The organism is Nocardia sp. NPDC050793, from assembly GCF_040654065.1.
Classification (GTDB): domain Bacteria; phylum Actinomycetota; class Actinomycetes; order Mycobacteriales; family Mycobacteriaceae; genus Nocardia.
Genome location: NZ_JBFAHG010000007.1, coordinates 98,247 through 209,996, shown reverse-complemented (window position 1 = coordinate 209,996; position 111,750 = coordinate 98,247). Strand labels below are relative to the sequence as shown.

112 protein-coding genes and 6 pseudogenes are annotated in these 111,750 nt (G+C 68.3%); 61 read left to right on the top strand and 57 right to left on the bottom strand.

The window, feature by feature from the left end; translation table 11 throughout:
- Positions 1-98: 98 nt before the first annotated feature.
- The 3 genes from AB0H50_RS24155 to AB0H50_RS24145 all read right to left on the bottom strand — a co-directional run bounded on the left by AB0H50_RS24155 (position 99) and on the right by AB0H50_RS24145 (position 2,316).
- On the bottom strand, positions 99-1,241 hold the full coding sequence (locus AB0H50_RS24155) for a nucleotide pyrophosphatase/phosphodiesterase family protein (protein ID WP_357456645.1): 1,143 nt from the start codon (positions 1,239-1,241) through the stop codon (positions 99-101).
- Positions 1,242-1,282: 41 nt separating this feature from the next.
- Positions 1,283-1,600 carry a nuclear transport factor 2 family protein gene (locus AB0H50_RS24150; RefSeq protein ID WP_357456643.1) on the bottom strand — a complete coding sequence of 106 codons (318 nt, stop codon included), beginning with the start codon at positions 1,598-1,600 and terminating at the stop codon, positions 1,283-1,285.
- A 95-nt stretch (positions 1,601-1,695) separates the two neighbouring features.
- Entirely contained in the window at positions 1,696-2,316 is a 621-nt protein-coding gene (locus tag AB0H50_RS24145) for a TetR/AcrR family transcriptional regulator (RefSeq protein ID WP_357456641.1), read from the bottom strand.
- Positions 2,317-2,424: 108 nt separating this feature from the next.
- On the opposite strand from AB0H50_RS24145, the gene AB0H50_RS24140 reads away from it, so the two are divergent.
- From AB0H50_RS24140 to AB0H50_RS24130, 3 genes are read left to right on the top strand one after another with little or no spacing between them, the layout of a single operon-like run.
- On the top strand, positions 2,425-3,507 hold the full coding sequence (locus tag AB0H50_RS24140; RefSeq protein WP_357456640.1) for an aldehyde reductase: 1,083 nt from the start codon (positions 2,425-2,427) through the stop codon (positions 3,505-3,507).
- Positions 3,508-3,517: 10 nt separating this feature from the next.
- Positions 3,518-3,781 carry a hypothetical protein gene (locus AB0H50_RS24135; RefSeq protein WP_357456638.1) on the top strand — a complete coding sequence of 88 codons (264 nt, stop codon included), beginning with the start codon at positions 3,518-3,520 and terminating at the stop codon, positions 3,779-3,781.
- 53 nt (positions 3,782-3,834) lie between these two features.
- Positions 3,835-4,716, top strand: a complete 882-nt coding sequence (locus tag AB0H50_RS24130; protein WP_357456636.1) for a TIGR03621 family F420-dependent LLM class oxidoreductase — start codon at positions 3,835-3,837, stop codon at positions 4,714-4,716.
- Positions 4,717-4,734: 18 nt separating this feature from the next.
- Here the strand turns inward: AB0H50_RS24130 and AB0H50_RS24125 are convergent, their stop codons facing one another.
- The 3 genes from AB0H50_RS24125 to AB0H50_RS24115 are packed head-to-tail and all read right to left on the bottom strand — an operon-like array spanning position 4,735 to position 6,417.
- Positions 4,735-5,583 (bottom strand): helix-turn-helix transcriptional regulator, encoded by an 849-nt coding sequence (locus AB0H50_RS24125; RefSeq protein ID WP_357456634.1) that lies wholly within the window; start codon positions 5,581-5,583, stop codon positions 4,735-4,737.
- Positions 5,580-6,107, bottom strand: a complete 528-nt coding sequence (locus AB0H50_RS24120; protein ID WP_357456633.1) for a DUF6879 family protein — start codon at positions 6,105-6,107, stop codon at positions 5,580-5,582. The genes AB0H50_RS24125 and AB0H50_RS24120 overlap by 4 nt, the downstream gene beginning before the upstream one ends.
- On the bottom strand, positions 6,088-6,417 hold the full coding sequence (locus AB0H50_RS24115) for a hypothetical protein (protein WP_357456631.1): 330 nt from the start codon (positions 6,415-6,417) through the stop codon (positions 6,088-6,090). Before AB0H50_RS24115 ends, AB0H50_RS24120 begins: the two co-directional genes overlap by 20 nt.
- Before the next feature lie 373 nt (positions 6,418-6,790).
- Here AB0H50_RS24115 and AB0H50_RS24110 point away from each other — a divergent pair, with 373 nt between their 5' ends.
- Positions 6,791-7,000 carry a hypothetical protein gene (locus AB0H50_RS24110; protein ID WP_357456629.1) on the top strand — a complete coding sequence of 70 codons (210 nt, stop codon included), beginning with the start codon at positions 6,791-6,793 and terminating at the stop codon, positions 6,998-7,000.
- A gap of 47 nt (positions 7,001-7,047) precedes the next feature.
- Here AB0H50_RS24110 and AB0H50_RS24105 read toward each other — a convergent pair whose 3' ends face one another.
- Positions 7,048-7,629: a class I SAM-dependent methyltransferase gene (locus tag AB0H50_RS24105; protein ID WP_357456627.1), complete on the bottom strand. Its 582-nt coding sequence runs from the start codon at positions 7,627-7,629 to the stop codon at positions 7,048-7,050.
- A gap of 114 nt (positions 7,630-7,743) precedes the next feature.
- Between AB0H50_RS24105 and AB0H50_RS24100 the strand changes: the two genes are divergently transcribed.
- A complete protein-coding gene (locus AB0H50_RS24100; protein ID WP_357456625.1) occupies positions 7,744-10,026 on the top strand; it encodes an excinuclease ABC subunit UvrA in 2,283 nt (760 codons plus the stop codon).
- A gap of 226 nt (positions 10,027-10,252) precedes the next feature.
- Here the strand turns inward: AB0H50_RS24100 and AB0H50_RS24095 are convergent, their stop codons facing one another.
- The 3 genes from AB0H50_RS24095 to AB0H50_RS24085 all read right to left on the bottom strand — a co-directional run bounded on the left by AB0H50_RS24095 (position 10,253) and on the right by AB0H50_RS24085 (position 11,788).
- Positions 10,253-10,666, bottom strand: a complete 414-nt coding sequence (locus tag AB0H50_RS24095; RefSeq protein WP_357456623.1) for an ester cyclase — start codon at positions 10,664-10,666, stop codon at positions 10,253-10,255.
- Between the two features lie 17 nt (positions 10,667-10,683).
- Positions 10,684-11,088 carry a cupin domain-containing protein gene (locus AB0H50_RS24090; protein WP_357456621.1) on the bottom strand — a complete coding sequence of 135 codons (405 nt, stop codon included), beginning with the start codon at positions 11,086-11,088 and terminating at the stop codon, positions 10,684-10,686.
- 187 nt (positions 11,089-11,275) lie between these two features.
- Positions 11,276-11,788 carry a helix-turn-helix domain-containing protein gene (locus tag AB0H50_RS24085; RefSeq protein WP_357456619.1) on the bottom strand — a complete coding sequence of 171 codons (513 nt, stop codon included), beginning with the start codon at positions 11,786-11,788 and terminating at the stop codon, positions 11,276-11,278.
- Between the two features lie 102 nt (positions 11,789-11,890).
- Here AB0H50_RS24085 and AB0H50_RS24080 point away from each other — a divergent pair, with 102 nt between their 5' ends.
- The 3 genes from AB0H50_RS24080 to AB0H50_RS24070 all read left to right on the top strand — a co-directional run bounded on the left by AB0H50_RS24080 (position 11,891) and on the right by AB0H50_RS24070 (position 13,301).
- A complete protein-coding gene (locus AB0H50_RS24080; RefSeq protein ID WP_357456617.1) occupies positions 11,891-12,631 on the top strand; it encodes a transposase in 741 nt (246 codons plus the stop codon).
- Positions 12,632-12,696: 65 nt separating this feature from the next.
- The gene (locus tag AB0H50_RS24075; RefSeq protein ID WP_357456615.1) at positions 12,697-12,945 is read left to right on the top strand and encodes a hypothetical protein; all 249 of its coding nucleotides are present in this window, start codon (positions 12,697-12,699) and stop codon (positions 12,943-12,945) included.
- A gap of 110 nt (positions 12,946-13,055) precedes the next feature.
- Positions 13,056-13,301 carry a hypothetical protein gene (locus tag AB0H50_RS24070; protein ID WP_357456614.1) on the top strand — a complete coding sequence of 82 codons (246 nt, stop codon included), beginning with the start codon at positions 13,056-13,058 and terminating at the stop codon, positions 13,299-13,301.
- A gap of 177 nt (positions 13,302-13,478) precedes the next feature.
- Here the strand turns inward: AB0H50_RS24070 and AB0H50_RS24065 are convergent, their stop codons facing one another.
- Both AB0H50_RS24065 and AB0H50_RS24060 read right to left on the bottom strand, forming a co-directional pair.
- Positions 13,479-13,895: a DUF4870 domain-containing protein gene (locus AB0H50_RS24065; RefSeq protein WP_357456612.1), complete on the bottom strand. Its 417-nt coding sequence runs from the start codon at positions 13,893-13,895 to the stop codon at positions 13,479-13,481.
- 549 nt (positions 13,896-14,444) lie between these two features.
- Positions 14,445-14,621, bottom strand: coding sequence for a hypothetical protein (locus tag AB0H50_RS24060; RefSeq protein WP_357456610.1), 177 nt, complete (start codon positions 14,619-14,621; stop codon positions 14,445-14,447).
- Positions 14,622-14,664: 43 nt separating this feature from the next.
- Here AB0H50_RS24060 and AB0H50_RS24055 point away from each other — a divergent pair, with 43 nt between their 5' ends.
- Positions 14,665-14,901 carry a transposase gene (locus AB0H50_RS24055; protein WP_357456608.1) on the top strand — a complete coding sequence of 79 codons (237 nt, stop codon included), beginning with the start codon at positions 14,665-14,667 and terminating at the stop codon, positions 14,899-14,901.
- 83 nt (positions 14,902-14,984) lie between these two features.
- The gene (locus AB0H50_RS24050; protein ID WP_357456606.1) at positions 14,985-15,545 is read left to right on the top strand and encodes a transposase; all 561 of its coding nucleotides are present in this window, start codon (positions 14,985-14,987) and stop codon (positions 15,543-15,545) included.
- Between the two features lie 213 nt (positions 15,546-15,758).
- Here AB0H50_RS24050 and AB0H50_RS24045 read toward each other — a convergent pair whose 3' ends face one another.
- On the bottom strand, positions 15,759-16,547 hold the full coding sequence (locus tag AB0H50_RS24045) for an AraC family transcriptional regulator (protein WP_357456604.1): 789 nt from the start codon (positions 16,545-16,547) through the stop codon (positions 15,759-15,761).
- A 119-nt stretch (positions 16,548-16,666) separates the two neighbouring features.
- Here AB0H50_RS24045 and AB0H50_RS24040 point away from each other — a divergent pair, with 119 nt between their 5' ends.
- The 4 genes and pseudogenes from AB0H50_RS24040 to AB0H50_RS24025 all read left to right on the top strand — a co-directional run.
- Positions 16,667-17,023, top strand: coding sequence for a VOC family protein (locus AB0H50_RS24040; RefSeq protein WP_357456602.1), 357 nt, complete (start codon positions 16,667-16,669; stop codon positions 17,021-17,023).
- A 13-nt stretch (positions 17,024-17,036) separates the two neighbouring features.
- Positions 17,037-17,216 carry a hypothetical protein gene (locus tag AB0H50_RS24035; RefSeq protein WP_357456601.1) on the top strand — a complete coding sequence of 60 codons (180 nt, stop codon included), beginning with the start codon at positions 17,037-17,039 and terminating at the stop codon, positions 17,214-17,216.
- Positions 17,217-17,417: 201 nt separating this feature from the next.
- Complete coding sequence (locus tag AB0H50_RS24030) at positions 17,418-17,930, top strand: nitroreductase/quinone reductase family protein (protein WP_357456599.1); 513 nt, start codon at positions 17,418-17,420, stop codon at positions 17,928-17,930.
- 256 nt (positions 17,931-18,186) lie between these two features.
- Positions 18,187-18,496 (top strand): annotated as a pseudogene (locus AB0H50_RS24025) (aldo/keto reductase); the annotation flags it as partial.
- Between the two features lie 454 nt (positions 18,497-18,950).
- Here the strand turns inward: AB0H50_RS24025 and AB0H50_RS24020 are convergent.
- Positions 18,951-19,088: pseudogene (locus tag AB0H50_RS24020) on the bottom strand (transcriptional regulator); the annotation flags it as partial.
- Positions 19,089-19,189: 101 nt separating this feature from the next.
- On the opposite strand from AB0H50_RS24020, the gene AB0H50_RS24015 reads away from it, so the two are divergent.
- On the top strand, positions 19,190-19,909 hold the full coding sequence (locus AB0H50_RS24015; RefSeq protein ID WP_357456597.1) for an SDR family oxidoreductase: 720 nt from the start codon (positions 19,190-19,192) through the stop codon (positions 19,907-19,909).
- A 20-nt stretch (positions 19,910-19,929) separates the two neighbouring features.
- Positions 19,930-20,385, top strand: coding sequence for a hypothetical protein (locus AB0H50_RS24010; protein WP_357456595.1), 456 nt, complete (start codon positions 19,930-19,932; stop codon positions 20,383-20,385).
- Positions 20,386-20,397: 12 nt separating this feature from the next.
- Here AB0H50_RS24010 and AB0H50_RS24005 read toward each other — a convergent pair whose 3' ends face one another.
- Together AB0H50_RS24005 and AB0H50_RS24000 are read right to left on the bottom strand one after the other, a co-directional pair.
- Positions 20,398-21,006: an HAD hydrolase-like protein gene (locus AB0H50_RS24005; RefSeq protein ID WP_357456594.1), complete on the bottom strand. Its 609-nt coding sequence runs from the start codon at positions 21,004-21,006 to the stop codon at positions 20,398-20,400.
- A 59-nt stretch (positions 21,007-21,065) separates the two neighbouring features.
- Positions 21,066-22,643, bottom strand: a complete 1,578-nt coding sequence (locus tag AB0H50_RS24000) for an alpha/beta hydrolase (RefSeq protein WP_357456593.1) — start codon at positions 22,641-22,643, stop codon at positions 21,066-21,068.
- A gap of 373 nt (positions 22,644-23,016) precedes the next feature.
- Between AB0H50_RS24000 and AB0H50_RS23995 the strand changes: the two genes are divergently transcribed.
- From AB0H50_RS23995 to AB0H50_RS23985, 3 genes are all read left to right on the top strand, one after another.
- Entirely contained in the window at positions 23,017-24,021 is a 1,005-nt protein-coding gene (locus AB0H50_RS23995) for a hypothetical protein (protein ID WP_357456591.1), read from the top strand.
- Between the two features lie 132 nt (positions 24,022-24,153).
- A complete protein-coding gene (locus AB0H50_RS23990; protein ID WP_357456589.1) occupies positions 24,154-24,756 on the top strand; it encodes a TetR/AcrR family transcriptional regulator in 603 nt (200 codons plus the stop codon).
- Between the two features lie 176 nt (positions 24,757-24,932).
- Entirely contained in the window at positions 24,933-25,907 is a 975-nt protein-coding gene (locus tag AB0H50_RS23985; protein WP_357456587.1) for an SAM-dependent methyltransferase, read from the top strand.
- Positions 25,908-26,317: 410 nt separating this feature from the next.
- Here the strand turns inward: AB0H50_RS23985 and AB0H50_RS23980 are convergent, their stop codons facing one another.
- Genes AB0H50_RS23980 through AB0H50_RS23970 form a run of 3 tightly spaced genes read right to left on the bottom strand, consistent with a single transcriptional unit; the run spans position 26,318 to position 28,319 of the window.
- Positions 26,318-26,692, bottom strand: a complete 375-nt coding sequence (locus AB0H50_RS23980; protein ID WP_357456585.1) for a hypothetical protein — start codon at positions 26,690-26,692, stop codon at positions 26,318-26,320.
- Positions 26,689-27,864, bottom strand: a complete 1,176-nt coding sequence (locus tag AB0H50_RS23975; RefSeq protein WP_357456583.1) for a PLP-dependent aminotransferase family protein — start codon at positions 27,862-27,864, stop codon at positions 26,689-26,691. Before AB0H50_RS23975 ends, AB0H50_RS23980 begins: the two co-directional genes overlap by 4 nt.
- Positions 27,861-28,319 (bottom strand): cupin domain-containing protein, encoded by a 459-nt coding sequence (locus AB0H50_RS23970; RefSeq protein ID WP_357456582.1) that lies wholly within the window; start codon positions 28,317-28,319, stop codon positions 27,861-27,863. The genes AB0H50_RS23975 and AB0H50_RS23970 overlap by 4 nt, the downstream gene beginning before the upstream one ends.
- 358 nt (positions 28,320-28,677) lie before the next feature.
- Here AB0H50_RS23970 and AB0H50_RS23965 point away from each other — a divergent pair, with 358 nt between their 5' ends.
- Positions 28,678-30,069: a hypothetical protein gene (locus AB0H50_RS23965; RefSeq protein WP_357456580.1), complete on the top strand. Its 1,392-nt coding sequence runs from the start codon at positions 28,678-28,680 to the stop codon at positions 30,067-30,069.
- Positions 30,070-30,190: 121 nt separating this feature from the next.
- Here the strand turns inward: AB0H50_RS23965 and AB0H50_RS23960 are convergent, their stop codons facing one another.
- From AB0H50_RS23960 to AB0H50_RS23935, 6 genes and pseudogenes are all read right to left on the bottom strand, one after another.
- The gene (locus tag AB0H50_RS23960) at positions 30,191-30,919 is read right to left on the bottom strand and encodes a hypothetical protein (RefSeq protein ID WP_357456578.1); all 729 of its coding nucleotides are present in this window, start codon (positions 30,917-30,919) and stop codon (positions 30,191-30,193) included.
- A 205-nt stretch (positions 30,920-31,124) separates the two neighbouring features.
- On the bottom strand, positions 31,125-31,943 hold the full coding sequence (locus tag AB0H50_RS23955) for an SGNH/GDSL hydrolase family protein (RefSeq protein ID WP_357456576.1): 819 nt from the start codon (positions 31,941-31,943) through the stop codon (positions 31,125-31,127).
- 26 nt (positions 31,944-31,969) lie between these two features.
- Positions 31,970-32,095, bottom strand: a pseudogene (locus tag AB0H50_RS23950) (acyl-CoA dehydrogenase N-terminal domain-containing protein); the annotation flags it as partial.
- Positions 32,092-33,228 (bottom strand): FAD-binding oxidoreductase, encoded by a 1,137-nt coding sequence (locus tag AB0H50_RS23945; protein ID WP_357456574.1) that lies wholly within the window; start codon positions 33,226-33,228, stop codon positions 32,092-32,094. The gene AB0H50_RS23945 and the pseudogene AB0H50_RS23950, both read right to left, overlap by 4 nt.
- 12 nt (positions 33,229-33,240) lie before the next feature.
- The gene (locus AB0H50_RS23940; RefSeq protein ID WP_357456572.1) at positions 33,241-34,728 is read right to left on the bottom strand and encodes an NAD(P)/FAD-dependent oxidoreductase; all 1,488 of its coding nucleotides are present in this window, start codon (positions 34,726-34,728) and stop codon (positions 33,241-33,243) included.
- Positions 34,725-35,141, bottom strand: a complete 417-nt coding sequence (locus AB0H50_RS23935) for a nuclear transport factor 2 family protein (RefSeq protein ID WP_357456570.1) — start codon at positions 35,139-35,141, stop codon at positions 34,725-34,727. The genes AB0H50_RS23940 and AB0H50_RS23935 overlap by 4 nt, the downstream gene beginning before the upstream one ends.
- 122 nt (positions 35,142-35,263) lie before the next feature.
- Between AB0H50_RS23935 and AB0H50_RS23930 the strand changes: the two genes are divergently transcribed.
- Positions 35,264-35,827: a PadR family transcriptional regulator gene (locus tag AB0H50_RS23930; RefSeq protein WP_357456568.1), complete on the top strand. Its 564-nt coding sequence runs from the start codon at positions 35,264-35,266 to the stop codon at positions 35,825-35,827.
- Positions 35,828-35,924: 97 nt separating this feature from the next.
- On the opposite strand, the gene AB0H50_RS23925 is transcribed toward AB0H50_RS23930, so the two are convergent.
- Positions 35,925-37,514 carry an AMP-binding protein gene (locus AB0H50_RS23925; RefSeq protein WP_357456566.1) on the bottom strand — a complete coding sequence of 530 codons (1,590 nt, stop codon included), beginning with the start codon at positions 37,512-37,514 and terminating at the stop codon, positions 35,925-35,927.
- A 270-nt stretch (positions 37,515-37,784) separates the two neighbouring features.
- A complete protein-coding gene (locus AB0H50_RS23920; RefSeq protein ID WP_357456976.1) occupies positions 37,785-38,246 on the bottom strand; it encodes a VOC family protein in 462 nt (153 codons plus the stop codon).
- 101 nt (positions 38,247-38,347) lie between these two features.
- Here AB0H50_RS23920 and AB0H50_RS23915 point away from each other — a divergent pair, with 101 nt between their 5' ends.
- Positions 38,348-39,343 carry a YafY family protein gene (locus AB0H50_RS23915; protein ID WP_357456565.1) on the top strand — a complete coding sequence of 332 codons (996 nt, stop codon included), beginning with the start codon at positions 38,348-38,350 and terminating at the stop codon, positions 39,341-39,343.
- Between the two features lie 45 nt (positions 39,344-39,388).
- Here AB0H50_RS23915 and AB0H50_RS23910 read toward each other — a convergent pair whose 3' ends face one another.
- Positions 39,389-40,345 carry a LysR family transcriptional regulator gene (locus AB0H50_RS23910; protein ID WP_357456563.1) on the bottom strand — a complete coding sequence of 319 codons (957 nt, stop codon included), beginning with the start codon at positions 40,343-40,345 and terminating at the stop codon, positions 39,389-39,391.
- Positions 40,346-40,460: 115 nt separating this feature from the next.
- Here AB0H50_RS23910 and AB0H50_RS23905 point away from each other — a divergent pair, with 115 nt between their 5' ends.
- Together AB0H50_RS23905 and AB0H50_RS23900 are read left to right on the top strand one after the other, a co-directional pair.
- Complete coding sequence (locus tag AB0H50_RS23905; protein WP_357456561.1) at positions 40,461-41,357, top strand: NAD(P)H-binding protein; 897 nt, start codon at positions 40,461-40,463, stop codon at positions 41,355-41,357.
- An 83-nt stretch (positions 41,358-41,440) separates the two neighbouring features.
- Positions 41,441-42,301, top strand: a complete 861-nt coding sequence (locus AB0H50_RS23900; RefSeq protein WP_357456559.1) for an NAD(P)-binding domain-containing protein — start codon at positions 41,441-41,443, stop codon at positions 42,299-42,301.
- A gap of 368 nt (positions 42,302-42,669) precedes the next feature.
- Here the strand turns inward: AB0H50_RS23900 and AB0H50_RS23895 are convergent, their stop codons facing one another.
- Together AB0H50_RS23895 and AB0H50_RS23890 are read right to left on the bottom strand one after the other, a co-directional pair.
- Positions 42,670-43,068, bottom strand: coding sequence for a PPOX class F420-dependent oxidoreductase (locus AB0H50_RS23895; RefSeq protein WP_357456557.1), 399 nt, complete (start codon positions 43,066-43,068; stop codon positions 42,670-42,672).
- A gap of 158 nt (positions 43,069-43,226) precedes the next feature.
- Positions 43,227-43,703, bottom strand: a complete 477-nt coding sequence (locus AB0H50_RS23890) for a DUF1772 domain-containing protein (protein ID WP_357456555.1) — start codon at positions 43,701-43,703, stop codon at positions 43,227-43,229.
- A gap of 332 nt (positions 43,704-44,035) precedes the next feature.
- Here AB0H50_RS23890 and AB0H50_RS23885 point away from each other — a divergent pair, with 332 nt between their 5' ends.
- Positions 44,036-44,437, top strand: coding sequence for a hypothetical protein (locus AB0H50_RS23885; protein ID WP_357456553.1), 402 nt, complete (start codon positions 44,036-44,038; stop codon positions 44,435-44,437).
- On the opposite strand, the gene AB0H50_RS23880 is transcribed toward AB0H50_RS23885, so the two are convergent.
- Both AB0H50_RS23880 and AB0H50_RS23875 read right to left on the bottom strand, forming a co-directional pair.
- Positions 44,434-45,849, bottom strand: coding sequence for an amino acid permease (locus AB0H50_RS23880; protein ID WP_357456551.1), 1,416 nt, complete (start codon positions 45,847-45,849; stop codon positions 44,434-44,436). The two genes, AB0H50_RS23885 and AB0H50_RS23880, sit on opposite strands and share 4 nt — an antisense overlap.
- Before the next feature lie 168 nt (positions 45,850-46,017).
- A pseudogene (locus tag AB0H50_RS23875) lies at positions 46,018-46,154 on the bottom strand (alkanesulfonate monooxygenase); the annotation flags it as partial.
- Positions 46,155-46,297: 143 nt separating this feature from the next.
- Here AB0H50_RS23875 and AB0H50_RS23870 point away from each other — a divergent pair.
- The gene (locus AB0H50_RS23870; protein ID WP_357456549.1) at positions 46,298-47,797 is read left to right on the top strand and encodes an NAD(P)/FAD-dependent oxidoreductase; all 1,500 of its coding nucleotides are present in this window, start codon (positions 46,298-46,300) and stop codon (positions 47,795-47,797) included.
- 47 nt (positions 47,798-47,844) lie between these two features.
- Here the strand turns inward: AB0H50_RS23870 and AB0H50_RS23865 are convergent, their stop codons facing one another.
- Positions 47,845-48,456 (bottom strand): helix-turn-helix domain-containing protein, encoded by a 612-nt coding sequence (locus AB0H50_RS23865; protein WP_357456547.1) that lies wholly within the window; start codon positions 48,454-48,456, stop codon positions 47,845-47,847.
- A gap of 49 nt (positions 48,457-48,505) precedes the next feature.
- On the opposite strand from AB0H50_RS23865, the gene AB0H50_RS23860 reads away from it, so the two are divergent.
- On the top strand, positions 48,506-51,694 hold the full coding sequence (locus AB0H50_RS23860; protein ID WP_357456974.1) for a carboxyl transferase domain-containing protein: 3,189 nt from the start codon (positions 48,506-48,508) through the stop codon (positions 51,692-51,694).
- Positions 51,695-51,770: 76 nt separating this feature from the next.
- On the top strand, positions 51,771-52,421 hold the full coding sequence (locus AB0H50_RS23855) for a pentapeptide repeat-containing protein (RefSeq protein WP_357456545.1): 651 nt from the start codon (positions 51,771-51,773) through the stop codon (positions 52,419-52,421).
- 76 nt (positions 52,422-52,497) lie between these two features.
- Here AB0H50_RS23855 and AB0H50_RS23850 read toward each other — a convergent pair whose 3' ends face one another.
- A complete protein-coding gene (locus AB0H50_RS23850; protein WP_357456543.1) occupies positions 52,498-52,887 on the bottom strand; it encodes a hypothetical protein in 390 nt (129 codons plus the stop codon).
- 274 nt (positions 52,888-53,161) lie between these two features.
- On the opposite strand from AB0H50_RS23850, the pseudogene AB0H50_RS23845 reads away from it, so the two are divergent.
- The 3 genes and pseudogenes from AB0H50_RS23845 to AB0H50_RS23835 form a co-directional block, all read left to right on the top strand.
- Positions 53,162-53,497: pseudogene (locus AB0H50_RS23845) on the top strand (transglycosylase family protein); the annotation flags it as partial.
- A gap of 272 nt (positions 53,498-53,769) precedes the next feature.
- On the top strand, positions 53,770-55,551 hold the full coding sequence (locus tag AB0H50_RS23840; protein WP_357456541.1) for an ABC transporter ATP-binding protein: 1,782 nt from the start codon (positions 53,770-53,772) through the stop codon (positions 55,549-55,551).
- Between the two features lie 202 nt (positions 55,552-55,753).
- A pseudogene (locus AB0H50_RS23835) lies at positions 55,754-56,506 on the top strand (DUF4158 domain-containing protein); the annotation flags it as partial.
- A 43-nt stretch (positions 56,507-56,549) separates the two neighbouring features.
- Here AB0H50_RS23835 and AB0H50_RS23830 read toward each other — a convergent pair.
- Positions 56,550-57,047 carry a hypothetical protein gene (locus tag AB0H50_RS23830; RefSeq protein WP_357456539.1) on the bottom strand — a complete coding sequence of 166 codons (498 nt, stop codon included), beginning with the start codon at positions 57,045-57,047 and terminating at the stop codon, positions 56,550-56,552.
- A complete protein-coding gene (locus AB0H50_RS23825) occupies positions 57,047-57,823 on the bottom strand; it encodes a metalloregulator ArsR/SmtB family transcription factor (protein ID WP_357456972.1) in 777 nt (258 codons plus the stop codon). The genes AB0H50_RS23830 and AB0H50_RS23825 overlap by 1 nt, the downstream gene beginning before the upstream one ends.
- Positions 57,824-57,851: 28 nt before the next feature.
- Here AB0H50_RS23825 and AB0H50_RS23820 point away from each other — a divergent pair, with 28 nt between their 5' ends.
- Positions 57,852-58,571, top strand: a complete 720-nt coding sequence (locus AB0H50_RS23820; RefSeq protein WP_357456538.1) for a recombinase family protein — start codon at positions 57,852-57,854, stop codon at positions 58,569-58,571.
- Between the two features lie 193 nt (positions 58,572-58,764).
- Here AB0H50_RS23820 and AB0H50_RS23815 read toward each other — a convergent pair whose 3' ends face one another.
- On the bottom strand, positions 58,765-59,646 hold the full coding sequence (locus AB0H50_RS23815; protein ID WP_357456536.1) for a sigma-70 family RNA polymerase sigma factor: 882 nt from the start codon (positions 59,644-59,646) through the stop codon (positions 58,765-58,767).
- Positions 59,647-59,949: 303 nt separating this feature from the next.
- On the opposite strand from AB0H50_RS23815, the gene AB0H50_RS23810 reads away from it, so the two are divergent.
- From AB0H50_RS23810 to AB0H50_RS23800, 3 genes are read left to right on the top strand one after another with little or no spacing between them, the layout of a single operon-like run.
- Entirely contained in the window at positions 59,950-61,110 is a 1,161-nt protein-coding gene (locus AB0H50_RS23810) for a serine hydrolase domain-containing protein (protein ID WP_357456535.1), read from the top strand.
- 39 nt (positions 61,111-61,149) lie between these two features.
- Positions 61,150-61,593 carry a DoxX family protein gene (locus tag AB0H50_RS23805; RefSeq protein ID WP_357456533.1) on the top strand — a complete coding sequence of 148 codons (444 nt, stop codon included), beginning with the start codon at positions 61,150-61,152 and terminating at the stop codon, positions 61,591-61,593.
- 43 nt (positions 61,594-61,636) lie between these two features.
- Positions 61,637-62,149 (top strand): carboxymuconolactone decarboxylase family protein, encoded by a 513-nt coding sequence (locus AB0H50_RS23800; RefSeq protein WP_357456531.1) that lies wholly within the window; start codon positions 61,637-61,639, stop codon positions 62,147-62,149.
- Positions 62,150-62,227: 78 nt separating this feature from the next.
- Here the strand turns inward: AB0H50_RS23800 and AB0H50_RS23795 are convergent, their stop codons facing one another.
- Genes AB0H50_RS23795 through AB0H50_RS23760 form a run of 8 tightly spaced genes read right to left on the bottom strand, consistent with a single transcriptional unit; the run spans position 62,228 to position 70,229 of the window.
- Positions 62,228-63,259 (bottom strand): MlaD family protein, encoded by a 1,032-nt coding sequence (locus AB0H50_RS23795; protein WP_357456529.1) that lies wholly within the window; start codon positions 63,257-63,259, stop codon positions 62,228-62,230.
- Positions 63,256-64,314: an MlaD family protein gene (locus AB0H50_RS23790; protein WP_357456527.1), complete on the bottom strand. Its 1,059-nt coding sequence runs from the start codon at positions 64,312-64,314 to the stop codon at positions 63,256-63,258. Before AB0H50_RS23790 ends, AB0H50_RS23795 begins: the two co-directional genes overlap by 4 nt.
- Complete coding sequence (locus tag AB0H50_RS23785; RefSeq protein ID WP_357456525.1) at positions 64,311-65,408, bottom strand: MlaD family protein; 1,098 nt, start codon at positions 65,406-65,408, stop codon at positions 64,311-64,313. Before AB0H50_RS23785 ends, AB0H50_RS23790 begins: the two co-directional genes overlap by 4 nt.
- Positions 65,409-65,411: 3 nt before the next feature.
- Positions 65,412-66,446, bottom strand: coding sequence for an MlaD family protein (locus AB0H50_RS23780; RefSeq protein ID WP_357456523.1), 1,035 nt, complete (start codon positions 66,444-66,446; stop codon positions 65,412-65,414).
- A complete protein-coding gene (locus AB0H50_RS23775; protein WP_357456521.1) occupies positions 66,434-67,456 on the bottom strand; it encodes an MCE family protein in 1,023 nt (340 codons plus the stop codon). Before AB0H50_RS23775 ends, AB0H50_RS23780 begins: the two co-directional genes overlap by 13 nt.
- Positions 67,453-68,514, bottom strand: a complete 1,062-nt coding sequence (locus AB0H50_RS23770) for a mammalian cell entry protein (RefSeq protein ID WP_357456520.1) — start codon at positions 68,512-68,514, stop codon at positions 67,453-67,455. Before AB0H50_RS23770 ends, AB0H50_RS23775 begins: the two co-directional genes overlap by 4 nt.
- 4 nt (positions 68,515-68,518) lie before the next feature.
- On the bottom strand, positions 68,519-69,385 hold the full coding sequence (locus tag AB0H50_RS23765) for an ABC transporter permease (protein WP_357456519.1): 867 nt from the start codon (positions 69,383-69,385) through the stop codon (positions 68,519-68,521).
- A 1-nt stretch (position 69,386) separates the two neighbouring features.
- Entirely contained in the window at positions 69,387-70,229 is an 843-nt protein-coding gene (locus AB0H50_RS23760) for an ABC transporter permease (protein WP_357456517.1), read from the bottom strand.
- Between the two features lie 358 nt (positions 70,230-70,587).
- On the opposite strand from AB0H50_RS23760, the gene AB0H50_RS23755 reads away from it, so the two are divergent.
- From AB0H50_RS23755 to AB0H50_RS23700, 12 genes are all read left to right on the top strand, one after another.
- Positions 70,588-71,199, top strand: a complete 612-nt coding sequence (locus AB0H50_RS23755) for a helix-turn-helix domain-containing protein (RefSeq protein WP_357456515.1) — start codon at positions 70,588-70,590, stop codon at positions 71,197-71,199.
- Complete coding sequence (locus AB0H50_RS23750; protein ID WP_357456513.1) at positions 71,183-71,863, top strand: TetR/AcrR family transcriptional regulator; 681 nt, start codon at positions 71,183-71,185, stop codon at positions 71,861-71,863. Before AB0H50_RS23755 ends, AB0H50_RS23750 begins: the two co-directional genes overlap by 17 nt.
- A 172-nt stretch (positions 71,864-72,035) precedes the next feature.
- Entirely contained in the window at positions 72,036-72,896 is an 861-nt protein-coding gene (locus AB0H50_RS23745) for an SDR family oxidoreductase (protein WP_357456510.1), read from the top strand.
- Positions 72,897-72,963: 67 nt separating this feature from the next.
- Positions 72,964-74,859 (top strand): CocE/NonD family hydrolase, encoded by a 1,896-nt coding sequence (locus AB0H50_RS23740; RefSeq protein WP_357456507.1) that lies wholly within the window; start codon positions 72,964-72,966, stop codon positions 74,857-74,859.
- Positions 74,860-74,995: 136 nt separating this feature from the next.
- Positions 74,996-76,267 carry a hypothetical protein gene (locus AB0H50_RS23735; RefSeq protein WP_357456504.1) on the top strand — a complete coding sequence of 424 codons (1,272 nt, stop codon included), beginning with the start codon at positions 74,996-74,998 and terminating at the stop codon, positions 76,265-76,267.
- Positions 76,264-77,235, top strand: coding sequence for a glutamate ABC transporter substrate-binding protein (locus AB0H50_RS23730; RefSeq protein ID WP_357456502.1), 972 nt, complete (start codon positions 76,264-76,266; stop codon positions 77,233-77,235). Before AB0H50_RS23735 ends, AB0H50_RS23730 begins: the two co-directional genes overlap by 4 nt.
- Entirely contained in the window at positions 77,232-78,416 is a 1,185-nt protein-coding gene (locus AB0H50_RS23725) for a hypothetical protein (RefSeq protein WP_357456500.1), read from the top strand. Before AB0H50_RS23730 ends, AB0H50_RS23725 begins: the two co-directional genes overlap by 4 nt.
- Positions 78,413-80,788, top strand: coding sequence for a tetratricopeptide repeat protein (locus AB0H50_RS23720; protein WP_357456497.1), 2,376 nt, complete (start codon positions 78,413-78,415; stop codon positions 80,786-80,788). The genes AB0H50_RS23725 and AB0H50_RS23720 overlap by 4 nt, the downstream gene beginning before the upstream one ends.
- A gap of 200 nt (positions 80,789-80,988) precedes the next feature.
- The gene (locus AB0H50_RS23715) at positions 80,989-82,047 is read left to right on the top strand and encodes a phosphatase (protein WP_357456494.1); all 1,059 of its coding nucleotides are present in this window, start codon (positions 80,989-80,991) and stop codon (positions 82,045-82,047) included.
- Between the two features lie 29 nt (positions 82,048-82,076).
- Entirely contained in the window at positions 82,077-83,363 is a 1,287-nt protein-coding gene (locus tag AB0H50_RS23710; protein WP_357456491.1) for a VWA domain-containing protein, read from the top strand.
- Positions 83,363-84,028: an FHA domain-containing protein gene (locus tag AB0H50_RS23705; protein ID WP_357456488.1), complete on the top strand. Its 666-nt coding sequence runs from the start codon at positions 83,363-83,365 to the stop codon at positions 84,026-84,028. Before AB0H50_RS23710 ends, AB0H50_RS23705 begins: the two co-directional genes overlap by 1 nt.
- Positions 84,029-84,047: 19 nt before the next feature.
- A complete protein-coding gene (locus AB0H50_RS23700) occupies positions 84,048-84,590 on the top strand; it encodes an AAA family ATPase (RefSeq protein ID WP_357456487.1) in 543 nt (180 codons plus the stop codon).
- A 63-nt stretch (positions 84,591-84,653) separates the two neighbouring features.
- On the opposite strand, the gene AB0H50_RS23695 is transcribed toward AB0H50_RS23700, so the two are convergent.
- Positions 84,654-85,265, bottom strand: a complete 612-nt coding sequence (locus AB0H50_RS23695; RefSeq protein ID WP_357456484.1) for an XRE family transcriptional regulator — start codon at positions 85,263-85,265, stop codon at positions 84,654-84,656.
- A 78-nt stretch (positions 85,266-85,343) separates the two neighbouring features.
- Here AB0H50_RS23695 and AB0H50_RS23690 point away from each other — a divergent pair, with 78 nt between their 5' ends.
- Entirely contained in the window at positions 85,344-86,939 is a 1,596-nt protein-coding gene (locus AB0H50_RS23690; RefSeq protein ID WP_357456481.1) for an MFS transporter, read from the top strand.
- A gap of 65 nt (positions 86,940-87,004) precedes the next feature.
- Here the strand turns inward: AB0H50_RS23690 and AB0H50_RS23685 are convergent, their stop codons facing one another.
- Positions 87,005-87,979, bottom strand: coding sequence for a chlorophyllase (locus AB0H50_RS23685; protein WP_357456478.1), 975 nt, complete (start codon positions 87,977-87,979; stop codon positions 87,005-87,007).
- A gap of 165 nt (positions 87,980-88,144) precedes the next feature.
- On the opposite strand from AB0H50_RS23685, the gene AB0H50_RS23680 reads away from it, so the two are divergent.
- Positions 88,145-88,735 carry a TetR/AcrR family transcriptional regulator gene (locus AB0H50_RS23680; RefSeq protein WP_357456475.1) on the top strand — a complete coding sequence of 197 codons (591 nt, stop codon included), beginning with the start codon at positions 88,145-88,147 and terminating at the stop codon, positions 88,733-88,735.
- Positions 88,736-88,821: 86 nt separating this feature from the next.
- On the opposite strand, the gene AB0H50_RS23675 is transcribed toward AB0H50_RS23680, so the two are convergent.
- From AB0H50_RS23675 to AB0H50_RS23640, 8 genes are all read right to left on the bottom strand, one after another.
- Positions 88,822-90,324 carry an FAD-dependent oxidoreductase gene (locus AB0H50_RS23675; protein ID WP_357456472.1) on the bottom strand — a complete coding sequence of 501 codons (1,503 nt, stop codon included), beginning with the start codon at positions 90,322-90,324 and terminating at the stop codon, positions 88,822-88,824.
- 94 nt (positions 90,325-90,418) lie between these two features.
- Positions 90,419-90,730: a hypothetical protein gene (locus AB0H50_RS23670; RefSeq protein WP_357456469.1), complete on the bottom strand. Its 312-nt coding sequence runs from the start codon at positions 90,728-90,730 to the stop codon at positions 90,419-90,421.
- Positions 90,731-90,755: 25 nt separating this feature from the next.
- Positions 90,756-91,217, bottom strand: coding sequence for a hypothetical protein (locus AB0H50_RS23665; protein WP_357456466.1), 462 nt, complete (start codon positions 91,215-91,217; stop codon positions 90,756-90,758).
- 42 nt (positions 91,218-91,259) lie between these two features.
- Positions 91,260-91,568: a hypothetical protein gene (locus AB0H50_RS23660; protein WP_357456464.1), complete on the bottom strand. Its 309-nt coding sequence runs from the start codon at positions 91,566-91,568 to the stop codon at positions 91,260-91,262.
- A gap of 88 nt (positions 91,569-91,656) precedes the next feature.
- Entirely contained in the window at positions 91,657-92,607 is a 951-nt protein-coding gene (locus tag AB0H50_RS23655; RefSeq protein WP_357456461.1) for a glycosyltransferase, read from the bottom strand.
- A 143-nt stretch (positions 92,608-92,750) separates the two neighbouring features.
- Complete coding sequence (locus AB0H50_RS23650) at positions 92,751-93,485, bottom strand: metallophosphoesterase (protein ID WP_357456458.1); 735 nt, start codon at positions 93,483-93,485, stop codon at positions 92,751-92,753.
- 4 nt (positions 93,486-93,489) lie between these two features.
- Complete coding sequence (locus AB0H50_RS23645) at positions 93,490-93,753, bottom strand: BON domain-containing protein (protein ID WP_357456455.1); 264 nt, start codon at positions 93,751-93,753, stop codon at positions 93,490-93,492.
- Positions 93,754-93,757: 4 nt separating this feature from the next.
- The gene (locus AB0H50_RS23640; RefSeq protein WP_357456452.1) at positions 93,758-94,348 is read right to left on the bottom strand and encodes a hypothetical protein; all 591 of its coding nucleotides are present in this window, start codon (positions 94,346-94,348) and stop codon (positions 93,758-93,760) included.
- A 116-nt stretch (positions 94,349-94,464) separates the two neighbouring features.
- Here AB0H50_RS23640 and AB0H50_RS23635 point away from each other — a divergent pair, with 116 nt between their 5' ends.
- Positions 94,465-94,980, top strand: a complete 516-nt coding sequence (locus AB0H50_RS23635) for a DUF6328 family protein (protein ID WP_357456449.1) — start codon at positions 94,465-94,467, stop codon at positions 94,978-94,980.
- Here AB0H50_RS23635 and AB0H50_RS23630 read toward each other — a convergent pair.
- Positions 94,934-96,166, bottom strand: a complete 1,233-nt coding sequence (locus tag AB0H50_RS23630; protein WP_357456446.1) for a glycosyltransferase — start codon at positions 96,164-96,166, stop codon at positions 94,934-94,936. The genes AB0H50_RS23635 and AB0H50_RS23630 overlap by 47 nt on opposite strands.
- Before the next feature lie 236 nt (positions 96,167-96,402).
- On the opposite strand from AB0H50_RS23630, the gene AB0H50_RS23625 reads away from it, so the two are divergent.
- The 6 genes from AB0H50_RS23625 (at position 96,403) to AB0H50_RS23600 (ending at position 101,977) form a co-directional block, all read left to right on the top strand.
- A complete protein-coding gene (locus tag AB0H50_RS23625; protein ID WP_357456443.1) occupies positions 96,403-98,538 on the top strand; it encodes a catalase in 2,136 nt (711 codons plus the stop codon).
- 145 nt (positions 98,539-98,683) lie between these two features.
- A complete protein-coding gene (locus AB0H50_RS23620; protein ID WP_357456970.1) occupies positions 98,684-99,301 on the top strand; it encodes a PAS and ANTAR domain-containing protein in 618 nt (205 codons plus the stop codon).
- Positions 99,302-99,536: 235 nt separating this feature from the next.
- Positions 99,537-99,968, top strand: coding sequence for an anti-sigma factor (locus AB0H50_RS23615; protein WP_357456441.1), 432 nt, complete (start codon positions 99,537-99,539; stop codon positions 99,966-99,968).
- Entirely contained in the window at positions 99,958-100,743 is a 786-nt protein-coding gene (locus AB0H50_RS23610; protein ID WP_357456438.1) for an RNA polymerase sigma factor SigF, read from the top strand. The genes AB0H50_RS23615 and AB0H50_RS23610 overlap by 11 nt, the downstream gene beginning before the upstream one ends.
- Positions 100,744-101,266: 523 nt before the next feature.
- Positions 101,267-101,665 carry a hypothetical protein gene (locus AB0H50_RS23605; protein WP_357456435.1) on the top strand — a complete coding sequence of 133 codons (399 nt, stop codon included), beginning with the start codon at positions 101,267-101,269 and terminating at the stop codon, positions 101,663-101,665.
- A 39-nt stretch (positions 101,666-101,704) separates the two neighbouring features.
- Positions 101,705-101,977 (top strand): hypothetical protein, encoded by a 273-nt coding sequence (locus AB0H50_RS23600; RefSeq protein WP_357456433.1) that lies wholly within the window; start codon positions 101,705-101,707, stop codon positions 101,975-101,977.
- Positions 101,978-102,124: 147 nt separating this feature from the next.
- Here the strand turns inward: AB0H50_RS23600 and AB0H50_RS23595 are convergent, their stop codons facing one another.
- On the bottom strand, positions 102,125-106,906 hold the full coding sequence (locus AB0H50_RS23595) for a cation-translocating P-type ATPase (protein ID WP_357456430.1): 4,782 nt from the start codon (positions 106,904-106,906) through the stop codon (positions 102,125-102,127).
- Between the two features lie 541 nt (positions 106,907-107,447).
- On the opposite strand from AB0H50_RS23595, the gene AB0H50_RS23590 reads away from it, so the two are divergent.
- From AB0H50_RS23590 to thpD, 5 genes are all read left to right on the top strand, one after another.
- Positions 107,448-108,158 (top strand): response regulator transcription factor, encoded by a 711-nt coding sequence (locus AB0H50_RS23590; RefSeq protein ID WP_357456427.1) that lies wholly within the window; start codon positions 107,448-107,450, stop codon positions 108,156-108,158.
- Positions 108,159-108,277: 119 nt separating this feature from the next.
- A complete protein-coding gene (gene ectA / locus AB0H50_RS23585; RefSeq protein WP_357456424.1) occupies positions 108,278-108,862 on the top strand; it encodes a diaminobutyrate acetyltransferase in 585 nt (194 codons plus the stop codon).
- Entirely contained in the window at positions 108,859-110,169 is a 1,311-nt protein-coding gene (gene ectB, locus AB0H50_RS23580; protein ID WP_357456422.1) for a diaminobutyrate--2-oxoglutarate transaminase, read from the top strand. Before ectA ends, ectB begins: the two co-directional genes overlap by 4 nt.
- On the top strand, positions 110,166-110,561 hold the full coding sequence (locus AB0H50_RS23575; RefSeq protein ID WP_357456420.1) for an ectoine synthase: 396 nt from the start codon (positions 110,166-110,168) through the stop codon (positions 110,559-110,561). Before ectB ends, AB0H50_RS23575 begins: the two co-directional genes overlap by 4 nt.
- Positions 110,562-110,576: 15 nt before the next feature.
- Complete coding sequence (gene thpD, locus AB0H50_RS23570; protein WP_357456417.1) at positions 110,577-111,473, top strand: ectoine hydroxylase; 897 nt, start codon at positions 110,577-110,579, stop codon at positions 111,471-111,473.
- Positions 111,474-111,750: the final 277 nt, after the last annotated feature.

Sequence of the window (111,750 nt, the reverse complement as noted above, 5' to 3'; positions counted from 1 at the left end):
CTCCTCCTGGTCGCCTGGTCGAGCGGATGGGCCGCCGCGATCGGTATCGAGGGTAAGGGTGCGGGGATTGGTCGCGGCGACGCGGTCCGGTGTGTCGATCAGGCGAGGCAGGTGCGCAGCGGGACGTTGAGCTCGGCCGAGGTCAGCGAGCCGTGGTGGCCGACCATCGCCGATTGGAGTGGTTCGGCGCCGGTTCGGATGACGCCGCGCGGTCCGAGCGCGGCGACGACGAGATCGCCGATGCGCTCGGCCACCGCGGGTCCAACGGTGGGGCCGAACCAGCCGCGTTCGATCACCTCGGTGCGTGACAGCACCGCGAAGTCGGAGCCGAGTGTTTCCCGCCATGCCGCCGCGACGTCGTCGACGGCGCCCTCGACGGTGTAGACGTGCCGGGCCCTCGGCTCCCCGCCGAGTTGGTGGACGCCGGCGCGCAGCGCGTCGACGTTGTCGAAGTCGACGGTTCCGGTCAGCTCCACCATGCCGTGATCGGCGGTCACCAACAGTGCCGCGTCGGGCGGCAGGTGTTCGGCGATGGTGGCGGCCAAGCGGTCCACGTGCGCGAGCTCGAGCCGCCACGCGTCCGAGGACGGGCCGCGCACGTGGCCGGTGGTGTCCAGATCGCCGTGGTAGGCGTAGACGAGCGAGCGGTCGCCCGAGCGCAACCCCTCGGCGACACCGTCGACCAGGTCGCCGAACGAGAGGCTCGGGCGGAACGCGCAGCCGCGCAGCACGGCCCTGGTCAGTCCGGAGCCCGCCTGGTACATCGGGGCGACCTGAGTGACGCTGATCCCGGCGCGGGCGGCGCGTTCGAATACCGTTGCGGTGGGCTGGAACTGCTCGGGCACCAGCTCGCGCAGCAGGTCCACCTTCGGGCCCTCGCCGTGCAACCGCCAGCGCAGTGCGTTCACCAACCGGTCGTAGCCGGGCACATTCATCAGATAGCCGACGATGCCGTGTTCACCCGGCGGCACCCCGACGCCAAGGGAACTCAGACTTGTCGCGGTCGTGCTCGGGAAGCCCGCCGCCAGCTCGGCCGAGGCGAGGCTCGACAGGAACGGCGCGTACTCGGCGTGCGCGGCGAGCGCTTCCGCGCCGAGCCCGTCCATCAGCAGGACACAGACCCGGCGCGCGGACAGCGCGAGGCCGAGCCGATCGTCTTCGCCGGGGACGCCCAGACAGGCGAGGACGGAGGGAAACAGGTCGGCCAGAGAACCCGAGCCGTAGCGTGGCGCGTCGAACACGAGGTCAGGATGTCAAGATCGGCGCCGCCACGGCAAGGGTTTCAGGCTTGTCCGGTCTCGAATCGGCTGATCTTGCCGTCGCGCACGGTGAAACGCCAGGATGTACGCATCGATCCCCAGCGCGAGTTCGTGTAGTCGGCGAGCAGTTCGATGCCGCTGTCGGTGACGGTTTCGATCTGCATCCTGCCGTTGCTGGCGAAGACCTCCGAATCGGTCCACTGTTCGACATCGCGTTCCACGCCGTCGTCGGACATGGTCGCGTCCGCGGTGAGCACCGAGTGGAAGCGGTCGCGGTCGTTGGCGTTGAGCGCGTCGACGAATTCTTGCACGATGGGGTCGAGCTGCTGCTGTATGGACATCCGGTCATCCCTCTCGAATCACGTATTCGGGTCGAGCAGTGACGGAACAGCAAACATCTGGCGCCCACTCTAGGGCAGAAATGCGGCATGCCACGTCAAGACCCGGGCGCGAAGAGCGATGACACCGTCCGCATCACGTCCTCGACCAGCTCAGGCGCGGTGGTGCCGAGCTGAACCGCCCGTTTGTCCAGCTGGCCGTCCAGCCACAGCGAGGCGAGCCCGTGGCCGATGCCCCACCAGGTGATGCCGAGAACATCCGCCTTGTCGGCGGGCAGCAGACCGGCGGCAACACACTCGCCTATGGCGTCGGCCAGGATCGCGAAGGCGGCGTCGCCCGCGACGATGGCGTCGGGGTGCTTCTCCGGCTGGGAGAGCTCAGGGCGGAACATCAGCCGGAAGTAGCCGGGCTGCTCGCGGGAGAAGCGGACGTAGGCCCCCGCGAGCGCGCCGAGGGCGTCCAGCGGTGAGCCGGTCGCGGCGTCCCGCGCGGCGGTGAGTTCGGCGGCGAGCAGCTCGAATCCCTTGGTGGACAACGTCGCGAGCAGGGCGGCCCGATCCGCGAAATGATGGTATGGCGCGCCGGTGCTGACGCCCGCCTCCCTGGCGACCCGGCGCAGGCTCACCGCCGCGATGCCTTCGGTTTCGATCAGGCGCAGGCAGGCGGCCATCAGCTCATCACGTAGTGCGCCGTGGTGGTAACTGGTCCGCTTCACCATCCGAGCGTATGCGACGTGGGCTGGACAACCTATCTATGCGGTGCTTAGATTATCTGAGCGGCGCTTAGATTCCGGCCGCGCCCTATCTTCCTCTGACAGGTGGGACACATGAGCAAACAGGTACTCGTCACCGGCGCAACGGGATTCATCGCCGGGCACGTCATCGCCGAACTTCTCGAACACGGCTACCGGGTGCGCGCCACCGTGCGCGACTTGACGAACACCGGCAAGCGCGCGCACCTCACGGAGCTCGCGCGGCGCCTCGGCGCCGACCTCGAGTTCGTCGCCGCCGACCTGGACCGCGACGCCGGGTGGGCCGAGGCTGTCGCAGGCTGCGCGTACGTGCTGCACGTGGCTTCGCCGTTCCCGTCGTACATCCCCGACGACGAGCGCGAACTCGTCGAACCGGCCGTCCAGGGCACGCTGCGGGTGCTGCGCGCGTCCGCCGCCGAGCCGGGCGTGCGACGGGTGGTACTGACCTCCTCGGTCGCCGCGATCGCCTACGGCCACGAGACCGACGCCGTGCGCACGGAGGCGGATTGGTCGGTGGCGGGACGGATTCCGCCCTACCAGAAGAGCAAGACGCTGGCCGAGCAGGCGGCGTGGGAGTTCGTCGGCGACCTGCCCGCCGAGCGTGGGCTCGAGCTGGCCGCGGTGAACCCGGGTATGGTGCTCGGCCCGCTGCAGAGCCCCGTCACCAGCACCTCGCACGAACCGATCCGGCGGCTGATGGCGCGGGATGTGCCCGGCTCGATTCGCACCGGCTGGACCCCGGTCGACGTGCGCGACCTGGCCGCCGCGCACCGGCTCGCGATGGAACTGCCGCAGGCGGCGGGCAACCGGTACATCTGCGCGGCCGACCCGCTGTGGATGGCAGAGCTGGCCCAGATCCTGGCCGACGAATACAACCCGCGCGGCCTGCGGGTGCCCACCCGCGTGCTGCCCGACTGGCTGATCCGGCTCATCGCGCGATTCGACAAGGGTGTTCGGCTGGCCATTCCGGTGCTCGGCCGCACCGAGATGGTCACCGCGAACAAGGCGCGTACGGAACTCGGCTGGACCATGCGACCCGTCCGGGAGACCGTGCTCGACACCGCCGAGAGCCTGCTCGCCTTCGGCGTCGTGGACGCGCCGGGTGTCCGCCCCCGGCCGGCCGCGCCGCGTCCGGCCTCGAACGCGCTCGGCGCCTAGGGGTTCGGGCATGGTGACCGCCACCCTGATCCTCGCGGCCCTCGGGCTGGTGCGCCGGGTGTTCCGCAGGGATCGCGACGCCGCGAACGCCGACGGTGAAGCACCCCGCCGTGGCCGGCTCGACACCGCGGCGCTGCGTAAAAATTTCCGCGAAGCGGATTGGCGTAGATACTTCCGCGAAGCGGCGCGGCGTCCGGTGCCCGCGCTCAGCGCGGCGGTGGCGCTACTCGGCCTCGGTGTCGCCATCACGGCGAGTGCGCTGGCGGAGTGCTGAGCGCACTCGGTGCCGGGTGGCGGCTGGGCCACGCCGCCGGGTAGACAGGACTGGTGACTGTGCAGCGACCCTTCCGTTTCGGCGTGAACATGGTGGTACCCGAGTCCAGGTCGCGGTGGATCGAGAAGTGCCGCAGGGCCGAGGAACTCGGTTTCGACGTGGTCGGCGTCGCCGATCACCTCGGCCTGCCTGCACCGTTTCCCGCCATGATCGTGGCGGCCGAGGCCACCGAACGCGTGCGGCTCAACACCTTCGTACTCAACACCGCCTTCTACAACCCGGTGCTGCTGGCCCGCGACGCGGCGGGCGCGGACCAGCTGACCGACGGACGCGTGGAACTCGGGCTCGGGGCGGGCTACGTGCGGGCCGAGTTCGACGCCGCCGGAATCCCTTTCGAGAGCGGCGGCAAGCGGGTGCGGCATCTGGAGCGCACCGTCACGACGCTGCGCAGGTTGTTCGCCGACCCGGACTACCAGCCGCGCCCGGCGCAGCCGTCCGGCCCGCCGCTGCTGCTGGCCGGGTGGGGGGACCGGCTGCTGAAGCTCGCCGCAGAACAGGCCGACATCATCGCCTTCGCGGGCGGGGGAGCGACGCCCGGCGGCCCGGTGCAGCTCGCCGACGAGGACACCACCGCCGAGCGGGTGGCCTACGTCGGCGGGTTGCTCGGCGCTCGCGCGGGCGAGGTGGAGCTCAATCTGCTCATCCAGCGGGTGATCTCGCGCGCGGACTGGCCAGCGCTGGCCGATGCGTACGCACCGGCGCTGCCGCCCTCGGCCGCCGACCACCCCGAGCGGATCCCCACCCTGCTGATCGGTTCTCCGGACGAGGGCGCCGACCGCGTCCGCGAACTGCGCGAGCGATTCGGATTCGGTTACATCACCGTGCTGGAGGACAGCATGGAGCAGTTCGGCCCGATCATCGAGCGTCTGCGCTGACCGGCAGCGGTCCGGGCATTACGATGTGGCCCGCCTGCGCCGGACCTCGAGTGCGTGACCGATCAGCTCTCGGGCGGCGTTGCCGTACAGGGCTTGCCTTGCGAGCACGGTGAACATCTTTTCGTAGAGGGCGATTTCGCGTGGCTGCGTGACCGCCAGCTCGGCGCTGATCGTTTCGACCTGAACGAGCCTGGTATCGAAGATCGCGAAACCGTTGGTCGCGGGCGCCTCGTAGACCGTGGTCGCGGGAATGATGCCGAATGCCACGCTCGGCAGCGCCATGACGGTCAGCACCCGGTCGAGCTGTCCGATCATCACCTCGTCGTCGCCGACGGTGGTGTACAGAACCGGCTCGGCGACTACGAAATTGAACCGGCGCCGCCCTCGGTAGAGCACGTGCTGCCGTTCGACGCGCGCGGCGACGCCATCCTGCAGGTCGTCGGGAATGCCGTAGAACGCGATCACCTTGCGGAGGATGCCCTCGGCATACGCCGGCGTTTGCAGCAGCCCAGGAAATACGGTCGTCTCGTACCAGCGCATCGAGGTTGTCTCGGCCTCGAGGCGCGTGCGGGCCTTCTGGGGCCTGCGAATTCCTGTGCCGAGGATGCGCCGCCATTCGAGGTATGCCGTTTCGATGTGGCGCAGCGTCGCGACGAGATCTGCGAGCTGATCTCCCTTACCGGTGTGTTCGCACCAGGCGCGTAGGTCGGCCTCGGCTGGTGTCTGCCTGCCGTGCTCGATGCGCGAGACCTTGCTTTCGTGCCAGCCGGAGAGCTGGGCGAGCCGGCGGGCGGTGAGCTCGGCGTCACGTCGAAGTTCTCGGAGCCGCAGACCGAGAGCTTCGCGCGCTTCATGTACCGCGGTCACTGCCGGCCGAGCACCATGTAGTCGGCGTGCGGCACCGCGAGTTCCCATACCCGGCCCCATATGGCCCGGCACCGGCCGACGATGTGCGGATCGGCGGTTGCGGCTACCCCGCCCGAGGTACCGGTGCGGTTGAACAGAGAGAACGCGACCAGTTGTCCGTCGAGCAGCCACCAGTCGTGTATGCCGACCTCGTCGGCGGTGACCAGATGCCGCGGCAGATAGCGAATCTCCTCGCCCGCCGCGACGTTGACGGCTGCGACGTTCAGGCCCCAGCGGGTCCAGTCGCTGTGCGGCACGGTGACCACTCGTGCCCGGCGCACAGCGACGCCGCGCTCGACGAGCCCTCGAACGAATGCCGCCCAGCCGCTCATCCATGCGTAGTCGTCGGGCTCGCCCGACAGGAACTGCCGAAACTCGACGGATTCCTCCGGAGTGTCGTACGTGTCCTGCAGTTCGAGGTGCAATGCTTCCCGCTTGGATTCCCCGAGCAGGTCGTTGACCGCGTCACCCTGCAACAACAGCACCGTAGAACGTCCTTTCTCTCCTCGGCACCTCGATACCGGTCTCGTGCTCGGACATCACCATGTGCGCCAATGCTTCCGGGTCGGTGACGAGTTCACCTGTCACGGTGAACGTGCCGCGCCCGGTGTCGGTGAGCACCGCGCCGATGAACGTATCCGGCTCGGCGAAACCGAGTAACAGGTGCGGGATCTCCACCGTGTCCGGCTCCGCGGTGGTCCACCCTTGCACGACGTAGGTGCCGTGGTCGGTCGCATACAGCGTCGGGCATCCGTTCTGGTGTGATCCACCCCTGCCGAGGAACCTCAGACGCATGTGACTCACCCCTTCCGGTGGTGTGCGCCGACTTGCGCAGCACGCTTCAATCGTCCACTACCACGGCTATTTCCGTCACCGTTCGAAAATAGGCGCGCAAGTCGGCGCAAGCTTGTAGTGCCACCTGCTTTCCTCTTCGTAGAGTCCGTCACATGCACTCGACGCCGGGTTGACATAGCCGGGGCTCCGTCTCTTCCCAGTAGCGGCGGAGCGCTCGCCGGTCGTCCCCGCAAATCTGGCCGGGGGAGCCTGCACCCCGGCGTCGGGTGCGCACCAATCAGGCCGACGCGGAGGGGTACCGCGAGATGGAAATATCTTTCGTGAACACACCGCGCGGGCGCGATGCCCTCGACGTAGCGCAGCGGAGGCCGTGATGTACGGCCTCGACGACGACGAGGTACTGCTGGAGCACCTCAGCTGTCAGAACACCGACTACCCTTCCTCCACGCTGCGCGCGGCGCACCGATCCATGCAGGTCCATCGTGAATGCCTCGTCGGCCAATGCCCGGCGAAGACCGCGGCGTTCGGAAAGTTGAAGCGAGACGGACACCTGGTCCCCGACTCCAGTCGGGTGCGGGAATGAATCCCGCTCACGCGCCTCGGCGACGTGCGACCAGTCGCATGGATGGGCTACGCGTGCCCCCGCTGCCACAGCAGGGTGTAGCGAAACATGAGGCGACGCCGAATCCTGGTGCCGGGCAGGGTCGTTGCCGCGCATGCGCGGATCTCGTCGAGCGCCTCCTCGGGGTCCCGCATCGGCACGTCGGGTCCGTTCGGGCGCGGCGGGTAGTGATCGATGGCCCAGATCAAAGGGAGCAGTGGGAAGTAGGCCGCATCGCGGCGTGGCGTCATCTTCCACAACCCCACCACGGCCAGCGTGCCGCCCGGGGCGACGAGACGGCGCAACGCTGTCAGACCTTCCTCGAGCAGCACGTGGTGCATAGTCGCGACGGCTGTCACGTAGTCGAAAGTGCCGGGGAATTCCCGGAAGTCGGCTTGTTCGAAGCGCACACGGTCGGCGGCCGATGCCTGTGCCAGGGCGGCGGCGTCCGCATCGATCCCAACGACCTCGCGGCAGTGCGCCGCCAGCTTCCTCGCCAATAGTCCATCGCCACAACCCACGTCGAGCGCGGTGCGCGCGGACGACGGCGCCTTGGCGAGCAGCCAGGGGTGGTAGCGGGTGTTGTGATTCCAGTACGGGTCGCGACTCACTTCACGACTCTACGGACGCACTCCCGCTGAACAGTCATGCATCTCGGCATATGATGTGATCTACATCACTACTCCCTCGCCATTTTGTCGGCTCCCAATGGCATGGTGTTCGGCATGCCATCTACCGAATCGGCCACCTCCGTCGATGTCATCCGGGTACTCGGAGCCAGCGAGCACAACCTGCGCGACGTCTCGCTCGAGATCCCCAAGAACAAGATCACCGTCTTCACCGGCGTGTCCGGATCGGGCAAGTCGTCCATCGTGTTCGACACCATCGCCGTGGAATCACAGCGCCAGCTCTACGCCACCTTCCCGGCATTCGTCCTCAACTTCCTGCCGCGATACGAGCGCCCGCACGCCGAGGCGATCGAGAACCTGACCGCGCCGGTCATCATCGACCAGCAACCGGTCGGCGGCGGCCCGCGCTCCACGGTCGGCACCATGACGGACATCTACTCGATGGTGCGCGCCATGTTCGCCCGATTCGGTTCGCCCTCCGCGGGATTCGTCTACCACTACTCGTTCAACGTCCCCCAGGGCATGTGCCCGGACTGCGACGGCCTCGGCATGACAGTGCGCGCGGATCCGGACCGCCTGGTGGACCGCGACAAGTCGCTCAACGAAGGAGCCATCCTGCTCCCCGGTTACGGTGTGGGCAGCGGTGATTGGCAGCTCTACGGCAATTCCGGCCGCTTCGATCCGGACAAGAAGCTGGCCGACTACACCGAGGCCGAGTATCAGGACTTCCTGTACGGCAGCGGCGGCAAGGTGGAACTGACCTTCGCGAAGGGCACGTGGAAGGCCGACTACGAGGGACTCGCGGCGAAGTTCACCCGCACCCGCCTGCAGCGCGACACCTCGACGCTCAGCGAGAAGACCCGCGAGCAGATGCAGAAGTTCCTCACCGAGGGTGTCTGCTCGACCTGCCGTGGCGCGCGGCTGAACGCCGCCGCACTGGCCACCAAGATCGGCGACCGTAATATCGCGGACTGGTCGAGCATGCAGATCACCGACCTCATGGCGGTGCTCGACGAGATCACCGATCGCGCGGCGCTCGGCCTGGCCGACGCCATCCGGACCGCGCTGCGGCGGGTGGCCGACATCGGGCTCGGCTACCTGAGCCTGGATCGCCCCACCTCGACGCTCTCCGGCGGTGAGGGGCAGCGGCTGAAGATGATCAAGCATCTGTCCAGCACGCTGATCGGGATGACCTACATCTTCGACGAACCCAGCGTCGGACTGCACCCGCGCGATGTCGGCAGGCTCAACGATCTTCTGAAAGCGCTGCGGGACAAGGGCAACACGGTGCTGGTGGTCGAGCACGATCCGGACGTCATCCAGATCGCCGACCACATCGTCGACGTCGGCCCGCGCGCGGGCGTGCACGGCGGGCAGGTGGTGTTCCAAGGCAGCTTCGCCGAACTGCGGGACGCCGACACCCCCACCGGCGCCGGTCTGCGCAGGCCGTTCACCGTCAAGGACAGCTTCCGCGCCGCCACGGGGGAGTTGCTGATCGAGAACGCCGCCGTGCACAACCTGCGCGATGTCACCGTCGCCATCCCTACCGGGGTCCTGACCTCCGTCACCGGCGTGGCGGGCTCGGGCAAGAGCAGCCTCATCCGCGACGTGTTCGTACGCGAACATCCCGAGGCGCTGTTCGTCGACCAGTCGCCCATCGCCGCGTCCTCCCGGTCGACGCCTGCGACGTATCTGGGACTGATGGATCCGATTCGCAAGCTGTTCGCCAAGGCGACGGGGGAGTCGCCGAGCCTGTTCAGCTTCAACTCCGACGGCGCATGCCAACAGTGCGAGGGCCGCGGTGTGGTGGTCACCGAGATCGCCTACATGGACCCGGTCGCCACACACTGCGACGCCTGCGATGGCCGCCGCTTCTCCGAGAACGTGCTCGGGCACACGCTGCGCGGCAAATCCATCGCGGACGTGCTGGAGATGTCGGCGGAGGAGGCGCTCGGCTTCTTCCCCGAGAAGGCGCTGAATGCCAAGTTGCGCACCATGAACGACGTCGGCTTGGAGTACCTGAGCCTGGGCCAGGCGATGAGCACGCTGTCCGGCGGTGAACGGCAGCGCATCAAGCTGGCCACCCAGTTGCAGAACACGGGGTCGATCTACGTGCTGGACGAGCCGACCACCGGCCTGCACATGTCCGATGTCGACACCCTGCTCGCGCTCATGGACGGACTCGTCGAGCGCGGCAACACCGTCATCGTCATCGAACACAATCTCGACGTCGTCGCCCATTCCGACTGGGTGATCGACCTGGGCCCCGACGGCGGAAAGGACGGCGGCCGAATCGTGTTCACCGGCACCCCCGCCGACCTCATGAACCACCCCACCTCCCTGACCGGCGAGTACCTGCGCAAGTACAAGGCGGCCTGATCTTTCCAGAAAGTGTGAGATAGCTTCGGCGGCAACCGGATTGGGTAGTGCGACCCGGGGTGATCGCGGTAGCACTCTGGCGGCTGGTCGGCGGGATCGCTTCCGGGGGTTTCTCTAGTTTCCGTGCGGAAACTAGAGAAACCCCCTTGGCTTGTATCTCATGCGAGCGATGAAACGATCTACCCGCTTAGAATCCGGTGGGCGTTTGGGCTAGGTTCGACCGCATTCAGTCACGGCGAAGTTGCTGCAGCAGACCGAGCCGATCCGACACAGCGTGACGCTCGCTGATGTGCTCTCCGACGAACCGGAACAGCGCGAACTCCTCCATACTGACCCGCTCCCCAGTCGCCGGGATACCTAGCAGGTCTCCGGTGTGGGTCGCGGACATGCGCGACCGCACCATCACATCATCGCCCTCGGCAACCATGTCCAGGATCTCGAACCGTGGATCGGTGTATCCGTGGTGTATCGCCTGCACCTCGCCCTTGAAAGCGGGCAGGCCGGTCACATTCTGGTGCGGCCCCTCGACAGAGATGAAGTCCGCGGCGAACAGCTCTTCGGCGAACGTGAAGTCGCCCTTCTCGATCCCGCGATACAACCGCTGAATCGCCTCTTTCCGGGACTGCAATAGTTGTTGCATCGACGCTCCGCACATGTCTACGCCGCCGCCAAGCGCTTCAACATGCCCGCGCTCAGGACGAGCGTCGTCGCCCCGTCATCCGCGAGGAATGCGATCTCGCCGGCGCTGCGCATGATCAGCATCGTTTCCTCCGGGTGGACCAGCGGTTCGTGCACGGCGCCAGCGGGTTCGAGCACATAATCCCCTGCCTTGAACGCCCCGGTCTGCGGGTGCTCACCCGCGCCCTGCAAGATGTAGAGCTCCGTCCCGGAAACATGCCGATGCCGCGGCAGCACCGAACCCGGCTTCGCGTGCACCATGACCGTCCACACGCCCGACTCCTCGTCAGCATAGACAACTCGTATCTCGACACCGTCGGCCACTGGCTTGAACGGAATCTCGTCGGTGGCGATGGTCAGCCCGTGATCTTGATCGTGAGACATGATGATCCTCCTGTAAGTGTCTCGGTCCGTCATCCCTAGGACGTACCGAACCCGGAGATTTGTGACATGTTGGCCAGGAAGTGGTTCGGCCTCATCAGCTCGGCGACGGCTCGCCGATCACCCGAACTCGACAGCACCATGCCAGGGCCTGGTGCCGTGGTGATGACCACCGAGACCGGTTCCGGGTTCACGGTTGGGCGGCGAAGCGTTCGATGCCCGTGACCTGGAGCAGGTCGAGCGCGGCGGCCGCCATCGAATTCCAGGCCAGCACATCGGCTTTCGCGGACAGCACCAGGGCGGGCAGATCCGCCATCCGGTCGAGCAGCCGCAACACGCTCGGCCGCACGACCATGGCGATCCGCCCCGACTGCGGCGGCGCGGCGCCCGCGAACCGGAACAACAGATCCCGGTCGACGTCATCGAGCCGCAGGGCGCGGGCCAGCGCGGCGAGCACCGACGTCGACGGTCGGGGACCGCGCCCCTGCTCGAGCCGGACCACATAGTCGACGCTGACCCCGGTGAGTAAGGCCAGCTCTGCACTCCTAAGGCCCGGAGCAGCCCGCGCGATCAGCGGCTGGTTAGAGACTGGTGTCAGGACCCGATCCCGGCCAGGATTTGGTCCAGGTGCCCGGTGGGGTGCTCCCTCATGCGGCTGCCCACCGTCGTGATTGGTGTGGCTCTCAAATGGCTTGCCTCCCACCGGGTGCCGTGCAGGCAGTGGCTGGAAAGGGGTCTGCCAAGGCTCGAACTAGCGGTGCCCTCCTGCACGGACACCACAGTCGTCGTCCCGGGAGGAACACCGATGACCGTCATCGTCGGAATGGATCCACACAAACGCTCGGCCACCATCGAAATCATCGACAAAGCCGGACGGATTCTGGCCACCGGCCGATATGCCACCGACACCGACGGATACGCGCAAATGCTGGCCGCCACACAACGATTCAACGATCGAGTGTGGGCGATCGAGGGCTGCAACGGCATCGGCCGCCACCTCGCGCACCGACTGGTCGACGACGGCGAAACCGTCATCGATGTCCCGACGAAACTCTCCGCACAGGTGCGAGTGTTCGCCACCGGCAACGGCCGCAAAACCGACCCCGTCGACGCGCATTCGGTCGCCCTCGCAGCCTTGCACGCACCGAAGCTCCGTCGCGTCGAGAGCGATCCGGAACTGATCGCACTCGGGATGCTCGCCGATCGTCGTGACGGACTCGGCCACGCCCGCACCGACACACTCAACCGCCTGCACCGGCTGCTGCTCGAGCTGGTTCCCGGCGGCGCGAAGCGATTCCTGTCCGCTCCGCAAGCCCGCGCCCTGATCGCAACGATCACACCGCGTGATCCGGTCGGCACGATCCAGCGACGGCTCGACGTCGAGCTGATCGAAGAACTCGAAACCATCGACCGCAAGATCAAAGCCGCGGACAAGGAGTTGCGGCAATTGGTGACTGACCGCGGCTCGACGTTGATGGAACTGCACGGCATCGGACCTTCCTCGGCAGCAAGGCTTACCGACACCCACATCCACGCCTTGACATAATGGGGAGCCAATGTAGTGCCTTGCCATCGGCCACTGGGTGTCCTGTTCTGTGGCAGTCTGGCGGCGTGGGTGAGAGTGAACAGGTCGGGCATGGAAGCGGAATCGAAGCGATCATCGAGAAGATTGCGGCCAGCAAGGGGCGTGTCGGGGTGGAGGTTGCCGCCGGGAAAAAGGAGGGGGTTCGACCATTAGCGCATCGGATGGCTCGGCCCGTCCGGGTGCTCTTCTACTGCTCGGTGTTCATCGGTATTTTGTTGCTGGTCCTCCTGTGCGTAGGAGTGACCTTCTTCGGGTTCCTGGTCTTCCTCTTTTAGTGGCACTGAGACGCCGGTTCGCCAGTACCGACCTCGGCTGCTCCGACTGCGACGACAGGCCCGGGCGCCGACCGAATCGCTTGGCACAAAACGCCTTGCACGATTGCAGGATGCTATCCGCAGCGGGCGCGGGTGACTCCGGCGGCGTGACGTGTGACGCGTCGTCCCAATGCCAGGGTGCGACGCTCGGCGCGCTGGCTTCCCCAGCCGGCCACTGGTCCGCGGGCTCGTACTCCAGCGGTGCCCCGCCATCGGAGATGGTGACCCAGTTCGACCATGTGCTCGACGGTAGAAGTTGCCGTTACGTGAAGGTCAAGCGGAGCAGGACCGCCGATTTCACCGGCCGTATCCGCTGAGTTGATTCGTGGAGGTTCGAACACACGATATTCGGCATTATCGGACATTCCGCGCGGACGCCAACGGCCCGAGATAGCCTCGGGCCGTTGATCTTCGGACTGCCGCATCTGGCCGCCGGTAGCGGTGCCGACAGCATCCTCGATTACGAAATCTGGCTGGGGACTTCGAATATGCCGCTACTTGACCGAGTTGGCCAACTGATCGGCATATGGTGCAGTGAATTTTCCGACAATGGGAAGCTCTGCGCGGACACCGCCGGCGTTGTTCGTCTGGACCATGGCCATGATCCAGACGACGACTGCGAAGACCGCGACTGCGAGTCCGGCGAGGCTGAAGATGATCCCCAGGACTCCGAGGAGCGAGCCGATGATGCTCAGAACAATATTAACCACCGAGACCGCCCCGAAGAAGACGATCGATTGCGAGGCATGGAATTTCACATCGGGATCGTTCTTTCCCACAAATAGGAAGATGATTCCGGTGAGCCACCCCAGTGCGTACGACAGGATCGCACTGGTCTTCTTGTCGAAGCCGGCGGACTGCGGTTGGTTCGTGGGAGGTTGAGAAGATGTCATGGGGTAAGTAGATGCCACGCGCGCCACCTACCGATCCCAGGTTTCAGCACGAACCCACAGCGACCGGCATCCTGGACGTGGTTGTCTCGACGAGATGACTGCCAACGACCTCGAAACGACTGGGTGATGGCTCATTACACAATCGAGCACCGAAAAAGCCGCAGGGTAGCCGAGTCGGTCTCCGAGCAAGGGGCGCTGCACGGCCATCGTCATGCAGCGGTGTGTTCGGTCGGCCTCGAATCGATACAGCCACCTGAAGGTCGCCTGCCCCGCGCCAGCCGGTTCGATCAGCGCGGTATGCGGCTACTTGACACTGGTGCCAGGACCTGATCCCGGCCAGGATCTGGTCCAGGTGCCCGGTGAGAAGCTCCCTAAGCGGCTGTCCGCCAGCGTCATCGGTGTGGCTCTCTAATGGCTTGCCTCTCACCGGTCACCGTGCCGGGAATGGCTGAAGAGGGGTTTGCCCAAAGCTCGAAGTAGCGGTGCCTTCCTGCACGAACCGCAGACGCCGAGACGGGAAGGACACCACAGGTGCCGGTCATCATCGGAATGGACCCACACAAACGCTCAGCCGCGATCGAAATCATCGACCACACCGGCAAGATCCTGGCCACGGGCCGATACGGCACCGACAACGCCGGGTATAGCGAAATGTTCACCGCTGCAGAACAACACGCCGATCGAACATGGGCCATCGAGGGTTGCAACGGCATCGGCCGTCATATCGCGCATCGCCTGGTCCACGACGGTGAAACCGTGATCGACGTGCCGGCGAAACCCTACTCAGGTGCGGGTGTTCGCCACCGGCAACGGTCGCAAGACCGATCCCGTGGATGCGCATTCGGTGGCGTTGGCGGCGTTGCGGTCACCGAACCTGCGCCGTATTCACGCGAACTCGGAACCGATCACCTTGGGCATGCTCGCCGATCGCCGCGACGAACTCGGCCGCGCCCGCACCGACACCGTCAATCGACTGCGCCGACTGCTGCTGGAACTATTGCCTGGGGGGCAAAGAAATTCCTGACCGCGCCCCAAGCCCGCAAGCTGGTCGCCGCCGTCAAACCCCGCGATCCGGCAGGCAAGGTCCGGCGCCGCCTGGCCGTCGAGTTGATCGGCGAACTCGAAACCATCGACCGCAAAACCAAAGCCGCGGACAAAGAACTGCGCCAGCTCGTCGCCGAACGCGACTCCACGCTGACCGACCTCCACGGCATCGGCCCAGCGGGCGCGGCACGGCTACTGGCCGATGTCGTTGACATACACCGATTTCGAGACCGGGACCGGCTCGCGTCCTGGAACGGCACCGCACCCTTGGACGCCTCGTCTGGTCAGCAGCAACGACATCGGCTCTCCCGCGCCGGAAACCGCAAGATCAACCGGGTTTTACACACGATGGCAATCGTCCAACTACGCCGTCGCAGCGCCGGGCGCACCTACTACGACCGTCGCAGAGCCGAGGGCAAGACCTCGATGGAAGCGATGCGGGCACTGAAACGACGCCTCTCCAACGTTGTCTATGCACGCGTGCTCGCCGATCAGCACAGAGGTGAAACGGCAAGCCCGGGAGGGCAATCGGGGACGGCTACTGACTCCAGCGCGACCGGCTCAACCCCGCACCGCCGACACTTCGGACAAGCCACAACCCGGACTTACCACCAACCAGAATAGCCACCGCCTCCAAACCACGCCTTGACACGAGAGGGGAGCCATTAGGGGATGTCCGGGCTGCGGTAGCCATGATCGGCTATCGCAGCAACTCTGGAACACGTTCGCCAGGAAGGCCACCCCTTGCCGGTAGTCCCACGACTGGCAACGTGGTCCCCTTTTCGCTGGCGAACTACATTGCGCCGGCCACGATCAGCGCCGCTCTGGTGCAGGCTTTCAACGGCTCGGTGGCGGTGGGGGTGTCAGTAGTCGCTGTAGAGCGGTGGGGGTGTGGCCCAGGTGTTCGCGAACTGTGCGGGTCAGGTGTGCCTGGTCGGCGAAGCCGAGGTGTGCGGCAAGGTCGGCGAGGCCGGTGTCGCCGTCGGCGATCCGGTCGAGGGCCTGCCCGACTCGTATTCGGTTACGGTAGCGGGTAACCGGCACGCCCATGTGCTGGGAGAACACCCGGCTCAGCCGATACGGCGAAACCTTCAGCAGTACGGCCAGCGAGCGCAGCCCAGCCGACTCCGGTGCCCCATTAATAATCGCCTCCCGGGCCGCGGTGACCAGCACTCGGTCGGCGGGCCGCGGGAGCGGGACCGGCCGTCCGGCCGCGAGTGCGACGAGCCGGACCAGTTCCTCGATCACCGCATAGTCGATATCGCCGCCCGCGGCGGCGGTCAGCATCCGGCGGTGCGCGAGCTCGATGCGCGCATCGACGTAGACCGCCCGCGGGTTCACCGCCCCTTCCACGAGGTCGGGCTCGATGGTCACCGCGGTGCAGAGGTCACCACCGGCGGGGTGGGAGAACCCTTCCTCCTCACTCGGTGCGCCGATGTAGCCGACAGTGCGGTCCAGGTCGACGAGTTCGCCGTTGGCCTGTCGCCGAAACCGGCCTCGGCGCACGAGCACCAGCCGATGGTCGTCGCGGACTTCCGGAGCACAGAAATGGGTGTGATCGGAGCGGCAGTTCACGGTGGTCACGGTGAACTCCGGTCGGGCGGCGAGGGTCGTGGCGGACAGCACCCACGGACCGTACGCCGGGGGTACGACAGAAGATGCCCGCAACAATCTTCAAGACCTGCGCAGGGCCGGGCGCGAATGCTGAGACGGCAACACCGACTACCCCAGGGAGTTATCGACACATGACCGTCCACGCGAACCTCGCCGCGATCAACCTCGACTGTGCCTCGCCAAAGGCGATGGCGCAGTTCTACCACGAGGTCACCGGCTGGAAGATCACCCATCTCGACGACAATTCGGCCTACCTCGGTGAGGGCCCGATCCAGCTCGCGTTCCAGCGGATCGAGGGCTACCAGGGTCCTGACTGGCCCGGTACCGGTAAGCACGCCCACCTCGATTTCACGGTCGCCGATGTGTCGGCCGAAACCGAGCGGCTGCGCACGCTGGGCGCGACCGTACCCGATTTCCAGCCAGGGCTGGACCAGTGGACGGTTCTCGCCGATCCCGAAGGCCATCTGTTCTGCATCGCCGCGGCCTGACCAGGAGGACTCCATGGCATCCATTCACAAAGAATTCATCGTCGACGCCACCCCTGAGCAGGTCTGGGCTGTCCTGGCCGATTTCGGCGCACCGGCGGCGGTGATAGACGTGCGGGCACCAATTCAGCTCAGCTTCCGACCGCTATCTGGACGCGTCTTCGACAACTCGTCGGGCCTGTCACCTGCCCCGTAATGGTGCGAGGACACCGAGCAGGGGTGTGGGCTGGGACGCTGGTCCCAGCCCACACCCTTGTTGGCGTTTCCATGGCCAACCATTCTGGACGGTTGGCCAACGAGCGCTCAGCGGCATGACAGGGCGTTGGCTTGCGAAATACGTCAAGATCTCGGTCGAATTAGGACCGAAACTGTCCTATTTCCCCGACATGCTCGAATCATGAGCGAAACCGAATCGACTGCGGGACAGCCGGATCAGGCCGGAATCACCGACTACAACGATCCGAACGCGCCGTGGAACCAGGCGTGGGACCAGGAAGGCGGCATTGCCAACTGGAATGATGATGTGATCAAGGAGTTCCGGGAGAACTCGGGCAAGGTGGGTGGCGCTTACGCGGGTGGGGACCTCATCCTGCTCACCACCACCGGAGCCAAGAGCGGCAAGCGGCACACGACTCCGCTGGGCCCCCTGTACCGGGACGACACCATGTACGTGAGCTCGTTCATCGAGGACAAGTACCCGGCCTGGTGGTACAACATCAAGGCGAATCCGCAGGTCACCATCGAGCTCCGAGACAAGACCTACCAGGCGACCGGCACGGTGCTCGAAGCCGAGGACTACAACGAGTTCGCGGCCTGGGTGCTGGCCAACAACCCGCTGCTGGCGGACTTCCAGTCCAAGGTCGACCGGCCGATTCCACTGGTCTTGCTGACCCTCGACGGCGAGGGCTGAGCGCTCCCAGGAACCTTCCAGCCACGGCGTGTCGACAATGGCGCGCACCGGGCCGCGCAGCACCAGGATGCCGCCGGAGGTGGGGTGCGATCACACCGAAGGCGGGCGGTGCACGGAACCGCTGGTGAAGACCGTGGCGGTCAGGCGCTGGGCAATCGCCACGCCCGGGTTGCATCACGCTGGACGCGGTCTCCTCCGCGCCGAGACCCCCTTCCGCGGAAGGACTTTCACCCGCCGGGTAGATCACCACATTGCTGCCCTTCCCGCAAGGATCGCATGCGTCCAGAACGCCTACAGTCTCGCCTCCCGCGATGACGAGGACATGGTGAAACTCTGTGCGGCCGAACGGATCGCCTGGGTCCCGTTCTTCCCACTCGGCGGCGCCTTCCCGACCATGCCGAAGGTCACCGACGATCCGGTCGCCGCCGCCGTGGCGCAATCCCTCGACTGCACCCCCGCACAGGTCGGCCTCGCGTGGCTGCTGCACCACGCACCGAACATAATGCTCGTGCCCAGGCACCACCCGCATCCGCCATCTCGAAGCCAATATCGCCGCCGCGACGATCGCCCCGCATGACACTGTCATGGCACTCGAAGCGATCCCGTCGACCTCCGCCGATATTCCGCTCGGTTGAGCACGTTTGTTGGGATGCAACCGGCTCGGCCGCACGGGGACTGCTTCGGGCGGGGCCGACCCGCGACGGTGACTCGGCCAACGACGCGTTCGACTGCGATGAGAGCGCTGCCGACCCTGAACCGGACATCACGTAATCGGCATTTCAGGATGCTTATACCGACTTGGTGGTAGCAATGTGGTCGAAGACCGATCTGGGGATATCCGTCCGCGCCGGACCCGGTGTCCCGGGGCCGCGGACCGGCGGTAGCGGTTCCACCACTGCCTGACCGATCAACCACGATCCGCGCTCTCGCCGCGCCGAATCATGGGGCTGCTGTAGGGAGAGGTGACATGGTCGATTCCCTCCCGTATGCGGGCATTTGAGGAGTGTGTAACCGGTATCTCACCCCAGCCAGCAGTGCCACCTCTTCGCGCCGCAGACCCGGCACCTGCCGTCGCATGCCGACGGGCAAACCGACATCACGCGGTCCCACCCTGGCGCGCGCCTGCCGCAGCAATGCGGCGAGCTCGGTGCGATCCATGACCCCGATGATGGCGGATTTCGGCGGCCGCGGGGTGGTACGGCCGATCCCAGGACATGGCGGTCCTGGCGCGAACCGCACCGCGCTGACACGCTCGGCTCGTGAACTCCACCACGATCGCCCTGGTCACCGGGGCCAACAACGGGTTGGGCCGGGAAACCGTGCGCAGGCTGGCCGGACTCGGATGGCGCGTCTTCCTCGGCGCCAGGGATGCCGAGCGCGGCGAGCGGGCGGCGGCCGAGCTCGCCGAAGTGGGTCTCGACGTCGAATTCATCGAGCTGGACGTGACGTCGGCGTCGTCCGTCGCCGCCGCCGTCGCAGCGGTCGGCGAGCGCACCGATCACCTCGACGTGCTCGTAAACAATGCGGCTATCGGCGGCACCCGCGCAGCGCCACCGGACTGCGTGGCCGCCGATTTCCGAGAAGTGTTCGAGACCAACGTCTTCGGCGTCGTCGAGGTGACCCATACGTTTCTGCCGCTGCTGCGCGCCTCGTCGCACCCGCGAATCGTCATGGTCTCCAGTGGCATAGGGTCGCTGACCCTGACCTCCGACCCGGCCCGGCCGGAGTCCACCGTGCTCGGCCTGCCCTACCCGTCGTCGAAATCCGCGCTCAACGCGATCACCTCCCAGTACGCGCGGGCGCTGCCCGATTTCCGGGTCAACGCGGTCGATCCCGGCTATACCGCAACGGATTTGAACGATCACACGGGCGTGCAGACCGTTGCCGAAGGCACCGACGCCGTCGTGCGCCTGGCCTCCGAAGGATCCGGCGGACCCACGGGCGGGTTCTTCGACCGGCGCAGGCCGGTCCCTTGGTGAGGCACCGCTAGGATGCGCGAATGCATGTGCGGAAGTGGCGGCCGGACACGGTGTTCCGAACGATGCGGACGACGTTGGGAGTGGCGGCCGCCTGCCTGATACTCGCCGTGATCTGCGTGATCGCGATCGTGACCGGTACGGCGGTGATCGCGGGCGAGATCGGCGCACTGGTGTTCCTCGCGATCGGCGCCGAGATGGCGTGGTCCGGGCTGCGGCGCAGGCCGGATCTGGTGATCACCGACGAGGTCGTGGAACACCGGGCGTTCGGCCGGATCGCGTGGTCGACCGTGGATCACGTCCGGGTGCGCCGCTGCCCGAGCGGTGACGCCATCGATCTGGTGCTCACGCACCCGGATCCGGAGTACGCGCTCGCCACCGCGCCGTCCATCCCGATGACCTCGCTCTCGGTGCCGCTGCTCCAGGTCACCGAGGCGATGCACAGGCACCGGCCGCACCTCGAGATCACCGCCGACTGAAGCGTCGCGCCGTCAGGCGGCCGCGTATTCGGTGAGCCAGGACGGGAATTCGGTGAGATCGCTCAGCACGATGTCGGCTCCCGCCGCGCGCAGTTCGGCGGCGTCGCACGGTCCGGTGGTGACGCCGACCGCGAACGCGTCGGCCGCTTTGGCGCCGCGCATGTCACCGGCGTGATCGCCGACGTAGACGGTCGCACCTTGCGCGCGTAGCGCCTCGGCCTTGCCGGTGGACCACAGCCCGCCCGCGAGGTGGTCGATCCGCCAGCCCAGCTCGTCGAGATGGAGCTGCGCGTGCGGCTGGTATTTGCCGGTCACCACCATCAGCCGTCCATTGCGCGCGGCCACCGCGTCCAGTGCCGCGTCCGCGCCGGGCATGGCGGGAACGCGCGGCACCACGTCGGGATACAGCTCGCGGTAGCGGGCGATCAGGGCGGGGATGAGCTCGTCCGGCGCGCCCGCCTCGGCCAGCAGCAGATCGAGCGGCGGGCCGAGGCGCTGCACGAAGTCGGCGCCGCGCAGCGGCAGCTGGAACTCCGCGGCGACGGTGTCGATGGCGAAGGAGACTCCCGGTCGCGAGTCGATCAGTGTCATGTCGAGGTCGAAACCGACGGTCCAGGTCACCCATCGACTCTAGAGGGGAGCGGCCGGACCGGGTCCGGCGGGAGCGCGGAGGCGCCCGGTCAGTTCGTGCAGCGGGTCCCATCCGGAGGCAGCTCGCCATCGTAGAGGTAGGCGACGACGATGGCGTCCACGCAGGAGGAACCGTTGTCGAAGGCGATGTGACCGTCGTGTTCGTTGATCACGAGCACGGCGTCGGCGAGGGTAGCGGCGACGTTCTCCGCGTCCTCGAGCGGGGTGGCCGGGTCGCCGCTGTTGTTGAGCAGCAGGATGGGCGACGCACCCGCGGCGTCCACGCCCTGCGACTCCTGCGTCGGCGGCACCGGCCAGAACAGGCACAGCGGGGTGCTGAACACGCGGTTCGCGCCGAACAGCGGTGACTGCGCGGCCGCCCATTCGGCCTCGCGCGCCAATTCGCCGAGAATCACGTCTTCGGACTTGGATCGCCATGCGCTCGGGTCGTCGTCGAGGCATTCCACCGACCAGAACGCCGGATCCGACGAGCTGTAGCGACCCTGGTCGCGGCCGACGTAGAGGTCGGCGAGCTCGGCGAGCCCGGTGCCGTCACTGCGCAGTGCGTCGGCGAACGCGCGCTCGAACCGCGGCCAGTAGCGCTCGTCGTAAGTCGCCTGGAAGATGCCGAGCAGCGCCAGATTGGAGCCGACACGGCGGCCGTCCGAGGTGCGTATGGGTTCGGCGTCCACTCGATCGATCAGGCCGCGCAGCCGCTGCATGGCGGCGCCCGCGTCGTTGCCGACCGGGCAGTCCGCGCGCTGCGCGCACGCGTCGAGCATGGTGCGCACCAAGCGATCTCGCGGCGCGAGCTCGCCCGGCGCCGGGGTGCCGGACACGTCGAGCGCCTCCCACCGGTCGGTGGGCAGGCTCGGGTCGTCCACGGAGTCGAGCACCATCCGCCCGACCCGATCCGGGAACCGCTCGGCGTACAGCTGCCCGATCCGGGTGCCGTAGGAGAAGCCGAAGAAATTCAGCTTCGCCTCGCCGAGCGCCGAACGCATGATGTCCATGTCGCGCACCACGAATTCGGTGCCGACGAAACCGAGCAAGGTGCCGGTATTGCGCAGGCACGCCGTGGCGTAGCGGCGGTGCGCCTCGGCGACCGACCGGCGGCCCGCCTCGTCGACCGGGGTGAAATCGGTGGCCAGGTAGTCGTCCATCGCGCGATCGCTCAGGCATCGCACGGGCGCGGTCCGGCCGACACCGCGCGGGTCGAAACCGACCAGGTCGTAGCGGAAGCGGAACTTGCGCAGCCCGGTGTCCTCCGGGTTCAGCGCGGAAAGCACGTTCTCGTAACCGGATTCGCCAGGGCCGCCGGGGTTGCTGGTGAGCACGCCGAGGCGCCTTGCGGGATTGGTGGCGCGCAAACGCACCAGCGGCATGGTGATGGCGGCGGCTCCAGGGTGGTCGTAGTCGACGGGCACGCGAATCTCGCCGCATTCGGCGCCGGGTAGTCCCACGCACCGCGCCCAGTCGATCCGCTGAGCCTCATAGTCGTGCAGCGTGGGCAGCGGGGCGGGGGAGGGCGTCGCACTGCCGTCCACCCTCGGCCCGATCACGCAGCCCGAGACCAGCAATCCCACGGCCGCAACCACGGCCACCAGTCCGCACCGAGTTGCTCGCACTGTCGTCCCCATCCTCCGCGACGTCCTCCGGCGGATGTATCGCGCCGCGCCCACCGAGAATTCACGGAGAGCCCTCTCGAAGATAGCGAGAATGCGGCGATCCGCGCGGGTCTCCGCGCATCACGGTGCCGCGGCGGCCCGGTCGACCCGAAAGGGTATCCGAGAACTCAGGTGGGTGCCTCGCTGTCGCGAGCCAGTCGGCGGGTGAGGGTGCGGATTCCGAGCGCGCGGCACCTTGCGAGCGAAGTATCACTGGGCGGCATCTGGGCATGCGCCCAGTGTAAAAGGAACACATGTTCTTGACAGCTGCGCATACGTACAGCGGTATAGGCATCACAAAACGAATATCTGTTCTGTTTGTAGAAAGGGTGTCATGACTGTCGTACAGCGCGCGGTGGGGGTGGGAATCGCCGCCGTAGTGTTTCAAGGGGTAATGCTGATCGCGTTCGCCTGGCCCGCATCCAATGTCGAGCCACGGGATCTGCCGGTTGCGGTCGCCGGCCCGCAGGCCGATGCGGTCGCCGCCCTACTCTCTCAGCGTGCTCCCGGCGCCTTCGAGGTCACTGTCGTTGCCGACGCGGAGCGGGCTCGCGGTCTGATAGCCGATCGAGAGGTGTACGGGGCGATTGTCACCGGGGCCGTGGGCGGCGGCGGTGGGTCCGGTGACAAGGCGCAGGTGCTGGTCGCGTCGGCGGCGGGCCCGGCGGTGGCCCAGCAGCTGACGCGGGTAGCTGGGCAGCTGTCCGGCGTCCCGGAAGCTGCCGTCGAGGATGTGGTTGCCAGCGACCCCGATGACCCGAACGGAGGCGGATTCGCTGCGATGGTGCTGCCGCTGGTGGTGTCGAGTCTGGCGGCGGGCTATCTGCTGGCGCTGGCGGTTCCGTCGATCGGCGCACGTATGGTCGGACTCGCGATCTATGCCTTCGGCGCGGGATTGTCGAGTGCGGTGGTGGTCAGGGGATGGCTGTCGCTGGCCCCAGGGTCCTATCTTGCCCTGGCCGCGGTGATCGGGCTGATCTCGATGTCGGTGTCGGCCACCATCGTCGCGGCCGGTACCGTCGCCGGACGGATCGGCCTCGGGGTGGCCGGGTTCACCTTCCTGCTGCTCGGCAACCCCCTCTCCGGTGCGTCGACCGGCTCGGAGATGCTGCCGCAGCCGTGGGGTTCGGTCGGTCAGCTGCTCCCGCCGGGGGCGGGTGCGTCATTGTTGCGCTCGGTCATGTTCTTCGACGGCGCGGCGGCCGGGGTTCCGTTCACGGTCCTGCTGGTCTGGGTGACCACAGCACTGACGATGCTGACGCTGCTGGCTCTGGCCGGCGCCATGCACCACCTTGCCCGAAACTCGTCGCAGGTGCCGGAACTTGTTGCCGCAGAATGAGAACGGGCTGTCCGTTGCCAGCGCGGTCACACGCCCTGCCGAGAACAGGCACGCCTGCTTGCTGGCGGGGCGGTGCGAGTTGCCCGCCCCCAACCCGCAGTAAGCGGAACAAGCGTTCTTTATGATCGGGTGATGCCACGTCTCACCGAGAGGTACCGAGCCGCACGCCGGCAACAGGTCGTCGACGCCGCCCGGCGATGCTTCACACGTAACGGGTTCCATGCGACGTCCATGCAAGACGTGTTCACTGAGTCCGGGTTGTCGGCGGGCGCTGTGTACGGCTACTTCGCCAGCAAAGAAGCCCTGGTCGCCGCTATCGTCGAAGAGGTCACCGCCGAGATCACGGCCGGATTCGACGAAGTGCTCAGCGACGCCGAACTGCCGCCCATTACCGAGGTTCTGCAGCGACTGTTCACGGTCGTGGACAAGCAGGACAATCGGCGCGAGTTCGCGGCCCTGGTGGTGCAGGTGTGGGCGGAGGCCGTGCACAATCCGGTGCTCGGCGCGTTGCTCGCCGGGAAGTATCGTGACCTCCGTGACGGTTTCACCCGAATAGTGCGCCGGTACCAACGTGAGGGTTTGCTCGATCCCGCGGCCAAACCGGTCGATGTCGCGCGTGTGCTCACCACATTCGGTCCGGCGTTCCTGTTTCAGCAGGCGCTACTCGACGGAGTGGGCGCACAAGCATTCAGCAACGGGTTACGCCCACTCCTGCCGCCGCCCAAGACCGCCTGACGCGTCACCGAACAGCCCGAGGCGCTGTCGCCAACCCGACGTCGGCAGTCGATGGTGTCCATCGACGGTAGGACGGTGTGCTCTCGTCGGCTCGGATCGGTTGGTTCGCCGACGTAGCGGGGGTTGTTCGCTCCCTATGCAGCCATCACGCCGTCCGTTCCACACCTGGTGCCCGTTTGAACCCCGAGCTCAAAACGAATTGCTATTCTGTTTGCGTGGAGAATACAGAGCTGTTGTCCACGCAAGAAGAACGGTCAATCTGTTTTAGGGAGAGGTGCGCGATGAGTGCAACACAGGGCGATCCGGACTCGGTGCCGCTGAGCGGGATCGGGGAGACGTCACTGGGTGTGGCGGCCCTGCGGGCGGTTGAGAATCAGCGGGCGGACCGGTTGTTCGAGGATCCGTACGCGCAGCGCCTGCTGGATGTGGCGGGCGGGTGGGCGATGGCGAGCGTGGCTACCCCGGCGAGTGGATTGAGTTTCGTCGATCTGATGGCTGGTCAGGTAGCGATCCGTACCCGTTTCTTGGACGAGGTTCTCCTCGATGCCGTCGGCGACTCGTGCAGCCAGGTGGTATTGCTCGCGTCGGGGATGGACGCGCGTCCGTACCGCCTGCCCTGGCCTGACGGCACACGCCTGTTCGAGGTAGATTTCGAGACGGTACTGACCTTCAAGCGCGACGCGCTGCGGGGCAGTGGCGCCCGCGCACGATGCGAGCATGTTCAGGTGGCCGCCGATCTGCGCGCGGACTGGCCGGACACGTTGCGCCGAGCCGGATTCGACGCGGATGTGCCCACGATTTGGCTGGCGGAAGGCATTCTCTACGCCCTGTCGGCGGATGCCGCGGACGTGCTACTCGCGCGCATGACCGAGCTGTCGGCCCCAGGTAGTGAACTGGTAGCCGACCACGTCGAGGACTCGCCGCTGCTGCGTGATGCTCGCGCGGCGATATCGGACGAACTGGTGCAGCTGTGGCGTGGCGGACCGGACGACGACCTCGATACCTGGCTCTACAGGCATGGCTGGAAACCCGCGGTGCGTGAGATCGCCGCGCTCGCCCGCTCCTATCGACGTCCGGTGCCGCCCGCGTTCGATCCGGACCTCGACGGGTCCGGCCGGGGCTGGCTGGTCACCGCCCGACTCCAGGGCTGAGCCGAGCACGAGATCAGATTCCGTCGACCTCGACGATGCGGAAGAGTGTTGGGGTGCTCGGGCCATGGGGCCGCCCTTGTCGAATCGGGAGGCGACGACGAGGAGGTGGTGGTTCTCGGTGTGGGTCAATGTTGTTGGGATGCTGAGAACTTGGTGGCCGCGCGGCGTGTGATGCGTGAGATGTGAAGGGACTCCCGGTAGGACTGAGGTTTCCACACCTATCAGTTCTCACCGAGAGTCCCTGTGTCAGGGTCGCTTACCTGTTCGTGTTCGTCATACCCGGCCCACGGCGAGTCGCCACGAAGCCATGGTCTACCTCGCCGCCATCCGCACCCTCACCCGCCGACTGGCTCGCGACAGCGAGGCACCCACCTGAGTTCTCAGATGCCCTCTGAGAGGTCGCCGTTCGGTCAGTGCGCGAAAGGGTCGAAGCGGCGTCCGGTGAGCCGGGCGGGGAGGGGCCCGCCGGTGATGGCGCCGCCCAGGTCCTGGAATGTTGCGCTCGCCGTGCCGGTGAATTCCGTGTCACGAACAGTCAGTTCGAATCGAACGATGCCTTTGCGTATCCGGCTCGGATCGTCGCGGTCGACCGTGAATTCCAGGAATGCGCCCGTGATCCGTGCTCCGTCGGCTCGCCAGACGCCCATGCCGTTGCTGTCGCTGGTGGCTCGATTGCCGTGGTCGGGGTTCGACTGGAGCATGGTGCCGTCCGCGTGAAATGTCATGACGTGGTGAGAGAACGGCGCGCCGTCGGCGACCACCTCCCACACTCCGATCATGCTCATCGAGCCCCGCACAGACCGGCCAGCAGAGCGATGCCGCGGTCGATGTCGTGGTGCGGCACGCTCGCGAAGCTGAGTCGCATCGCATTGCGGGGCGCGTCGTCCTCGGCGAAGAACGTGGTTCCCGGGATGAAGGCCACCCCCGCCTCCAGCGCGGGCAGCGCGAGCGCCACGGCGTCGAAATCGGCGGGGCCCTCGACCCAGACGAACATGCCGCCGTCCGGGTCGGTCCAGGAGAAACCGTCCGGGAAGTGCCGTTCCAGCGCCGCCGTGACCGCGTACAGTTTGGCGGCGTAGGCGGCGACGATGTGGTCCAGATGCGCGGATGCCGCTGCGCTGTCGAGGAATTCGGCGGCGATCGCCTGGTTGAGCACCGAGGTTTGCATGTCGATGCCCTGTTTCAGTGCCAGCACCGGTTCGACGAGTTGATCCGGCAGCACGGTGATGCCGATGCGCAGCGCGGGGGCAAGGGTTTTCGACAGCGAGGTGATGTAGACGGTGTTGTCCGGCGCGTAGGACCAGAACGCGGGCAGCCGCCCGCCGCGGTAGCGCAGATCGGTGTAGACGTCGTCCTCCACCACCATCGCGCCGCGCCGCACGACCACCTCCGCGAGCTGCCCGCGCCGGGGCGCGGGCATGGTGCGGCCGGTCGGGTTGTGGAAGGTCGGGAGCAGATAGACGAACGCCGTGTCGTGCAGCGCCAGCGCGGCGTCCAGCGCCTCGGGCAGCATGCCGAATTCGTCGGACGCTACACCCACGGTCCGCGCGCCGTGACTGCGGAACACCTTCAGCGCCGGCCCGTAGGTCGGCGTCTCCACCAGTACCACCGCACCCGGATCGAGCACGGCCATGCAAACATTGTGCAGCGCGCCGGATCCGCCGGTGGCGATGTGCAGTCGGTGCGCCTGGGATTCGATGCCACGGCCGGACAACAGCTTCCGCGCCTGCTCCAGCATCGGCGGGAAGCCCTGTGTCAGGCCGTACTGCACAGCCGCGTTCCCGTACTTCGCGATGGCGTCAGCGGCCGACGCCGCGAGAAGGGCGCCGGGCAGCAGCGCGGGGTCCGGCGCGCCGACGGCGAACGAGATCACCGCGGGATGGCGCGCCAGGGCGGCGAAGACGTCATCGATCTGTCCGCTCCGCGCCGCTGCCCCGCGTTCGACGGTGACGCTCACGCGTGTGCCACGGCGAGTTCCCGCCGCAACCGCGCAGCGATATCCGCGGCCGCGACATCGTATTCCGGCGCCAACACCAGATCGTCGCTGAAGAGCGGATCGGTGCGGATGTCGACGGCCGTCAATTCCTCGGTGTCGCTGAGGTTCACCGCCACGTGCACGACGCCGGCGGGGATGTAGAGGAATTCGCCTGGTCCGTGCAGCTGCGGCGTCAGTTCCGGGCCGACCAGCGTCGCTGCCCGGCCCTCGAGGCACAGCACGATGGTCTCGCTGTGGGCGTGGTAGTGCGCGGCAGCCACCTTGCCCGGCGCCATGGTGATCATGGCCGCCGAAATTCCCTCGGCGCCACAGGTTTCCGTCGTCACGCACGGGATCAAGTGCTGGCCGTGCCTGCCCACCGTCACCGCGTGGTCCGCAGCGGCGATCACGCGTGCTGTCTTTACGACATCGTTCATCGAGCATTCCCAACATCGAGGCCGGTCGGTATGCGCCCGAACGTAAGTCATGCCGGGGCCGGGGGAGAAGCCCCCCGACCCCGATTTCATCAGGCATTCGGCAGGACTTACGCGGGTGCAGACGGAAGTTCATCTCGGGAGTGACCAAGATCAAATTCTCGGCGCCGCAAACATCAGCGGCACGACCGGAACGCGGCGACTCGAGCGGACGGCCGTCACAGCAATGTCGTGGCATACCGGAACGCCGCGACCGCGGAGCGGGCGAGTATCAGCGATCCGCGCGGATCTCCACGCGCCGCAGCGCCCGGCGGTACGGTTGGTCTCCGACGCAGGTTTCGCCTCGCGGAAGGGCCGGGAGATGGATTCGAATCTGCAGCAGCGGCTCGTCGCGTTGTTCCAGCGAACGGCGGCGACCGTACCCGCCTATCGCGCCTTCCTCGACAGCCACGGCATCGACCCCGCTTCGGTCGTCGACGCCGCGGGATTCGCGCGAGTCCCGCTGATCACCAAGGAGAACTACCACCATCGCTATCCGCTGCCGCAGCGGTGCCGCGACGGTGATCTCGGCGCATGCGATCTGATCGCGGTGTCGTCCGGCTCGACGGGCACGCCCACCTTCTGGCCCCGCTCCGCCGCCGACGAAGTCGCCGCGACCCGGCGCTTCGAACAGGTCCTCGTGCACGGCTTCGACGCAACCCACCGGCGCACCCTCGCCGTGGTGTGCTTTCCGCTCGGCACCTGGGTCGGCGGCCTCTACACGCTGTCCTGCCTGCGCGGGCTGGCCGCCGAACTGGCCATGACGATCGTCGCGCCGGGCAACAACAAGGCCGAGATCCTGCGCGTGGTACCGGAACTCGGTCCGCACTTCGACCAAGTGGTGCTGTTCGGTTATCCGCCCTTCCTCAAGGATGTCATCGACACCGGCCTGCGCGGCGGCGTCGACTGGTCCAGCTTCGCGCTGAAAATGGTGTGCGCCGGCGAGGTTTTCAGCGAGCAGTGGCGCGATCTCATGGGCAAGCGCGCCGGGCTGGATCCGGTCCGCGACGTCGCCGCGCTCTACGGCACCGCCGACGGTGGCGTGCTCGGCAACGAGACCCCGCTCAGTGTGCGGATCCGGCGTTTCCTCGCCGAGCACCCCGGTCCGGCTCGGGAACTGTTCGGCGGCCAGCGGCTGCCGACCCTCTTGCAGTACAACCCGGCGGACCGCTTCTTCGAAACCGTCGATGGCACACTGGTGTTCACCGCCGACTCCGGCGTTCCGCTGATCCGCTATCACATCGCCGACGACGGCGGCGTCATCCCGCACGAGCGCCTGGTGGAATTCTGCAAGGCGCACGGCTTCGAACCCGACGAGGAGACCGGCCCCGACCTGCCGTTCGTCTTCGTCTTCGGCCGCGCGATCCACGCCGTCTCGGTATTCGGCGCCAACGTCTTTCCCGAGACGGTGTCGCTCGCGCTGGAGCGGGCCGAGATCAGTGACTGGGTCACCGGGAAGTTCGTGCTGGAGGCGTGGGAGGACGCCGACCGCGACCGGCTGCTCCGCATCACGGTCGAGCTCGGTCCCGACGAGCCGAACACCGCCGGGCGCACCCGGCTCGTCGCCGCCGCGATCCGCGACGAATTGCTCACGCACAACAGCGAATACGCGAACTATGTGCCCGCCGAGCGTCACCTGCCGCATGTCGAGCTGCGCCCGGCAGGCGACCCGGATTACTTCCCGGTGGGGGTCAAGCACCGCTACACGCGGTGACCTGGCCGCAGCCCGGATACAAATCGAACAACGCGAAGTTCACCAGGGTGACCCCATGGGTATCGGTCGACGATGACCGAGACTCGGTGTCGGCGGCGGAGTCGCATCAGTCGAGTAGCTCCTAGTCCACCAGCTGCTGTTCGTAGCGGGCCAGGCCGGTCAAGATGACCGGCTCATCCTGGTAGTCGTGTTTCGCCCGGTCAAGGAATTCCTTGATCTCGTCGCCGTGTTGGCAGCCGTAATCGGTCGGGTACCGCTGTGACGGTTCAGGTGCAGGGGCCCAGCGCAGCCCGTGAGCTTCGATGAAGTCGTTGACTGCGGCCAGCTGGTTGAGAGCGGTGACCAATTCCGGCAGCCGACCTCGATAGATTTCCGCGGCTGTCGATGCCGGGCCGAACAGCCGCTCGAACTGGCGATCCGATGGCCGATCCGACTTGGAGGCCGCATCGAGAATGGCATCCCAGATGGGCTGCGCGATCAACGCGAAGACGACCATGTCGCCGTCCAGCACGGTCGATGCGGAATAGCTGCCGTTGTCACGGATCTCGTCGTCGATCGCGACGTGCGTGCGTTCGATGAGCTGCAGCAGCTCCTCGATGTGGCTGTCGGAGGTGAGTGCGTCGCCGTCGAATGTGCTGGTCTGGTCTTTGGCGAAGAACCTGCCGTCGCGATACCGGTCGAAGAAGTAGCGCAGAACGAGCTCGGTGTTGAGGTCCTCGTGGACGCCGTCGATGCCGCCGAGTCGGTCGTAGGTGCCTGCGATGCCCAGCGCGATCGGCAGGTAGTTCTGCCCGATGCGTCGTAGCATGACCAAGGTGGCGTCGTCGTGCAGACTGACACCGGTGATCATGCAACTGCAGTCGTAGAAACCCATCGCACCAATACCGTTCCTCTCAACCGCGGAAATCCCGGATAGCCCCCGCTCGAGTCGGCCGGTCACCGCAGATCGGCCGATCTCACGTCCACAGTAGCCAATTCCCGCTCCTGACACTTTGCGTCCGCCCTGGCATTCGGCCGGCCCCTCACAATTACTGCTGGAACCCCGCGTCCCGTGATCACGGCCGGGGTCGGTCGGCGGTCGCGGCGCCTGGGGTTTCCGTGCGGTCGCGAACCGGTAGCAGGTCGGGGCGCTTGGCGGTGCGGCCGTCGCCGGACGATCGCCCGGTCAGTCGTCGGCCCAGCCATGGCCCGAGAAAGGTTGCCGCCCAGCGCAGTTCGTTCGCGGCGGTGGACAGGGCGCCTCGCGCGGGCAGCGGCGGTTGCAGTGGTTCGATCCAGCGATCGTCGGCGCCGGGCAGCCGCAGCGCGTAGGCGAGGGCGTCCGCGATGCGCTGATGTCCGAGCGGACCCGCGTGCAGCCGATCCGTGCTCCAGAGGCGGGGATCGGTGACGACAGGGTAGGGCGCCGTGTCGGCGACGATGACGCCGTGCCGTTCGGCGGAGGCGCGGATGCGTTGGTTCATCGCGGTGACCCGGCCGCCGATCGGACGCGCGAGCGGGGTGATGCGGGCGACGTCTGGGAAGGTCAGCGTGGCCACGACCACGCCCCGGGCGGTGAGCGCGGCGAACATGGCATCGAGGTGGCCTACGACCTCGTCGGCGTCGAATCCGGGGCGCAGCAGGTCGTTGAACCCGGCGACCACGGTCGCCAGATCGGGGCGCAGCGCCAGTGCGGCGTCGAGCTGTTCGGCGTGCACCTGGTGGGCGAGTTTGCCGCGGACGGCGAGGTTGGCGTAGTGGAGGTCCGGTTCGATCGCGGCGAGCCGTTCGGCGAGTCGGTCGGCCAAGCCCCGTAATCCGGTCCGGTCGTCGCCGTCGCCGACGCCTTCGGTCTGGCTGTCACCGAGCGCGACGTATCGCGAGTAGCTGGTCATGCGCAGGTGAGCGCGACGAAGCGCGCGGTGTCGAGGTCGCCGAACGCTTCGTCGTCCAGCAGCGTGTCCAGGCCGAGGACCTCGAACAGGTTGAATTCGAGGTCGCGGACGTTGCTGCGGTAGTGGCTCGGGCTGGTGTAGCTCGAGGTCACAGGTCGAGCTCCACATCGGTGATCGGATAGGCGACGCAGGAGTGGGTGTAGTCGAACTGCGCGTCGGAGAGCCGGAGCTTGGCCTCCTCCGCGGTGTGCACCTGGCCTTTCACGACCCGGACCCGGCACAGGCTGCATTCGCCGGAGCGGCACGCCGCCTCGGGGCGAAAATTGTTGTCCTCCAGGGCGTCCAGCAGCGGACGGTTGCGCGGCGTACGGAAGGAGACGTTCCCGACGGTGACGGTGACCTCGCCGGCCGGGTCCGCTCCCGTGGGCCAATGCGGTTGGGCCGCAGGGTCGTTCGGCGCCCCGTTGGCCTCGAAGCGAATTCGCTTGCGCGGCTGGCCGAGCTCGGTCAGCTGGGCGAGAGCGTAGGGGTAGAGGGCCTGCGGGCCGCAGACGTAGACCATTCTGCTGTCGAGTGCACCGGCGAGGTAGCGGATGGTGTCCGCGGTGAGAAAGCCGGTGGCGCCGGTCCATTCGGCGTCCGGCTCGGCGATGACGTGGTCGACGTCGATGCCGGGATGCTGGGCGGCGAGCGCGTCGAGTTCGTCGCGGAAGATGACGTCGGCGGCGTCACGGGAGCCGTAGATCAGGTGGAAGGTGCGGTCGAGGCCGCGCCCGGCGATCTCGCGGATCATGCTCATGGCGGGCGCGACACCGGATCCGCCCGCGAGGAACACCACGTCGTTGCCGTGGAAGAGCGGGTTGTGATGGAAGGTGCCCATCGGCCCCGTGGTGGTCAGCACCTGGCCGAGCTCGACGGTGTCGATGAGCATGTTGCTGATGCGGCCGCCGGGCACGCGGCGGACGGTGAGGTCGTAGTGGTCCAGGCGACTTGGGCTGGAGGAGATGGCATACGGGCGGCTGGTGCCGTCGAAGAAGACGTTGACGTACTGGCCCGCGAGAAACGGTGGCAGCGTGGCCTGTTCGAGATTCGCCAGCCGGAAGGTCTTGGTGGTGGGGGTCTCGTCGATGATCTCGGTGACCGCGAGCTGTAGCCGCTTGGGGTGATACGCGTTGATGGTGGTGCGGGTTTCGGCGAGGTGGTCGCGGGTGTCGGGGATACGGGAGTCGATTTCGGCGAGGATCTCGCTCGCGCCGTCGAATCGTTGTGCGAGGGGGTGTTTCACGATGTGCTCCGTTCAGGCGGCTTTGGTGCGCAGCAGGCGGCGGGCGACGCGGGCGCCTGCCTCGAGTGTGGGTTGGAAACCGCCGATACCGGCCCAGGAACCGGCCAGGTGCAGTCCGGGCACGTGGGTCCCGCGTTCGCTGTTGCGGAACAGCCAGCCTTCGGTGGAGTCCTGGTCGTAGCCGTAGATCGCGCCGCCGGGGTGGCCGAGGTAGCGCATCATCGTCAACGGCGTCGCGACGTCGACCTCCTCGATGGCGTCACGGATGCCAGGGGTGATGGTCTCGCACAGGTCGAGCAGGGTCTCGGCGTAGGCGAACTTGGTGCGCGCGTACTCCGACGGCGCCACGTTGCGCCAGATGTCGGCGTACTGCAGCGTCATCAGGCTGACGTGTGTCGCGCCCGCGGGAGCGAAGCCGATCGGCGCGACGTCGTAGGAGCTCACGCAGATGCCGCGCGCGGGTTCGAAGGACCGCCACGCGTTGTAGGTGCGGTCGTCGTCGGTGTCCATGTTGACGAAGGTGGTGCTGGTGGTGAAGCCGAGTTCGGCGGGAGAGGCGTCCAATCCCATGTGCAGCACGAACCCGGAGACGCCGATGCGCCTGGTCGCGAGATCATCGCGCACCGCGGCGGGTACGTCGATGCCTTCGAGCATCCCGTAGGTCGTCGGCAGCGAGGCGTTGGACACCACATCGGGCGCGGTCACTTCCGAGCCGTCGTCGAGCCGCACGCCGAGCACCCGGCCGCTCTCGGTGAGGATGGCCGCCACGCCGGTGTTGAACCGCACCTCGCCACCGGCGGCGAGGAAGGTGTCGAGGATGGCGGTGGACATGGCCTGCGAGCCGCCGCGCACGTGCCACGGCTTGAACTCGAAGTAGGCGAACAGCGTCAACGCCAGATCCTGGAACCGCAGCTTCGACGGCGGCTGACCGAGGTAGGTCCAGTACATGCCGAGCGCGACCTTGATGCGCTCGTCATCGAAGAACTCGTCGAGCACATCCTTCAGCGGGCGCAGGCCGTACTTGAACAACACCGGATCGATCTGTTCGACCGGCATGCCGCGCATGGCGGCGATCTGCCAGAACGTCACCTGCCTGAGCAGTTCGAAGAACTTCGCTGTCCGATCGCGGTTGCCGGGGAACTCCGCCTCGATGGCGTCGATGGCGGCGTCCCAATCGGCGGGCAGGGTCAGATCCAGCTGGCCGGGAATCACCGCTCGGTAGATGTCGTGCTCCTGCACGAATTCCAGCTTGTCGGCGATGCCGAGCTGCTGGAACAAGCCCTCGCGCAACGAGATCGGCTGCCCCTCCATGCCCACGCCGGACAGCTGGTGCAGCGCCACCTCGAACTCGAACCGGCCGCGGCGGAACGAGGTGCCACAGCCGCCGGGGATGTTGTGCCGTTCCAGCAGCAGGGTGCGCGCACCGGCGCGCTGCAGCGTCGCCGCGGCGGTCAGGCCGGCATTGCCCGCGCCGATGACGATGGCGTCGTAGTCGGTCATGCGCCGGCCGACTCTCGCTGGAGCTGCGCGGTGGCCTCGGCCTTGATGCGCTCGAACTGCTCACCCATCCGCGCGGCCAGCGCCTGCGCGGCCGACAGCGGGCGCACCATGACCATGAAGTCGTCGATCTTCCCGTCCTCGTCGAAGTGCAGGAAGTCGCAGCCGGTCAGCTGCTTGCCGTCGACCTCGGCCTCGAACACGAACGCGTGGTCGCGGCCGTTGGCGTCGGCGATCTCGCGGACGTAGTGGAAGTCCTCGAAGACCCGGATCACCGCGCGCAGGATGGCGGCGGTAATGGCCTTGCCCGGGTACGGCTTGAACGCCACCGGACTGGTGAACACCACGTTGTCCGCAAGCAATGCCTCGATGGCGGCCTCGTCGCGAGCCTCCACGGCTGCCCGGAAGGGATGCATTTCCCACCTCTTATGGTCAATTTGTTGACTATATGATTGAAACCGTAGCTCGCATTCGTGGGCTTGTCCAGAGAGTGTAGGACAAATATTTGAATAATCGCTCTGGGTGGTAGCCTGGGCGGATGGCGCTACGTAACGCGGTATTGGCCGCCCTGCTGGAGGGCGAGGCATCCGGCTATGACCTGGCCAAGGGCTTCGATGCCTCGGTGGCCAATTTCTGGATGGCCACGCCCCAGCAGCTGTACAAGGAACTGGAACGGATGGCGGCCGACGGCCTCATCGAAACCCGGGTCGTGCAGCAGGAACGCCGTCCCAACAAGCGGCTGCACGCCATCACGCCGGCCGGGCGTGCGGCGCTGCACGAGTTCGTCGCCGAGCAGGCCAAGCCCACCGCCATCCGCGACGAGATGATGGTGAAGGTGCAGGCCATGGACGTCGAAGACGCCCCGGCCGTGCGCGCCGCGGTGGCCGACAAGCTGGCATGGTCGCAGGCGAAACTGGACCGCTACGAACGACTCCGCTCCCGGCTGCTGGACGGGCGCAGCGAACAGGCGTACCTGGCCGAGGCCGACCGCGTCGGCCCCTACCTCACGTTGCTGCGGGGAATCTCCTTCGAGCAAGAGAACATTCGCTGGGCCGAGTTCGTGCTGTCGGTGATCGATCGGCGGATCGCCGCGCACGTGTAGCGCTTCACCCACCGCGACGAGCATCATCGCCGCGGTGACCAGCTCTCGCGCGCACGACGATGCCGCCGACCGGAAAATCCGGTCGGCGACGCACTTCTCAGTGCGCGGTTTCCAGCTGTCGCAGATCCTTGCGCAGGATCTTGCCCGTCACCGATTTCGGAATGGCGTCGATGAATTCGACGCGGCGCACCTTCTTGTAGGGCGCCACCCGTTCGGCGACGAAGTCGATGACCTGCTGCGCGTCGAGTCCGGCGCCCGGCTGCCGCACCACGAATGCCTTCGGAATCTCCTCCCCGTCATCGTCTTTCACGCCGATGACGCCCGCGTCGGCGATCTGCGGATGGGTCAGCAGCACCGCCTCCAGCTCGGCGGGCGGCACCTGGTAGCCCTTGTGCTTGATCAGCTCCTTGACCCGGTCCACCAGGTAGACGACCCCTTCCTCGTCCACTACGGCGATATCGCCGGTGCGCAGAAAGCCTTCCGCGTCGAACGCGTCGGCCGTCGCGCCCTCGTTGCCGAAGTATCCGGCCATCACGTTCGGCCCCTTGCAGCACAATTCGCCCGGGGCGCTGAGACCTCCGGCCGGATAATCGATCTCGACGCCGGATGCCGGATCGACGAGTTTGCACTCGATGTTCGGCAGGGTGATGCCGATGGACCCCAGGGGCAGATCCACGCGATCCTCCGGGATGCCGTGGCTGGCCGGGCTCATCTCCGTCATCCCGTATCCCTGGTGAACGCGGCAGCCCAACCGCGTGGCGACGGCATGACCGAGATCGGTATCGAGCGCGGCGGCCCCCGACATGACCACTCGCACGCTCGACAGATCGTAATCGTCCACCCGCGGATCCTTGGCCAGCGCAACGGCGATCGGCGGTGCGATCAACAGGTAGGTGCAACGCTGCGTCGCGGTGATCCGCAGGAACTCCGTCAGCTCGAACCTGAGCATCGTGACCAGCGTGGCCCGGCGCCGCAGGGCGGTGTTCAGGATCAGCGTCAACCCGTAGATGTGGAAGAACGGGAGGACGGCCATGATTCGATCCGTCGCGCCGCTGCGTGTCAACGGTTCCACCTGGCAGATGTTGGCCACCAGGTTCCGATGAGTCAGCATGACGCCCTTGGGCTTGCCGGTCGTTCCCGACGAATACGGCAGCACCGCCAGGTGAGTGGCTGGATCGAAACTCACCTCGGGAGCCGGAGCGCCCGTGCCGAGCAGGTCGACCAGCGACTCGTGACCGGGCGCGCCGTCCAGCACGATGATCCGCTCGGGCGGTATGCCCGCGGTCGCGGCCGCCGCGCCTGCCTGCTGAAGGAAGAACGAGATCGTGAACAGGAACTTGGCGTTCGCGTCGACCAGCTGTTTGGCGATCTCTTCGGCGGTGTACAGCACGTGCACCGTGGTGGCCGTGCCGCCGGCCCGCAGCACACCGTGCAGCACCGTGGCGAACGCGGGGACATTCGGGACGTGCACCGCCGCCACATCGCCGACACCCAGGCCGCGGACCGCGAGCGCTCCGGCCACGGCATCGATCCGATCGCGCAGCAACCGGTAGGTCGTCTCGTCACCGGTCGCGCCGTCCAGCAGTGCGGGCCGGTCCAGATCCGCCTCGGTCAAACCGCCGAACAGGAACTCGTACAGGCTCGCATCCGGGATGTCGACGTCGGGATACGGGCTGGTGAAGCTCATGGCACACGTCCTCGTAGTCGTCCGAACCCGCCGCCGGGTGGCGCGGGTCACAACCTGACCGACTGTAAAGGCAAAATCACCTCTATTCAACTTCTTGACTAACAAAAAACTTTCTTTGCACGGCACCACCGTCACCGACATGCTCGAAACCGGGTGGGCGGATTGGTCCGCCGCGGCCGAGCGGGCGTATCTGGATCTGGCGCGACGCTGTTCACGCGTCGTCGTGGCCGGGTTCTCGATGGGCGGCACCGGTCACACAGCCGAACCGACTCAGTCCAAGCAGAACTCGTTGCCCTCGGGGTCGGTCATCACGATGAAACCGGCGCTCATCGGAAGCTCGGGCTCATGGCGACGTTCCCGTTTCGCTCCCAGCGCGACGAGGCGGTCGCACTCGGCCTCCAGCGCCGCCATCCGTTCCTCGCCCTGTAGTCCGGGAGCCGCGCGGACGTCGAGGTGGACGCGGTTCTTGGCGACTTTGCCCTCCGGCACCTGCTGGAAGAACAGTCGTGGGCCGTGCCCGTCCGGGTCCTCGATGGCCGATCGTGTGTTGCGCTGCTCCGGCGGGACGCCGATACGAGCGAGGAACTCGTCCCACGCGGCGAGCGGGTCGGCATCGGCGGGCAGGTCGACTCCGGGTGGGCCGGGGTGGACATAGCCGAGTACGTCGCGCCAGAAGGTGGACAGCGCCTTCGGATCGTGGGCGTCGAAAGTGATCTGGATGTGGCGGCTCATCGAGTTGCTCCGTTCCTGGCGGGTTGCGTCTGTGTCCATGCGGTTACTGTGGCACCAATAGCGGACAGTATCGGTCCGCTATCTTAGGCAGGGTTGGCGAGGTGGACGTGGCAGGTGACGAGCGGGGTACGACCGAGCGGGTGCTCACCTTGCTCGGGCTGTTGCAGCAACGCCAGGTGTGGACCGGCCCCGAGCTCGCCGACCGGCTGGGCGTCACGCCGCGCACGGTGCGGCGCGATGTCGAACGACTGCGCGTCCTCGGCTATCCCGTGCACGCCTGCCAGGGCGTCGGCGGCGGCTACCGGCTCGGCTCGGGACAGGACCTGCCGCCACTGCTGCTCGACGACGAAGAAGCGATCGCCACCGCAGTCTCGCTGCTCGTGGGCGCGGGTGGCGCGATCACCGGCGCAGGCGACGCCGCACTGCGCGCACTGACCAAACTCGATCGGGTGCTACCCGCCCGGCTACGGAGTGAGGTGCGCGCGCTGACCGAATCGGTCGAATCCTTCGGCGGAGGCCGCATTCCGGTCGACCCCGAGGCGCTCATGACGTTGGCCAGAGCGTGCCGCGACGAGGTCGAGGCCGGATTCGACTACCCGTCCGCGAAACAGCCGCGACGGCGGCGGGTCGAGCCCTACCGTCTCGTCGCCTCCGATCGGCGCTGGTATCTGCTCGCCTACGACCTCGAGCGCGATGACTGGCGCAGCTTCCGCGTCGACCGGATGACCGACGTCGTCGCACGGACCTGGCGTTTCCGCGCGCGTCCCGCGCCCGATGCGGCGACCTACGTGCAGGAGGGCGTGGCGAGCCGGGTCTACCCGCACCGGGCGCGCTTTCTCGTGCACGCGTCGGCCGACACGGTGCGCGCGCAGATTCCGGTGTCGGCGGCCGTCGTCCGCGGGCAGGGCAGCGAGCACTGCGAGGTGCTCAGCGGCGCAGCCAACCTCGACGCTGTCCTCATGCACGTGCTCATGCTGGGGCACGACTTCGAGGTACTCGACCCCCCGGAGCTGGCGACGCGCTGTTACGAGTTGGCGCGGCGACTGCTGACGGCCGGTGGCACGACCTCACCGACGCCGGACGTCGAGGGCACGTAGGCCGCGATGGGCATGTCGCTCACCGCCGCAACGGTTTTCGATCGATCAATTCGTTGCGGCGCGACTGCTCTCCTTGGCCGGACGGAGTACCCGGCGCACGGCGCTACGCAGCCACTGGTGGGCCCCGTCGGCGGAGTGGCGCGGATGCCAGGCCATGCCGATCGTCAGTGGTGGCAGCGGCAGCGGGATTTCCAGCAGGCGCAGTCCCAGCGCGTCCGCCGCGTCGGTGAGTGGTGAAGGGGGCTCGCCCGGCAGCGCGGTCGGCACCAGGCAGACCACGTCGCCGGCCGCGGCCAGCGCCATCGCCGCCAGATGTCCGGGCAGCACGGCGCTGACCCGCCGGCTGAGCCCTTGCTCGGCCAGGGCCGCGTCCAGCGGGCCGGTGAAGCGTCCCCGGCGGCTGACGGCCACGTGCTCGGCCGCGGCCAGCCTGGCGGGCGTCAGGGTTCCTTCGGCGAGCGGGTGCCCAGCCCGGACGCCGGCCGCCATCCGCAGCGTGACCAGCTCGTCGACCCGGGTCTCCGGGTCGACGTGGTCGATGGCCCCGATCTCCAGGTCGATCCGGCCCTCGCGCAGCGCGGGGCCCGCCTCCCACTCCTCGGCCAGCACCCGCAGCGCGACGCCCGGCGCCCGCTGCCGGGCCAGCCCGAGCAGACCCGGCGCCAGCGACGCGCCGACCAGGTCCGAGGCCTGGACGGTGAAGGTGCGCCGCAGTGCGGCGGGGTCGATCCCGCCGCTCGGGGTGAGCAATTCCTCCAGCCGGCGCACCACCGCGGCGGCCTCGTCCCGCAGCGCCTCGGCGCGGGGTGTGGGCACCATCGCCTGTCCTGCCCGCACCAGTAGCGGATCCTGGAGCACCCGGCGCAGCCGGGCCAGGGTGCGACTCATCGCCGCGGGAGAAGTGTGCAGCCGCGCGGCGGCACGGGTGACGCTCTGCTCGGTCAGCAGGGCGTCGAGGGCGACGGCGAGGTTCGCGTCGAGGTTCGGGGCTGGGCTGCTCACCGGCACAATTCCGTTTCGGGCAATGATTGGATGCTGAAGTTCCCATTGTGGCAATGCAATTCGGGTCTGCACGATGAAGGGGCCGTACCGATCCGACACAGACCGCGAGGTTTTCATGATCGTCATTACCGCCCCTACCGGCAATATCGGCCGACAGCTGCTGTCGCTGCTGGTCGACGCCGCGCCCGCACGCGGAGAGGAGTTGCGCGTCGTGGTCCGCGATCCTGCCCGGCTCCCCGAGGCCGTGCGCGGACGGGTCGAGGTGGTCACCGGCTCGCACGGCGACGCCGCGACTGTCGAGCGCGCCTTCACCGGGGCCGACGCCGTTTTCTGGCTGGTGCCGCCAGACGCATCGGTCACGCCCGACGAGGCGTACAGCGGCTTCACCCGCCCGGCTGCGCGGGCGTTCGCCGCACATGGCGTCGGCCATGTCGTCGGCGTCTCGGCGCTCGGCCGCGGCACCCCGCAGGCCGCCCAAGCCGGGCTGGTCACCGCCTCCCTGGCCATGGACGACCTGATCGCCGGCTCCGGCGTCGCCTACCGCGCCCTGGCCAACCCGTCCTTCTTCGAGAACCTGCTGGAGGAGGCCGACTCGATCCGCGAGAACGGCGTCTTCACCGACACCGTCGCCGCGGACCGTCCGGCCCCGCTGGTGGCCGTCGCCGACATCGCCGCGACGGCGGCCGGGCTGCTGCTGGACCGCTCCTGGACCGGCGTCGGCAGTGTTCCGGTGCTCGGCCCGCAGGATCTGTCGCCCAACGACCTGGCCCGCATCATGACCGAGGAGCTGGGGCGTCCGGTCCGCTACCAGCGCCAGCCGCTCGACGAGCTGCGGTCCACTCTGCTCGGCTATGGCCTCAACGAGGCGTTCGTCGAGGGCATGGTCGACATGAAGCGCGCCAAGGACCAGGGCCTGGACTCGGGCGTCGGCCGCTCGCCGCAGGCAGGTCCGGCCACCGGATTCGCGCAGTGGTGCGCGCAGACTCTCGAGCCCGCCGTCCTCGCCACCTGACGCTCCTCCCGCAGCGATTTGACCTGAACAGAAGTTGAGCTTTTAGGGTCCGTTTCGTTGTTGTGTATGCGAACGGAGACACGGTGAAAATCACGGTTCTGGGGCTGGGCGAGATGGGATCGGCGCTGGCTTCAGCGCTTTTGAATGCCGGTTATCCGGTCACGGTATGGAACCGGTCAGCAGAGAAGGCCCGTCCGCTGGTGGCCGAGGGAGCGCGTTTGGCCACCAGCCCCGAGGAGGCGGTAGCCGCGGGCGAGGTGGTGATCGTCAATGTCAAGGGCGGCACGGTGGCAGCCGAGTTGCTGCGTACGGCAGGGCTGGTGTTGCCGGGCCGAACCGTGGTCGATGTCACCGACGGCACCTCGGCACAGGTCGAGGTCACCGCAGAATTGGTGACCGGGCACGGTGCGGATTATCTCCACGGCCAGATCATGACGATCGCTCCTGCCGTCGGCTCACCGGATGCAGTGGTCTTCTACGGTGGCCCCCGGCAAGTGTTCGACCGATGCGAACCCGTGCTGCGAGTCCTCGGTGGCCGCGCCACGCATGTGTCATCGAATCCGGGTGTGTCCGTGCTGTACGGAATGGCCGTCCACGACATCATGTGGGGTCTGCTCAATGGATTCCTCCATGCCGCGGCACTTCTCAACAACGCAGGCATCCGGATCGGTGACTTCGCCGAGCAGGCCGAGCCGTCCCTGACAGCACTGCCGTCGCTGTTCCCGATGCTTGCCGATGAGATCGATCGCGCCGAGTACGCCGTCCCATTCGGCGCACTCCAGCACCATCTGCCCTCCGTCGACGACCTGATCGCCGAAAGCCGTACTCGCGGCATCGATGTCGACCTGCCCACCTACACCAGGAATATCGTCGCCGAAGCCATCGGAACAGGCCACGGAAAGGACAGCTACGCCTGGCTGGTGCAACACTTCGGCGGGCGGTGAGAACACATGTGCCAGCGCCAGGCCGATGAATGTCGGCTTCGGCGTGCTGTATGAGGCAACCGCGCTGGCGACTCGCGAGTCGCCAGCGCGGTTGGCGATGCAAGCGCTGAATTCCGGCCGGTTGCACCATGACCCCCGAATCCGGTTGGAACCGGTGTGATTCACGTGGAACTCTGGTTGCACTCCGTGCCGGGACGGGGTAAGCCGCCGCGCGACAGCGAATCTGCATCGAGTGCAGAACAGCAGGGGGTGCCGTAGCATCGGCCGAATTTCGGAAGGTGCCCGGTCTCACTCGCTGACGCGGTCCATTCCACTCACTACCGGACGGTCGGTGACGGCCTTTCTTGCGGGGTCGCCCACGTGCCCGACTACTCGGCGCCGCGACTGGTGAAGTCGAAGGATCCGCCGTCGATGCCCCAGGAGATGACCCGTTCGGGGTGAATACGGATGATCGCGCGTTCCTGGTGTTGGAACGGTGGCTCCTCGCCATCGAGCGCCTCGGCCGTGCCGCGTACCTCGATGCCGCGAATCACGTATGGCTCCAATGAAACCTGTTGGTCGATGACGAACGACACCCGGCTACCCGCCTCGACATTGCGGTACTTTCGACTGGCACGCATCCGCATGCCCCCGATGTCGATCGTGCCGTCGGCGTTCACCCGATAGCTGGTCGGGTTGTTCTGCACAACGCCGTCGGACGACACCGTGGCCAGCCGACCGATCCCGGCCTCCGCGAGGAACTGCTGTTCATTGATGGTGAAGGTCATGTCAGTTACTCCTCGGTGAATTCGATATCAGGTGTGCCCCCGGCGATCAGCCGGAAGTTGTTGGGTGCGGGAAGCGCAAGCTGTTGGCTGCCGCGTCCCGCGAGTCTTGTGTCGGCGGTTCAGCGGGACCGCGACACCGCCGGCCCTGTGCTCTGAGATCAGAACAGAATCAGCGCGGCGCACAGTCCGGCAATGGCAACGAACTGCAGGGTGACCCGGTACTTCAGAATGCTGTCCCACTTGTCCTGCAGCGCACGGGCATTGGCCGGAATGATGCCGCTCTGCGCAGCGGCGGTCTGCTGGGTATTGATCGGCTTGGCGATGCGGACGTAGAAGGCGAGCCAGGTGAGCAGTGCCGCGACCGTGATCCCCGCCGCGACAGCGGCGCCGATCTGCCCGGCCAACAGCGCGATCAGCAGCGTGAGCACGGCGGTGACCACACCGCCCGCACCGACAACCGGCATGCGCTTATCGCCGTAATAGTGACCCCATCCCGCACTCATGGTCACGGCCGCATCATCGAGCTTGCGGTACACGGACCGGGTGATCACGGCCCCGCAGACATCGGTGCCATAGACGATGGCATTGGAGAGAACGGCGACGGCGGCAATGATCTGGCCGGTGACAATGAGCATTTCGGCTTCCCTTCCCTGGAAGCTAGCAGCGCTAGAAGCTGGAGCAACGGTAACATTCGTCCGCTAGCTTGTCTAGCCTTGCTAGATTTCAGATCGCTACCGCGGGATCGCGCTCGGATCAGCAAGCTGCACATGCACACCTGCGACCCAGCCGAGCGGCAGCCAAACAAGGCAGTAACCACCCCACCCGCAGCGCAAGAACCCGAAAACCCAGCCCTACCAGCGACCTACGGCATATCCGCCCGAAATTCCGCGGATGCTACGGCTTCCCGGCGCTCGCATGTAGTTCGGCCCCGCTGCGGACGCTCGAGATCGCTGGCAATGTGGACGTCATGACCCTCGGTTCCGGCATCAAGATCCTCTCCATCGGCCTGCATCCCAGCCAGCTCGACTACAGCAGGCACGCGGGCCTGGACGAGGCCGAGCTCACCGCGCGCGTCGAGGCGGGGACGGCGGCGCTGCGCGATTCGGGCTTCGACGTCGTGTCGTGCTCGGTTCCCGCCGATCCCGACGCGGCCGAGGACCTCGTCAAGAGCAGGCTCGGGGAGGCGACCTACGGGCTGGCGATGATCGGCGGCGGCGTCAGGATGCTCCCGGAGCAGACCTTGCTGTTCGAACGGATCGTGAACGTGCTGACCGAAGGGGCGCCCGGCATCAGGCTCTGCTTCAACACGTCCCCGGAAACAACGGTGGACGCATTGTTGCGCTGGGTGCAGCCCGCCGAGCGCGGCTAACTCGCAGGGCGGGCCGGAACGCGGGCCTCGGACGCGGCGAAGGTCGAATGCCTGCGTCCGTACAGGAGATAGACCGCGACGCCGACAGCGACCCAGACCGCGAACCGCACCCAGGTCAGCGCGTCGAGGGTGAACGCCATCAGCGCGCATCCGATCAGCGCGAGGATCGGCACCAGCGGCACGAGCGGGGTACGGAACGGACGCTCCCGGTTCGGCTCCAGCTTGCGCAGCACCAGCACGCCGACGCACACCACCGCGAAGGCCGACAGCGCGCCGATGTTCACGAGTTCGACCACGATGTCGATGGGCAGCAGTCCGGCGATGGCCGCGCAGCACACCCCGAGAACCAGCGTCAGCCGCACCGGCGTCGAGCGCTTGCCGGTGGCGGCCAGCCTGCGGGGGAGCAGACCGTCGCGGCACATCGCGAAACTCAGCCGCACCTGGGCGTAGACGATCAGCAGCAGCCCCTTGGTGAGCGCGATGACCGAGGCGACGATGATGACGCTGCCGATCCAGCCGATGTTCAGCGCACTGAAGGCGGTGGCGATCGGGGCGCCGTTGTTCAGGGTCGGGAACGGGGCGACGCCGGTGAGCACGGCGCTGACGAGCGCGTAGAGCAGGGTCGCGATCAGCACCGTGCCGATGATGGCGAAGGGCACGTCACGCTTGGGGTCGCGCGCCTCCTCGGCGGAGGCGGCGACCACGTCGAAACCGAGGAAGGCGAAGAACGCGATGGCTGCGCCGCCGATGACGCCGCCCCAGCCGAACGGGGCGAACGGGACCCAGTTGCCCGGGTCGATGTGCGGGGCGCCAACGGCGATCACCAGTACCAGCACGCCGATGGTCACAGCGACGAGCGCCTTGGTGATGCGCGCGGTGAGCGTCACCTCGCCGACCAGCACGGCCACGATCGCGGCGATGATCAGCACCGCGGGCAGGTTCACCACCCCGCCCTCGCCGGGCCCGGCGGTGATGGCGTGCGGAAGCGTGATGCCGAACATCGAGTCCAGCGCCGACACCGTGGTGCCGGACCAGCCGATCGCCACGGCCGCGCCCGCGATGACGAATTCGAGCAGCAGATTCCAGCCGACCAGGAACGCGGGACCCTCACCGAGGGTGGCGTGAGTGTAGGTGTACGCGCTACCCGAGACCGGGACCATCGCCGCGAGCTCGCTGTAGCACAACGCGACGAGCACGCAGACCAGACCGGCCAGTCCGAACGACAGCACGATGGAAGGCCCCGCCTTCTCCGCGGCAGCCACGCCGGTGATGACGAAGATGCCCGCGCCGACGATGGTGCCGACGCCCATGGCGGTCAGGTCGGTCCGCCCGAGGCTGCGTTTGAGCGCCACGCCGGACGGGCTCGAGTCGGGCGTGCGGCGGCGCCACCTTTGTTCAGCTGCGCGGGTCATCGACTTCCTCTCGGGGCGTGGTTCGCCCCAGTACGACAAATGGAGCCTCGGCTCGGCCTTCGTGGGCCGGAGCCGGGGATCCATTCTCATGGGTGCCGCGACGGCATCGATAACCGGGGGTTTGCAGGCGCTGCGTATCGGCAGCGAGCGCACCCGGGACGCGCGTCCTCAGCTCGACGCCGAAGCCGCGAACGGAGTGCCCACCCGGACCGGCGCGGATGCCGCCACAGACCCTTGCGCTCCAGGATCGGCAGCACCCACTCGCCGAACCAGTACGCCTCCTCGAGGTGTGGGTAGCCGGACAGGGTGCATCGCCTCGAAACCGTCGTCCTCGGCCGCGGGATCAGAGGATTCGGGTTCTAGACGTTACTTCGAATAACATGTACCCTCGATGAACACGCTCGGACGACGTCGCCCGGGTGCGAGACCAGACGAAACGAGTACCTCAATGACGCGGCATGTCGACGTACTGATCATCGGCGCCGGCCTGTCCGGAATCGGAATGGCCTGCCATCTCACCCGCGAGCAGACCGGACGCAGCTACGCGATCCTGGAACGGCGCAGCGCCATCGGCGGGACCTGGGACCTGTTCAAGTACCCGGGCATTCGCTCCGACTCGGACATGTACACCTTCGGCTACGGCTTCCGTCCGTGGCACGGCACCAAGGTGCTCGCCGACGGCCCGCACATCCGCCAGTACATCGAGGACACCGCCGCGGAGTACGGCGTCACCGAGCACATCCGGTTCGGCCGCAAGGTGACCGTCGCGCGCTGGTCCAGCGAGACCGAGCTGTGGACCGTCACCGCGATCGACGAGCGGACCGGCACGACCGAGGAGTGGACCAGCAACTTCCTGGTCGGCTGCACCGGCTACTACGACTACGACAACGGCTACCGCCCCGAGTTCCCGGGCGAGCAGAACTACCGTGGACAGATCGTGCACCCGCAGCACTGGCCGGAGGATCTGGACTACCGAGGCAAGCGAGTGGTCGTCATCGGCAGCGGCGCCACCGCGATCACCCTGATCCCCGCCATGAGCGAGGACGCCGCGCACGTGACCATGCTGCAGCGCTCGCCCACCTACATCACGGCGTTGCCCGCCGACGACCCGGTCGCGGTGGGCATGAAGGCGGCCAAGGTGCCCGCGAAACTGGCCTACCGGATCGGCCGCGCGCGCAATATCGCCTTGCAGCGCGCCAGTTTCCAGCTTTCCCGCACCAACCCGGCGGCGGCCAAGAAACTGCTGCTCGCCGCGGTCCGGCTACAGGTCGGCGCGGACCTGGACATGCGCCATTTCACGCCGACCTACAACCCGTGGGACCAGCGCCTGTGCGTGGTGCCCAACGGCGACCTGTTCAAGGTGCTGCGCAGCGGCAAGGCCTCGATCGCCACCGACCGCATCGACACCTTCACCGAGACCGGTATCCGGCTGGCCTCCGGCGAGGAACTCGAGGCCGACATCGTCATCAGTGCGACGGGCCTGTCGGTGCAGATGCTGGGCGGCGCGGCGCTCGAGATCGACGGCGAGCCGGTGGTGACCCGCGAGCGCGTTGTCTACAAGGGCGCACTGCTCGACGGCGTACCCAACGCCATGATGGTGCTCGGCTACACCAACGCGTCGTGGACGCTGAAGGCCGATCTGGCTGCCGAGTACTTCTGCCGCCTGCTCAACCACCTCAAGTCCAAGGGTCTCACCACGTTCGTCGCGGTGGCCGAGGAGGGCGACCGCGGCGCCGATTCGGTCATGGGCGGCGCGCTGACCTCGGGCTACATCAAGCGCGGCGACGCCGTGATGCCGCGCCAGGGCACCACCGGCCCGTGGCAGGTGATCAACAACTACTTCCGCGACCGTGCCCTGCTGCGCAAGGCCCCGCTCGAGGATGGCGTGCTGCGCTTCAGCGGCGCCGCCGACCGACCCGCGGCGCTGCTGGAAAGCCGCAGCGCCTGATCCGCTCGGTCAGCAGCTCTTCGGCCCGCCGGCGGGCCGAAGTCGTGTCACGGCATGCCGAGCAACGTCTCGGCGATGATGTAGACGCTGCGTAGATACTCGTTCCACACCGCCGGGTCCGCGCCGCGACGTTCCAGTGCGCCGCGGGCCAGTGCGTAGCCGATGGTCTCCGCGAGCACGCGCGGCTCGGCGACCGGCGAGATCGCCGCGGCCCGCTGTTGGCGCTCGATCCACCGGGTGAAGCGGCGGGTCGGACGCTCGGCGATCTCGGCCACGAGTCCGGCCAGGGCCGGATCGATGGCGCCGCGCTCCTCGATCATCCGCAACAACGGACCCGTGTTTCGGGCCGCGATCGCGAAGGCATCGATGGTGGCACGCAACGTCTTTCGCGGGTCGTCACCGGTGAGTCCCGGCTCCTGGGCGGCGAGGAAATCGTCACGCACCCTGGCGGCCAGCGCGTGGAAGATCTCCTCTTTCGAGGCGAAGTACACATACAGCGTGGCGCGCGCGACGCCCGCCTCCGCGGTGATGGCCGCGACGGTGGTCCCGGCATAGCCGCGCGCGGTGAAGACCCGGGCGGCGGCGTCAAGCAGGTCACGGTGGCGGTCGGTGTGCGAGCGTTCGCGCGCGCCGCGAACCGACCAGGCGGAGGAGGTCACGACAACATGGTCATTGACGTTGACGTCAATGTCAACGACACTGGGCGGCATGCATGTCGTCGTGGCGAACAGAGGAGAAATCGCGGTCCGCGTCCTGCGGACCGCCCGCGAGCGCGGATATCGCACGCTAGCGGTCTACACCGCCGACGAACGCGAGGCCATGCACGTCCGCCTAGCCGACGACGCCGTGGAACTGAACGGACACGGTGCCGCCGCCTACCTCGACGTGCCGGGTATCGTCGCCGCCGCGCGCAAGGCGGAGTCCGGCGCGCTGGTCCACCCCGGCTACGGATTCCTCAGCGAGAGCGCGGATTTGGCGGCCGCATGCGCCGTGGCGGACGTGGTGTTCGTCGGCCCGTCGCCGGAGGCGTTGCGCACCTTCGGCGACAAGACCGCCGCGCGCGCCGCGGCCGAACGCGCAGGCGTGCGCGTCCTGCCCGCCACGCGGGCGGGCTCCGGCGTGGACGAGATCGCCGAGTTGCTTGCCCGCTACCCGGAAGGCGTCATGGTCAAGGCGGCGGCCGGTGGCGGCGGCCGCGGCATGCGCGTGGTGCGCGACCCCGCCGAACTGCCCGCCGCCTACGAGTACTGCCGGGCCGAGGCGCGGGCGGGATTCGGCGACGACACTCTCTACGCGGAGGCGCTGGTGCCCGCGGCCAGGCACATCGAGGTGCAGGTCGTCGCGGACGGCGCCGTGGCGGCGGCGCTCGGCGATCGCGATTGCAGTGTGCAGCGCCGCCACCAGAAGCTGATCGAGATCGCGCCCGCGCCATGGCTCGACGCCGCCGTGCGCGAGCAACTGCACGCCGATGCCGTCGCGCTGGCCGAATCGGTGCGCTGTCGCGGCGTGATCACCGTCGAATTCCTCGTCAGCGGTACGCACTACTGGTTTCTCGAGGTGAATCCGCGACTTCAGGTGGAGCACACCGTGACCGAGGAGGTCACCGGAGCCGACCTCGTCGCGCTCCAGTTCGATCTGGCGCGTGGCGCCTCGCTCGCCGAACTCGACCTGCCCGACCCCGCGCCGCGCGGCTACGCGATCCAGGCCCGGGTGAACGCCGAAATCGTCACGGCCGCAGGCGAAGTGCTGCCCGCCTCCGGCACGGTGACGCGGTTCGCCGCGCCGACCGGCGTCGGTGTGCGCGTCGACACCGGCCTGTACGCGGGACTGCGGCACGGCGTGCACTTCGATTCGCTGCTGGCGAAGGTGATCGCGCGCGCCGGGTCGTATCCGGCCGCGCTGCGGCGCTGCGCGGACGCGCTGGCCGAGACCGTCGTCGCCGGGGTGGACACCAACGCGACCGTGTTGCGCGCGGTGCTCGACGAGCTCGCCGACAGTGGCGCGGTCACCACCTCGTGGTTCGAGCAGAACGCCGCCGAATTCGCCGCGCGCGCAGCCGATCTCGCCACCGCGCTGCCCGCGGTCGCTGCCGATGCCGTGGCCGTGGCCGCGCGCGAGCCGGACCCGCTGCTCGACGGCGAGATCGCGCTGCGCACGCCGATGGGCGGCACGGTGGTGAGCCTGGTCGAAGCGGGTTCGGTGGTCGCCCCTGGCGGCGAAGTGGCCGTGCTGGAAGCCATGAAGATGCAGCACGTGCTGCGCGCCGAACAGCCGCTGCGCGTGCTGCGGCACCTCGTCGCGCCCGGCGACAACGTCGACCCGCACACCGCACTGCTGGTCTGGGCCGCGACCGAGCACGACGGCGCATCCGCCGATGTCGCCGCCGTTGACCTGGACGCGATCCGCGCCGATCTCGCCGAGGTTCACGAGCGGCATCGCATCGGCATGGACTCGGCCCGGCCCGAAGCCGTCGCCAAACGCCACCGTCTCGGCCGCCGCACCGCTCGCGAGAACATCGCCGATCTGGTCGACGCGGACAGCTTCGTCGAATACGGAGCGCTGGCGGTCGCCGCGCAACGGTCGCGCCGCAGCCAGGAGGACCTCATCGCCAACACACCGGCGGACGGCCTGATCACCGGCGTGGCGACGATCAACGCCGGCCGCTTCGGCGCGGACGCGGCCCGCGCCGCCGTTCTCTCCTACGACTACACGGTGCTCGCGGGCACCCAGGGTATGCGCAACCACGTCAAGACCGACCGCATGCTGGAACTGGCGTACGAACAACGACTTCCGGTGCTGTTCTTCACCGAAGGCGGCGGCGGCCGTCCCGGCGACACCGATTACGCGGGCATCTCGGGCCTCGACGTCACGACCTTCCGCGCCATGGGCGCGCTGTCCGGCCGGGTGCCGCTGATCGGCATCGTCTCCGGCCGCTGCTTCGCGGGCAACGCCGCCCTGCTCGGCATGTGCGATGTCGTGATCGCCACGCCCGATGCGAACATCGGTATGGGCGGGCCCGCCATGATCGAAGGCGGCGGCCTCGGCGTCTACGCGCCGGAGGACATCGGGCCGATCGAGGTGCAGCGCCGCAACGGCGTGGTGCACCTGGTCGCGGCCGACGAAGCCGAAGCGGTCGACCTCGCGCGCCGCTACCTGGGCTATTTCCAAGGCGACGAGACCGAATGGACGGCCCCCGACGCACGGCTCGCGCGCCACGTGGTTCCCGAGAATCGCTTGCGCGCCTTCGACATCCGCGCCGCCATCGCCGCGATCGCCGACGTCGGGTCGGTGCTGGAGCTGCGCAGGGACTGGGGTGTCGGCATCGTCACCGCACTGGTGCGTGTCGAGGGGCGGCCGTTCGGCCTGATCGCCAACGATTGCCACCACCTCGGCGGCGCCATCGACGCGCCCGCCGCCGACAAGCTGGCCATGTTCCTCCGGCTCTGCGACGCGCACGGGCTGCCGATCGTATCGCTCTGCGACACACCGGGTTTCATGGTCGGGCCGGAGGCGGAGACGCACGCGACGGTGACCAAGTTCAGTCACCTGTTCATCGACGCAGCCGCGCTGTCGGTGCCGTGGGGCACGGTGATCCTGCGCAAGGGGTACGGCCTCGGCGCGCAAGCCATGGCCGCAGGCTCGTTCCGCGCGCCGCGATTCGTGATCGCCTGGCCGACCGGCGAGATCGGCGGCATGGGCCTGGAGGGCGCGGTGCGCCTCGGCTTCGCCAAGGAGCTGGCCGCCATCGCGGACCCCGATGAGCGGCAGACAGCCTTCGACAACCTCGTGCGGCTCGCCTACGCCAACGGCAAGGCGCTCACGGCGGCGACCGTGCTGGAGCTCGACGACGTCATCGATCCCGCCGACACCCGCCGCTGGCTGCGCATGTTGCGCTGACCTGGCCCGCCGCCGGTTGTCGGTAGGTCCTGGTAGACAGGACCGACTGTTGTCGACCGAGTTGGGGAGGTGGGGTGTGGCACGTGAGCTGACGGATCTGCCGTTCGCGCGGTACCTGACGCCGTTGGAGGAGGAGCCGGAGCGCGAGGGCGATTACGACTGCGTCCACGTCGACGATCGGCAACTCGAACACCTCGCGGCCGAGCACGTGCGCTTCGCCGAGTCCGCGTTGAGCTCACTCACCGTCACCCGAGGCAGCTTTCGCTACGGCCGGTTCGTCGACGTGTGGTTGCGTGCCGTCGCGTTCGTCGGCACGGAGCTCGCCGATACCTCTTGGCAGGACGCCGAATTCGTCGAGGGCGCACTGTCCGGCGTGGACGCCGGCGGCGCGGTGCTGCGGCGGGTCCGATTCGAGGGCTGTAAGTTCGACTCGGTCAACTTCCGTGGCGCGAAGCTGCGCGAGGTCTCCTTCGTCGACTGCGTGCTCCGGCACACCGATTTCGGCGACGCGGAACTGAATACCGTGAGCTTCCCCGGATCGGACCTCACCGACCTCTCGCTGAACAAGACCAGGATGCGCAAGGTCGACTTGCGCGGCGCCACCCGAATCGGCGTCGCCGAAGGCTTGGACGGCCTGCGCGGCGCGACCATCACACCATTGCAGTTGATGGACCTGGCGCCGAGTTTCGCGAGCATGCTCGGCATCATCGTCGCCGACGAGTCCTGACAGCAGCCACCGACCTCGTGGGTCGCCTGCCGCCCTCCGTGCGGCTCGGCGGCCGGTTCGAACAGCACGATCGCAGCTACTCTCCCCGCCAAGGCAAGCCATGGAACGCGAATACAGCCTTGCCCTGCTCCAACACACTCACGACCATCTCGGCCGGCGCCGGAGCGAAGATGTCCACCACCTCGAGCTCCGCACCACGGCGATCATGGTCGAGAACGTATGCCCGCCGACCATTTTCGAACTGCCGCAACATGCCCGACGGCCACACATCCGGCCGAGCGCCCTGACAACACAACAGCCGGCCCCGCTCCTCCAGATACTCGCGGACAGCGAGCAGGCGGCTCAGGTAGTCATCGTCAACCGACCCGAACGCGCCCCGCCCCACCAACTCCACCCGCGTCACCGGCGGCTCACCCAGACGAAGCACCACCGGCCAGAGCACACCGGCGGAATCAACCGCCGTCAAGTTCACAACCTCCGACATCCAACTCCCATCATCGGCATCACCGCGCGTGCACACCGCCATTCATCCGCTCGGTCGCCGCAGCTTTTCGACCGACCGACGGCCGCCACTAGGCTCACGGACGACATGGGTCTGTATTTCGATGTGGACACGATATCGAGGACTGTCACTTCAGCTCACCGCGCCCGGCACACACTCGAACGGCCGCAAAGATCCAGTGATCACCTTTCATGCTTGGACACCTGCAAAGGTTTGCTGACTCGAAAGGAACTGCGACATGAGCACTCTGGGCACCCAATTCAAGAAGATCGTCGCCACCAGCGCGATCATCGGCGGGGCCGGCATGGCATACGTTGGCCAAGCGTCCGCCGCTACCGATCAGGAATGGGACAGCCTCGCCGCGTGTGAGTCGGGTGGTGATTGGACTAGCAACACCGGCAACGGGTTTCAGGGCGGCCTGCAGTTCTCGCCGGGCACATGGGCTGCATATGGCGGTGCCGCGTATGGGCCGACTGCCGACAAAGCCACCCGTGAACAGCAGATCGCCGTCGCCGAGCGGGTACTCGCCGCTCGGGGCTGGGGCCCTTGGGCAGGTTGTTCGGCAGCGCTGGGGTTTTTCCCGTGAGGCAGCAGAGCTGTCCGGCGGGTACAACCACGCCATGACACTCTCGGATCGTTCCGGTCCTCGAGAAGACCGCTCGTAGCGGTGAACACCGCGCGGAGTAGTAGCCGCAGCCACGCCGGTCGCCGAGAACAGCGGCCACTCTGCAAGTGACAATCGGCAATACCGGACCAAGCTCGGGTCGGCGAATATTCGCTGGCTATAACCCGCCTGGATGCGGGATCATTGCTCACCTGTGTCGTTTGTTTCGGGACGGGGGGAGCATGAGTTCACGCGCAACGGCGGTCAAGTTGGTGCTGCGTTTCTATGGCCGGGAGATGGCCTTTCGCAAGGCCACAACGATTCCGGCGCTGCTGGCGCCGGCGCTCGGCAATATCTGCAACCTGTACATCGCACCGCTGATCGTTGCCATGATGGTCGGCCGGGTCGCGGCAACCGGGGATACGAGTTTCGGGGCTCTTGCTCCGTACATCTTCGCCTTCGGTGGCGCGCTGCTGGTCGCGGAGCTGCTGTGGCGCGTCGGGATTCACTGCCTGAACAGAGTCGATGCCTACGGTATCGAGCGCCTGTACGTGTTTGCCATGAACGAGCTGCTCGCCAAGGACGCGGCGTTCTTCCACAACAACTTCGCCGGTTCGCTGACGAAGCGCTCGCTCAGTTTCGCGACTCGGTTCGAACAGTTCGTGGACACCCTCGCCTTCGAGATCTTTGCGGCACTGGTGCCGCTGGTGTTCGCCTCGGTTGTGTTGTGGCGCTACAACCCCGCGTTGGTCGTCGTGTTGATGGGGATGATCGTGGTGACCGCGCTGATCATCATGCCTTTGATCCAGCGCCGCCAGAAGCTGGTGGACGACCGGGAGGCCGCTATTGCGCAGGTTTCCGGGCATGTGGCCGACAGCCTGGCCAATATGCAGGTGGTGCGCGCCTTCGCCGCCGAACCACAGGAGGCGGCCGAGCATCGGCGGCGGGTCGCTTCGTCGCGGCGAAAGTCGTTGCGCTCCTGGGACTACGCGAACCTGCGGATAGATACGCTGGTGGCGCCGCTGGTGGTGCTCACCAACGTGATCGGCCTCCTGATCGCGTTGGGTCTCAGCGGCGGGAATGCGGGGGTGGAGGCCATTGTGGTGGCATTCACCTACTACTTCAACGCCACCGGGATCATGTTCCGGTTCAACCAGATCTATCGGCGGCTGGAGACCGTGCTCACCGAGGCGGCGCAGTTCACCGAACTGCTGCTGGACCAGCCGAAGGTGCTCGATATCGAACATCCGGAACCACTGCGGCCCCGCGGCTTCGACGTGCGCTTCGAGAGAGTGAACTTCACTCATGCGGGTGCGCGGCAGCTGTTCCACGAGTTGGATCTGCACGTGCCCAGCGGCACCAAAGTAGGCCTGGTCGGACGATCCGGTGGTGGCAAGACCACCATCACCCAACTACTTCTGCGGTTGATGGACATCCAATCCGGGACCATACGCATCGGCGGGCAGGATATCGCCCGGCTGCGGCAGGCGGATCTGCGCAGTCTGATCGCCTACGTGCCGCAGGATCCGGCCATGTTCCACCGGACCCTGAGCGAGAACATCCGGTTCGCACGCCCGGAGGCCACGGAGGAGGAGATCCTGCGGGCCGCCAAGGCCGCGCACGTCACCGAGTTCGCGGACGCGCTGCCGCAGGGTATGGAAACGCTCATCGGCGAGCGCGGTGTGAAACTGTCCGGCGGCCAGCGTCAGCGGGTCGCGCTGGCTCGGGCCATCCTGCGGGACGCACCCATCCTGCTTCTGGACGAGGCCACCAGCGCCCTCGACTCGGAAAGCGAACTTCTTGTGCAGCAAGCGCTCTGGGAGTTGATGCAAGGGCGTACGGCGCTGGTCGTCGCGCACAGGCTGAGCACTGTGGCCGGAATGGACCGGCTGGTGGTGCTCGACCACGGGCGAATCGTCGAGGAGGGGACACACGAGGAGTTGCTCTCCGCGGAAGGAACATACGCGCACCTGTGGCGGTACCAGTCGGGTGGATTTCTCGGCGAGGACGCGGTCGCCCATTGATCGCAGTTCGCTGGAGTTTGGTCTCGCCGTAGGCCCCTTCGTTCGCGAATTAGGGGTTCTGGTAGTAATCGCCGAAAATCGGGCGGATATGGCGTAGCTGCCTGGTAGGGGCAGGTTTCGCACTCGTGCTGCGGGCTCGGGTTGTTGGTGCTTGGCTTGGCTGCTGATGAGGTTGATCGGCGCAGCTGGAGGTTGGGGTTTCGTGGCGACGCGGCTGTTCGCGGACGAGGAGTTGCAGCGTCTGCGCGAGTTCCCGGAGATCAGTCGGGAGGAGTTGTTCCGGTATTTCACGCTGACGCCAGCGGATTTGGCGTTCGTTGATCCGGGCCGCGGCCGGGGTCCGGCGGATCGGTTGGGCCTGTCGGTGACGCTGTGTGCCTTGCCTTGGCTGGGATTCGTGCCGGACACGGTGTCGGCGCCGCCGCCGGTGGCGGTGGCCCGGTTGGCGGAGCAGCTGAGGGTGGATCCGGCGGCGATCGGCTCGTATCGCAGACGCGCCAAGACCCGGACGGAGCATGTGCGGCTGGCGGCGCAATATCTCGGCTGGCGGCCGGCGGGTGGGCTGGAGTTGAAGGAGCTGGACGAGTTTCTGCTGGCGCGGGCGCTGGAGCACGACTCGCCGACGTTGTTGTTCCAGCTGGCATGTGAGTATCTGATCTCGGCGCGGGTGATCCGGCCGGGCCCGGTCACGGTGGTGGAGCGAGTCGCCCACGCCCGCAAGCAGGCTCAGTCCGAGACCTACGACCGGTTGGCGCATGAATTCACGCCGGAGCGGTGTGCGAAGTTGGATGCGCTACTGGCTATCGATGCCTCGATCGGGCCCTCGCGGTTGCGGTGGCTATCGACCGGTCCGGTGGAAGCATCGGCGAAAGCAGTGAAGGCCGAGGTCGACAAGCTCGGGTTTCTGCGCGGTCTGGGCGCGGACACCCTGGATATGTCGGTGTTGCCGGCGAAAGGCGCCGGAGCGAATGTCGCTCGCTCCGGCGCCCTTTCGTGTGTCAGACGGCGGCCTCCTCGGGCAGTAGGGCCAGCAGTTGCCGGGTGTGGTTGGGGATTTCGATGTCGGCCAGGCCCCCGAACAGTCCGCGCAGCGGCACGACCGCGTCGGTGAGCAGGGCGCCCGCGGAGAGCCCGAGGAGCGGGACGGGGCTGTCGAGTTCGGGATCTGACAGTGCGGGTCCGCCGAAGCCGCAGAGGATCTCGGCCTGACGGTGCAGGCGCTCACACAGGCCGGAGAACCCGCCCGCCCGCTCGGCCACGCGATCGATAGTCCAGGTGTCGAGGGCGTGGCGATTGTCGTAGGTGGTGTGTTCGCCCGCCGCGACCGCCGCCACCGCGGCGGTGGTGCCCGCGGTGACGAGACAGACGTGGGCCAGGATCCGATCGGCATTCCATTCACCCGGCGGGGGCGTCCGGAGGCGGGCCGAATCGGCCACGGTGACAGCGGCTTCCAGGAGCGAGTCGTAGGCCTCGCGCAATGCGGTGGTGTCCAACATCAGGCGTGTACCGTCGAGTCCATTTCCCACGGGGCCTGTGGGAGGACCTTGCCGGTTTCCAGCAGAGACTTGAGGTTGGCGATCACCGATGGCCAACCGCGCGAAATGCCTTGCAACATTTCCTCGTTCGGCAGATTCTCGTGGGTGACGGTGAGCCGGACGATGTCCCGGTGAGACTCGACCAGGAAGGTCACCACAGACGGCGAGCGGTCCTCCTCGGGGGAATCCTCGAAGGTGAGGACCAGCTTCGTCGGCGGTTCGGACTCGAGCACCTTGCCGACAACGTCGATCTTGCCGGAGCCGTCGGCGCGGCGGTGCTCCCAGGGCGAACCGGGCTGCCAGTCGGACACATTCTCGTGGAACCAGTACTGGGCGGTCAGGTCGGCGTCGGTCAGCGCCTTCCACACCTGTTCGGCGCTGGCGTGAATATAGGTGACGTAGACGTAGCTCGGCACGGTATCGGTCACGGCGTACTCCTCTGCCTGGTTCTTGATGGCGCGCAGGATATCCAGCCGGGGGCGGTCGAAGACGGAGATCCAGCGCTGTTCGATGTCGTGAATCGGTGTCGGATTGATGTAGTGCACCCGCTCGCGCCCGCGCCGCAGCACGGTCACCAGCCCGGCCCGCTCGAGAATGTCGAGATGCTGGGTCAACGACTGCCGGGCCATATCGACCCGCTCGCACAGCTCCCGCAGCGTCTGGCCGTTATGCTCCCGCAGCCGATCCAGCAGCTGTCGGCGGGTGCCGTCTGCCAGCGCCTTGAAAACCGCGTCCATCTCGGGTTCGGATTGCACGCCGGAAATTATGCAGGCATTTACCTGCATATGTCAACGGGCAGCACTGCGGCACCTCTCCTGGATCGAACTGCCGCGCCCGCTCACCGCCGGCACCGAACCGGCGGGGCATGCCCGGGTCGGGTACGCACGTGCCTCCACCAAGCGCCAGTCCCTCGATACCCAGCTCGACGCGCTCACCGCCGCGGGGGTGACGCGAGTCTTCGCCGAAAAGATCTCCACCCGCGCCACACGCCGCCCCGAACTCGACGCCGCGGTCGCGCTGTGCCGGGAGCTGCGGGCCTCCGGCGTGGCGGTCACCCTCGTCGTGCACGAGCACAAACGCCTCGGCCGCGCCCTGGACCTGGCCACCCTCGCCGAGCAGCTGAAAGCCTCAGAAATAGGCCTGCAATTCCTCACCGGCGAACTCCAAGGCAGCCACGACCCCGCCGGGGTCGTGTTCACCGTGCTTGCCGCGCTATCGGGCATGGAGCGCGAATACATCCGCGATCGGACCCTCGAGGGCCACGAATCCGCCCGCAGCCGCGGCAAAACCATCGGCGGCGCGAACGTCACCGACCCAGACATGCTCACCATGGCGATCCACCTGCGCGACCAGCAGCTCAGCCTGCGCGACATCGCGACCAGGCTCGTCATCACCACCGGCACGAAAAAAGGCCGCCACCCCTCACCCGCCACCGTCATGCGCATGCTCCGCGACCACGACGAACAACCGCCGCAAACCCGCTGAACCACCGAACCCCCGGCCATCACCGAGTTCCTGGACGCTGACCAGCGGCTACGCCATATCCGCCCGATTTTCGGCGATTACTACCGGAACCCCGAATAGCGACCCGCCGCGCGCGGCGGGGTCGCTGAGGTGTCCTGGACGAACACCAGCGGACCTGCCGGAGGTCGGGCAGCGGCGTCGCTTCGGGTCGGCTCTACCCGAGGACTGCGGTCAGGTCGAGGTGGGCGAGGCGGTCGTGGTCGGAGAGGATGTCGATAGCGATGATGCGGTTGTCGACAACAGCGAAGCTCATGATGGAGAACGGGGTGCCCGCGACAGTGTTGACCAGTCCGGCGCTGCCGTTGACGACTGCCGGGTGAATGGTGCACAGGGTGGCCATGCGCTGGAACGTTTCTGCTTGTCCGGCGACGGCAGCGGCGCCGCGGATCACGCGCATCGCCTCGCCGGCATCGGCGCGCAACACCACGTCGGGATCGAGCAAGCGCAGTAGTTCGTCGAAGTCGCCGCCGCGTGCGGCGGCGAGGAAGGCGTCGACGACGCGGCGTTGACGGGGCAGGTCCGGATCGGGGCCCGGTGACGCGCCCTGGACCCGGCGCCGCGCCTGACTGGCCAGTTTCTTGGCGGTCTGCGGAGTGCGGTCCACGATTGGTGCGATCTGCTCGTACGGCATGGCGAACATATCGTGCAGGACGAAGGCCAGCCGCTCGGCCGGGCTCAGCGATTCCAGCACCACCAGCAGCGCCAAGCCCACCGAATCGGCGAGCAGCGCTTCGTGTTCGGGATCGGGTGTGGTCTCGCTGATGATCACCGGGTCCGGCAGGTGGTCGGCTTCGAGGGGCTCCTCGTGGCGGCTCTTACGTGTGCGCAGCATGTCCAGGCAGACACGTCCGACGACGGTGGTCAGCCAGCCGCCGAGGTTGCCGACGTCGGTGGTGTCGGTCCGGGCCAGGCGTAGCCACGCCTCCTGTACCGCGTCGTCGGCTTCGGTGAGCGAGCCGAGCATCCGGTAGCCGACCGCCCGCAGGTGAGTGCGGTGCTCTTCGAACCGGTCGGCCAGGAACTGCTCATCGTGCACGGGGTCCTCCTTTATCTCGTCCCGTACCGATGACGAACCAGCGACGGCAAACGTGACCCTATGCCCTTTTCGCTGGCCCGTTTCCTTCGCCGGTCCGTCGTGCGCGCTGCCCCCGATCGCCAGAAGCGACCCGACGGTGCCGGAGATGGCGTTTCAGCGCTTCCAACTGCTGTTTTCCGGTTCGCAGTCACGCTTTCTCGCCGCGGTACGTCAGTGCACCAGAACAGGATCCGCAGCGCCCCCCGTGGTCCGGGCAGCTCCTGCCGCGTGGGCCGCTCAACTGCCGTCGAAGGGAACAACACAGTGAATGCGATCGAAGTACACGGCACCGTCGCCGACGGGTTCGAACAGGTGCGGGCCGAGTTCGCCGCCGTTGTCGCCGAGGAGGACGGGGAATCGGGTGCGCAGCTGGCCGCGTTCGTTCGCGGCCGTCAAGTGGTGGACCTATGGGCGGGCCCACAGGTCACCGCGACCACGCTGACCGGCCTGCACTCCTCGAGCAAAGGAGCCGCGGGCCTGGTGATGGCGCTGCTGATCCAGGACGGGGTGCTCGATATCGACCGGCCGGTCGCCCACTATTGGCCGCAGTTCGCCGCTGCTGGCAAGGAGCGCATCACGGTGCGCGACGTGCTGGTGCACCGGGCCGGGATCGTCGGCGTCGACGGTGGTTTCACTGTCGCCGAACTGGCTGATGAACAGGTCATCGCCGAACGGCTGGTGGGGCAGCGACCCTACTTCGCTCCGGGCACCGTGCACGGCTACGGCGGATTCGTCATGTACGCCATCCTCGGTCAGGTGGTCCGCGCGGTCACCGGCAGCACCGTCCAGGAGTTGTTCGAACAGCGGATCCGCGCCCCCTACGGCCTGGACGTGTACCTGGGCCTGCCCGAGGAACTGGATCACCGCTACCTGCCGATCCGGCCGTGGCTGGCTACGCCGGAGATGGAAGCCGGCTTCGCCGCGAACACACCGAGCCCGTACAGCATGGCCGGGATCTCCTACAACCTCAACGCACGCGGTTTCACCGCCGCCGACGTGATGGCGCTGCCCAACGACACGAAACTGCGCCGCCTCGGCCCGGGCTCGGCCGGCGGTGTCGGCAGCGCGCGCGGCCTGGCGCAAATGTATGCGGCGGCCGTCACCAGCGTCGACGGCCGGGCACCGCTGTTGTCCCTGGACACCATTGCCACCATATCCACGATCCATTCCAGCGGTGCGGATCTGGTGCGTGGAGACCGCGCACCGTACGCGCTGGGTTTCGAAGCCAAGAGCCTGCTGCATCCATTCCTCGGCGTCCACGCGTTCGGGCACACCGGCTCCGCAGGCTCGGACGGATTCGCAGACCCGCACATCGGCCTCACCTACGGCTACACCCGCCGCCGCGCCGCGTTCGCGTTCAACGCCCCCGAGAACGCACGACTGGCCGCCGTTGTGCATCGCGTCGCGATCGCCTCTGCCGCCTGACCCGCTACCGATCGACGAACTGTTCAGGAGCAACAGGATATGTCTACTCGCACCACCTCGATGATCCGCTCTCGCAGCCTGAAGCTCGCGCGCTGGGTTCCTGCGGCCGCCGTGCTGGCCGAAACTGCGGTCGGCGCCTACTGGGACCTCGCCCGGATCTCCTACGTCCGCGAGTCGTTCGACCACCTCGGCTACCCCATGTACTTCGCGACCATTCTGGGCGTCGCCAAGACCGCCGCGCTCGCCGCGATCCTCACCCCCGGCCACCCCCGCGCCAAGGAATGGGCCTACGCCGGGCTGGTCTTCGTCTACGGCGGCGCCGTCGCATCTCACCTGGCTGCCGGTGACGGCCCGGACAAGTGGGCGATGCCGCTGTTCTTCGCCGCCGCCACCTTCGCCGCCCGCGCCTGGCTGCCGCCGGGCACCTCCACCACCGACACGCTGCGCGTACTCGTCACCTGGCGCCGCCCCCAGACTGCCTGACCCCCACAGAGATTCACCTCGAGAGATAAGGAAAACCGCAACCATGCACGCGAACACCACCATCCAGCAGCGCAGCGGCTCCCGGCTGCCCAACCCGCAGCAACTTGTCCCCGAGCTCGCGGAGATCGGCGCGGCGCTGTTCAAGGCCACCGGCAACGGCTCGATCCCACGAGCCACGATCGGCCTGGTCCAACTGCGCGCCGGGCAGCTCGTCGGCAGCACCTACCTCGCCATCCTGCACGCGGGCAACCTGCGCACTGCCGGTGAATCCGAGGAACGGATCGCCGCGGTGGCGACCTGGCACGACGCCCCCTATTTCACCGAGGCCGAACGTACCGCGCTCGCCCTGGTCGAAGCCGTCCTGCAAGCAGCACCGCACGGTGAGCGGGTGCCCGACGCGCTCTACGCCCACGCCACCGAACACTACGACGACACAGCCCTGGCCACTCTCGCGATGGCTATCGGCCAGGTGAACTTCTTCGTCCCGCTGGCCCTCATCGGTCAACCGCTTCCCGGCCGGCCGCCGGCCGAACAGTGGACACCCGTGTCGGCCTGACAGTCCGTCCATCAGCTGCGGGGTCGAGGCGATCTTCCGCCTCGACTCACGGCGCCGCCGCCTGCGCAATGAGCGGATCTACCGGACGGTGATCTGCAATTGCAGCGCGCCGTCCGGTGTCGTGGCGTGCAGGGCCTGGGATATCAGGCTGCCGAGGTCGACCTTGCCGATCACCCCTGTGGCCAGCGCGAGCAGCGGCTGGACGACCGGAAACAGTTCGCGCAGTTCGGGTCCGAGCAGGTCGAGCTTCTGGGTGAGCGCGTCGAGGAACGGGAGCAGTCCGACCACGTCCTCGGTGTCGGTGAGGTAGTCGCCAGGGGTGTCGCCGATCCGCACGACGCGCGCGATCGCCGCGGCCACTTCGCTGACCCGCGGCCCGAAGTCCGCCCACGGGGTGGCCGCGGCGGCCAATTCCCCTCCGGCCCAAGTCATGTCGGTGGCCTGGGCCTGCATGTCCATCAGCAGCTTGCGGATCAGGTCGGTGCGGCTCAAAAGCGTGGCGGCCAGCAGATCGGAGGCCCTGGACAGTTGGGGGATCACCGCCTCGGCGCCCGCGAGGCCGGTGCTGAAGTTCTCGATGATGGCGGCCACCGTCGCCGGATCCACCTGTTCCAGCAGCTGGGTCGCGGTGCGGGCGACCTCGGGAATCGACACCGGACGTTGCACCGAGGCGGCCGCCAGCCGGTCACCGTCGCGCAGGTACGGCCCCTCCGCGGCCGTCGGCCGGAACTCCAGGTAGGGCTCGCCGAGCGCGGAGAGCGCCTCGATGCGCACCGAACTGTTCGCGGGCACACGGTATTCGGCGTCGAAGCGGAAGGCGACCTCGATGCCATCGCGGAGGTGGGTCACCGCGGTGATCTGCCCGATCTGGACGCCGGAGAGCAGGACCTTGGAGCGTGGCAGCAGTCCGCCGGAATCGGGGATCGTCATGGTTGCCTCGGTGTGTTCGGTGAACCAGCCGACCCGGACCACGCCGAAGCTCAGATATCCCACGCCGATCAGCAGGATCGCCGCGATCGCGCCCAGCGACGCGAGCGGCCCGAGCCGCCGCAGCACCTCGTCGCTCGTGGGCGTCGAAGGGGCATAGCCGGGTTCGGCGGCCACGTTCATCGCACGACTCCGATCATCCTGAGGGTGGCGATGATCTGCTCCACCTGCTCGTCGGTGGCGACGGGCGTCGCGGCCTCGTCCACCGCCACCGCGCCGATGTTCAGCTTCGGACCGCGCTCGACGAACGGAATGATCTCGTCCCGGACCAGCGATACGACCCGGTTCAGATTCGACGGCGCGGTCAGATCCAGCGGCTGATCCGCGAACAGCAAGGGCACCAAGGCTTTCGCGGCCGCATCGCTCGCCTCGAGCAGCGGGCCGAGCCAGGCGATCGCGTGCCCGACGATGCCGAGCCCGCCGACGACGCCGAGCGTGAGCACCAGCGATTTCGCGTCGGCAGGGATCTCGACCGCACCGCGCTCGCTGAGCAGCGCGTCCAGTTCACGCGGATTGTCCAGCGCGGCAGCGAGATTCCGCTGGATGGTGTCCAGGAACCGGTCCACCACCGCCATGTCGGCGGCCACGTCGGACACGTCGCGGCCGACGACCTCGAAGATCCGCCTGGTCTCGGCGGGCCGGTCGGGCAGGGTCGCGTTGACCCGATTGACGATGTCCTGCATTTGCTGCATCGCGCCGCCGCCGACGAAGGTGGACATGCCTGCCAGCAGATCCTCGACCTGGAGCGCGGGACGGGTGCGCGCCAGCGGGATGGTCCCGCCCGGCGGGATGGTGCGGTCGAAATCGCCCGTTGGCGTGGTGAGGCCGATGTAGATGTCGCCGAGAATGGTGTTCTGACGTAGCTGGACGGTGGTGCTGACCGGCAACCGCACCCCCGCGGCGATCTCGACGACGGCCTCCACCCGGCCGGGCTGCTCGGGCGTCGGATCCACCACGCTCACCTCGCGCAGACTGCCGATCTGCGCGCCGTTGGCCACCACCTTCGCCCGCGCGGGCAGGTTCAGCGCGTTGGCCAGCTCGATCCGCACCTGATAGGTCGGCCCGGACACCGTCGCGCCCGGCACGGGAATCTGGGCGGGATCGAACCCGCATCCCGACAGCAGCAGTCCCACCACCATCGGGACGAGCGCGGCGCGCCGGACAGATCGCGCGGTCATCGGGCACCTACCGTTCCGAGCACCAGGGACACGAGATTCACGTCGGCGAAACCGTTTTCGGCTCCGTCGCAGTGGCCGGGCAACACCGCGTTCAGCGCGGCGCAGACCTGGTCGGCCTGCTCGCGGGGCAGTCCGACCTTCGGCGCGGCGTAGGTCAGCTGAGGCCTGCCGGTCACCGGGTCGATCACCTCCTCGAAGAACTGCACGATCGGCGGGATCATCTCCACCAGCTGCCGCAGCGTCGCGACGTTCGCCGAGAGCAGCCGCAGGCCGGGCAGCGCACCGTCCAGCGCGCCGAGGATCGGCCTGCCGTACTCGCGGGCGATGCTGTTCAGCCACGGCAGGATCACCAGCAGCGAGTCGATCAGCTGCACCACACGGTCCCAGAGCTCGTTGATGAAGGCGATGCCCTCGCTCGCCTGAAGCAGCACGATCGTGATGTCGTCCCAGTCCATCGAGATGCTCGACATCAGCCTGCCGTAGGAATCGAGCAGACCCCCGATGTGTCCGATGGCCGCGTCGGGCGCGCGCAGCGCGTCGCCGAGGTCGGTGATCAGTTTGTCGATCGCAGGCCCGGTGCCGGAGGTCGCGGCTTCGAAAGCGACGACGCTGTCGCGAATCCTGGTCTGCTCGCCCGGATTTCCGCCGCCGGTGAGCTGACCCGCGAGCTGGGAGAAGCCCTGGAGCGTCTGACTGATGCTCTTCGGTGTGAAGGTCTTCGTGATGCACGCCGATCGGTCCCACGGCGCGGCGCCCGGCTCGCCGAGGACCGCGAGGTTGCGATCGGCGACGAGGGTGTCGGAGACCGTGGTCGCGGTGACCTCCCCGCGCAGCACCCGCTCCGCATGCACCTCGAAGTCCACCCGGACCCCCGTGCCCTCGGGACGCACCGAGTTCACCGTACCGATCGGAATGCCAAGGGCTGTCACGTGATTGCCCGGATAAAGGCCGACGGCGTCGGGCATCATGGCGCAGTAGGCGACCGTCTTCTTCACGGGGTCGAACACCACAAGGTAAGCGACCGCGGCGACCGCCGCGAGCACCAGCGCGCCGAGCACGGTCACGAAACCCTGGGATCGCACGATGCGTTCCATCGCTCAGCACTCCCATCCCGGCAGCGGAATACACACAGGCGCGGTGAGCGCCGACTGATCGATGACGACCCCGTCCTCGGAAGCGGTCATCGCCACGAGTCGCTCGCGCAGTTGCTTCCATTGCGGGATGGCCGCATCCAATTGCGCGGCAAGCTGTTCCAGCTGCGGCAGCAACTCGCGCAGCTTTCCGGCCAGCGGCGCGAGCACCTCACGCCAGGACGGCTCTACGGCCGCGATTCTGGACAGCAGCGAGGCGGCGATGGTCAGCGCCGATTCGATCTCGGCGCGTTTGCCGAGGCCGACGGTCATCAGGGTGCCGATTTCGCGGACGAACGTGCCGATCAGCGACTTGTTCACGTCGATGGTGCGTAGGTACTCGTCCATCACCGTGAGCGCGCGCGAGACCTCGAGATTCTGCCTGCGCAGGATGTCGACGAACGACTGCATGGCGCCGCCCATCTGGCGCAGCGCGTCGGGGCTGGTGTCGAGAGATTGCTGGAGGGCGGCCAGATTCTGGCGCAGCGTCTCGCCGTCGACCTCGGACACGGGCGCGGCGGCGTCCTGCAGAATGCGGACCAGGCTGTAGGGGAGCCGGATCCGGTCGGGTTGGATCGGTCGCGAGCCGAGAGCGCGGTCGCCCGAGGGGAACACCGCGACGTAATGGCCGCCGACCGCGGTCAGCATGCGGATCTCCAGGCTGGTCGTGTCACCGAGGAACACATCACGGTCCACGGTGAAGGTCATCCGGACCTTCGTCTCGCCCAGCTCGAGCGCCGTCACCGAGCCGACGGTGATGCCCGCCAGGCGCACCTGGTCGCCGACCTTCACCGAGTTCGCCTCCACCAGGTCGGCGGTGTAGCTCGCCTTCCCGAGCGGGACCAGATAGATCACCGCCGTGGCCAGCAGCAGCGCGGCGACGAACAACCCGCCGAGGATGCCGAGCCGGAATTCCCTCGCGTTCTTCGCCGCCTGATGCCGGTCGTGCGAAAATCCGTGCGGCGCGAGACGATTCAGCAGGCCTTGCGTCATCCGTTGCATATCGCGATCCTCTGTCCGGCGACCAGCACCGAAAGCACCTGGGGGAGTTGGACCGAACCCCTGGAACAGCTCATCGGCACCGGCCCCGCCGCGCCGGGCGGGGGCGGCAGCACGTTGCTGAGCGCTTGGAGCAGACCGGGGAGCCTGCCGAGCAGCTCCAGCGCGGCCTCCGGGTCCGGGAACAGCAGCCGCAGGTCCGTCATCAGGTCCGGATTGGCGCGTTCGGTGAATCCGAGGGTTTCCATCAGGCGGTTCAGCGGTCCCATCGCCGACGGGGCCGCGGCGGCGAAGTCGAGCAACCCGTCCAGCTTCACGCGGAACGCGCTGAACACCTCGGCGATGCCTTCCATCAGGGTGACAAGATGCGGTGAGCGCCCGCCGATCTGCGTGGAGATCGCGTGCAGGTTGGCCACGATGGTCGCGATCACCGCCTGGCGATCGGAGGTATAGCGACTGAGTTTCTCGATCGCGTCCAGCGCGGGGCCGATGCCGGAGCCGTTGCCCTCGATCACCGCGAGCACGCTTTCGGTGAACTGGTTGAGCGCGCCGGGGGAGAACTCGGCGATCACCGGCTGCAACCCGTTGAACAGCTGGGTGATGTCGAACGAGGGCACCGTGCTCGCCACCCCGAACGCCCCGCCGGGCCGCAGCGGGGTGCCGGGCCGATCCGGTTGCCGCACATCGACATACCGCTGGCCGGTCAGGGACTGGTAGCGGATGGCGAGGATGCTGGCGTCGTACACCGGACGGTCGCGCTGAACGGTGAAGGTCACCCGCGCGTTGTTGCCCGCCCGCTCGATCTCGGCGACCTTGCCGACCGAGACGCCGAACATCCGGACGTCGTCGCCGGTCTTCAGTCCGCTCACGTCGGTGAATTCGGCGGTGTAGGAACCGGTCTCGCCGTCCACCGGCCGGGTGATCACCTGCACGATGACGACGAGCAGCACGAGCATCGCGACGGCGAACAGTCCGAGTCGCCACATCACCGCTCGGATCGGCAGGGTCGTCATCGCGCACCTCCCGAACCGTTCAGCGTCGCGAAGCCGGACGCTCCGAGCAGCGGCACCGCGAGCCCGGGCATACCGCGCAGGACCACGGCCACGTTCAAGGCGGGACCGTCGGGGGTGTCGGAGAACATGCGGTTCAACCGATCGATCAGTTCTGTCACCTCGGCGCGCGAGCGGCCGGGCGCCGGCACGGTGGCGGCGAGTGCGGCGACGAGCGGTGTCAGTTCTGTTGTGTAAGGGGACAATTGCCGGTTGGCGGCGTCGCCGAGCGCGCCGATCGACGGCAGCGCACCATCGACGACCATGGTGATGGTGGCGTCGTAGCGCGGGCGGTCGTGCAGGAAGATCTCTATATTCATGACCGCGTGCAGCAGCCGGAAGGTCGCCGAGGCGAAATCACCTACGCCGCCGAAGAACGCCGCGTACTGGTCGATCAGGTACGGCGCGGGGTAGCGCTGGGTGTCGGCCACCGTGCGGCTCAGCGTGATGATCGCCTCCCAGAGCGGGGCGAACGAGCTCATCTCGCTGTTGACCGTGGCGAGCAGTTCCGACAGCTGCGGGGTGAGCACCTCGGTGGAGGTCGCGGTGAGCGCGCGCAGCAGGCTGCCCATGGTCACGTCGGTGACCTTGTCGGCGTGCGCGCCCGCGAGATCGACCAACCCGCCCTCGGAGAGCGGTGCGCCGCCCGCGGCGGCCCGCAGCGTGAGGGCGCTGATGCCGAACAGGTTCTCCGGCGCGTAGTCCACGGTGAGCGCGTCGGTGAGGCCCGCCGTCTGCGTCTTGTCGAGATCCAGCGTGAGCAGCTGGCGTCCCTCGCCGACAGCGGCGATCTCGGTGATCTCGCCGACGGTCACGCCGTCGTAGCGCACGCGCGTGCCCTCGATGACACCTTCGCCGATCTGCTCGGTGCGCAGCTGGACCTGGAAGCGGTCCGGCGGCCGGTCGTCGAGTCCGGCGCGCCAGGTGAGTCCCGCCACGACCGTCAGCGCCAGCGCGGCCGCGCCGAGGGCACGGGAACCGCGCCTGCTCATCGGCACGCCGGGTAGTCCGTAGTTCGGCATGGGCTCACCCCGGGAATTCGATGGCGGAGTTGATGCCCCAGAGCATGATGGTGAGCACCATGTCGAGGGCGATGATGGCGACGAAGCTGGCCCGCACCGCGCGACCGGACGCGATGCCGACGCCCTCGGGCCCGCCGGAGGCGAAAAAGCCGTAGTAGCAATGGATCAGGATGACGGTGACGCCGAACACCAGGATCTTGATCACCGCGGCCAGCACGTCGTAGCCGCTGGTGAACTGGAAGAAGTAGTGGTTGTACACGCCGCCCGCCTGACCGTGCAGCAGGACGATCACCGCGGAACAGGCCAGATAGCTCAGGATCAGCGCGATCAGGAAGGTCGGCACGATCGCGACGGCGCCCGCGATGACCCGCGTGGTGACCACGAAAGGCACCGAACGCAATCCGAGGGATTCGATGGCATCGATCTCCTCGGAGATGCGCATCGAGCCGATCTCCGCGGTCATCCGGCAGCCCGCCTGCGCGGCGAAGCCGATCGCCGCCGCGATCGGTGCCAGTTCCCTGGTGTTGGCGAAGGCCGACACCACGCCGGTGACCGGCCCGAGGCCGATCAGGTCCAGCGCGGCGAAGGACTGGATGCCGACGCCCGCGCCCATCGCGACGCCGAGCACCACCAGCATCGGCACGGTGCCGCCGCCGACGATGACCGACCCGCGCCCCCAGGTCATGTCGGTGATGGTGCGCATCGTCTGGGCGCGGTAGCGGCGCAGCGTGAGCGGGATCGCCCACAGCGCCTGAAAGACGAAGCCGAGCAGGAAACCGGTGGTCTCGACCGGGGCGAGAATCCGGCCGCGGTCGCGGACGGCGCGATACGCCCAGGCGAGGCCTTTGGGTGCGTAGGGAGTCGCGGTCATCTCAGGCCACCCGCAACGGCAGGAACATCGTCACGATCTGGGTGATCACCAGGTTCACCACGATGATCGACGCCACCGAGATCACCACGGCGGCGTTGACGCCGTCGGCGACGCCGCGCGGACCGCCCGTGGCCTCCAGCCCGCGCTGACAGGCGATGATCACCACCAGGAAGCCGAACAACATGGCCTTGGCCAGCGAGATCCACACATCGGCGACGACCGCGAAGGAGCCGAACGTTGCCCAGTAGCTGCCCGGCGTCACGTTCTGCGCGCTGATCGCCACCGCGTAACCGGACACCACGCCGACGAAGATGATGAGCACGTTCAGCAGGGGCGCGACGAACAGCATCGCCGCCACCCGGGGGATGACGAGCCGGTGCACGGGACTGATTCCCATGGTGCGCAACGCGTCGATCTCCTCGCGCACGGTCCGCGCGCCGAGGTCGGCGGCGATAGCAGAGGCGCCCGCCCCGCCGAGCAGCAATCCGGTCGCGATCGGCGCGCCCTGCTGGATCACGCCGAGGCCGCCCGCCGCGCCGATCATCGAGTCGGCGCCGAGTTGGTGGATCAGGTTGCCCACCTGCACCGAGACCACCACACCGAACGGCACCGCCATCAGCACCGCGGGCAGAGCCGTCACGGTCACCAGATACCAGGCCTGGCGCAGCATCTCCTGCCATTGGAACCGCAGGCCGATCAGATCGGAGACCGCGCCGCGCACCGACTCGATGCCGAGATCGACCGCACGGCCGAAGGTGCGCACGCTGGAAACCGCTGTGGCGCCGACATTTTCCCGAGCGATCCGGATCGCGCCCCCGTCGTCGACCGGTGTCGACTCCTTCATCGTTCCTCCCTGCATCCCCCGTTGCGCACGCGCCGATCCGCCTCGGCGCGGGTCGCCGACACCCGACGCTTCTGGGTAGCCCGATGTCGCGATTGCCTATGACTGTCAGCACTTCTACCGATCGGAAGTAGTCTGCGTCACACTCGAATACAACGACGTCAATTTACCTCCGTGGCACCGGCGACACCGTAGGATTCAACGAAACTGATTGCCTCCGTGGACAAACCGAACGGCGGCGAGGTCGCATTCCAGCGTGACACGCCCCGGTGGACCCCCGGCTGCGTACACTGTTTCAAGCGGGTGACCAGTTCGCTGGGGGAGTGCTGACGCTCGACGACCGACCACGATGGAGGCGAAGGTGTCAGCGCGACGCGACCAGATCCTCGACGCGGCACGCGATCTCATTCTCCGCGAGGGCTACGCCCAGACGAGCATGCACGCGGTCGCCCGAGCCGCGGGCCTGACCAGGCCCGCGCTCTATGCCGAATTCGGTGACCGGGACGGACTTTTCACCGCCCTGCTGGACCGGGAGGAAGAACGCGCGCTCGCCATGGCGACCGCGACCATCCCCGAAATACGGCCGGGAGCCGATCCCGCCGAGGTCGCGGCCGAGGCCACGGACCTGTTCCTGGACGTGGTGCTCGCCGCACCGGACACGTGGCGTTTCGTGCTGATGCGAGACCGGGCGCTGCCGCCGGTGGCACACGAAAGGGTGGCGCGGGGCCGAGCGGTGTTGCGCGAGCGCTCCGAAGCCATGATCCGCCTGATCGCCGCCATGGGCGAGCGGGAGGTGGACGCCGAACTCGTCAGCTACACCGCCATCAGCACGAGCGAGACCGCCGCCCGCCTGGTGCTCGCCGAAGGGGGTGCGCAGCGCCGCGAGGCGGTCGCCGCGACCTTACGCTGGATGGCGCGCCGGGCGGTGGCCGCCGCGGGCATCGTGGAGGTGGCCGGTGGCGCGGGCCGGTAGCGACGCCGCCCGGCCGCGCCGCAGATACGCCAAGCGCCTGCAGCCCGCAGATCGGCGAGAACAGTTGCTCGACACGGCATTACGCATCCTCGCCACATCCGGATTCGCGGACGTCACGATCGCCGCGGTAGCCGAGCGCGGCGGGGTGACCCGGCCGGTGGTGTACGACCTGTACGCCAACCGCGACGACCTGCTCCGCGATCTCATCGCGCGCGAGACCGCCCGCATGATCGCCGCCACCTCGTCCGTGGCCGAGCGCGACACCGCGCCAACCGATCCCAAGGCGGCTCTGCTCGCTGGACTGACCCGCTTTCTGAGCGATCTCCGATCCGTCCCCGACAGCTGGCGGCTGGTGTACTACCCGATCGACGGTGTACCCGTCGCGTTGCGCCCGCCGATCGAGCGGGCGCGCGACGAGCTCCGCGCGCCGCTGCGACGGCTGCTCGGCGACTGGCTGGACAGCAGACCCGCCGACGAGCACACCGACGAAGTGGACCTCGACGTCTTCGTCGAGATCGTGCAGGGCGCAGTCCAAACCGTGGCCCGCCAGATGCTGGCCGACCCACACCGCTTCGACGTGGACCGAATCCTGCGCGTCGTCGACCTGCTGCTCTACGAAAATCCTCGAGCGGAAGGGCCTTCAGAGGGTCGCGGTCAGTTGTAGGTGGTGAGGCAGAAGGGGTGGCCTGCGGGGCGTACGTTCCGCGTCGACCGGGTAGCCGACACTCACCCGACGCCCATTTCGACCCCGCGCGCCCCGCATCGAACGATTCCGTCTGGGACACATCGCGGCCGATTGATAGACAACCATGTTCACCGACCCTTATGGTCTAGCCATGACGAAGTTCGACGGCAAGAGTTGCCTGATCACCGGTGCGGCCAGCGGCCTCGGCCGAGACACCGCCCGTGCGGTCGCGGCGAAGGGCGCGTCATTGATCCTCACCGACATCGATGACGCGGGCCTGCAACGCACCGCGGGTGAGTTGCGCGACGCCGGCGCCACCGTGCACTTGGCCGAGGCGCTGGACGTCAGCGATCACGCCGCGGTCGCCGCGCTGGCTGCGAAGGCGCACGACGCGATCGGCAGCGTCGACATCGTGATGAACGTGGCGGGCATCGCCACCTGGGGGACCGTCGACCGGCTCACCCATGACCAGTGGCGGCGGACCATCGATATCGACCTGATGGGACCGATCCACGTCATCGAGGAGTTCCTGCCGCCGATGATCGACGCGGGACGCGGTGGGCACCTGGTCAACGTGTCCTCGGCCGCCGGCCTGTTCGGTCTGCCGTGGCACGCGCCGTACAGCGCAAGCAAATTCGGGCTGCGCGGCGTCTCGGAGGTGCTGCGCTTCGACCTGCGCAGGCATCGGATCGGCGTCAGCCTGGTGTGTCCTGGCGCGATGTCGACGCCGATGGTCAACCGGGTGGACATCGCCGGCGTCGACCGCGACGCCGAAGCGGTGCAAGCGGGACTGAAGCTGTTCCTGCGGCACGCCGTCACGCCTGAACGGGCCGCGAAAACCATTGTGCGAGGGGTGGAGCGGAACCGGTATCTGATCTACACCTCGCACGACATCCGGATCGGGCACTGGGCCCAGCGCTATTTCCCGCCCTCCTACAACCTCGCCATGCGCGGTCTGAACTGGGCGATGCAGCGGTATGTCGACAAGCCGGGCGTGCTGCGCGCACCATAGGCCCCACTTTCGCCTTCCCTCCCGCCGTGCCCAATCATTTCGCCACGAACCTCGGAGAGGATTCGCCATGGTCGAGCCGCTGATCGGCGCCACCGGCACACCGCCGGACGCACGCTTCGACATCGGGCCGGTGCGCTATCCGAAACTGCACGGGTCCGCGACGGTTCCGATCCCGATGTCGGACGGCGCGGTGCTCAGCGCCGACGTCCTGCGTCCCGGCGACCGGTCGGGGCCGACCGCCGAACCGCTCCCTGCGCTGATCAACTTCACCGCCTACAACACGATGCTCAACCGGCACGGCATGCGGGCGAATCGGGCGCTGCGCGCGCTGACCCGGCGCATCGCACCGTCCGATCGCGACAGGATGACCGCACGGGATGTGCTGCGGACCCCGGCCGGCGGGGTCATGGAACCGTTCGCGATCAACCGCACCGCCGTGTCGCGCGGGTACGTGGGGTTGATGGTCGACGTGCGCGGCACCGGAAGTTCCACCGGCACCTGGGACTTCTTCGGCCCTCGCGAACAGCGCGACTACCTCGAGGTGCTCGAGTGGGTACGCGCACAGCCATGGTGCGACGGGCGCGTCGCGCTGACGGGGCTGTCCTACGGCGCGATCTCGGCGCTCATCACGGCGGGCCTGCGCCCGGAGGGCCTCACGGCGGTGTTCGCCATCGAGGCGGGAGAGAACCCGGTCCGCGAACTCGGGCTCACCGGCGGAGTCCCCACCCCGGGCATGATCGCGTGGATCCTGTTCGTGCACGGAGCCGGTCGCATTCCCGCGCTGCCCGGCCTGGTCCGCAACGGACAGCTGGGCAACTATCTGCGCGATCGCGTCACCGCGAGCTCGGACTGGGTGCGCAAGGCGCTGCGGATCGCCCTCGACATCGGCCACCCCGACGGCTACCTCAATCCGGAATGGGCGGCCCGGCTGGCCCATTTCGAGGAGATCGACGTGCCCACCTGGATCCACGGCGGCTGGCACGACGTCTACAACCGCTCGAATTTCCGCATCTACGACCGCATTCCCGTCGCGCCGGGAGCCAAGCAGGTGCTGGTGGACGACTCCTACCACCTCACGCCCGGCTCGGGGTTCGGCGATCCGGGCAACCCGCAGGCGCTCGACGAACTCCAATGCGCGTTCTTCGACCGCTGGGTCAAGGGCATCGACAACGGTATCGACGAGTACGGACCGGTCACCTTGCGCAGGCAGGGCGACGGGCGGTGGGTGCAGCGCGCCGAGTTCCCCGACCCCGCGACGCGCGTTCACAGGCTCTACCTGACCGACGTGCCGAGCGGCACCGCGGGGCACGCCGCACTCGACGGTGGATTGTCCTCCGCGCCAACGGATGCCGAACTCCCGCTGCCGGTGCCGACCGGCCGGGTCAGCGCGGCCTCCAACAACACCGCGGTGATGACGATGGGCGTCGCGCTGCTGTTCGGCGACCGATTCGGCAACGACGACCGGCGCAGCGAGGCCACCGCGCTCACCTTCACCAGCGCGCCGTTCACCACCGACACCGTGCTCTCCGGTCCGATGAATCTGCACCTGGTCGCGGCGGCCGACGGCGCCGACGCCTTCTGGTCGGTCATCGTGTGCGACGTGCGGCCCGACGGTGCGTCGGTGCCGCTCACCCGCGGCGCCCTGCTTTCCACGCTGCGCGCGATCGATTCCGCCGACAGTTACTACGCCGAGGGCGAACTGCTGTTCGCCATGCACCCCATGACCGCCGATTCCGCGCAACCGCTCGAACCGGGCCGCCCCTTCGAGATCGACATCGAGATCAACCCCACCGAGGCCCTGCTCCGCGCCGGGCACCGGCTGCGAGTATCGGTGAGCCGCACCAGTTCTCCGCGCCACCTGATTCCGCCGTGGAAGCAGCGGCAGATCGCGGGACAACGCATTCTGCTGCGTCCCGGCAGTCCGAGTTATCTGAGTTTCCGCGCGCTCGGCGGCGACAACTGAGATCCACCGGAGGCGTCCGCTCGGCGATCGTTGCTGTGCGATCGCGAGACCGGAAAAGCAAGGGGGAGCGCAACGCAGCGGCCTACCGTACTATCGCGTGCGGAGACACCGGCCGGGTAGAAGAAGGGGGGACGGTGTGGGACCTCGCCTTCCGGCGACCGCGCGCGACGGTGCGGCGTGGGTGCGCCGCTTCGCGCGTACGACACCGGGTCTGATCGGTGCGCTCGCGCTGGTGATGGTCACGCTGTGCCTGCTGGCGGCCTTCACCGGAGCGAACCAGCTGAGCGGGAAGATCGATCGGCGCGATGCCACTCTCGCGGGCACCGAGCCACTGGCTTACGCGGCGCAGAATTTGTACGTCTCGCTCTCGGCGGCCGACGCTGCCGCGGCAGAGGCCTTCCTGACCGGCGGTATCGAGACACCGCAGGTGCGCGCCCGCTACCAGCAGGCGCTCGCCGACGCGGCCGACGCGCTGGCCCAGGCCACCGCGGGCGCCTCCGACGAGCGGACCCGCCGCATCGTGGCAGCCATCAGCGCCGAATTGCCCGCGTACACGGGGCTCGTCGAGACCGCGCGGGCGAACAACCGGCAGGGCTTCCCGGTCGGCTCGGCCTACCTGCGCGAGGCCTCCGACATCATGCAGGACTCATTGCTGAAGAACGCCGAAGAGCTCAGTTCGCTGCGCTTCGCCGCCGTGCACGAGGACCAGCGGGCGATCGGCGCGTTGCCGTTCACCACCATCACGACGCTCCTGCTGGTGCTGATCGCCTGCGGCGCAGGCTCTTTCATGCTGTTGCGCCGGACCAACCGGCGGGTCAATCCGGGACTCGTTGCCGCGGCGGCCGCGACCGGTGTCGCGCTGCTGTGGACCGTGCTCGCGACCGCGGTGGCCGCGACGGCATTGGAGACCGGCCGGGAGGGTGCGGCGGTCCGCTTCCAAACCCTCGCCGAGGCAAGGATTCTGGCGCAGCAGGCACGCACGGCCGAGACGTTGCAGCTGGTCACCCGCGGCGATATCGCGGCGGGGGAGGAGACGTTCACCCGCCACACCGCTGCGCTGCGCGACCGTCTCTCGCAGGTCACCGGCGCGGATTCGCCCGCCGCCGTGCGCTTCGAGGGCTGGACCGCCGGTCACCGCCGTCAGCTCGCGGCCTACCAGGCGGCCGACTATCCGGCGGCCGTGAATCAGGCCATCGGCGCCGGACCGGAGACCTCGGCGACCCGATTCGCCGAACTCGACGAATCGCTGCGCGCGGACGTGCAGCAGGTGCGCAGCGACCTGCGCGGCGGTGTGGACGCCGCGGGTGACGCGCTGGCCTCGAGCCCCTCCGGGGTCCTGCTGCTGATGCTGTTCGCGGCGGGCGCCGCGGTCGTCGGGCTGTGGCCCCGGCTGAAGGAGTTCCTGTGAGAAGACGACTGTGCGCGCTGGTCGTCGCCCTTGTCGCGGTCGGGCCGCTGCTCACGGCGTGCAGCACAGACGCTTCCGTGCCCGCGACGCCGCCCGCCGCGGCGGTGAATCCGGCTCCGCCCGAGTTCGCCGCGATCACCACGCCGGGGCAGGCCGAGAACGAGTGCGACGCCGAGGCCAGCCTGCGACCGGGGCCGCTGCCGCCGCCGGGCGCGATGCCCGCGGGTTCGCCGATGGCCGCGATCGTGGCCAACGGCCGGGTCCGGGTCGGCGTCGACCAGAACACCTACCTGTTCGGTTTCCGCAACCCGACAACCAACGAGCTCGAGGGCTTCGACATCGACATCGCGAGGGAGCTCGCCAGGGCGCTGTTCGGCGACCCCAACCGGATCGAACTGCGCTCGGTGACCGCCGAGGAGCGCATCTCCGCACTGCGTGACCACAAGGTCGACCTGATCGTGCGCACCTTCTCCGCCACCTGCGAACGCCGCCGCGACGTGGACTTCTCCGCGGTCTATTACCGTGCGGCGCAGCGCATTCTCGCGCCCAAGAACTCCGGTATCCGGTCCAGCGCCGATCTCGGTGGCAAGCGAGTGTGCGTCGCCAGGGGCACCACCGCGTCCGGCCCGCTGTTCGCGCTGCCCAAGCGGCTCACCGTCTTCGGCGTGACCAACTGGACCGACTGTCTGGCCGCGCTGCAACAGGGCCACGTGGACGCGATCAGCGCCGACGACCCCATTCTGTACGGTTTGGTCGCGCAGGACCGGAATCTCGAAGTGATCGGCGAACCCATCGGAACCGGCGCATACGCCATCGGAATGGCCAAGGGTGCACCGGAGCTGGTGCGCTTCGTCAACGCGGTGCTCGAACGCATTCGCTCGGACGGCACCTGGCAGCGGATCTACGCCGCGCACCTGAGCGTTCTCGGTCCATCACCCGGCCCGCCGGAAACCCGGTACACCGCGTGATCCGGGCGACCATGCAGCCGCTTTCCCTCGCCGAGATCGACCGCGAACTGGCCTCCCGCACTACCCAATTCGACGCGATCACCGCCACGTTGCTGGAATTGGACCGCCACCCTGGCCTGACCCTGCTGCGCCGCTTCCCGCCCGCGGGGCTCACCGAACGCCGGTGGACGCCGATCCGCGCCGAATTCGACCTGATGTGGCAGGACCTGGCCCGGTTGCAGGCCATCCTGGATGCGGCGCGCACCGTGCGCGGCGCCCGATCCCGGTTGGACGCGGACGCGCGCGCCGAGCTGACCCGGCTGCTGCACGGGCGGCCACACGAGGCCTCGCGAACACCGATTCCGTTGGCGCAGCGCTCGCTCACCGGCCCCGGCGAGCGGGTGCTGTTCGTCGGCTTGGCCGACACGGTGGATCGCATGCGCGCGACCTTTCCCCGGATCGCCGCCTTCCTCGACGAGGTCGGCGCTGTCAACGACAGGGTGATGTCCGGGCTCGCGCCGCTGCAGGCTCGGCTGGACCGCGCGGGCGCCGTCACGCCGGAACTGCGGGATATCGGGGAGGCGATCGGCGAGCTGTTGCGCCGATCCGCCACCGATCCGCTGGCGCTGACACCGCCCGAGATCGACGCCCGCCTAGCCGAGATCGGCACCCGCCTCGATCGTGCGGCCGACCTGCTCGCCGAGCTGACGTCGATCACCGCGAACTGGGATGCCGCCGTGGCGGCGACCCGCGATCGGCTGACCGTGCTCGCCGAAACGGAGACGCGGGCCGAACGCGCGCGTGCGGAAGCCGAGCGAAAGATCCGCACCGGCCCGTTGCCCGTGCCCGACGCGGCGCACCGGACGCTCGGCGCCGAATTGACCGACCTCGCCGCTACGCCCGGCGCGGCCGCGGCGTTGCACGAGCTGCGCCGCCGGATCGCCGCGGCGAGCGCCACGGCCGCGAGCGCGGCAGAGCTCGCACAAGGCTTGCTCGACCGCCGCGCCGAGCTGCGCGGGCGGCTCGCCGCCTACCGGGCAAAGGCCACCAGGTTGGGTATCGGCGCGGACGACGCGCTCGCGGCGCAGGAGAAGAGCGCGATCGAACTGCTGTCGCATCGCCCGTGCGATCTCGCGGCGGCCACCCGCGCGATCGCCGACTACCAGCGGCTCATCGCGGAGAGATCGGGGAGGAGATCATGACCTGCACCGAACCCGGCTGCGACGGGGCGGTCGAGGACGGTTATTGCACGGTGTGCGGCACCGCACCTGCTGCGACCGCGCCGTATACGACCGTACCGAAGGCAGCGCCGAAGACGACAGGGCCGGAGACCACCCCGCCGGAGGCGGCCGAGTCATCGGCCGCGCGCACCGACGCCTGCGCCGAACCAGGCTGCGACGGAACCATATCCGGCGGCTACTGCGACACCTGCGGTACCGCGCCCACGTCGGCCGGAACCGTCGCCGACTCGGCCCGAACCACCGGACCGGGCACAAGGGGCTCCGCCCGCTCGGTGCGCACCGGCCGCTCCACGTCGTCGAAGCCCAGTGCGCGCGGACGGCTCGGCGCCGGATTGGTCGAGGTGCCGCGCGTGCCGCGGATCCACCCGAGTTCGGCGATTCTGGCCGATCCGATGGTCGCCGAGCCGAAGCGCTTCTGCGGTGCGTGCGAGCGCCCGGTGGGCCGAGGACGCGAGGGTGCACCCGGCCGCACCGAGGGCTTCTGCCCGAACTGCGGCACCCGATTCTCCTTCGCGCCCAAGCTCTCCGCGGGCGATCTGGTCGGCGGCCAGTACGAGGTGGTCGGTTGCCTGGCGCACGGCGGCTTGGGCTGGATCTACCTGGCCACCGACCGCAATGTCGGTAATCGCTGGGTGGTGCTCAAGGGTCTGCTCAATTCCGGCGACCTGGACGCCATGGCGGCGGCCGTCGCCGAGAAGCGATTCCTGGCCGAGGTCGAGCATCCGAGCATCGTCAAGATCTTCAACTTCGTGGAGCACGCCGGACCGGACGGCGTCGCCGTGGGCTACATCGTCATGGAGTTCGTCGGCGGCACGTCGTTGAAGCAGATCCTGCGCAACCGGCGCGACACCGACGGCGGCTACCTGCCCGTGCCGCAGGCCATCGCCTACATTCTGGAGATGCTGCCCGCACTCGGACACTTGCACTCGCTCGGGCTCGCCTACTGCGACTTCAAGCCCGACAACGTGATGCAGACCGACGAGCAACTCAAGCTCATCGATCTCGGCGCGGTGATCGCGATGGACGATCAGGACAGCGCCATCTACGGCACGATCGGCTATCAGGCGCCGGAGATCGCGACCACGGGGCCGACCGTCGCGACCGAGGTGTACAGCGTCGGCCGCACGCTGGCCGTGCTGATCATGCATATCCCGCAGGAGGACGGGCATTTCGGCGCGCTGCCGGGACCGGACGCCGAACCCCTGCTCGCCCGCTACGACTCGCTGTACCGGTTCCTGCTGCGGGCCACCGACGCCGATCCCGAGTCCAGGTTCGCCTCGATGGAGGAGGTGACCGATCAGCTGACCGGCGTGCTGCGCGAGGTGCTCAGCGCCGACGACGGGTCGCCACGCCCGGGCATGTCGGCGTATTTCGGGCCGCCGCGCGCGGTGTTCGGCGTCGGCACGGTGGTGAAGCCCGAGGACGTCGTCGCCGGTCTTCCGGTGCCGCTGGTCGATCCGAGCGACAGCGGCGCCGCGCTGCTCGCGACCACGGCGGGGACGACGCCGGAGGAACTGGAGCGCGCCTTCGCCGACGGTCTGCGTTCGGTGGTCACCGGCCGCGCGGAATCGGTGGAGATCCCGCTTCGCCTGGTGCGCGCCGCCCTCGACGTCGGCGACCCGGCGCAGGCCGAGCGCAGGCTCACCGAGCTCGCCGAGCAACTGCCCGGCGACTGGCGGCTGGCCTGGTATCGCGCACAGGCCGGCCTGCTCGCCGGTGATTTCGCCGCGGCCCGCGCCGAATTCGAGGCCGTCTACGCCGCGCTACCCGGTGAACCGGCGCCCAAGCTCGCGCTGGCCGCGATAGCCGAACTCGGGGCCGACGTCCCCGCCGCGGCGCGTTACTACGACACCGTCTGGCGCACCGACCGCGCCTTCGCCGCCGCGGTGTTCGGTTTGGCGCGGGTACGCCGCGGCGCGGGCGACCGCGACGGCGCGGTCGCCGCACTCGACCAGGTCGACCGGTCCTCCTCGCTGTACACCGACGCGCGCGTGGCCGCGGTGGACGCCCTGCTCGCCGAGCGCGCGCCCGCCGAGCTGAACGAGTCGGTGCTGCGCGATGCGGGCGGCCGGATCGACGCGCTGGCGCTCGACTCCAAACGCCGCGGCGCCGAGGTGCGCATGCGGGTCCTCGACGCCGCGCTGGCCTGGCTGAGCGGCGGCAGGACAGCGACGAATCACGCGCCGCTGCTCGGCGTCTCGCTCGACCAAGACGGTGTGCGCACCGGATTGGAGCGCTGCTACCGCGACCTGGCGCGCGAAACCGACGACATGTGGGCCCGTTTCGAGTTGGTCGACCGCGCCAACGCCATGCGCCCGAGGACCACGCTGTGAACCGCGAGCGGGGCGGCGGCCCCGCAGAACCCGCCGAGCCAAGCCCACCCGATGATCCCAGCCCGCCCGCTGACCCCGGCCAGGCCGCCGAGCCCAGCGCCGGGCCGACCCCACCCGACCGACCGACTTCGACCGTGAGTGCCGACGTGACCCCATCTGTGAGCGCCCCTCCGACTTCCTCGGCGGACACGGTGCCGACCATGCCCCTGGCGACGCCCTCCGCACCGCCGCGTACCTCGCCGCGCTGCCCCGACTGCCAGGAGAGCGTCTCGGTCACCGATCGGTACTGCGAAGCCTGTGGTCGCGAACTGGGCGCGCGCCGGGTCGCGCTGCCGCACCCGGAATCCGAGTCCGCGACGCCGCGCCCGTGCGACGCGTGCGGTGCGCAGCAGTACGACACGGACGGCTACTGTCGCGGCTGCGGCCAATTGCGAGCTCCGCGTGACCGTTTCGAGGCCGACCTGGGCGCGGTGTGCGTGGCCACCGACCGCGGCATCGCGCACGCGCGCAACGAGGACTCGGTCGCCGCCGCCGTGGTGGACGGCGCCCCAGGTGGAGCACATCCGGCGCCGCAGACCGTCGTCATCGTGGTGTGCGACGGCGTCTCCACCTCCGAGGATCCGCAGGCCGCCTCCGGCACGGCGTCGCGCTCCGGTGTGGACGCGGCGCTCACCGCGCTCGCCGAAGGCCGCGACGCCGCCGATGCCGCGCTGGCCGGACTGGCCGCCGCGGCGCAGGCGGTCCGCGATATCGCGGTCGACGAGAGCCACGCTCCCTCCTGCACATACGTCTCGGCGATCGTGCGCGACTACGACGCCGACACGGTCGAGATCACGGTCGCGAATGTCGGTGACAGCCGCGCGTATTGGCTCGTACCCGCGCCCGGCGCACCCGATATCCCGCCCTCGCAGCGGCTCACCGTCGACGACTCCTGGGCCCAGGCGCTGGTCGACGCGGGCGCCATGGACGAGCAGACCGCCATGAAGGATCCCAGGGCGCACACCCTGTTGCGCTGGCTCGGCGCGGACTCCGGCGATCGTCCGTGGTCGGACACCTGCGTGCGCGCCTTCCGCACCCGCGGTCCCGGCCTGCTCCTGCTGTGCAGCGACGGACTGTGGAACTACCAGCCGGACGCGCACGCGCTCGCCGCGCTGGCGACGGCGGCCGAACCGATGCGTGCGGCTCGCGACCTCGTCGAATTCGCTTTGCGCAGCGGGGGCAACGACAACATCACCGTCGCGCTCGCACGGGTGCCTTGATCCTTGATCGACCAGCCAGGAGAAGTACTGTGAATTCTGTTGCCGACAACGGCATCTCGGTGGTCGTCGACCAGAACGAGTACCTCGCGGAAGGCGCGGGCACGGTCGACGCGGTGGTCAGCGTGGAGACCGGCGCCGGCTTCGTCGCGGCAGGGCCGCCGCCGGAGCGGGTGGAGATCCTGATCATCGACTGTTCGGGATCGATGGGCAATGCCAAGAAATTCGACGGCGCCCGCCGCGCCACCATGGCGGCGCTGGACGCGCTGCCCGACGGCACCCGCTTCGCGATCGTGCAGGGTACTTCCGTGGCCCGCCTGGTGTTTCCGACCGACGTACCCTCGGTGCCCGCGGACGCGACCACGCGCGCGGCGGCGCGCAGGAAACTCGACAAGCTGCATCCCGACGGCGGCACCGCCATGGGCACCTGGCTCGGCTTGGCCAGGCAGCTGGCCAAGAAGCACGAAGACGCCATGGTGCACGCCATCCTGCTGACCGACGGCAAGAACGAGCACGAATCCCCAGAATCCCTCGCCGCCGAGATCGCCCAGTCCGAGGGCATGTTCACCTGCGACTGCCGCGGCGTCGGAACCGATTGGCGGGTGGACGAATTGCGCGCCATCGCCTCGGCGTTGCACGGCACCGTCGACATCGTCGCCGATCCCGCGCACCTGGCCGCCGATTTCGCCGCGATGACCCAGACCTCGATGGCGAAGGCGATTCCGGAACTGACGCTGCGGGTCTGGACTCCCGCCGGGGCGACGGTGCGTTTCGTCAAGCAGGTCGCGCCCGCCATCGAGGACCTCACGACCCGCCGCGTCGAGGCGGGCGCGCAGGTGGGGGAGTATCCGCTCGGGGCGTGGGGCGCGGAGGAGCGTGATTATCACGTGCAGGTGCGGGTGGATCCCGCCGCGCCGGGCCGGGAGAAGCTCGCGGCGCGGGTCAGCGTGCTCGCGGGCGGCGAGGTAGTCGGGCAGGGTCTGGTGCGCGCGGTGTGGACCACCGAGACCGAGCTGTCGGCCCGGATCAGCAGGCGCGTCGCGCATTACACCGGTCAGGCCGAGTTGGCCGACGCGGTGCAGGAGGGTCTCGCGGCCCGCAAGAACGGCGACGTGGAGACCGCGACGGCCAAATTGCGGCGCGCCGTGCAGCTGGCCGCGGAATCGGGCAATGAGAGCACCGCGAAGCTGTTGCGCGGCGTTGTCGAGGTGGACGAGCGCAACGGCACCGTCCGGCTGCGGTCGCGCGTCGAGGCCGCCGACGAGATGGCGTTGGACGCTCGCTCCACCAAGACCGCGCGGGTCCGCAAGGAGTCCTGATGGTGACCTGCCCCGAGGGACACCGTTCGGCCGCGCTCGACTACTGCGATGTGTGCGGAGCGCCGGTCGGGGAGCCGCCGACGACGGTGGCCGCGCCACGCTGCCCGGCCTGCGGCGCACCGAGCGGCGGACGCTTCTGCGAGGTCTGCGGTCACGATTCGGCCCTGTCGCCGCTGCCCGATCGATCCGCACCCGATCCGTTCCCGCGCGAGGCGGCCCCGGCGGACGCCGAGCCCGCGACGGTGCGGGCATCGCCGGTGATCTGGATCGCGACGGTCACCGCCGACCGTGCCTTCTACGACCGGGTGCTGGCGCGCGAGGGGCCGGACGCCGACCGCGTGGAGTTCCCCGCGTACTACCCGCCGCGCCGAATCACCTTGCGGGGCAGCGAGATCCTGATCGGCAAGCGCAGTGTCTCGCAGGGCTTGCACCCCGACATCGATCTCGGCATCGCCCCTGCCGACGCGGGCGTCTCCCGCGCCCACGCATTGCTACATCTGACCCCGACCGGCCTCACCGTCACAGATCTGCGCTCCACCAACGGAACCAGCCTCAACGACAGCGACGATCTCATCCCGGCGGAGCAGCCGGTCGCGCTGCGCAGCGGCGACCGCGTCCACGTCGGCGCCTGGACCACCATCACCCTTACCGCCGAACCCGCCTGAGGTCTGCGATCATGGCCGGATGGCCTCCGCCGTCTATCTGATCACCGGTATTCAAGCCGCGGGCAAATCCACGGTGGCCCAAGCGCTCGCCGAGCGCCTGCCCCGCTCGGCGCACGTGCGCGGGGACACCTTCCGCAGATTCGTGGTGAACGGCCGCGAGGAGATGAGCCCCGAGCCGTCGGCGGCCGCCCTCGATCAGCTGCGGCTGCGCCACCGGCTCGCCGCGTCGGTCGCCGACGAGTACGCCGCAGCGGGTTTCACCGCGATCCTGCAGGACGTGATGCTCGGCGAGTTCCTGCCTTACACCGTCGACCGGATCCGCACCGATCCGCTGTACGTGGTGGTGCTCGCGCCGAGCCGGGAGGCGATCGCCGCCCGCGAGGCGGCCCGCGGCAAGGACGCCTACGACACGTTCACGGTCGCGGCGCTCGATGCCGCACTGCGGGACAGCACACCGCGGCTCGGACTGTGGCTCGACACCTCGGAGCTCACCGTGGCGGAGACGGTCGACACCATTCTCGACACCGCCCGCCCGATCGAGCGCCAACCGGCCGAATCCTGAGCGTCCGCGCTCGAGGTGGCCGACGCGAGCGCTGCACACGCAAACGACGGCCGCAGCGATGGATTACGTGCAGGAGCTGTCGGGCGCGCGGTCGTCATCGGTGCGCTCGCCACTACCGTCGCGCCGGTGGCCGCGTTGGGCGTCGCGGTCGAAGATGCCCAGGATCTCGCACGGGCCGCCCTCGGCGCCGATGGCGTGCGGGAGCATGGTGGGGAACTCGGCCGCCTGGTTCGTCTCGACGCGGAAACGTCGGTGGCCCAGCATGAGAATCGCGGTACCGGACAGCACGACGAGCCACTCGCGGCCGGGGTGTGCGCGCATGCGTGCGGGATTGTCCGGTGGCGGTTCGGTCATGCGCTGACGCACGACGCTCATGCCCGGTTCGCCCTTTATCGCCCAGCGCATCAGCCCGTGCACCGCGTCGATCATCGGGCTGGTGACGACATCGTCGGCGGCGGTCTCCACGAGCTGGTCCAGGGACGTGTCCAGGGCGCGGGCGAGAGTGACCAGTTGATCCAGGGCGAGGCGGCGCTGACCGTTCTCGATGCGCGAGAGCGTGGACTGACTGAGATGGGCACGGGCAGCCAGTTCCTCCAGCGACCAGCCCTGTGCCACGCGTAGCGCGCGGATGCGTTTGCGTACGAGGCTGTCCAACTCACCATCTTCTTGCGCCATAGGCAAGATCATATGCCTCTGATGCAAGGTGAGGTTATGGTCGCCGAAGGGTGTCCAGAACGGCTGTGAGAGGAACACATGAGTACGAATCCATCCGCACAGGCGGCAACCGTCGACGGCAGCGGCGGGGGAACGCCGGATGCGCGTCAGTTGCGCACCATCCTGGTCGCTGTTTCCATCGCGCTGATGGCCGTCATCGCGTCGGTGTCCGGGCTCAATGTCGCCCAGACTCACTTGGCCGTCGAGTTCGGCGCGTCTCAGAACACCATTCTGTGGATCATCAACATCTACACCCTCGCCTTGGCCGCGCTGCTGCTGCCGCTCGGCGCCATCGGTGACCGGTTGGGCCGCAAGCCCATGCTGATTGCGGGGCTGGTCGTTTTCGGTGTCGCGAACGTCGTGGCGGGCTTGGCGCCGAACGCCGCGGTAAATCTCACCGCACGCGTGGCCAGCGGGATCGGCGCGGCCATGATCATGCCAATCACTCTGGCTGTCATCACCTCCACCTTCCCCGAGCAGCAGCGGGGCAAGGCGATCGGCGTGTGGACCGGTGTCGCTGGTGGCGGCGGCATCCTGGGCATGTTCCTGTCCGCACTTCTCGTCGACGTCGCGAGCTGGCGCTGGCTGTTCGTCCTGCCCGTGGCCCTGGTCATCGTGGCCCTGGCCATGACGCTGCGGTCGGTCCCCAACTCCCGCGAGCGCTTCGTCCACCCCTTCGACACCGTCGGCGCGCTGATATCCGTCGTCACCGTGGTCGGCCTGATCTTCGTATTGCAGGAGGGCCCCGAGCGCGGCTGGACCGCCCCCGAGACGCTGATCAGCGGTGCGGTAGGCCTCATCGCCGCCATCGGCTTCGTAGCCTGGGAGCTGCGCCGCGACGCCCCCCTACTGGATGTGCGCTTGTTCGGCGAGCGCGGCCTGGCCAGCGGCTCGATCACGCTGTTGGTGGTGTTCGGTGTCCAGGCAGGAATCGCAGTGGTCCTATTCCCGTTCTTCCAGGCCGTGCTCGGCTGGTCGGGTGTGCTGTCCACGCTGGCACAGATGCCCATGGCCGTGGCGATGATGCTCACCTCCGGGCTGGCCCCCAAGCTGGCCGCCCGCATCGGCTCCCGCGCGACGATGTCGGCGGGCATCGCGATCGCCGGTAGTGGCCTGACACTCATGGCCCTGTTCGCCTCCGTGAGCGGCGGCTATGCCTCCATCCTGCCCGGCATTATCGCCATGGGCATCGGCATGGGTCTGTCGATGACCCCCGCCACGGAGGCCATCACCAGTTCTCTGCCGCGCGAGAAGCAGGGCGTCGCTTCCGCACTCAACGACGTCACCCGTGAGTTCGGCACCGCACTCGGCGTCGCCCTGCTCGGCGCGCTGGTGGCGACCGGCTACCGCAACGCCATCGACGACAAGCTCGACGGAATCCCGCAAGGCACCGCGGACACCGCGCGTGAAGGCATCGCCAACGCCGTCGAGGCCGCGAGCAGTGCGGGTTCGACGGCGCGGGACTTGGTCCACGAGGCCCAGCAGTCCTTCGTCGAAGGGTGGCAGCAGGCCATGTGGGCAGGCGTCGCGGTCACGGGCGTCCTGTTCCTGTACATCGCCCTGCGCGCGCCGAAGGACCACGGCCCCATCGCGACCGACGACGCACTGGCGACCGAGCCTGTCGCCACCCAGTGACGAGGTAGGTGCCGAGCGCACCCCCGCACCGAAACCCCGCCTCCCCCAACGTAGCTGACCAGGCGCTACGTGAACTTCGTTGCCTTTTCGGCGATTACGTACTTGCTCTGCAGCTTCCCCAGCGGGTTGGGGTCTTCCGCCAATGCGGTGGCCGCCGCCAGCCAGCCGGTGTCATCGGGGTAGAGGGCGCTGCGCAAGAAGGCCGTGGTGAGCTGTTGGATCAGGGCGACACGTGCGGGACTCTCGTCCGTCGTCTCGGCGACCTCGTATCCGGGGATGCCGCCGAGTGAGTGCTCCGCGTCGAGCAGCGTGAGCAGGCTTTTGTTTCCCGGGCTATGGGTGTAGGGGTCGGTGAACCAGTCCGGTCCGCGGGTGGACAGGTGGGACTGGTCGTTGTCTCCGGCGACGATGAGGGCCGGTGTGGTCATGGTGTCGAAGGACGGTCTCATGAAGGGGAAGTGCTCGGCGGCGAACGGGGTCAGATCGTCGCCGAGGCCGGTCAGGGCGAGCAGCACACCCGCCCTGACGCGAGGGTCGGACATGTCCTCTCCCGGTACGCCGTCGGCGTCGAGGACGCGCGCCCCCAGCAGCGTGCTCGCCGTCTGGGCTCCCCAGGAGTGGCCCGCCACGGCGATGCGGTCGCGGTCGATGCGCCCGGCGAGGCCTGGCACGGAAGCCTCCAGGACGTCGATTCCGTCCAGTACGCGGGTGAGGTCCTCGATACGGAAGCGCCAGATCCGCGGCGTGCGGGGATCCTCGGCTGGGAGCCCGAGTGTTCTGGAGTCGAGGTGGGTGGGTTGTACGACCACGAATCCGTGGGCGGCCCAGAAGTCCGCCAGCGGCGCGTAACCGTTCATCGACCAGCCGTAGCCGTGCGAGAAGACGATGACGGGCAGATCGCCGCCGGTCGCGGGCGCGGACACCCGAACCTGGAGGTCCTCACCGCGGCCCATGGCTGGCAGAACAACCGGTTTCGCGGAAACCACTGTGGTGGCCGCACCCGCGATCTTCTGCGTATTCGCGGTGCTCGAGTCGGGCATGGAACTACCTTCCATTCAGTTTTTCGCACTCATTGTTCGATGGGACGGCAGTCGGGCCGGGGTGGTCGACAATCCTCTGGTCTGCCATCATGAGTGAAGCGGAACGTTGCTCCGCAAACGATACGGAGCATTGTTCCGCTTTGCAACCACGAAAGGAGCGCGGTGGTGAACGACAGCGGCCAGAGCGCGAGAAGCGCAGCCGGACCCAAGCGCAAGGACGCCCGGCGCAACCAGCAGACCCTGCTGGACGCGGCCGCAGCGGTTTTCGTCAGCTCGGGCGTGGAAGCACCGGTGCGTGACATCGCCGCCAAGGCAGGCGTCGGGATGGGCACGATCTACCGCCACTTCCCCACCCGAGCGGACCTCATCATTGCCGTGTACCGCCACCAGGTCGAAGCCTGCGCGGAAGCGGGGCCTGCCCTGCTGGCGACCAGCCCGACACCGCACGCTGCCCTCGAACGGTGGGTCAGCCTCTTTGTCGACTTCCTGGTCACCAAGCACGGCCTCGCGGCCGCACTGCAGACCGACAGCGCCGGCTTCGAGACGCTGCACGCCTACTTCCTCGACCGCCTCCTGCCGGTGTGTACCCAACTCCTCGACGCTGCCGCCGCCACCGGCGAAATCCGCCCTGGCACAGACGCCTACCAACTCATGCGTGGCATAGGAAACCTCTGCATCGGCGCAGAGAGCGACCCCCGCTACGACGCACGCCAACTGGTTACGCTCCTCGTCGCAGGACTACGCGAACCGCACTGATCGTGGCGCTCGTGAAGAACGGACTCTCGCGCAGCTGCTCGATCGAACCGCCTACGCGCACTTCGTAATCCCGCGGAGTGGCGGCGCTACAGGTCCTCGCGCAGCACAGCGCGACGCGTCAGCGGCTTGGTGGCGGGCCCTTCCAGCACGGTGCCGTCCGGCGCGAAGCGGGAGCCGTGCAGCGGGCAGTCCCAGGTCCGTTCCGCGTCGTTCCACCGCAGAATCCCGTACAGGTGCGGACAGATGGCCGAGACCTCGGTGGTGATCCCGTCGACGGTGCAGATCCCGGAAGGGGCCAGTCCGTGGCGCTCGACGCGGCCACAGCCCTCCTCGGGTACGGCCGCTTCACCGCCACCGATCATGTGCAGCCACCCGGTCGAGAGCTGTTGCACCACAGCGGTGTTCGCTCGCGCGCCAGCAAGCAGCGAGCGCAGTTCGGGGGGCTGCCAGGTGGCGAACGTGGCGGACCAGGACGGCGGCTTGCCGTCGATCCTGCCCGCCAGCGCGAGCGCGGCGGCCACGCCGTTGGTGAGACCCCATTTGGCATAACCGGTGCCGACCAGGATGTCGTCCCGGCCAGGAAGCAATGGACCGACGTAGGGCAATTCGCCCACCGGGTGATAGTCCTGAGCCGACCAACGGTGCAGCACTTCCGCGCCGGGGAACCACGCGGCGGTCCAGTCCAGCAGTTCGTCGGCGTGCGCGGCCGCGGCGTCGGTCCGCCCGACCGCATGCCCGCTGCCGCCGACCAGGAGCAGATCGCCCTCGGGCGTCGGGTGGTAGCGCACCGAGCGGATGGGCTGACCCGCGCTGATGTACATGTCGTGCGGCACCGGCGCGGGCGTACGGAACGCGGCGAGATATGAACGCTCGGCGGTGAGTCGCGCGAAGAAGCCGCCGCGGTCCAGAAACGGGGTGCCGGTGGCCAGCACGACCTTGTCCGCGGTCAGATCGCCGTGTTCGGTCTGCACGACCAGCTCGCCGTCGGCGCCGTGCACCCCTTGCGCGCGAGTCGATTCGTAGATCGGGGCGGTGTGTGCCTCGACCTCGGCGGCGAGTGCGGCCAGCACGGTCATCGGGTCGATCTGCGCCTGCTCGGCGAGCCGGACCCCGCCGTACGACGGGAACGGTGTGTCCAGCTCGCCGAGCAGCTCGGTCGGCAGGCCCGCCGCCCTCGTCGCGTCGAATTCGGCTCGTACCGCGCGCTTTTCGCGCTCGGACTGGGCGTAGGTGATCGCCGCGCTCCGCTGGTACGCGATTCCGTGCGCGTCGCAGAACCGCAACAGCCAATCCTGACCGTCGCGATTCGCGGCGAGGTACTCCGCGAGCACGCCGATGCCGTGGCGTCCGGCGATGTGCTGCGCGCGAGTTCCCTGGAGCAGACTGATCTTTCCGGTCGTGCCCCCGGTCGTTCCGACCCCGACGCGCCTGCCCTCGACCACCGCGACCTGAATGCCGTTCTGCGCCAGCAGCAGCGCCGTGACGAGACCGGTGAGCCCGGCGCCGATGACGACGATGTCGTAGCGCGAGCCCGGCGTGAGCCGCAGTCGCGCCGGAACTCGAGCGTCGTTCAACCACAGGGACGTCATAGTCGGGAGATAGCCCTTCGATTCGGCCCGAAACCCGGCGCTGGCCGGGCGATCTTCTCGCGAGCGGCGATGCGGATTTGCGGCACGCCCCGGCTCATTTCGGGACGAAAATGCCGGTCAGATCGGCTTTCCGGATGGGGGTGTCCGGATTGGCCTGCGCGGTGCACATCAATTCGATCGAGGCGATGGCCGCGTCGACCATCCGGTCGTCCGGCGGCTCCTGGCCGCTGCGCTCCTGTTCCAGGAATTTCGTGACGGTCGTTCGCTGCTTGTCCGCGTCCTGTTGGACGAACTCGTTGCACGGCGTGTCGCCGCCCTTGTTCACGGCTTTCTCGGCTTCCGCACAGCCCACCGCGAACAGCGCGGACGTGGCCAGCACCGCGACGGCGAAAGTACGCATTCTCATCTGAACTCTCCTGTGTCGGGGCCGTTCAGAAACCGGCGAGGCCGGACGCCAAGTCATCGATGTCCAGCGTCTCGAGCACCTGCTGGCGCACATCGGGACACTCCTGAATGGTGGCGGTGTCGACGATGGTCTGGTCGGCGATGACGGCGTCGTTGAGCCCGCCGTTGCGCAGCGCCCAGTTGTGGACCGTGGCGTTGAAGCTGACCCGGCCGACGATCGCGCCCTGCTCGCGCCAATTGTCGACCTCGGCGCGCATCATGTCGCACAGCTGCGCGGCCGCGGCGGGTGTCACCTCGTCGGGATTCGGCACCTCGGCGCTCGTCGGTGACGGAAAGGTCAGCGAGAGGCCGCCCTCGGTCGGGGTGGCGGGCACCGGAGCGGTGTCGCCGTCGCCGTCGCCGCATCCCGCGGCGAGCGAACCGGCGATCACCAGTCCCGCCACCGCGATCGAGCTCCGGCCGAGCAGCCGAGTTCCGTTGAATGTCATCATGTTTCCTTCCGCGCACCGCGTCGCCGCTCGGTGCTGCGATCAGTGACCGTGGTCGTCGTAGAACGCGTCGCCGTGCTTCTTCTGGACCCGCTTGTGCTCGGCGAAGACCAAGGCGGCGCCGACGACGACGCTCAGTGCCGCGGCGATGCCCGCGACCACCGCCCAGCCCTCGTAGCCGTAGCCGGCGGCAGTGAGCGTCACCGCGACGAGAACGATCCCGATGCCGACCAAGACGATGCCCGGCCAGTTCTTGGCATCCTCGATCGCCTCGCCCGCGTGGGTACGCGTGGTCCGGTGGTGGTCTGGGAACACACCTTTGGGCGGTTTGTCATGGTTCTCGGCGCGCATAGTGGTCTCCTTCCGGTCCAACCGTCGGACGGGCGCCGTTCGACGGATACCCCGGAAATCGCTATGCAATCAGCGCGGCCGTGCAGCGTCAGCCGACGGACGTGCTGTGGCGATCGCCGACGAGAGAGGTGAACAGCCGGTCCCAGGCGTGCAGGAACTCGGTGAGCCCGAAATTCGCCTGGGCCCACTGCCGCGCCGCCTTGCCCGCCAATTCGGCGAACATCGGCTCGTGCACGAACTGGCGGACCGCCTCGGCGAGTATCACGGGCTCGGTCGAGACCACACCGGCCTCGGGCGGAATAGATGCGGAGACCTCGGTGGTACCGAGCGCCACGATCGGCATGCCGAGATACATCGCCTCCAGCACCGACATGCCGAGCGACATCCAGCGCGGCACGTGCAGGAACACGCGCCGGTGGGCCAGCTCCTCGTGCAGCCGGTCCTGGGCGAGATCGCCCGCGCCTGCGATCCGGTCGGGTGGAACGTGCAGTGCGTCGGCCAGCCGTTCGGTGCCGGAACCGTAGACATCGATCGGCGCGGCTTCGGAGAGCGGCGCGAGCAGATCGGTGCCGGTGATCCGGCAGCGGCGCACCGGATCGTGGATGATCGTCGCCGCCCTCGGTAGTTCGCCGGTGTACAGATGGCCGGGATCGGGGATCCCGTACGGGATCACCATGCTCGGGCAGCGGCCGTTGTCCCACATCAACCGGTTGAACTGCGTGACGTGCACCAGCGGGATGTCGGAGCGGCCCGCGAGCGGATGCCTGGTCAGCGCCGCGTGCTGGTGCGGTGTGTTGTGTTCGACGTACACCGCGGGCACGTCGATGCCCGGCGCGCGACCGAGCCATTCGTGCGCCAGATCGATTTCCCTCGGGCGTTGCAGAACAACGAGATCGATGTCGGTGTCGACCAGGTCGGCGGGTGCGATGTCGACCGCGTTCGCGGGCCAGGGACGACCGGACCTGCCACGCGCCCATTCGCCGCGGCGTGCGTCGTAAGGCACCAGATAGCGATGCCCGCCCTGGACGAATGCTGTCATCCAAGGGCTGTGCGCGTGCCACACCAGGACGTTCAGCGGTACGGACGCCCCGTTCGAAGTGATCGTCGGAGCTTCCATACGTCCCGGTTGCCCCGGCCGGCGCACCCGAAACACGGGCGCCTTTGCCCCTGCCGGTGGCTGTATCAGGTGGTGACGGCCCGCTGCCTCGCTGGCTCCAGCTCGTAGATGGCGTAGGCCGCCCGGATCACCGGCTCGGCTACATTGCGCACCCTGATGCCGCCCGGCGTGGTCCCGCGCTCGGTGCCCGCGTGCGCGTGCCCGTGCAGGGCCAGGTCCGCGCCGAACTCATCGATCGGCTCACCGAGCAGATAGGAACCGAGGAACGGGTAGATCTCCCTCGGCTCGCCGTGCAGGGTGTCGCTGACCGGCGAATAGTGCGTGAGCACGGCGGTGACGTCGGTGTCGAGCTCGGCCAGCGCGCCGCGCAGCGAATCGGCGAGTTCCACGGTGTGGCAGGCGAATTCGCGCATCACCCGCTCACCGAACACGCTGGCGCACTTGCCTGCGAAGCCGCCGCCGAAGCCCTTCGTGCCCGCGACCCCGAGGGTCTGCCCGTCGATCGACACGGTGGTCGAACTGCCCTCGAGCACGGTGATGCCGAAATCGGTGAGCAAAGCGGTGATGTCGTGCTGGGCGTCGCTGTGGTAGTCGTGGTTGCCGAGCACGGCGATCACGGGCACGCCGAGGTCGGTGAACTCGGTCGCCACGACGCGGGCCTCGTCCAGCGTGCCGTGCCTGGTCAGGTCTCCGGCGAGCAGGAACACGTCGGCGCGCAGGGGGAGTTCACGCAAGACGGGTCGCAGCTGGCCGGTGGATTCGGCTCCCAGATGTACGTCGCCTACCGCGGCGATCCGCATGGCGTCAGCTCCCTTCGTGCGACGACAGGTGTTCGGTCCCGGTCGGTGCGGTGGGCACCGTGACGCGCACGTCGTTGTGGATGACCACGCCGGGCAGCTGCTCGCGCACCACCTGCTCCATCTGCTCTTTGCGTTGGGCGCTGGTCACTTCGCCGTCCAGCACTACCACTTCGCCGCGGATGGTGACCTGCACGCCGAGTTCGGCGGTGCGTGGGTCCTCGGCGAGCGCGCGGCGCAGACGGGCGACCAGATACTGGGGTGTCTCCATCGGCTCAGCCTTCTTCTCGATCTCGATGCCCGGCCCCTGTCCAGCCCGCGTCGGTGATGCCGAGGTCGTCGACGAGGCCGAGAAAGGCTCGGGCGTAAGGGGATTCCTTCGTCTGACTGCGCACGACGGCCCAGTCGACCTGCTCGCGCAGATCGCGCGCGATGTGCAGCAGCGGGCTCAGATCCAAGCGGTGCGCGTCGAAGACGAGCAGTTTGTCGATCATCAGATCGGTCGCGCTGATCACCGGCGCCACCGTGGGGCCGACGCGCATGACCGTCGCCCTGTCCAGCAACTCGTCGGTGACGTCCCGGCAATTGGGCCGGTAGATGACGTCGACGAGAGTGTCGCCGTCGTAGACCTTGGACAACCAGTCTTCGGGCGGCTTGCACACCCGCAGTCCCGCCTTGGCGAGCGCCTGGATGGCCCGCGAGATGTCGACCGGCTTCACGAAGAGATCGACATCGTGATCCGAGGTGGGACCGCCGCGTGCGTACACCGCGCAGCCGCCTGCCACCGCGAACCTGATCTCGGCGTCGTGCAGGGTGTTCGCGGCGCGGGTGAGCGCGTGCAGCAGTTCGTCCATGGTCGCGACCATGCTGCGGTGGTACCCGGCGGATACCGAGTTAATCAGGGGCTGAGCGGGGTATGCGAAGGCGTGCAGCGGGTCGGGAAACGACCGTGGCCCGCCGATGCGGAAGGTGCGGTCGGACCGTGCACGACGATGACGACACCTCGGTCCGTGCGGGTCGAGTACACGACGAGGGCAGAAGCGAAACCGAGCTCGAACGACTGGACCGCAACTGGGCCAGCCTGATCCAGGAATTGCGCGTCGTGCAGACCGGCGTGCAGTTCCTGATCGGCGCGTTGCTGCTCCTACCCTTTCAGGCGGAGTTCGCTTCGATATCGCAGCAGATGCGGACGCTCTATCTCGTAACCGTATGCGCGGCGTTCGGCGCCACCGTATTCCTCGTGGCGCCGGTTGCGTGGCATCGCATTCTGTTCCGCAGGCATCGGCTCGGCAACGTCGTCGCGGCCGCGCACCGGTGCGCTATGGCGGGCGTCGCCCTGCTCGGAGTCGCACTGGTGGGAGCGTTGATCCTCGTGGTCGACGTCGTGGCGGGCACTACGGCAGCGGTGGTCGCCGGTGTCGTAACGGCGGTGCTGTTCGTCCTGACGTGGCTCATCGCGCCGTGGCGGTGGCGCGCCGGGAGCCGGCCGCACCCGTGACGACCGCGGCGCGCGCGGGCGCGGCGCGGCGGTAGGCCGCCAGGGTGGCCGTGGCGACGCGATCCCAGGAGTAGCGGCTGCGTGCCCGCTGGCAGCCCGCCGCACCCCACGTTTCGCGCAGCATCTCGTCCTCGAGCAGCGGGCGGACCGCGCGGGCAACCGCCTCCGGTTCGGCCGGTGCGACGAACCTTCCGGTCACGCCGTCGACCACCGTGTCGAGCATCCCGCCGACCGCGGTCGTCACCACCGGCTTGCGACAAGCCATCGCCTCCACAGGGACCAGGGCGAACGGCTCGTACCACGGCGTGCACAACACCACGTCCGCCGAACGATAGAGCCGGGGCATGGCGCTGTGCGACACCTGGCCGAGCAGCCGAACCCGTTCGTGCACCCCGCATTCCGCGGCGATGCGGCGGAGCCGTTTGGTCTCGGCGTCGTCGTCCACGTCGTCGCCCACCGGGCCGCCCGCGATCACCAGTTCGGTCTCGGGCAGGTCGGGCAACGCGCGCACCGCGAGGTCGAATCCCTTCCTGCGCACCAGCCGTCCGGCCGCGAAGACCCGGTGGCGCGCCTTGCGGCCCGCGGCGGAGCCCTCGGGACGGAAGGCCGCGAGGTCGACGCCGCACGGCGCCACCGAGATACGGAAACGCGGCACCCCCATCCTGATCAGTTCGACGGCCTCGTCGGCACTGGTCGCCAGCACGTGCCCGGCCCTGGTCGCGATGAGCCGCTCGAAGCGGATCCGCGAGCGCGGGCTGGTGTCGGCCAGCCCGTGGTGGCGGCGCTCGACGGTGCCCAACGCGTGGAAGGTCACCACCACCGGGATGTCGTGCGCCCTGGCCGCCAGCTCGGCGGCGAGCGCAGAGATCCAGAAGTGCGCGTGCACCAGATCGGGGGTGTCGCGCGCCCAGTGCTTGCGCAGGAAGGTGCCGAACTCGCCGAGGTGGGGCAGCGTCCGGTCGCCGCTGAGCGGCCGCGCAGGTCCCGCGGGGACGTGCACGACGCGGTACCCGTCCCTGGTCGTCACCTCGGTCCTGACGTGCGGGTCGTCGCGCCGGGTGTAGACCGTGACCCGGTGCCCGCCGCGGACCAGCGCCGCCGAGAGCGCCGCGACGTGCACCTGATGACCGCCACCGCCGGAATCCGCGAGCGGGCTGATGTGCTCGGACACCATGGCGATCTTCACGACTGCTCCGTTCGGCGAGGGGGACGGGCGCACGACTTCACGCGGCGCAGCCATGGCCCGGACGTGCCGTCGGCGATCTGTGCGGGATATGCCCGCCCGCGCGGCTCGCAAACGGTTCGCCGCGCGCTTTCCGTGCACGGTGGTCACCGCGAACGGCTCGATGAGCTCGGTTTACCCGCATCGAATGCGGGCAGTCGGCCGGACGAGAGGGATCCACATCAGGCAGGAGGAGACCAGTGAACGAGCGATCCGGCAATGGCGCGGGCGGATCCGGCGCCGATCCCAAGCAGCGGCAGCTCGACGCACACCGGGTCGACCGGGAGCGCGGTTACCTCACAACCCAGCAGGGCGTGCGCGTCGAGAGCACCGACGACGCGCTGGCCGCCGGGGACCGCGGCCCCACCCTGATGGACGATTTCCACGCGCGGGAGAAGATCACCCACTTCGATCACGAGCGGATCCCCGAGCGCGTGGTGCACGCCCGCGGCGCGGGCGCCTACGGGTACTTCCAGCCGTACGACAACGCGCTGGCCGACGTCACGGTGGCGAAGTTCCTCACCGACCCCGGCGTGCGCACCCCGGTCTTCGTGCGGTTCTCCACCGTCGCCGGATCCCGCGGTTCCGCGGACACGGTGCGCGACGTGCGCGGTTTCGCCACGAAGTTCTATACGGCGCAGGGCAATTACGATCTGGTCGGGAACAACTTCCCGGTGTTCTTCATCCAGGACGGCATCAAGTTCCCCGATTTCGTGCACGCGGTGAAACCCGAGCCGCACAACGAGATTCCGCAGGCCGCCTCGGCGCACGACACGCTGTGGGACTTCGTCTCGCTGCAACCCGAGACGCTGCACGCCATCATGTGGCTGATGTCGGACCGGGCGCTGCCGCGCAGCTACCGGATGATGCAGGGCTTCGGCGTGCACACCTTCCGCTTGATAGACGCGCGCGGCAAGGGCACCTTCGTCAAGTTCCACTGGAAGCCGAAGCTCGGCGTGCATTCCCTGGTGTGGGACGAATGTCAGCTGATCGCCGGACGCGACCCCGATTTCAACCGCCGCGATCTCTGGGATTGCATCGAGGCCGGCCAGTATCCCGAGTGGGAGCTCGGCGTCCAGGTGGTGCCCGAGGAGCGCGAATTCGACTTCGATTTCGACCTGCTCGACGCGACCAAGATCATTCCCGAGGAGCAGGTCCCGGTCCGGCCGGTAGGGCGGATGGTGCTCGACCGCAATCCGGACAATTTCTTCGCCGAGACCGAACAGGTCGCCTTCCACACCGCGAACCTGGTGCCCGGCATCGACTTCACGAACGATCCGCTGCTCCAATTGCGCAACTTCTCCTACCTGGACACGCAGCTGATCCGCCTCGGCGGGCCCAATTTCGCCCAGCTGCCGATCAACCGGCCGGTGGCCGAGGTCCGCAATCACCAGCAGGACGGCTACGGCCAGCACGCGATTCCGCAAGGCCAAGCGGCTTACACCAAGAACAGCATCGGCGGCGGCTGCCCGTTCCTGGCCGATTCCGGTGCGTTCCAGCATTATCCGCAACAGATCGATGGTCAGGCGCTGCGCAAGCGCGCGGAGAGCTTCAAGGAGCACTACCGGCAGCCGAGGATGTTCTGGCGGAGCATGTCCCCGATCGAGGCCGAACACATCATCGACGCGTTCGCCTTCGAGCTGGGCAAGGTGGTGCGACCGGAGATCCGCGAACGGGTCGTGGAGCATCTGGTCCGCATCGACTCCGATCTGGCGGTGCGGGTGGCGGGCAAGCTCGGCGTCTCCGCCCCCGAGCCCGACGTCGACACCACCGAGGCATTCATCTCACCGGCGCTGTCCCAGGCCAACACCGCGATGGACACGATCCAGACGCGCAAGATCGCGATCCTCGCCGCCGACGGCGTCGACGCGACCGGGGTGCGCGCACTGCGCACGGCGCTGACCGAACGCGGCGCGATAGTCGAGGTGCTCGGCCTGCACGGTGGGTCGATCAGGGGCGACGGGTCCGACGGCGACCAGCTCCCCGTCGATCGGGCGCTGGTCACCACCGCATCCGTGCTCTACGACGGCGTCGTCGTCGCGGGCGGCCCCGCAGCGGCGGAGACCTTGGCGCGCAACGGTTCCGCGGTGCATTTCGTGCTGGAGGCGTTCAAGCACGCGAAGGCCGTCGCGGCCTTCGGCGCCGGCGTCTCGATGCTGCGCATCTCCGGAATCGTTCCCGACACGCCGCCGGATGGCGATCTCGGCATCGAGCACGGCGTGATCACCACCGAGTCGAGCGGCGGCGCGCTGCCGGACGAGTTCGTCGACGCGTTCGCCGACGCGCTGGCCAGGCATCGCAGCTGGCGTCGCGCGACCACCGCCGTACCGGCCTGAGAAGAGACCCTGAGAATAGGGGCCGATAGTCCTCGGAGGCACAGATCTGCTCGCCGCGCACTCGGCGAGGACGGATACTTTCTCTGTGACGGAGAGTGGGTCGATGCCGCCCGGCGAGGCGTTCGCGCTGAACCGGGTGATCGGTATGGGAACGCCGCAGAATGTCGGCAGTTTCCGGTTCTGGTTCGCGGACCAGCGGTGGGAGTGGTCGGACGAGGTTGCCTTGATGCACGGGTACTCGCCGGGAACGGTGCGGCCGACGACGGAATTGTTGCTCTCGCACAAACACCCCGACGACCGCGAGCAGGTCGCCACCCGGCTGGCGAAGACCATCGAGACCGCCGAGCCGTTCTCGAGCAGGCACCGGATCATCGACACGAAGGGGGTCGTGCACCACATCATCGTGGTGGCCGATCAGATGGCCGACGAGTCCGGCGAAGTGGTCGGTACCGCGGGCTACTACATCGATGTCACCGAGACGCTCGAGGAGCACCGGCAGGAGACCTTGGACGACACGCTGCCGGAGCTGTACGAGGCGCGCGCGGTCATCGAACAGGCCAAGGGCGCGCTGATGCTGGTGTACGGCGTGAGCGCGGAACAGGCTTTTCGCGTACTGAGCTGGCGTTCGCAGGAAACCAATGTGAAGCTGCGCGCGCTGGCCGCCCAGTTGATCGCCGAGATGAGCACCGTGACGCAGGCCGCCGTCGGCGTGCGCACGGAATTCGATCACCTGTTGCTCACCGCGCACGAGCGAACGCAGTGAGCGAGTAGTGTGACAGCGCGCCTCGCGCACGCCGGAGCCGAGCGCCGGCGAGGCGAAGGCAAAGCGGGTGCAACGGTAGGGTTGGTAGCCACGTCGGCGGCGACCGGCGTTTCAGTTCGTGTCCGACGGGTAAGTGCAACGATGAGGGACGCCGCGGTCGCCCGACCACGAGTGCTGGCGATTGTTGCGCGGTAGCCTGACGGATCGGCCGCGCGAAACAAGGTGGTGATGGGTGATGGGGGAGTGGACCTCGCAGTCCTCGACGGAAACGACGACCATCGGTGTCCGCGTGCCCGCGCGGCTCGAGCAGCTGACGATGCTACGCGCCCTCGCCGAAACCGTGGCTCTCATCGCGGATTTCGCCATCGACGAGGTCACCGACATCCGGCTCGCGCTCGACGAGGTGGCCACCGTGTTGATCCTGGACGCGGCGCCCGGCTCGGACATCGACTGCGCGTTCACCTACGACGAGAACCGCATGTTCGTGCATGTGTCGTCGATCGCGACGACCGACTCAATAGTGGAACAGGCTGGTTTCGGATGGCACATCGTGCGGACGCTCACCGAATCCATCGCCGCGCAGCAGGAGCCCTACGACGTGGCGCTGTCGGGTTATCGCACGATTGTCGATTTCACCTGGGTGCGAGGGGGCGCCGATGGCGGGTGAGTCGAAGTCGGCGGGCGACAGCTACGACAACATCGAGCCGCTTTTCGAGAAGATCGACGCCCTCTCCCCGGACGACCCGCGCCGCGCCACGCTCCGGGAGGAGCTGATCGGGCGTTGTCTGCCGCTGGCCGAGCACATCGCGCGCAAGTTCTCCGGGCGCGGCGAGGTATTCGACGATCTGCTCCAGGTCGCGCGGCTCGGGCTGGTGCAGGCCGCCGACCGGTTCGACGTCAGCCGCGGGTCGTCCTTCCTCGCCTTCGCGGTGCCGACGATCATGGGCGAGGTCCGCAGGCACTTCCGCGACAACACGTGGGCCGTTCGAGTGCCGCGGCGCACCAAAGAGATCCAGCTCAGCATCGGCGCGACCGTGGAAGCGCTGTCGCAGCGGCTCGGCCGGATGCCGCGGGCCCGTGAGATCGCCGACGAGCTCGAGGTCGACCTCGTCGAGGTCACCCAGGCCCTGATCGCGGGTAATGCGTACCAGTCCTCGTCCATCGACGCGGTCGCGGGTGACGACATCGACAGCGCGCCGCTGCCGCTGTTGGAAAGTCTCGGCGCCGACGAACCCTCCTACCACCTGGTGGAGGACTACATGGCCGTCAAGCCGCTCATTGCCGAGCTGCCCGATCGGGAGCGGCAGGTGCTGGTCATGCGGTTCTTCGAGGGCAAGACCCAGACGCAGATCGCCGACGTGCTCGGCGTCTCGCAGATGCACGTTTCCCGGATTCTGGCCAAGACCCTGCGCTGGCTGCGCGAAGAGGCGCTGCGCGACTGATCCGCGCGACGCGGCCCTCACTGCGGATTCGGCGGTGCGGGCGCGGGATCCGGCCCCGGCGTACGGTGCCCTGGCCCGGGTTCGCGCGGATCCGGGCCGGGCGGCGGCGTCGGCCGATCGGGTTCGGGCGGGAAAGGATGCGCCGGTCCCGGCTCCGGTTCGGGCGATAGCGGGGATGGGCCCGGATCGGGCGGGAACGGCGGCGGGAACGGGTGCGGAGCCGGATCGGGGTTCGGAATCGGTTCCGGCTCCGGCGGCGTCGGCACCGGGTCCGGCTGCGGATTCGGGGGTATGGGATCGGGTATCGGCTGTGGCGTGTGGTCGTCCATGCGACATCTCCTCGGTGGCGCTGACCCGCGCCGCCGCGAGCCTCGGCGGCGAAGGCCGATCATTCAGCGGATACCCACCGAAGACGGGACAAATCGGTTGCGGCGTACGCCTCACTCTCGTTTGCCGACGTCTCGGTTCGGGTACGTGGTGAGCAAACCGGACAACGAGATACGAGGGCGCAGAGGGAGTCGTCATGGACGATCAGCGACGACCCGCCACCCGGACTCCGCACGCCGGACCGGGGCATCCGAGGTCGCTGCACCAGGCACAGGAGATCACGTCGCCGGCCCAGCGGCCGGACCGAGCGGGTCGCACCCTGGTCACGCGCAACCACGAGGTGATCAGGCGGTGGGCGGAGCAGCGCGGCGCTTACCCCGCTACCATGCCGGGCAGCGAGTACAACGGCCGTCTCGGCGTGCTGCGCTTCGACTTTCCCGGCTACGGCGGCGCGGTGCTGCGCCATGTCGAATGGGACGAGTGGTTCGCGACCTTCGACGACCGGCGGCTGCGCTTCCTCTACCAGGAGCAGCGGGCCGACGGCTCGCCGAGCAATTTCAACCGGCTGGAGCGCTCGCGCCACGAGGACGGCTGATCCCCGTTTCGGCGGCTCGCCAGCGGCAACACCTCGAGCATGACCGAACCTTCAGGCGGAGAGCCGTTCGACGAGACGATGTGGACCGACGAGATCCCGCCCACGACCGAACAGCTCGACGAGGACGAACTCGACGCCGATCCGCTCGAGGCGGCGATGGATCCGCCCGACGCATGGTCGGCCGCCGAACGCTACGCCGAATCGCCCGCCGACCTGCGCCATGGCGAGTCGATGGACAAGCGTCTCGACGCGGAGGAGCCGGACGTCGTCCCGGACCAGCCCCCGCTCACCACGGGCCCGGACGAGCCCTGAGCGGAGCGAGCCGAGTGATCGGCGCGGGCCACAGTGCCGCGCCGATCCTTACCTTGCCGATTTGCTGATCGAGAACGCTTGCGCCGGAAGCAATTCGAGCCAGCCGTTGCTTCGAGCCAGCCGTTGCACTGAGCCGAATCACGCGGGCTACTCGCCGATGGCAGGCACGGGCAGGAAGCGGGGGAGCACAATCGAACCCGCCGTCGCCGCGGCGGCGCTCGTCGCGGCGATCGTCCAGCCGACCGGGCCAAGCGGGGTGCAGCCGAAGTAGTTGCACACTCCCGGTGTCATGACCACCGCGCCGAGCACCGCGCCGCTGGCCGCGGTGGTGATCCAGACCAGCGGGCTGTCGTGGCCGGAGATCAGGGTCTGCCCGAGCTGGGTGCCGATCAGCGCGACCAAGCCGATGGTGGCGGCGCGGCGGTGCGACCCGGTATAGCGGCCGATCGTCCACGCGGTCGCCGCGCCCGCGGCGGTGGCTATGCCGCGCACCGCGATGGTGTGCACGAGTTCCGGCCCCAGCCGCGCGGGCGGGATCTCGGAGAGCTGGCGCGCCCGCTGCTGCGGATCGGCGGCGTTCTGCTCCCCGCGGTCAGGGGACAGAGCGAGCGCGAGCGCGGGGAACATGTCGGTGAGCATGTTCACCAGGAGGAACTGGCGGGTGCCGAGCGGGGCGTGACCGCTCACCGCGGTGCCGTACAGCGTGAAGGCGATCTCGCCCGCGTTGCCGCCGACCAGCACGCCGACGGCGTCGTTGATCCGCTGCCACATGCCGCGCCCCTCCACCAGGGCGTGCAGCAGCGCGGTCGGATCCGGATCGGTGAGTACCAGGTCGGCGGCATTGCGGGCGGCCGCGGAACCGTGTGCGGCCAAACCGATTCCGACGTCCGCGCTGCGGATCGCGGCCGCGTCGTTGCTGCCGTCGCCGGTCATGCCGACGACGTGCCCGGCGCGACGCAGCGCGGCGACGATGCGCACCTTCTGCTCCGGAGCGACCCTGGCGAACACCGAGGTCTTCTCGATCAGCTGGGTCTGCGCGCTGTCGTCGAGCTGGTCCAGATCGGCGCCGGTGGCCACCGACTCCGCATCGATGCCCAGCTGTCGCGCGACGGCCATCGCGGTCACCGGATGGTCGCCGGTGATCATGCGGATGCCGATCCCGTTCTCGCGCAGGGCGTTCACCAGCGGCAGCGTCTGCGGACGCGGCGTGTCGGCCAGTCCGAGGAAGCCGAGCAAGGTGAGTTCGTCGACCGCTTCCTCGACGTCCTCCGGCTCCTCGGCCAAATCACGGCGGGCAACCACCAGCACTCGCAGGCCCTGTTCGGCGAGATCCTGCACGACGGCCTGCGCGCGTTCGCGCTTCTCGTCCGTGAGCGGCTGCTTGTCCTGGTCGTCCGTGCGCACCTTGGCGCAGCGCGGAAGCACCACCTCGGGGGCGCCCTTGACCACGAGGCGCAGCCTGCGGGTGGTGTAGCCGAGCGCGGCGGCGTAACCGCGGTTGGACTCGAACGGAATCTCCTCGATCTGATCCCATTCGTGCGCGTCGTCGCCGAGCACGTCGGCGGCTTCGATGACCGCGCGATCGGTGGCGTGCAGTACCGGCCCCCCGTCCGGATCGGGGCAGGCACGCGCGGCGGCGCGCAACAGACGGCGCGCGGTGTCGGAATCGGCATCGGGCGGCAGTTGGTCGTGCAGGTCGGCGAGCGTGGTCAGCCGCAGCCGGCCTTCGGTGAGCGTCCCGGTCTTGTCGAAGCACAGGGTGTCGACCCGGCCGAGCGCCTCGACGGTGCGGTTGGCCCGCACCAGCACGCCGTGTCTGGAGAGCCTACGGGCGGCAGCCAGCTGCGCGACGGTGGCGACCAGCGGCAGGCCTTCCGGCACCGCCGCGACGGCCACGCCGACACCGTCGGCGATCGCGGTGCGCAGTGGTTGTCCACGCAAGCCGCCCAGCGCCGTCACAGCGCCGCCGCCGGTCAAGGTGAGGGGCAGCGCGCGCTCGGTCAACCGCCGCAATTGCGCTTGGACACCGCCTTTTTCGGGGGGTACCGCACCCGCGGTCGCGCGGCCCGCCTGGGTGTCGGACCCCACCGCGACCACGACGGCGCACGCCGCGCCGCTCACCACCGTGCTGCCCTCGAACACCATGCACGCCCGGTCGCCGAGTTCGGCGCCCGGGGTCGCGGCCAGCTGCTTCTCCACGGTCACCGATTCGCCGGTCAATCCGGATTCGTCCATCTCGAGATCGTCCAGCCACAGCAGGCGCGCGTCGGCGGGCACGATATCGCCCGCCCGCAGCGCGACGACATCGCCGAGCGCGAGCCGATGTGCGGGCAGCACGTGTTCGTCGGCGCGGTCGGTGTCGGGCTCGGTCCCGCCGTTGCCGATCACGGCGCGGTCCAGCAACCGGGCGGTCACCTGCTCGTCGGCGATCAGCCGGTGCAGGGCGTTCTCCGCCTTCTGGCGCTGCCGCGCGGAGACCAGCGCGTTGACGGTCAGCACCGAAGAGAGCAGCAGGGCGTCGGACGGCGAGCCGAGGATGGCGGTGGCGATCGCGCCGACGCCCAGGATCGGGGTGAGCGGGTCGGCCAGCTCGCGGCGAATCTGCCCGGCGAACGAGACCACCGCCGCGAACGGCGCGAGAATCGCCGGGGTGCGCGAGGTTTCGGCAGCCCGCTCGCTCAGGGCCGGTGGTCGCGGCATCCGGGAAAGGACCTCGTCGGCTTCGAGAGCGTGCCAGGGCAGCAGCGGCGCCGAGCTGCCGCGCGGTTGGGTGCGCACCGCCTGCCAGCCCGCGACGGCGCCGTTGAGCAGACCGACACAGTGCGCGGTGACCATGGGTGAGTATCGCCCGTGCCGGGCAGGCCCGGTCGCCAGCAGCAGTCCGCCGAGCGCGCACGCCGAGAGCGCCAGCGCCCTGCCGCGTTCGCTGGCCTGCCTGGCCGGGGCGACGGCGGCGAGCACCCGCTGGGCCTGCGCCAGGTCGCGGCAAAGGATGTCGGCGCTCCACGATGGCCGCATCGAGCCGCAGTCCCCGCCGCACAGACCGATCGCCACGTCGGACCAGGCCAGCGCCTTGTGTGCGCGCGGGCTCAGCACCGCGACGACGTGACCGTCCTGCTGCGCGCCATGCACCAGCTTGCTCATCGACACTCCGGCGGAGACGAATTCGTCAGCGAGGGAACGCAACTCCGCGACATCCTCGCCGCCGACCAGAGTCACCCGCAGACCCGCACCGCGCGCCGCGGTGAGCACGGCGTGGGCGCGGCGGTCCAGCTCGCGCCCGACAAGGACCCGGCCCACCGGCCGGTCACCGTCGCGCAATTCGCGCCAGACCGGCCGCAGGGTCGGGCCGCGGTCCGGCATTCCGCTCGACGGGTGCACCAAGCGTAGGCCGTGCGAATCCTGCTGCCGTGCTGCGCCTTTCGCGCCAGGAGAGCTGTCGTTCGCACTGGGGCGGAGCAGACGCTGGGCCGCGCTCCACACGTGGGCCGCGGCGCGCTGTTCGTTCGCTTTCACGCGCTCGCCCAGGTCGTCCTTCGTGGGGCCGGAGCCATTGCTCGACACCCGACGGGCCGCGTCCTCGGGCGTGGCGCGCGGCTCTGTACCGTAACCGTCGCCGTCCGTCTCGACGGCGCTCTCCGTCTCGGTCGACGCGCGGTCCGGCCGACGCCGCCTGCGCGGGTCCCGCCACCGCGGATCGATGGCCTCGGCGGCCAGCACCAGACGGCGCGGGGTGAGCAAGGATTCGCCATCCACCACGATCGCGCTGAGGCGGTCCAGCCGTCGCCAGACGACCGGCTCCAGGGTGAGTACGCCCGCGCGCGACAGGGTGGTCGACACGGCGGCGGCGTAGGCCTCCCTGGTGGCGCGGGCGGCTTTGGGCGCGCCGAGTTCCAGCGCCTCCGCCGCGGCGCTCCCGCTCCTGGTCGCGCCGAAGGCGGCCGCACTGAGCAACGCGCCCGCCGAGGTCTCGTCGCCGACTCGTTCAACGGGTCCGCGCGGCAGATCGGCAGGCCTGGTGTGCGGCGGCAGCGGCTCGTCGACGGAGAGCGCCGCGTGCGTGGTGAGCTCGCATTCCCAGCGGCGCCACTGGGCGCGCCGCGCCACCACTTCGGTGAGCACCATCGTGCGCTGCATCGTGTCGGTGAACAGGTTCGCCATGCCTTCCGCGGGCGCGTTGCCGAGTGCGTTGCCGATCGCCGTCGCGGTGCTCAGCACCAGATCCGTTCTGGGACGGCCCAATCGATCCTCCAGCATGCGCCGCAATCGCGGCTGGGAGTCGGTGAACGCGGCCACCGAACGCAGCGCGCGCACCGGCGGCTTGATCGGCAGCAGCCAGGAGACGCCCGTGACGGCCATCGCGCACAGATCCCCGGCGACCTGAATTCCGGCGACCAGCAACGGTTCTCGATCCGCGGGAAACTCGTCGCGGCGGCTCCACTCGCGGTCGGCGACATCGGCGTCGCGCTCGGTCCGCTCGACCTCGGCGAGTAGCGCGGGCAGGTCGGCCGCGCCGTCGGCGAGTGCGGCGACGAGCCGTCCGGTGACCGCGTTGACTTCCCACCAGCGCACCGCGCGCAACCGATCGAGCCGCTTGCCGAGCGCCCGCGTGATGGCCGGATTGTCCTCGTCGGTGAGCCCGCGCACCTCGACGGTCGCGCGATCCTCGCTCACGGCGATCCGCCGCTGGCTCCGTCCGGCGTGCGGATCGACGAGGTCGGCCAGATCGTCCCGCAGGTGACCCGCGGCGTCGGGGAGCACCAGTTCGGCGCCGGCGACGGCGGCGCGCACGCCGGTCTCGGCGACGCGGACCGGCACGGTGGCGACCTTCATCCCGGTGTCGAACGCCAACCCGGCTCCGGACCGCGCGACATCGACCGCCGTGCCCGCGACAGCCGAGACCAGCGGGTTGAAGACGATTCCTCGCACCGATAAGCCCATATCGGACAGCTACCCGGCATGGCACCCGGCAAACAGCTATCGAAGGCCCTTCCGCCGCTGCTCCGAGCGGTCGCGCCGCGCGTATCCGGCGGCCCTCACCAGGGCGACCGAATGTGTCGTAGATCACCGTCGACTTGCGATCGCCGCGCCCACCGGTAAGGGTGGACAACCGGACGCACACCACAAGCCCGGCAAATCGGGCGGGAAGGGAGCCGCAGATGCGTGGAACGGTGACGACACTGTCGACACTGGCTGCGGCCGCCGTGCGGACCCCCGCGGCACACTCGGCGTGCCGATCCTCGGCGAGCTCACCGCGCCGGCCTCGGTGGGCGTAGCGGTCGGATAAGACCAGCTCACGGCGGTCGCCGCGACCGCATGGGGCGGCGCGTGCCGGCTACCCGATGTTTACCGAACGGTCGCTACGGGTATTCGTGAGGTCGGCAAGCTGCTCGAAGCGGACTGTCGCGTCGTTGGGCATGCGATTTCCGCATCACGCCGCGCTTTCCGCCTGTCTGCAAGGGATGAGGTCTTGAGCGCGAACCTGATGATCGTGGACGACGACGACCAGATCCGCGGCGCACTGCGGATAGCCATGGAGGACGAAGGGTACGACGTCGCCGAGGCGCACGAAGCCGAGGACGCGCTGACACACCTGCGCAGCAACGGCGCCCCCGACGTGATGATCGTCGAGCTGATGCTCGGCGATATGGACGGATTCGACTGCATCCGGGAGATCCGCCGCGACCACGACGTCCCGATCATCGTGATCAGCTCGCGCGACGACACCCACGACGTGGTCGCCGCGCTCGAGGCGGGCGCCGACGACTTCGTCACCAAACCCTTCGAAATCAAGGAAATCTCCGCCCGCATGCGCGCATTGCGCCGCAGGGCGCGGCTGGCCGCCGAACGCGACGCGCCACGAGAAACGGTGCTGGACGCATACCGGGCCGCGCCGTTGGTGCTCGACCGGGACGGCGGGGCCGTGCGCCGCGGCGATGAGGAAATTCGCCTGACAATCACCGAGTTTCGGCTCCTCTGCGAACTCGCGGAATCCCCTGGGCGAGTGCTCAGCCGCGCGCTGCTACTCGAACGCGTTTGGGACGACGGATTTTTCGGCGACGAACGCATTGTAGACGTCCATATGCGCCGGCTGCGCACCAAGATCGAACGCGATCCCTCCGATCCGCGCGTCGTGGTCACTGTGCGCGGTCTCGGATATCGCCTAGACGTGCAACGTTGATCACATTTTGTTTTGGCTCGTGATCTGTTCGTAATACAACCGCAAAGAGATCGACCACTTCAGCTCAAAGTTGGTTCGCAAATCTGGATGAGTACTGCAGTACCCGACCTGGGAGTTGTATGTCACTGCCAACCTTGTCCACGGAAACGATCGATCGCGCCGACCTCGCGTCGGCACGGCGCAGATCCGACCGAATCGGTGTTCCACAGCTACGCGCGCCGCGGCTGGGTGACGCCGCCCAGATCTGGCGGATCGCAAAGGATTCGCACGTGCTCGACACCAACTCGAGCTACGCGTACCTGCTGTGGTGTCGGGACTTCCCCGGTACCACGGTGGTCGCCGAGGTGGACGGCAGGGTCGTCGGCTTCGTCATCGGCTACCTGCGCCCGCAGGCGCCGGACACCGTATTCGTCTGGCAGGTGGCGGTTTCGCACAGCGAGCGCGGCCGTGGCACCGGCAGCGCGCTGATCGAGCGCCTGCTCGACACCGTCGCCCCGCACGGGGTCACCGCGCTGGAAACCACCATCTCGCCGGACAATCCCGCCTCGGTCGCGATGTTCGCGGCCGTGGCCCGTCGCCGTGGCGCGCGAATGACCAAGCGCCCCTTGTTCGATCCTGGCGTCTTCCCCGACAACCACGCCGCGGAAGACCTCTATCGCATCGCGCCGACCGCGCAGCGAAAGCCTGAGAAGGAGCTTCGATGATCACCGCCGAAACCACCGTCTTCGAGTCCCTGGAATCGAATGTGCGCGGCTACTGCCGCGCCTGGCCCACCGTGTTCACCACCGCGAAGGGCGCCTGGTTGCGCGACGAGGACGGCAAGGACTACCTCGACTTCTTCGCCGGCGCGGGCGCGCTGAACTACGGCCACAACAACCCGATCCTCAAGCAGCCGCTGCTGGACTACATCGCGAGCGACGGCATCACCCACGGCCTGGACATGTCCACCGCGGCCAAGCGCAAGCTGCTGGAGACCTTGCGCGACACCGTCTTCGCTCCCCGCGACTTGGACTACAAGGTGCAGTTCCCCGGTCCGACCGGCGCCAACGCGGTCGAGGCCGCGCTCAAGCTCGCCCGCAAGGTGACCGGAAGGGAGACCATCCTCAGCTTCACCAACGCCTTCCACGGCATGACACTCGGCGCGCTGTCGGTGACCGGCAACGCTGCCAAGCGCGCGGGCGCCGGTGTGCCGCTGGTGCACGCGGCGCACATGCCCTACGACGGCTACTTCGACAACACCACCGCCGACTTCCAGTGGATGGAGCGGGTGCTCGACGACACGTCCTCGGGCTTCGACCGTCCCGCCGCGGTCATCGTCGAGACGGTGCAGGGCGAGGGCGGCGTGAATGTCGCTCGCGCGGAATGGCTTCGGCACCTCGCGAAGCTGTGCGAGGAGCGCGAGATCCTGCTGATCGTCGACGACGTCCAGATGGGCTGCGGCCGGACCGGTCCGTTCTTCTCCTTCGAGGTCGCCGGGATCACCCCCGACATCGTGACGCTGTCCAAGTCGATCGGCGGCTACGGATTGCCCATGGCGCTGGTGCTTTTCAAGTCCGAACTGGATCAGTGGGCGCCCGGCGAGCACAACGGCACCTTCCGCGGCAACAACCCCGCCTTCGTCACCGCGCAGACCGCGCTGCAGCACTACTGGTCCGACGACACGCTGGAGAACGCGACGCAGGCCAAGGGCACCCGCGTCGCGCACGCGCTCGGCGAGGTCGCCGATCACTTCCCCGGCCTGTCGACCCGCGGCCGCGGCCTGGTGCACGGCATCGCCTTCGACGACCCGTCGCAGGCGGGCAAGGTCTGCCAGGTGGCCTTCGAACGCGGCCTGCTGGTGGAGACCTCCGGTTCCACCGACGAGGTGGTGAAGTTGTTGCCGCCGTTGACGATCACCGACGAGGAACTCGACCACGGTCTGCAGCTGCTCACCGGCGCCATCGACACGGTGTGCACCGGCTGGGGCCGTCTGCACCACCGCGGCCCGGCCGAGGGAGGTGCGCTGCAGTGATCGTGCGCAGCACCGCGGGGATCACCGGCACCGACCGCGACGTCGCGGGCGACGGCTGGCGCAGCAAGCGGATCGTGCTCGGCGGCGACGGCGTCGGGTTCTCCTTCCACGAGACCACCATCGAGGAAGGGACTGTGCACGAGTTCCACTACCGCCACCACGTGGAGGCGGTGTGGTTGATCGAGGGCGAGGGAACGCTCACGGACCTGGACAACGACGTCACCTACGAGCTCGTCCCCGGTTCCATGTACCTGCTCGACGGCCACGAACGCCATCGTCTCGAGGTGCGCAGCGCCATGCGGATGATGTGCGTGTTCAACCCGCCGGTCACCGGGCAGGAGGTTCACGACAGCAACGGTGTCTACCCGCTTGTCGCGGCGCCGATCGGCTGAAAGGAGCGGCGAGAAGTGTCGCCACAGACCATCGATCGCGACGAGGTCGAGCGTCTCGATCGGTATCCCACCCGCACCGGTGGTCGCACCACGCACATCGAACGACCCGATCCGACGGTGTGGGGCGCGATCGAGTCCGCGGAGCTGACCACTTTCGACCGGGACGGCTTCGCGGTCGTCGAGGATCTGCTCAGCCCCGACGAGGTGGCGTTGTTCAGCGCCGAGATCAGCAGGCTCGCCGCTGATCCGGCGCTGGCCGAGGACGACCGGCTCATCGTCGAGAAGGCCGCACGGCGGGTCAGATCCATCTTCGAGGTGCACAAGCTCAGCGGCGCGGTGGCCGATCTGGTGCGCGAATCGCGGGTGGCCGGGCTGGCCAGGCAGGTGCTCGGTTCGGAGGTCTACCTGCACCAGACCCGGATCAACTACATGCCGGGCTTCCGCGGCACGGGCTTCTACTGGCACTCGGATTTCGAGACGTGGCACGCCGAGGACGGCATGCCGAGCCCGCGCGCGGTGAGCCTGTCCATCGCGTTGACCGACAATCACCCCGTCAACGGGAGCCTGATGGTGATGCCCGGCTCGCACCGCACCTTCGTGCCGTGCCAGGGCAGCACGCCCGCCGAGCACTACCGGGAGTCGTTGCAGGAACAGGAGATCGGGGTGCCGACCACCGACGACATCACCACGCTGGCGAGCAAGCACGGCATCCTGCAGTTCACCGGCCGCGCGGGATCGGCGCTGCTGTTCGACTCGAACATCATGCACGGCTCGTCCAACAACATCACCCCGTTCCCGCGCTCGAACATCTTCCTGGTGTTCAACAGCGTGGAGAACACCTTGGAGGAACCGTTCGCCGCACCCGGGCGGCGACCCACCTACATCGGCAGCCGGGATTTCACGCCGGTGTAGACGGTTCTGCCGACCAGTCGGGGTCGACACCGCGCGAACGACCCACCGACACGGATCGGCGCACGACGCACCGACACCGTGTGCGCACGGCCCGCCGACATCGTGCCGTCCGCGACTGTGATGCAGCGCCGTGCGCGACCGTGCCAGAGGGCGGTGCACGAACCCTGTTACCGTGCCGTGGGCGGGGCGTCCGCCGGCGCGCACCGGCCGGGGTTTTTGGGTGGGGGGAGGGGGGCGGGTGCGGGGCCAGGCCCGCGGGTAACACCCCCGCAGCGGT

Excerpts from the sequence above, each read along its gene's own strand:
- AB0H50_RS24150 (WP_357456643.1), bottom strand. The coding sequence starts at position 1,600 with ATGTCCATACAGCAGCAGCTCGACCCCATCGTGCAAGAATTCGTCGAC.
- AB0H50_RS24145 (WP_357456641.1), bottom strand. The coding sequence starts at position 2,316 with ATGGTGAAGCGGACCAGTTACCACCACGGCGCACTACGTGATGAGCTG.
- AB0H50_RS24140 (WP_357456640.1), top strand. The coding sequence starts at position 2,425 with ATGAGCAAACAGGTACTCGTCACCGGCGCAACGGGATTCATCGCCGGG.
- AB0H50_RS24135 (WP_357456638.1), top strand. The coding sequence starts at position 3,518 with ATGGTGACCGCCACCCTGATCCTCGCGGCCCTCGGGCTGGTGCGCCGG.
- AB0H50_RS24115 (WP_357456631.1), bottom strand. The coding sequence starts at position 6,417 with ATGCGTCTGAGGTTCCTCGGCAGGGGTGGATCACACCAGAACGGATGC.
- AB0H50_RS24110 (WP_357456629.1), top strand. The coding sequence starts at position 6,791 with ATGTACGGCCTCGACGACGACGAGGTACTGCTGGAGCACCTCAGCTGT.
- AB0H50_RS24100 (WP_357456625.1), top strand. The coding sequence starts at position 7,744 with ATGCCATCTACCGAATCGGCCACCTCCGTCGATGTCATCCGGGTACTC.
- AB0H50_RS24095 (WP_357456623.1), bottom strand. The coding sequence starts at position 10,666 with ATGCAACAACTATTGCAGTCCCGGAAAGAGGCGATTCAGCGGTTGTAT.
- AB0H50_RS24090 (WP_357456621.1), bottom strand. The coding sequence starts at position 11,088 with ATGTCTCACGATCAAGATCACGGGCTGACCATCGCCACCGACGAGATT.
- AB0H50_RS24080 (WP_357456617.1), top strand. The coding sequence starts at position 11,891 with ATGACCGTCATCGTCGGAATGGATCCACACAAACGCTCGGCCACCATC.
- AB0H50_RS24070 (WP_357456614.1), top strand. The coding sequence starts at position 13,056 with ATGCTATCCGCAGCGGGCGCGGGTGACTCCGGCGGCGTGACGTGTGAC.
- AB0H50_RS24040 (WP_357456602.1), top strand. The coding sequence starts at position 16,667 with ATGACCGTCCACGCGAACCTCGCCGCGATCAACCTCGACTGTGCCTCG.
- AB0H50_RS24035 (WP_357456601.1), top strand. The coding sequence starts at position 17,037 with ATGGCATCCATTCACAAAGAATTCATCGTCGACGCCACCCCTGAGCAG.
- AB0H50_RS24030 (WP_357456599.1), top strand. The coding sequence starts at position 17,418 with ATGAGCGAAACCGAATCGACTGCGGGACAGCCGGATCAGGCCGGAATC.
- AB0H50_RS24010 (WP_357456595.1), top strand. The coding sequence starts at position 19,930 with ATGCATGTGCGGAAGTGGCGGCCGGACACGGTGTTCCGAACGATGCGG.
- AB0H50_RS23995 (WP_357456591.1), top strand. The coding sequence starts at position 23,017 with ATGACTGTCGTACAGCGCGCGGTGGGGGTGGGAATCGCCGCCGTAGTG.
- AB0H50_RS23990 (WP_357456589.1), top strand. The coding sequence starts at position 24,154 with ATGCCACGTCTCACCGAGAGGTACCGAGCCGCACGCCGGCAACAGGTC.
- AB0H50_RS23980 (WP_357456585.1), bottom strand. The coding sequence starts at position 26,692 with ATGAGCATGATCGGAGTGTGGGAGGTGGTCGCCGACGGCGCGCCGTTC.
- AB0H50_RS23970 (WP_357456582.1), bottom strand. The coding sequence starts at position 28,319 with ATGAACGATGTCGTAAAGACAGCACGCGTGATCGCCGCTGCGGACCAC.
- AB0H50_RS23965 (WP_357456580.1), top strand. The coding sequence starts at position 28,678 with ATGGATTCGAATCTGCAGCAGCGGCTCGTCGCGTTGTTCCAGCGAACG.
- AB0H50_RS23960 (WP_357456578.1), bottom strand. The coding sequence starts at position 30,919 with ATGATCACCGGTGTCAGTCTGCACGACGACGCCACCTTGGTCATGCTA.
- AB0H50_RS23955 (WP_357456576.1), bottom strand. The coding sequence starts at position 31,943 with ATGACCAGCTACTCGCGATACGTCGCGCTCGGTGACAGCCAGACCGAA.
- AB0H50_RS23940 (WP_357456572.1), bottom strand. The coding sequence starts at position 34,728 with ATGACCGACTACGACGCCATCGTCATCGGCGCGGGCAATGCCGGCCTG.
- AB0H50_RS23935 (WP_357456570.1), bottom strand. The coding sequence starts at position 35,141 with ATGCATCCCTTCCGGGCAGCCGTGGAGGCTCGCGACGAGGCCGCCATC.
- AB0H50_RS23930 (WP_357456568.1), top strand. The coding sequence starts at position 35,264 with ATGGCGCTACGTAACGCGGTATTGGCCGCCCTGCTGGAGGGCGAGGCA.
- AB0H50_RS23925 (WP_357456566.1), bottom strand. The coding sequence starts at position 37,514 with ATGAGCTTCACCAGCCCGTATCCCGACGTCGACATCCCGGATGCGAGC.
- AB0H50_RS23920 (WP_357456976.1), bottom strand. The coding sequence starts at position 38,246 with ATGAGCCGCCACATCCAGATCACTTTCGACGCCCACGATCCGAAGGCG.
- AB0H50_RS23905 (WP_357456561.1), top strand. The coding sequence starts at position 40,461 with ATGATCGTCATTACCGCCCCTACCGGCAATATCGGCCGACAGCTGCTG.
- AB0H50_RS23895 (WP_357456557.1), bottom strand. The coding sequence starts at position 43,068 with ATGACCTTCACCATCAATGAACAGCAGTTCCTCGCGGAGGCCGGGATC.
- AB0H50_RS23890 (WP_357456555.1), bottom strand. The coding sequence starts at position 43,703 with ATGCTCATTGTCACCGGCCAGATCATTGCCGCCGTCGCCGTTCTCTCC.
- AB0H50_RS23885 (WP_357456553.1), top strand. The coding sequence starts at position 44,036 with ATGACCCTCGGTTCCGGCATCAAGATCCTCTCCATCGGCCTGCATCCC.
- AB0H50_RS23880 (WP_357456551.1), bottom strand. The coding sequence starts at position 45,849 with ATGACCCGCGCAGCTGAACAAAGGTGGCGCCGCCGCACGCCCGACTCG.
- AB0H50_RS23870 (WP_357456549.1), top strand. The coding sequence starts at position 46,298 with ATGACGCGGCATGTCGACGTACTGATCATCGGCGCCGGCCTGTCCGGA.
- AB0H50_RS23860 (WP_357456974.1), top strand. The coding sequence starts at position 48,506 with ATGCATGTCGTCGTGGCGAACAGAGGAGAAATCGCGGTCCGCGTCCTG.
- AB0H50_RS23840 (WP_357456541.1), top strand. The coding sequence starts at position 53,770 with ATGAGTTCACGCGCAACGGCGGTCAAGTTGGTGCTGCGTTTCTATGGC.
- AB0H50_RS23830 (WP_357456539.1), bottom strand. The coding sequence starts at position 57,047 with ATGTTGGACACCACCGCATTGCGCGAGGCCTACGACTCGCTCCTGGAA.
- AB0H50_RS23825 (WP_357456972.1), bottom strand. The coding sequence starts at position 57,823 with ATGGACGCGGTTTTCAAGGCGCTGGCAGACGGCACCCGCCGACAGCTG.
- AB0H50_RS23820 (WP_357456538.1), top strand. The coding sequence starts at position 57,852 with ATGCAGGCATTTACCTGCATATGTCAACGGGCAGCACTGCGGCACCTC.
- AB0H50_RS23805 (WP_357456533.1), top strand. The coding sequence starts at position 61,150 with ATGTCTACTCGCACCACCTCGATGATCCGCTCTCGCAGCCTGAAGCTC.
- AB0H50_RS23800 (WP_357456531.1), top strand. The coding sequence starts at position 61,637 with ATGCACGCGAACACCACCATCCAGCAGCGCAGCGGCTCCCGGCTGCCC.
- AB0H50_RS23795 (WP_357456529.1), bottom strand. The coding sequence starts at position 63,259 with ATGAACGTGGCCGCCGAACCCGGCTATGCCCCTTCGACGCCCACGAGC.
- AB0H50_RS23790 (WP_357456527.1), bottom strand. The coding sequence starts at position 64,314 with ATGACCGCGCGATCTGTCCGGCGCGCCGCGCTCGTCCCGATGGTGGTG.
- AB0H50_RS23785 (WP_357456525.1), bottom strand. The coding sequence starts at position 65,408 with ATGGAACGCATCGTGCGATCCCAGGGTTTCGTGACCGTGCTCGGCGCG.
- AB0H50_RS23780 (WP_357456523.1), bottom strand. The coding sequence starts at position 66,446 with ATGCAACGGATGACGCAAGGCCTGCTGAATCGTCTCGCGCCGCACGGA.
- AB0H50_RS23775 (WP_357456521.1), bottom strand. The coding sequence starts at position 67,456 with ATGACGACCCTGCCGATCCGAGCGGTGATGTGGCGACTCGGACTGTTC.
- AB0H50_RS23770 (WP_357456520.1), bottom strand. The coding sequence starts at position 68,514 with ATGCCGAACTACGGACTACCCGGCGTGCCGATGAGCAGGCGCGGTTCC.
- AB0H50_RS23765 (WP_357456519.1), bottom strand. The coding sequence starts at position 69,385 with ATGACCGCGACTCCCTACGCACCCAAAGGCCTCGCCTGGGCGTATCGC.
- AB0H50_RS23760 (WP_357456517.1), bottom strand. The coding sequence starts at position 70,229 with ATGAAGGAGTCGACACCGGTCGACGACGGGGGCGCGATCCGGATCGCT.
- AB0H50_RS23745 (WP_357456510.1), top strand. The coding sequence starts at position 72,036 with ATGACGAAGTTCGACGGCAAGAGTTGCCTGATCACCGGTGCGGCCAGC.
- AB0H50_RS23740 (WP_357456507.1), top strand. The coding sequence starts at position 72,964 with ATGGTCGAGCCGCTGATCGGCGCCACCGGCACACCGCCGGACGCACGC.
- AB0H50_RS23720 (WP_357456497.1), top strand. The coding sequence starts at position 78,413 with ATGACCTGCACCGAACCCGGCTGCGACGGGGCGGTCGAGGACGGTTAT.
- AB0H50_RS23715 (WP_357456494.1), top strand. The coding sequence starts at position 80,989 with ATGCCCCTGGCGACGCCCTCCGCACCGCCGCGTACCTCGCCGCGCTGC.
- AB0H50_RS23705 (WP_357456488.1), top strand. The coding sequence starts at position 83,363 with ATGGTGACCTGCCCCGAGGGACACCGTTCGGCCGCGCTCGACTACTGC.
- AB0H50_RS23700 (WP_357456487.1), top strand. The coding sequence starts at position 84,048 with ATGGCCTCCGCCGTCTATCTGATCACCGGTATTCAAGCCGCGGGCAAA.
- AB0H50_RS23695 (WP_357456484.1), bottom strand. The coding sequence starts at position 85,265 with ATGGCGCAAGAAGATGGTGAGTTGGACAGCCTCGTACGCAAACGCATC.
- AB0H50_RS23690 (WP_357456481.1), top strand. The coding sequence starts at position 85,344 with ATGAGTACGAATCCATCCGCACAGGCGGCAACCGTCGACGGCAGCGGC.
- AB0H50_RS23685 (WP_357456478.1), bottom strand. The coding sequence starts at position 87,979 with ATGCCCGACTCGAGCACCGCGAATACGCAGAAGATCGCGGGTGCGGCC.
- AB0H50_RS23675 (WP_357456472.1), bottom strand. The coding sequence starts at position 90,324 with ATGACGTCCCTGTGGTTGAACGACGCTCGAGTTCCGGCGCGACTGCGG.
- AB0H50_RS23670 (WP_357456469.1), bottom strand. The coding sequence starts at position 90,730 with ATGAGAATGCGTACTTTCGCCGTCGCGGTGCTGGCCACGTCCGCGCTG.
- AB0H50_RS23665 (WP_357456466.1), bottom strand. The coding sequence starts at position 91,217 with ATGACATTCAACGGAACTCGGCTGCTCGGCCGGAGCTCGATCGCGGTG.
- AB0H50_RS23660 (WP_357456464.1), bottom strand. The coding sequence starts at position 91,568 with ATGCGCGCCGAGAACCATGACAAACCGCCCAAAGGTGTGTTCCCAGAC.
- AB0H50_RS23655 (WP_357456461.1), bottom strand. The coding sequence starts at position 92,607 with ATGACAGCATTCGTCCAGGGCGGGCATCGCTATCTGGTGCCTTACGAC.
- AB0H50_RS23650 (WP_357456458.1), bottom strand. The coding sequence starts at position 93,485 with ATGCGGATCGCCGCGGTAGGCGACGTACATCTGGGAGCCGAATCCACC.
- AB0H50_RS23645 (WP_357456455.1), bottom strand. The coding sequence starts at position 93,753 with ATGGAGACACCCCAGTATCTGGTCGCCCGTCTGCGCCGCGCGCTCGCC.
- AB0H50_RS23640 (WP_357456452.1), bottom strand. The coding sequence starts at position 94,348 with ATGGTCGCGACCATGGACGAACTGCTGCACGCGCTCACCCGCGCCGCG.
- AB0H50_RS23620 (WP_357456970.1), top strand. The coding sequence starts at position 98,684 with ATGGGAACGCCGCAGAATGTCGGCAGTTTCCGGTTCTGGTTCGCGGAC.
- AB0H50_RS23615 (WP_357456441.1), top strand. The coding sequence starts at position 99,537 with ATGGGGGAGTGGACCTCGCAGTCCTCGACGGAAACGACGACCATCGGT.
- AB0H50_RS23610 (WP_357456438.1), top strand. The coding sequence starts at position 99,958 with ATGGCGGGTGAGTCGAAGTCGGCGGGCGACAGCTACGACAACATCGAG.
- AB0H50_RS23605 (WP_357456435.1), top strand. The coding sequence starts at position 101,267 with ATGGACGATCAGCGACGACCCGCCACCCGGACTCCGCACGCCGGACCG.
- AB0H50_RS23600 (WP_357456433.1), top strand. The coding sequence starts at position 101,705 with ATGACCGAACCTTCAGGCGGAGAGCCGTTCGACGAGACGATGTGGACC.
- ectA (WP_357456424.1), top strand. The coding sequence starts at position 108,278 with ATGTCACTGCCAACCTTGTCCACGGAAACGATCGATCGCGCCGACCTC.
- ectB (WP_357456422.1), top strand. The coding sequence starts at position 108,859 with ATGATCACCGCCGAAACCACCGTCTTCGAGTCCCTGGAATCGAATGTG.